This is a genomic window from Streptomyces sp. NPDC096136, assembly GCF_044763325.1.
Taxonomy (GTDB): Bacteria; Actinomycetota; Actinomycetes; order Streptomycetales; family Streptomycetaceae; genus Streptomyces.
Window position 1 is genome coordinate 111,644 of the sequence record NZ_JBIWFZ010000011.1, and the last position, 106,475, is coordinate 218,118.

At 73.1% G+C, this 106,475-nt stretch carries 127 protein-coding genes (2 of these 127 running past the window's edge); 37 read left to right on the plus strand and 90 right to left on the minus strand.

Annotated features, from left to right (window positions below; translation table 11 throughout):
- Positions 1-599: the 3' portion of a lactonase family protein gene (locus ACIRBY_RS23010; RefSeq protein WP_403903163.1), read on the plus strand. Its footprint begins 469 nt before the window's first position; 599 of the gene's 1,068 nt are visible here — the last part of the coding sequence; its start codon lies beyond the left edge, outside the window; its stop codon occupies positions 597-599.
- Between the two features lie 138 nt (positions 600-737).
- Here the strand turns inward: ACIRBY_RS23010 and ACIRBY_RS23015 are convergent, their stop codons facing one another.
- Positions 738-1,658 (minus strand): hypothetical protein, encoded by a 921-nt coding sequence (locus ACIRBY_RS23015; protein WP_403903166.1) that lies wholly within the window; start codon positions 1,656-1,658, stop codon positions 738-740.
- A gap of 186 nt (positions 1,659-1,844) precedes the next feature.
- On the opposite strand from ACIRBY_RS23015, the gene ACIRBY_RS23020 reads away from it, so the two are divergent.
- The gene (locus ACIRBY_RS23020; RefSeq protein WP_403903169.1) at positions 1,845-2,522 is read left to right on the plus strand and encodes a uracil-DNA glycosylase; all 678 of its coding nucleotides are present in this window, start codon (positions 1,845-1,847) and stop codon (positions 2,520-2,522) included.
- Between the two features lie 37 nt (positions 2,523-2,559).
- Here the strand turns inward: ACIRBY_RS23020 and ACIRBY_RS23025 are convergent, their stop codons facing one another.
- The 6 genes from ACIRBY_RS23025 to ACIRBY_RS23050 form a co-directional block, all read right to left on the minus strand.
- A complete protein-coding gene (locus ACIRBY_RS23025; protein ID WP_403903576.1) occupies positions 2,560-3,330 on the minus strand; it encodes a class I SAM-dependent methyltransferase in 771 nt (256 codons plus the stop codon).
- A gap of 60 nt (positions 3,331-3,390) precedes the next feature.
- On the minus strand, positions 3,391-4,590 hold the full coding sequence (locus ACIRBY_RS23030) for an aminotransferase class V-fold PLP-dependent enzyme (protein WP_403903172.1): 1,200 nt from the start codon (positions 4,588-4,590) through the stop codon (positions 3,391-3,393).
- Position 4,591: 1 nt separating this feature from the next.
- On the minus strand, positions 4,592-5,911 hold the full coding sequence (locus tag ACIRBY_RS23035) for a pyridoxal-phosphate dependent enzyme (protein ID WP_403903175.1): 1,320 nt from the start codon (positions 5,909-5,911) through the stop codon (positions 4,592-4,594).
- Entirely contained in the window at positions 5,908-7,407 is a 1,500-nt protein-coding gene (locus ACIRBY_RS23040) for a Y4yA family PLP-dependent enzyme (RefSeq protein ID WP_403903178.1), read from the minus strand. The genes ACIRBY_RS23035 and ACIRBY_RS23040 overlap by 4 nt, the downstream gene beginning before the upstream one ends.
- A gap of 82 nt (positions 7,408-7,489) precedes the next feature.
- Complete coding sequence (locus ACIRBY_RS23045; RefSeq protein ID WP_403903181.1) at positions 7,490-8,041, minus strand: GNAT family N-acetyltransferase; 552 nt, start codon at positions 8,039-8,041, stop codon at positions 7,490-7,492.
- A 41-nt stretch (positions 8,042-8,082) separates the two neighbouring features.
- Positions 8,083-9,171, minus strand: coding sequence for a WD40/YVTN/BNR-like repeat-containing protein (locus ACIRBY_RS23050; RefSeq protein WP_403903184.1), 1,089 nt, complete (start codon positions 9,169-9,171; stop codon positions 8,083-8,085).
- Between the two features lie 224 nt (positions 9,172-9,395).
- Here ACIRBY_RS23050 and ACIRBY_RS23055 point away from each other — a divergent pair, with 224 nt between their 5' ends.
- Both ACIRBY_RS23055 and ACIRBY_RS23060 read left to right on the plus strand, forming a co-directional pair.
- Positions 9,396-10,496: an NADH:flavin oxidoreductase/NADH oxidase gene (locus tag ACIRBY_RS23055; protein ID WP_403903187.1), complete on the plus strand. Its 1,101-nt coding sequence runs from the start codon at positions 9,396-9,398 to the stop codon at positions 10,494-10,496.
- A 128-nt stretch (positions 10,497-10,624) separates the two neighbouring features.
- The gene (locus tag ACIRBY_RS23060; protein ID WP_403903190.1) at positions 10,625-10,993 is read left to right on the plus strand and encodes an ArsR/SmtB family transcription factor; all 369 of its coding nucleotides are present in this window, start codon (positions 10,625-10,627) and stop codon (positions 10,991-10,993) included.
- 96 nt (positions 10,994-11,089) lie between these two features.
- On the opposite strand, the gene ACIRBY_RS23065 is transcribed toward ACIRBY_RS23060, so the two are convergent.
- Both ACIRBY_RS23065 and ACIRBY_RS23070 read right to left on the minus strand, forming a co-directional pair.
- The gene (locus ACIRBY_RS23065) at positions 11,090-12,448 is read right to left on the minus strand and encodes an FAD-dependent oxidoreductase (RefSeq protein WP_403903193.1); all 1,359 of its coding nucleotides are present in this window, start codon (positions 12,446-12,448) and stop codon (positions 11,090-11,092) included.
- Positions 12,449-12,502: 54 nt separating this feature from the next.
- A complete protein-coding gene (locus ACIRBY_RS23070) occupies positions 12,503-13,159 on the minus strand; it encodes a DUF305 domain-containing protein (protein WP_403903196.1) in 657 nt (218 codons plus the stop codon).
- 77 nt (positions 13,160-13,236) lie between these two features.
- Between ACIRBY_RS23070 and ACIRBY_RS23075 the strand changes: the two genes are divergently transcribed.
- A complete protein-coding gene (locus ACIRBY_RS23075) occupies positions 13,237-14,724 on the plus strand; it encodes an LVIVD repeat-containing protein (RefSeq protein WP_403903199.1) in 1,488 nt (495 codons plus the stop codon).
- 6 nt (positions 14,725-14,730) lie between these two features.
- Here the strand turns inward: ACIRBY_RS23075 and ACIRBY_RS23080 are convergent, their stop codons facing one another.
- The 3 genes from ACIRBY_RS23080 to ACIRBY_RS23090 form a co-directional block, all read right to left on the minus strand.
- Positions 14,731-15,354 carry a TetR/AcrR family transcriptional regulator gene (locus tag ACIRBY_RS23080; protein WP_403903202.1) on the minus strand — a complete coding sequence of 208 codons (624 nt, stop codon included), beginning with the start codon at positions 15,352-15,354 and terminating at the stop codon, positions 14,731-14,733.
- 106 nt (positions 15,355-15,460) lie between these two features.
- Positions 15,461-16,396 (minus strand): M56 family metallopeptidase, encoded by a 936-nt coding sequence (locus tag ACIRBY_RS23085; protein WP_403903204.1) that lies wholly within the window; start codon positions 16,394-16,396, stop codon positions 15,461-15,463.
- 100 nt (positions 16,397-16,496) lie between these two features.
- Positions 16,497-17,054 carry a DUF5134 domain-containing protein gene (locus tag ACIRBY_RS23090; RefSeq protein WP_403903207.1) on the minus strand — a complete coding sequence of 186 codons (558 nt, stop codon included), beginning with the start codon at positions 17,052-17,054 and terminating at the stop codon, positions 16,497-16,499.
- A 142-nt stretch (positions 17,055-17,196) separates the two neighbouring features.
- On the opposite strand from ACIRBY_RS23090, the gene ACIRBY_RS23095 reads away from it, so the two are divergent.
- Positions 17,197-17,736, plus strand: a complete 540-nt coding sequence (locus ACIRBY_RS23095) for a GNAT family N-acetyltransferase (protein WP_403903209.1) — start codon at positions 17,197-17,199, stop codon at positions 17,734-17,736.
- A gap of 69 nt (positions 17,737-17,805) precedes the next feature.
- Here the strand turns inward: ACIRBY_RS23095 and ACIRBY_RS23100 are convergent, their stop codons facing one another.
- Positions 17,806-18,498 carry a glycerophosphodiester phosphodiesterase gene (locus ACIRBY_RS23100; RefSeq protein ID WP_403903211.1) on the minus strand — a complete coding sequence of 231 codons (693 nt, stop codon included), beginning with the start codon at positions 18,496-18,498 and terminating at the stop codon, positions 17,806-17,808.
- 191 nt (positions 18,499-18,689) lie between these two features.
- Positions 18,690-19,328 carry a PadR family transcriptional regulator gene (locus ACIRBY_RS23105; protein ID WP_403903214.1) on the minus strand — a complete coding sequence of 213 codons (639 nt, stop codon included), beginning with the start codon at positions 19,326-19,328 and terminating at the stop codon, positions 18,690-18,692.
- A 62-nt stretch (positions 19,329-19,390) separates the two neighbouring features.
- Between ACIRBY_RS23105 and ACIRBY_RS23110 the strand changes: the two genes are divergently transcribed.
- Together ACIRBY_RS23110 and ACIRBY_RS23115 are read left to right on the plus strand one after the other, a co-directional pair.
- A complete protein-coding gene (locus ACIRBY_RS23110; RefSeq protein WP_403903216.1) occupies positions 19,391-19,744 on the plus strand; it encodes a hypothetical protein in 354 nt (117 codons plus the stop codon).
- A 251-nt stretch (positions 19,745-19,995) separates the two neighbouring features.
- Positions 19,996-20,232: a helix-turn-helix domain-containing protein gene (locus tag ACIRBY_RS23115; RefSeq protein WP_403903218.1), complete on the plus strand. Its 237-nt coding sequence runs from the start codon at positions 19,996-19,998 to the stop codon at positions 20,230-20,232.
- 53 nt (positions 20,233-20,285) lie between these two features.
- Here ACIRBY_RS23115 and ACIRBY_RS23120 read toward each other — a convergent pair whose 3' ends face one another.
- Positions 20,286-20,516: a hypothetical protein gene (locus ACIRBY_RS23120; protein WP_403903221.1), complete on the minus strand. Its 231-nt coding sequence runs from the start codon at positions 20,514-20,516 to the stop codon at positions 20,286-20,288.
- Positions 20,517-20,651: 135 nt separating this feature from the next.
- On the opposite strand from ACIRBY_RS23120, the gene ACIRBY_RS23125 reads away from it, so the two are divergent.
- Entirely contained in the window at positions 20,652-21,662 is a 1,011-nt protein-coding gene (locus ACIRBY_RS23125) for a LuxR C-terminal-related transcriptional regulator (RefSeq protein WP_403903223.1), read from the plus strand.
- Here ACIRBY_RS23125 and ACIRBY_RS23130 read toward each other — a convergent pair.
- From ACIRBY_RS23130 to ACIRBY_RS23145, 4 genes are all read right to left on the minus strand, one after another.
- A complete protein-coding gene (locus tag ACIRBY_RS23130; protein ID WP_403903226.1) occupies positions 21,659-22,294 on the minus strand; it encodes a class I SAM-dependent methyltransferase in 636 nt (211 codons plus the stop codon). The genes ACIRBY_RS23125 and ACIRBY_RS23130 overlap by 4 nt on opposite strands.
- Positions 22,295-22,519: 225 nt before the next feature.
- Positions 22,520-23,047, minus strand: a complete 528-nt coding sequence (locus ACIRBY_RS23135; protein ID WP_403903228.1) for a glycine-rich domain-containing protein — start codon at positions 23,045-23,047, stop codon at positions 22,520-22,522.
- A gap of 665 nt (positions 23,048-23,712) precedes the next feature.
- Positions 23,713-23,919: a hypothetical protein gene (locus ACIRBY_RS23140; RefSeq protein ID WP_403903231.1), complete on the minus strand. Its 207-nt coding sequence runs from the start codon at positions 23,917-23,919 to the stop codon at positions 23,713-23,715.
- Positions 23,912-24,073 carry a hypothetical protein gene (locus tag ACIRBY_RS23145; protein WP_403903234.1) on the minus strand — a complete coding sequence of 54 codons (162 nt, stop codon included), beginning with the start codon at positions 24,071-24,073 and terminating at the stop codon, positions 23,912-23,914. Before ACIRBY_RS23145 ends, ACIRBY_RS23140 begins: the two co-directional genes overlap by 8 nt.
- Positions 24,074-24,225: 152 nt before the next feature.
- Here ACIRBY_RS23145 and ACIRBY_RS23150 point away from each other — a divergent pair, with 152 nt between their 5' ends.
- Both ACIRBY_RS23150 and ACIRBY_RS23155 read left to right on the plus strand, forming a co-directional pair.
- Entirely contained in the window at positions 24,226-25,455 is a 1,230-nt protein-coding gene (locus ACIRBY_RS23150) for a helix-turn-helix domain-containing protein (protein ID WP_403903237.1), read from the plus strand.
- A gap of 13 nt (positions 25,456-25,468) precedes the next feature.
- A complete protein-coding gene (locus ACIRBY_RS23155; RefSeq protein ID WP_403903239.1) occupies positions 25,469-25,942 on the plus strand; it encodes a hypothetical protein in 474 nt (157 codons plus the stop codon).
- 55 nt (positions 25,943-25,997) lie between these two features.
- Here ACIRBY_RS23155 and ACIRBY_RS23160 read toward each other — a convergent pair whose 3' ends face one another.
- The 28 genes from ACIRBY_RS23160 to ACIRBY_RS23295 form a co-directional block, all read right to left on the minus strand.
- The gene (locus ACIRBY_RS23160) at positions 25,998-26,252 is read right to left on the minus strand and encodes a hypothetical protein (protein WP_403903241.1); all 255 of its coding nucleotides are present in this window, start codon (positions 26,250-26,252) and stop codon (positions 25,998-26,000) included.
- Positions 26,249-26,473: a holin gene (locus ACIRBY_RS23165; protein WP_403903242.1), complete on the minus strand. Its 225-nt coding sequence runs from the start codon at positions 26,471-26,473 to the stop codon at positions 26,249-26,251. Before ACIRBY_RS23165 ends, ACIRBY_RS23160 begins: the two co-directional genes overlap by 4 nt.
- Positions 26,474-26,488: 15 nt before the next feature.
- Positions 26,489-27,418 carry an N-acetylmuramoyl-L-alanine amidase gene (locus tag ACIRBY_RS23170; protein ID WP_403903244.1) on the minus strand — a complete coding sequence of 310 codons (930 nt, stop codon included), beginning with the start codon at positions 27,416-27,418 and terminating at the stop codon, positions 26,489-26,491.
- A gap of 64 nt (positions 27,419-27,482) precedes the next feature.
- Positions 27,483-28,004, minus strand: a complete 522-nt coding sequence (locus tag ACIRBY_RS23175; RefSeq protein ID WP_403903246.1) for a hypothetical protein — start codon at positions 28,002-28,004, stop codon at positions 27,483-27,485.
- A gap of 9 nt (positions 28,005-28,013) precedes the next feature.
- On the minus strand, positions 28,014-31,358 hold the full coding sequence (locus tag ACIRBY_RS23180) for a hypothetical protein (RefSeq protein WP_403903249.1): 3,345 nt from the start codon (positions 31,356-31,358) through the stop codon (positions 28,014-28,016).
- A gap of 15 nt (positions 31,359-31,373) precedes the next feature.
- The gene (locus tag ACIRBY_RS23185) at positions 31,374-33,698 is read right to left on the minus strand and encodes a phage tail tape measure protein (RefSeq protein WP_403903251.1); all 2,325 of its coding nucleotides are present in this window, start codon (positions 33,696-33,698) and stop codon (positions 31,374-31,376) included.
- A 156-nt stretch (positions 33,699-33,854) separates the two neighbouring features.
- The gene (locus ACIRBY_RS23190; protein WP_403903253.1) at positions 33,855-34,265 is read right to left on the minus strand and encodes a hypothetical protein; all 411 of its coding nucleotides are present in this window, start codon (positions 34,263-34,265) and stop codon (positions 33,855-33,857) included.
- A 9-nt stretch (positions 34,266-34,274) separates the two neighbouring features.
- Positions 34,275-34,778, minus strand: a complete 504-nt coding sequence (locus ACIRBY_RS23195) for a hypothetical protein (protein WP_403903255.1) — start codon at positions 34,776-34,778, stop codon at positions 34,275-34,277.
- Positions 34,778-35,188 carry a hypothetical protein gene (locus ACIRBY_RS23200; protein WP_403903257.1) on the minus strand — a complete coding sequence of 137 codons (411 nt, stop codon included), beginning with the start codon at positions 35,186-35,188 and terminating at the stop codon, positions 34,778-34,780. Before ACIRBY_RS23200 ends, ACIRBY_RS23195 begins: the two co-directional genes overlap by 1 nt.
- A 4-nt stretch (positions 35,189-35,192) precedes the next feature.
- Positions 35,193-35,927 carry a hypothetical protein gene (locus tag ACIRBY_RS23205; protein ID WP_403903259.1) on the minus strand — a complete coding sequence of 245 codons (735 nt, stop codon included), beginning with the start codon at positions 35,925-35,927 and terminating at the stop codon, positions 35,193-35,195.
- 1 nt (position 35,928) lies between these two features.
- Positions 35,929-36,378, minus strand: coding sequence for a hypothetical protein (locus ACIRBY_RS23210; protein ID WP_403903262.1), 450 nt, complete (start codon positions 36,376-36,378; stop codon positions 35,929-35,931).
- Between the two features lie 10 nt (positions 36,379-36,388).
- The gene (locus tag ACIRBY_RS23215) at positions 36,389-36,982 is read right to left on the minus strand and encodes a head-tail connector protein (protein ID WP_403903264.1); all 594 of its coding nucleotides are present in this window, start codon (positions 36,980-36,982) and stop codon (positions 36,389-36,391) included.
- A gap of 9 nt (positions 36,983-36,991) precedes the next feature.
- On the minus strand, positions 36,992-37,282 hold the full coding sequence (locus ACIRBY_RS23220) for a hypothetical protein (RefSeq protein ID WP_403903267.1): 291 nt from the start codon (positions 37,280-37,282) through the stop codon (positions 36,992-36,994).
- A gap of 13 nt (positions 37,283-37,295) precedes the next feature.
- Positions 37,296-37,694, minus strand: coding sequence for a hypothetical protein (locus ACIRBY_RS23225; protein WP_403903270.1), 399 nt, complete (start codon positions 37,692-37,694; stop codon positions 37,296-37,298).
- A 58-nt stretch (positions 37,695-37,752) separates the two neighbouring features.
- Positions 37,753-39,018: a phage major capsid protein gene (locus ACIRBY_RS23230; RefSeq protein ID WP_403903272.1), complete on the minus strand. Its 1,266-nt coding sequence runs from the start codon at positions 39,016-39,018 to the stop codon at positions 37,753-37,755.
- 209 nt (positions 39,019-39,227) lie between these two features.
- Entirely contained in the window at positions 39,228-39,899 is a 672-nt protein-coding gene (locus ACIRBY_RS23235) for an HK97 family phage prohead protease (RefSeq protein ID WP_403903274.1), read from the minus strand.
- Between the two features lie 10 nt (positions 39,900-39,909).
- Positions 39,910-41,070 carry a phage portal protein gene (locus ACIRBY_RS23240; protein ID WP_403903277.1) on the minus strand — a complete coding sequence of 387 codons (1,161 nt, stop codon included), beginning with the start codon at positions 41,068-41,070 and terminating at the stop codon, positions 39,910-39,912.
- 117 nt (positions 41,071-41,187) lie between these two features.
- On the minus strand, positions 41,188-42,735 hold the full coding sequence (locus ACIRBY_RS23245) for a terminase large subunit domain-containing protein (RefSeq protein WP_403903280.1): 1,548 nt from the start codon (positions 42,733-42,735) through the stop codon (positions 41,188-41,190).
- Positions 42,692-42,937: a hypothetical protein gene (locus ACIRBY_RS23250; RefSeq protein ID WP_403903282.1), complete on the minus strand. Its 246-nt coding sequence runs from the start codon at positions 42,935-42,937 to the stop codon at positions 42,692-42,694. Before ACIRBY_RS23250 ends, ACIRBY_RS23245 begins: the two co-directional genes overlap by 44 nt.
- 171 nt (positions 42,938-43,108) lie before the next feature.
- Positions 43,109-43,387, minus strand: coding sequence for an HNH endonuclease (locus ACIRBY_RS23255; protein WP_403903284.1), 279 nt, complete (start codon positions 43,385-43,387; stop codon positions 43,109-43,111).
- Positions 43,388-43,407: 20 nt separating this feature from the next.
- Positions 43,408-43,650, minus strand: coding sequence for a hypothetical protein (locus ACIRBY_RS23260; RefSeq protein WP_403903287.1), 243 nt, complete (start codon positions 43,648-43,650; stop codon positions 43,408-43,410).
- A gap of 92 nt (positions 43,651-43,742) precedes the next feature.
- The gene (locus ACIRBY_RS23265) at positions 43,743-44,204 is read right to left on the minus strand and encodes a hypothetical protein (protein ID WP_403903289.1); all 462 of its coding nucleotides are present in this window, start codon (positions 44,202-44,204) and stop codon (positions 43,743-43,745) included.
- Positions 44,205-44,601: 397 nt separating this feature from the next.
- Positions 44,602-45,159 (minus strand): hypothetical protein, encoded by a 558-nt coding sequence (locus tag ACIRBY_RS23270; RefSeq protein WP_403903291.1) that lies wholly within the window; start codon positions 45,157-45,159, stop codon positions 44,602-44,604.
- Positions 45,156-45,659 carry a hypothetical protein gene (locus ACIRBY_RS23275; protein ID WP_403903294.1) on the minus strand — a complete coding sequence of 168 codons (504 nt, stop codon included), beginning with the start codon at positions 45,657-45,659 and terminating at the stop codon, positions 45,156-45,158. The genes ACIRBY_RS23270 and ACIRBY_RS23275 overlap by 4 nt, the downstream gene beginning before the upstream one ends.
- On the minus strand, positions 45,656-46,198 hold the full coding sequence (locus ACIRBY_RS23280) for a hypothetical protein (protein ID WP_403903296.1): 543 nt from the start codon (positions 46,196-46,198) through the stop codon (positions 45,656-45,658). The genes ACIRBY_RS23275 and ACIRBY_RS23280 overlap by 4 nt, the downstream gene beginning before the upstream one ends.
- On the minus strand, positions 46,195-47,244 hold the full coding sequence (locus tag ACIRBY_RS23285) for a hypothetical protein (protein ID WP_403903299.1): 1,050 nt from the start codon (positions 47,242-47,244) through the stop codon (positions 46,195-46,197). Before ACIRBY_RS23285 ends, ACIRBY_RS23280 begins: the two co-directional genes overlap by 4 nt.
- A gap of 73 nt (positions 47,245-47,317) precedes the next feature.
- On the minus strand, positions 47,318-47,614 hold the full coding sequence (locus ACIRBY_RS23290) for a hypothetical protein (protein WP_403903301.1): 297 nt from the start codon (positions 47,612-47,614) through the stop codon (positions 47,318-47,320).
- Positions 47,615-47,871: 257 nt separating this feature from the next.
- Positions 47,872-48,462: a hypothetical protein gene (locus tag ACIRBY_RS23295; protein ID WP_403903304.1), complete on the minus strand. Its 591-nt coding sequence runs from the start codon at positions 48,460-48,462 to the stop codon at positions 47,872-47,874.
- Between the two features lie 107 nt (positions 48,463-48,569).
- Between ACIRBY_RS23295 and ACIRBY_RS23300 the strand changes: the two genes are divergently transcribed.
- Positions 48,570-48,797 carry a sigma factor-like helix-turn-helix DNA-binding protein gene (locus ACIRBY_RS23300; protein ID WP_403903307.1) on the plus strand — a complete coding sequence of 76 codons (228 nt, stop codon included), beginning with the start codon at positions 48,570-48,572 and terminating at the stop codon, positions 48,795-48,797.
- Positions 48,798-48,854: 57 nt separating this feature from the next.
- On the opposite strand, the gene ACIRBY_RS23305 is transcribed toward ACIRBY_RS23300, so the two are convergent.
- On the minus strand, positions 48,855-49,214 hold the full coding sequence (locus ACIRBY_RS23305; RefSeq protein WP_403903310.1) for a hypothetical protein: 360 nt from the start codon (positions 49,212-49,214) through the stop codon (positions 48,855-48,857).
- Between the two features lie 93 nt (positions 49,215-49,307).
- Here ACIRBY_RS23305 and ACIRBY_RS23310 point away from each other — a divergent pair, with 93 nt between their 5' ends.
- Together ACIRBY_RS23310 and ACIRBY_RS23315 are read left to right on the plus strand one after the other, a co-directional pair.
- Positions 49,308-49,565: a hypothetical protein gene (locus tag ACIRBY_RS23310; RefSeq protein WP_403903313.1), complete on the plus strand. Its 258-nt coding sequence runs from the start codon at positions 49,308-49,310 to the stop codon at positions 49,563-49,565.
- Positions 49,566-49,574: 9 nt separating this feature from the next.
- Positions 49,575-49,832, plus strand: a complete 258-nt coding sequence (locus ACIRBY_RS23315; protein WP_403903315.1) for a hypothetical protein — start codon at positions 49,575-49,577, stop codon at positions 49,830-49,832.
- Here ACIRBY_RS23315 and ACIRBY_RS23320 read toward each other — a convergent pair whose 3' ends face one another.
- From ACIRBY_RS23320 to ACIRBY_RS23435, 24 genes are all read right to left on the minus strand, one after another.
- Positions 49,833-50,489, minus strand: coding sequence for a hypothetical protein (locus ACIRBY_RS23320; protein WP_403903318.1), 657 nt, complete (start codon positions 50,487-50,489; stop codon positions 49,833-49,835).
- Positions 50,490-50,585: 96 nt separating this feature from the next.
- Positions 50,586-50,870, minus strand: coding sequence for a hypothetical protein (locus ACIRBY_RS23325; protein WP_403903321.1), 285 nt, complete (start codon positions 50,868-50,870; stop codon positions 50,586-50,588).
- Positions 50,867-51,106 carry a hypothetical protein gene (locus tag ACIRBY_RS23330; RefSeq protein ID WP_403903324.1) on the minus strand — a complete coding sequence of 80 codons (240 nt, stop codon included), beginning with the start codon at positions 51,104-51,106 and terminating at the stop codon, positions 50,867-50,869. Before ACIRBY_RS23330 ends, ACIRBY_RS23325 begins: the two co-directional genes overlap by 4 nt.
- The gene (locus tag ACIRBY_RS23335) at positions 51,103-51,351 is read right to left on the minus strand and encodes a hypothetical protein (protein ID WP_403903327.1); all 249 of its coding nucleotides are present in this window, start codon (positions 51,349-51,351) and stop codon (positions 51,103-51,105) included. Before ACIRBY_RS23335 ends, ACIRBY_RS23330 begins: the two co-directional genes overlap by 4 nt.
- 2 nt (positions 51,352-51,353) lie before the next feature.
- Positions 51,354-52,097 carry a hypothetical protein gene (locus ACIRBY_RS23340; RefSeq protein ID WP_403903330.1) on the minus strand — a complete coding sequence of 248 codons (744 nt, stop codon included), beginning with the start codon at positions 52,095-52,097 and terminating at the stop codon, positions 51,354-51,356.
- Between the two features lie 17 nt (positions 52,098-52,114).
- Entirely contained in the window at positions 52,115-52,303 is a 189-nt protein-coding gene (locus ACIRBY_RS23345) for a hypothetical protein (protein WP_403903333.1), read from the minus strand.
- 70 nt (positions 52,304-52,373) lie between these two features.
- Entirely contained in the window at positions 52,374-52,700 is a 327-nt protein-coding gene (locus ACIRBY_RS23350) for a hypothetical protein (RefSeq protein ID WP_403903335.1), read from the minus strand.
- Positions 52,701-52,741: 41 nt separating this feature from the next.
- Positions 52,742-53,428 carry a hypothetical protein gene (locus ACIRBY_RS23355; protein ID WP_403903338.1) on the minus strand — a complete coding sequence of 229 codons (687 nt, stop codon included), beginning with the start codon at positions 53,426-53,428 and terminating at the stop codon, positions 52,742-52,744.
- Positions 53,425-53,838, minus strand: coding sequence for a hypothetical protein (locus ACIRBY_RS23360; RefSeq protein WP_403903341.1), 414 nt, complete (start codon positions 53,836-53,838; stop codon positions 53,425-53,427). The genes ACIRBY_RS23355 and ACIRBY_RS23360 overlap by 4 nt, the downstream gene beginning before the upstream one ends.
- A gap of 589 nt (positions 53,839-54,427) precedes the next feature.
- Positions 54,428-54,862, minus strand: a complete 435-nt coding sequence (locus tag ACIRBY_RS23365) for a hypothetical protein (RefSeq protein ID WP_403903343.1) — start codon at positions 54,860-54,862, stop codon at positions 54,428-54,430.
- Positions 54,863-54,986: 124 nt separating this feature from the next.
- Complete coding sequence (locus ACIRBY_RS23370; protein WP_403903346.1) at positions 54,987-55,559, minus strand: WhiB family transcriptional regulator; 573 nt, start codon at positions 55,557-55,559, stop codon at positions 54,987-54,989.
- A 427-nt stretch (positions 55,560-55,986) separates the two neighbouring features.
- On the minus strand, positions 55,987-56,574 hold the full coding sequence (locus tag ACIRBY_RS23375; protein ID WP_403903348.1) for a hypothetical protein: 588 nt from the start codon (positions 56,572-56,574) through the stop codon (positions 55,987-55,989).
- Positions 56,571-56,870, minus strand: a complete 300-nt coding sequence (locus tag ACIRBY_RS23380) for a hypothetical protein (RefSeq protein ID WP_403903351.1) — start codon at positions 56,868-56,870, stop codon at positions 56,571-56,573. Before ACIRBY_RS23380 ends, ACIRBY_RS23375 begins: the two co-directional genes overlap by 4 nt.
- A complete protein-coding gene (locus ACIRBY_RS23385) occupies positions 56,870-57,574 on the minus strand; it encodes a 3'-5' exonuclease (RefSeq protein WP_403903354.1) in 705 nt (234 codons plus the stop codon). The genes ACIRBY_RS23380 and ACIRBY_RS23385 overlap by 1 nt, the downstream gene beginning before the upstream one ends.
- Complete coding sequence (locus ACIRBY_RS23390; RefSeq protein ID WP_403903356.1) at positions 57,571-58,560, minus strand: hypothetical protein; 990 nt, start codon at positions 58,558-58,560, stop codon at positions 57,571-57,573. The genes ACIRBY_RS23385 and ACIRBY_RS23390 overlap by 4 nt, the downstream gene beginning before the upstream one ends.
- Positions 58,560-59,381 (minus strand): hypothetical protein, encoded by an 822-nt coding sequence (locus ACIRBY_RS23395; protein WP_403903359.1) that lies wholly within the window; start codon positions 59,379-59,381, stop codon positions 58,560-58,562. The genes ACIRBY_RS23390 and ACIRBY_RS23395 overlap by 1 nt, the downstream gene beginning before the upstream one ends.
- Positions 59,378-59,605 carry a hypothetical protein gene (locus ACIRBY_RS23400; RefSeq protein WP_403903361.1) on the minus strand — a complete coding sequence of 76 codons (228 nt, stop codon included), beginning with the start codon at positions 59,603-59,605 and terminating at the stop codon, positions 59,378-59,380. Before ACIRBY_RS23400 ends, ACIRBY_RS23395 begins: the two co-directional genes overlap by 4 nt.
- The gene (locus ACIRBY_RS23405) at positions 59,602-60,003 is read right to left on the minus strand and encodes a hypothetical protein (RefSeq protein ID WP_403903364.1); all 402 of its coding nucleotides are present in this window, start codon (positions 60,001-60,003) and stop codon (positions 59,602-59,604) included. Before ACIRBY_RS23405 ends, ACIRBY_RS23400 begins: the two co-directional genes overlap by 4 nt.
- Complete coding sequence (locus tag ACIRBY_RS23410; RefSeq protein WP_403903366.1) at positions 60,000-60,176, minus strand: hypothetical protein; 177 nt, start codon at positions 60,174-60,176, stop codon at positions 60,000-60,002. Before ACIRBY_RS23410 ends, ACIRBY_RS23405 begins: the two co-directional genes overlap by 4 nt.
- Positions 60,169-60,378, minus strand: a complete 210-nt coding sequence (locus ACIRBY_RS23415; RefSeq protein ID WP_403903368.1) for a hypothetical protein — start codon at positions 60,376-60,378, stop codon at positions 60,169-60,171. The genes ACIRBY_RS23410 and ACIRBY_RS23415 overlap by 8 nt, the downstream gene beginning before the upstream one ends.
- Positions 60,371-60,757 (minus strand): hypothetical protein, encoded by a 387-nt coding sequence (locus ACIRBY_RS23420; RefSeq protein ID WP_403903371.1) that lies wholly within the window; start codon positions 60,755-60,757, stop codon positions 60,371-60,373. Before ACIRBY_RS23420 ends, ACIRBY_RS23415 begins: the two co-directional genes overlap by 8 nt.
- On the minus strand, positions 60,754-61,200 hold the full coding sequence (locus ACIRBY_RS23425; protein ID WP_403903374.1) for a hypothetical protein: 447 nt from the start codon (positions 61,198-61,200) through the stop codon (positions 60,754-60,756). The genes ACIRBY_RS23420 and ACIRBY_RS23425 overlap by 4 nt, the downstream gene beginning before the upstream one ends.
- Before the next feature lie 80 nt (positions 61,201-61,280).
- A complete protein-coding gene (locus ACIRBY_RS23430) occupies positions 61,281-61,472 on the minus strand; it encodes a hypothetical protein (protein WP_403903377.1) in 192 nt (63 codons plus the stop codon).
- Positions 61,469-61,690, minus strand: coding sequence for a helix-turn-helix domain-containing protein (locus ACIRBY_RS23435; protein WP_403903379.1), 222 nt, complete (start codon positions 61,688-61,690; stop codon positions 61,469-61,471). The genes ACIRBY_RS23430 and ACIRBY_RS23435 overlap by 4 nt, the downstream gene beginning before the upstream one ends.
- A gap of 238 nt (positions 61,691-61,928) precedes the next feature.
- Here ACIRBY_RS23435 and ACIRBY_RS23440 point away from each other — a divergent pair, with 238 nt between their 5' ends.
- Both ACIRBY_RS23440 and ACIRBY_RS23445 read left to right on the plus strand, forming a co-directional pair.
- Positions 61,929-62,381, plus strand: coding sequence for a helix-turn-helix domain-containing protein (locus ACIRBY_RS23440; protein WP_403903381.1), 453 nt, complete (start codon positions 61,929-61,931; stop codon positions 62,379-62,381).
- An 11-nt stretch (positions 62,382-62,392) separates the two neighbouring features.
- Positions 62,393-62,974, plus strand: a complete 582-nt coding sequence (locus ACIRBY_RS23445; protein ID WP_403903383.1) for a hypothetical protein — start codon at positions 62,393-62,395, stop codon at positions 62,972-62,974.
- On the opposite strand, the gene ACIRBY_RS23450 is transcribed toward ACIRBY_RS23445, so the two are convergent.
- Positions 62,904-64,460: a recombinase family protein gene (locus tag ACIRBY_RS23450; RefSeq protein ID WP_403903386.1), complete on the minus strand. Its 1,557-nt coding sequence runs from the start codon at positions 64,458-64,460 to the stop codon at positions 62,904-62,906. The two genes, ACIRBY_RS23445 and ACIRBY_RS23450, sit on opposite strands and share 71 nt — an antisense overlap.
- 22 nt (positions 64,461-64,482) lie before the next feature.
- Between ACIRBY_RS23450 and ACIRBY_RS23455 the strand changes: the two genes are divergently transcribed.
- The 5 genes from ACIRBY_RS23455 to ACIRBY_RS23475 all read left to right on the plus strand — a co-directional run bounded on the left by ACIRBY_RS23455 (position 64,483) and on the right by ACIRBY_RS23475 (position 69,596).
- Positions 64,483-65,499 carry an LLM class flavin-dependent oxidoreductase gene (locus ACIRBY_RS23455; protein ID WP_403903389.1) on the plus strand — a complete coding sequence of 339 codons (1,017 nt, stop codon included), beginning with the start codon at positions 64,483-64,485 and terminating at the stop codon, positions 65,497-65,499.
- 149 nt (positions 65,500-65,648) lie between these two features.
- Positions 65,649-67,055: a DUF6421 family protein gene (locus ACIRBY_RS23460; protein WP_403903392.1), complete on the plus strand. Its 1,407-nt coding sequence runs from the start codon at positions 65,649-65,651 to the stop codon at positions 67,053-67,055.
- A gap of 26 nt (positions 67,056-67,081) precedes the next feature.
- Positions 67,082-67,837, plus strand: a complete 756-nt coding sequence (locus tag ACIRBY_RS23465) for an SDR family NAD(P)-dependent oxidoreductase (protein WP_366454888.1) — start codon at positions 67,082-67,084, stop codon at positions 67,835-67,837.
- The gene (locus tag ACIRBY_RS23470) at positions 67,816-68,910 is read left to right on the plus strand and encodes a threonine aldolase family protein (protein WP_403903395.1); all 1,095 of its coding nucleotides are present in this window, start codon (positions 67,816-67,818) and stop codon (positions 68,908-68,910) included. The genes ACIRBY_RS23465 and ACIRBY_RS23470 overlap by 22 nt, the downstream gene beginning before the upstream one ends.
- Before the next feature lie 86 nt (positions 68,911-68,996).
- The gene (locus ACIRBY_RS23475) at positions 68,997-69,596 is read left to right on the plus strand and encodes a transglutaminase family protein (RefSeq protein WP_403903397.1); all 600 of its coding nucleotides are present in this window, start codon (positions 68,997-68,999) and stop codon (positions 69,594-69,596) included.
- On the opposite strand, the gene ACIRBY_RS23480 is transcribed toward ACIRBY_RS23475, so the two are convergent.
- Positions 69,532-70,791 (minus strand): MFS transporter, encoded by a 1,260-nt coding sequence (locus tag ACIRBY_RS23480; RefSeq protein WP_403903400.1) that lies wholly within the window; start codon positions 70,789-70,791, stop codon positions 69,532-69,534. The genes ACIRBY_RS23475 and ACIRBY_RS23480 overlap by 65 nt on opposite strands.
- 82 nt (positions 70,792-70,873) lie before the next feature.
- Here ACIRBY_RS23480 and ACIRBY_RS23485 point away from each other — a divergent pair, with 82 nt between their 5' ends.
- Positions 70,874-71,506 (plus strand): CGNR zinc finger domain-containing protein, encoded by a 633-nt coding sequence (locus ACIRBY_RS23485; protein WP_403903402.1) that lies wholly within the window; start codon positions 70,874-70,876, stop codon positions 71,504-71,506.
- On the opposite strand, the gene ACIRBY_RS23490 is transcribed toward ACIRBY_RS23485, so the two are convergent.
- The gene (locus tag ACIRBY_RS23490) at positions 71,490-72,212 is read right to left on the minus strand and encodes a lysophospholipid acyltransferase family protein (protein WP_403903404.1); all 723 of its coding nucleotides are present in this window, start codon (positions 72,210-72,212) and stop codon (positions 71,490-71,492) included. The genes ACIRBY_RS23485 and ACIRBY_RS23490 overlap by 17 nt on opposite strands.
- A 239-nt stretch (positions 72,213-72,451) precedes the next feature.
- On the opposite strand from ACIRBY_RS23490, the gene ACIRBY_RS23495 reads away from it, so the two are divergent.
- The 5 genes from ACIRBY_RS23495 (at position 72,452) to ACIRBY_RS23515 (ending at position 77,103) form a co-directional block, all read left to right on the plus strand.
- Positions 72,452-72,835, plus strand: a complete 384-nt coding sequence (locus tag ACIRBY_RS23495) for a TlpA family protein disulfide reductase (RefSeq protein WP_403903407.1) — start codon at positions 72,452-72,454, stop codon at positions 72,833-72,835.
- A gap of 207 nt (positions 72,836-73,042) precedes the next feature.
- Complete coding sequence (locus ACIRBY_RS23500; RefSeq protein ID WP_403903409.1) at positions 73,043-73,600, plus strand: flavin reductase family protein; 558 nt, start codon at positions 73,043-73,045, stop codon at positions 73,598-73,600.
- 214 nt (positions 73,601-73,814) lie between these two features.
- Positions 73,815-74,600 carry an electron transfer flavoprotein subunit beta/FixA family protein gene (locus ACIRBY_RS23505; protein ID WP_403903412.1) on the plus strand — a complete coding sequence of 262 codons (786 nt, stop codon included), beginning with the start codon at positions 73,815-73,817 and terminating at the stop codon, positions 74,598-74,600.
- A gap of 56 nt (positions 74,601-74,656) precedes the next feature.
- Complete coding sequence (locus ACIRBY_RS23510; protein ID WP_403903413.1) at positions 74,657-75,619, plus strand: electron transfer flavoprotein subunit alpha/FixB family protein; 963 nt, start codon at positions 74,657-74,659, stop codon at positions 75,617-75,619.
- 185 nt (positions 75,620-75,804) lie between these two features.
- A complete protein-coding gene (locus ACIRBY_RS23515; protein ID WP_403903416.1) occupies positions 75,805-77,103 on the plus strand; it encodes a DUF6986 family protein in 1,299 nt (432 codons plus the stop codon).
- 64 nt (positions 77,104-77,167) lie between these two features.
- On the opposite strand, the gene ACIRBY_RS23520 is transcribed toward ACIRBY_RS23515, so the two are convergent.
- On the minus strand, positions 77,168-78,157 hold the full coding sequence (locus tag ACIRBY_RS23520; RefSeq protein WP_403903579.1) for a LacI family DNA-binding transcriptional regulator: 990 nt from the start codon (positions 78,155-78,157) through the stop codon (positions 77,168-77,170).
- Between the two features lie 192 nt (positions 78,158-78,349).
- On the opposite strand from ACIRBY_RS23520, the gene ACIRBY_RS23525 reads away from it, so the two are divergent.
- Entirely contained in the window at positions 78,350-79,387 is a 1,038-nt protein-coding gene (locus tag ACIRBY_RS23525; RefSeq protein ID WP_403903419.1) for an NUDIX domain-containing protein, read from the plus strand.
- A gap of 82 nt (positions 79,388-79,469) precedes the next feature.
- Here the strand turns inward: ACIRBY_RS23525 and ACIRBY_RS23530 are convergent, their stop codons facing one another.
- Both ACIRBY_RS23530 and ACIRBY_RS23535 read right to left on the minus strand, forming a co-directional pair.
- On the minus strand, positions 79,470-80,177 hold the full coding sequence (locus ACIRBY_RS23530) for an MBL fold metallo-hydrolase (RefSeq protein ID WP_403903422.1): 708 nt from the start codon (positions 80,175-80,177) through the stop codon (positions 79,470-79,472).
- A 104-nt stretch (positions 80,178-80,281) separates the two neighbouring features.
- Positions 80,282-81,646, minus strand: a complete 1,365-nt coding sequence (locus tag ACIRBY_RS23535; RefSeq protein WP_403903424.1) for a dipeptidase — start codon at positions 81,644-81,646, stop codon at positions 80,282-80,284.
- A 283-nt stretch (positions 81,647-81,929) separates the two neighbouring features.
- Between ACIRBY_RS23535 and ACIRBY_RS23540 the strand changes: the two genes are divergently transcribed.
- The gene (locus tag ACIRBY_RS23540) at positions 81,930-83,120 is read left to right on the plus strand and encodes a geranylgeranyl reductase family protein (RefSeq protein ID WP_390686726.1); all 1,191 of its coding nucleotides are present in this window, start codon (positions 81,930-81,932) and stop codon (positions 83,118-83,120) included.
- Positions 83,121-83,195: 75 nt separating this feature from the next.
- Here the strand turns inward: ACIRBY_RS23540 and ACIRBY_RS23545 are convergent, their stop codons facing one another.
- Positions 83,196-83,654, minus strand: coding sequence for a nitroreductase/quinone reductase family protein (locus ACIRBY_RS23545; RefSeq protein ID WP_403903427.1), 459 nt, complete (start codon positions 83,652-83,654; stop codon positions 83,196-83,198).
- 160 nt (positions 83,655-83,814) lie between these two features.
- On the opposite strand from ACIRBY_RS23545, the gene ACIRBY_RS23550 reads away from it, so the two are divergent.
- The 3 genes from ACIRBY_RS23550 (at position 83,815) to ACIRBY_RS23560 (ending at position 86,265) form a co-directional block, all read left to right on the plus strand.
- A complete protein-coding gene (locus ACIRBY_RS23550) occupies positions 83,815-84,513 on the plus strand; it encodes a TetR/AcrR family transcriptional regulator (RefSeq protein ID WP_403903430.1) in 699 nt (232 codons plus the stop codon).
- Between the two features lie 218 nt (positions 84,514-84,731).
- Positions 84,732-85,703, plus strand: coding sequence for a spherulation-specific family 4 protein (locus ACIRBY_RS23555; RefSeq protein ID WP_403903432.1), 972 nt, complete (start codon positions 84,732-84,734; stop codon positions 85,701-85,703).
- Between the two features lie 256 nt (positions 85,704-85,959).
- Positions 85,960-86,265 carry a hypothetical protein gene (locus ACIRBY_RS23560; RefSeq protein ID WP_403903434.1) on the plus strand — a complete coding sequence of 102 codons (306 nt, stop codon included), beginning with the start codon at positions 85,960-85,962 and terminating at the stop codon, positions 86,263-86,265.
- 72 nt (positions 86,266-86,337) lie between these two features.
- On the opposite strand, the gene ACIRBY_RS23565 is transcribed toward ACIRBY_RS23560, so the two are convergent.
- The 4 genes from ACIRBY_RS23565 to ACIRBY_RS23580 form a co-directional block, all read right to left on the minus strand.
- Positions 86,338-87,324, minus strand: coding sequence for an antibiotic biosynthesis monooxygenase (locus ACIRBY_RS23565; RefSeq protein ID WP_403903436.1), 987 nt, complete (start codon positions 87,322-87,324; stop codon positions 86,338-86,340).
- Between the two features lie 3 nt (positions 87,325-87,327).
- The gene (locus tag ACIRBY_RS23570; RefSeq protein WP_403903438.1) at positions 87,328-90,045 is read right to left on the minus strand and encodes a molybdopterin-dependent oxidoreductase; all 2,718 of its coding nucleotides are present in this window, start codon (positions 90,043-90,045) and stop codon (positions 87,328-87,330) included.
- Positions 90,042-90,869 (minus strand): FAD binding domain-containing protein, encoded by an 828-nt coding sequence (locus ACIRBY_RS23575; protein ID WP_403903440.1) that lies wholly within the window; start codon positions 90,867-90,869, stop codon positions 90,042-90,044. Before ACIRBY_RS23575 ends, ACIRBY_RS23570 begins: the two co-directional genes overlap by 4 nt.
- 198 nt (positions 90,870-91,067) lie before the next feature.
- Positions 91,068-91,811 carry a maleylpyruvate isomerase family mycothiol-dependent enzyme gene (locus tag ACIRBY_RS23580; protein ID WP_403903443.1) on the minus strand — a complete coding sequence of 248 codons (744 nt, stop codon included), beginning with the start codon at positions 91,809-91,811 and terminating at the stop codon, positions 91,068-91,070.
- Positions 91,812-91,847: 36 nt separating this feature from the next.
- Between ACIRBY_RS23580 and ACIRBY_RS23585 the strand changes: the two genes are divergently transcribed.
- Both ACIRBY_RS23585 and ACIRBY_RS23590 read left to right on the plus strand, forming a co-directional pair.
- Positions 91,848-92,507 carry an alpha-ketoglutarate-dependent dioxygenase AlkB family protein gene (locus ACIRBY_RS23585; protein WP_403903446.1) on the plus strand — a complete coding sequence of 220 codons (660 nt, stop codon included), beginning with the start codon at positions 91,848-91,850 and terminating at the stop codon, positions 92,505-92,507.
- A gap of 41 nt (positions 92,508-92,548) precedes the next feature.
- A complete protein-coding gene (locus ACIRBY_RS23590) occupies positions 92,549-93,826 on the plus strand; it encodes an ROK family protein (RefSeq protein WP_403903449.1) in 1,278 nt (425 codons plus the stop codon).
- 69 nt (positions 93,827-93,895) lie between these two features.
- On the opposite strand, the gene ACIRBY_RS23595 is transcribed toward ACIRBY_RS23590, so the two are convergent.
- Entirely contained in the window at positions 93,896-94,441 is a 546-nt protein-coding gene (locus ACIRBY_RS23595) for an ATP-binding protein (protein ID WP_403903452.1), read from the minus strand.
- Positions 94,442-94,640: 199 nt separating this feature from the next.
- On the opposite strand from ACIRBY_RS23595, the gene ACIRBY_RS23600 reads away from it, so the two are divergent.
- Positions 94,641-95,828: a PLP-dependent cysteine synthase family protein gene (locus ACIRBY_RS23600; RefSeq protein WP_366455506.1), complete on the plus strand. Its 1,188-nt coding sequence runs from the start codon at positions 94,641-94,643 to the stop codon at positions 95,826-95,828.
- 22 nt (positions 95,829-95,850) lie between these two features.
- Here the strand turns inward: ACIRBY_RS23600 and ACIRBY_RS23605 are convergent, their stop codons facing one another.
- A complete protein-coding gene (locus tag ACIRBY_RS23605; RefSeq protein WP_403903455.1) occupies positions 95,851-96,363 on the minus strand; it encodes an SRPBCC family protein in 513 nt (170 codons plus the stop codon).
- A gap of 520 nt (positions 96,364-96,883) precedes the next feature.
- On the opposite strand from ACIRBY_RS23605, the gene ACIRBY_RS23610 reads away from it, so the two are divergent.
- Positions 96,884-99,280, plus strand: a complete 2,397-nt coding sequence (locus ACIRBY_RS23610; RefSeq protein WP_403903457.1) for a hypothetical protein — start codon at positions 96,884-96,886, stop codon at positions 99,278-99,280.
- On the opposite strand, the gene ACIRBY_RS23615 is transcribed toward ACIRBY_RS23610, so the two are convergent.
- From ACIRBY_RS23615 to ACIRBY_RS23635, 5 genes are all read right to left on the minus strand, one after another.
- Positions 99,231-101,675, minus strand: coding sequence for a right-handed parallel beta-helix repeat-containing protein (locus tag ACIRBY_RS23615; RefSeq protein ID WP_403903460.1), 2,445 nt, complete (start codon positions 101,673-101,675; stop codon positions 99,231-99,233). The two genes, ACIRBY_RS23610 and ACIRBY_RS23615, sit on opposite strands and share 50 nt — an antisense overlap.
- A gap of 143 nt (positions 101,676-101,818) precedes the next feature.
- The gene (locus ACIRBY_RS23620) at positions 101,819-102,436 is read right to left on the minus strand and encodes a hypothetical protein (protein WP_403903462.1); all 618 of its coding nucleotides are present in this window, start codon (positions 102,434-102,436) and stop codon (positions 101,819-101,821) included.
- Between the two features lie 276 nt (positions 102,437-102,712).
- Positions 102,713-103,540 carry an MOSC domain-containing protein gene (locus tag ACIRBY_RS23625; protein ID WP_403903464.1) on the minus strand — a complete coding sequence of 276 codons (828 nt, stop codon included), beginning with the start codon at positions 103,538-103,540 and terminating at the stop codon, positions 102,713-102,715.
- 160 nt (positions 103,541-103,700) lie between these two features.
- Positions 103,701-104,243 (minus strand): DUF6643 family protein, encoded by a 543-nt coding sequence (locus tag ACIRBY_RS23630; RefSeq protein ID WP_403903466.1) that lies wholly within the window; start codon positions 104,241-104,243, stop codon positions 103,701-103,703.
- 267 nt (positions 104,244-104,510) lie between these two features.
- Positions 104,511-105,680: a glycosyltransferase gene (locus ACIRBY_RS23635; protein ID WP_403903468.1), complete on the minus strand. Its 1,170-nt coding sequence runs from the start codon at positions 105,678-105,680 to the stop codon at positions 104,511-104,513.
- A gap of 230 nt (positions 105,681-105,910) precedes the next feature.
- Here ACIRBY_RS23635 and ACIRBY_RS23640 point away from each other — a divergent pair, with 230 nt between their 5' ends.
- On the plus strand, positions 105,911-106,475 hold the 5' portion of the coding sequence (locus tag ACIRBY_RS23640) for a glutamate racemase (RefSeq protein WP_403903470.1). It continues 236 nt past the right edge of the window; only the first 565 of its 801 coding nucleotides appear in the window; the start codon lies at positions 105,911-105,913; its stop codon lies off the right edge, out of view.

Here is a 106,475-nt window from a genome sequence, read left to right on the forward strand (position 1 = left end):
TGCTGCCCGACCCCGCCGGCCGCTGGGTGCTCGGCGTGGACCTCGGCACCGACGAGGTGCGGGTCTTCGCGCTCGACCCGGTCACCGGCGGGCTGCGCGTCCACGCGGTGACCGCGCTGCGCCCCGGGGCGGGTCCGCGCCACCTGGCCTTCCATCCGTCGGGCGGAGTGGTCTACGTCCTGCACGAGCTGGAGCCGCTGCTGACCGTCTGCCGCTGGAACGCGGACTCGGGGCTCCTCGACCCGGTCGCGGAGGTCCCGGTCGCCCCAGCGGGCGGCCTGGACGGCGTACGGCCCTATCCCTCGGCGATCATCGTCTCGTCGGACGGCCGCTTCGTCTGGGCGGCGGTCCGCGGGACCGACACCCTGGTCACGTTCTCGCTCGCCGGCGGCCCCGAGGAGCCGCGGCCCGCGAGCACCGTCGGCTGCGGCGGCCGGTGGCCGCGCGACCTCGCCGCGGACCCGGAGGGGCGCCGCCTCTACGCGGCCAACGAGCGCTCGGGGGACGTCACCTGGTTCGACGTGGACCCCCGGACGGGCCGCCCGGTCCGGGCCGGCTCCATGCCCGCACCGGCGGCCTCCTGCGTGGTCTTCGGCTGAACTCCGCCGCGGGGTACGGCCGGCGGGCGGGCCGCAGGGGGCGGACGCGGCGCTCGGGAGGCGTTCCGGGCGCCGGAGCCGGTACGACGAGGAGGGCCCGCCCGGAACGCATCCGGGCGGGCCCTCCTCGTCGTACCGCTACTGGGCCGGAGCGCCCAGCTGGATCCCCAGGGCCGCGCTGTACTGGGCGACGGCGAGCTTGCCGAGCGCCGGGTAGGCGCCGAGCACCTCGGCGGTGGCGCAGTCGGCCTCCTTGCAGGCCGTGTCCAGCAGCCCGTCGGCCGCCTCCGGGCCGATCAGGTAGGGCGCCAGCGCGAGCTGGGCCGCGCCCGCACCGCGCAGCTCCGCGGCGACCGCGGCCACGGAACCCTCCTGGTCCAGCGCGGCGGCCATCACGGGCACCGCGAGCCGGGCGGCCAGCAGCATGCCGGTGATCCCGGCGGCCTGGACGGCCTCCTCGCCGCCGGTGGTGGCCAGGATGATGCCGTCGGCGGCGGTGGCCACGGTGAACAGGCGGGCGCGGTCGGCGCGGGCCAGGCCGGCCTCGGAGAGGCGCACGTGCAGGCCCTCGGCCAGCAGCGGGTGCGGGCCGAGGACGTCGGCCAGCTCGGCGGCGGCCGAGGAGTCCATCAGCGCCTGGCGCATCCGGCGCAGCAGGTCGGCGTCCGGACCGGCGAGCAGGGGCACGACCACGGCGTCCGGGCCGGTCGGCGCGGGCACCTCGTGGCCGGCGGCGCGGGCGAACTCCGCACGCACGGTCCGCTCCTCGGCGACGGCGCTCAGCACGCCGGACAGCGAGGGGAACTCGCTGTCCTCGGTGTCCTCGCCCTCCAGGTAGCCGATCCGGGCCTCCAGGCCCGGCAGCTCGGAGCGGCCGATGCTGATGATCTCCTCGGCGAGGCCCCGGGAGGCTGCCGAGGGGGCACCGGGCACGGCGAGCACCAGCGCGGGCGCGCCCTCGGGCGCCACCGCGGGCTCGGGCCGGCGGTGCCGTCCGGTCTGGCGGGGTCGCGGCATTCGTACGGGCAGGCCGTTTGCGGGCCCAGTGGGGGAGCTCATGGCGCCGCATGCTACTGGCTTATCGGAAGCAGGTGTTCGGGCAGGGCCCGCGCAGGTGGCATCTGTCCCCATTTATCCGTTGAATGTCATACACGCTTCAACCGGATCACCTGACGGACGGCGAGGACCGGTCGACGGAACGTGCCGGTAACGCCCTGTCAGTGTGACCCAGTAGAGTGACGCAGCGTGGCACCACGACCCTTGAACGAACTTGTCGAGGCGGGCTGGGCGAAGGCCCTGGAACCCGTCGCGGACCGCATCGCGGGCATGGGGAACTTCCTCCGGACCGAGATAGCGGCCGGCCGGACCTACCTCCCGTCCGGGGCGAACGTCCTGCGCGCGTTCCAGCAGCCCTTCGACGACGTCCGCGTACTGATCGTCGGACAGGACCCCTACCCGACGCCCGGCCATGCCATCGGGCTGAGCTTCGCGGTCGCCCCCGAGGTGCAGCCGGTGCCGGGCAGCCTGGAGAACATCTTCCGGGAGATGCACACCGACCTGGGGCTGCCCAGGCCCTCCAACGGGGACCTGACCCCGTGGACGAGGCAGGGCGTGCTGCTGCTCAACCGGGCCCTGACCACCGCGCCGCGCAAGCCCGGGTCGCACCGGGGCAAGGGCTGGGAGGAGGTCACCGAGCAGGCCATCCGGGCGCTCGCCGCCCGCGGCAAGCCGATGGTGTCCATCCTCTGGGGCCGCGACGCCCGCAACTGCCGGCCGCTGCTCGGCAGCCTCCCGGTGATCGAGTCCGCGCACCCCTCTCCCATGTCGGCGGACCGCGGATTCTTCGGCTCGCGCCCCTTCAGCCGGGCGAACGAGCTGCTCGCCCGGGAAGGCGGCCTGCCCGTCGACTGGCGCCTGCCGTAACACCCGGCGGCTGGCGGCCGGCGGCCGGGACCGCCGGTCAGCGGACGGCGGCCAGGACGTGGCTCGGGCCGACCTGCCAGACGGCCCCCACGTCCGTGAACCCGGCTTCGCGCAGCAGCGCGACATGGCCGGACACCGTGAGGTCGTTGCCCTCGCACGGGGCCCGCCCGCCCTCCCCGCCGTGGGAGAGCAGGGGGGCCAGCTCCGGGTCGCCGGCCGCTCCCGACCACCAGGACTCCCAGTCCTCCTCGTGTCCGCACACGGCGTGGCGTGCGGCGTGGCGGCGCCCGACGTCCCGGGCGAGTTCGGACATCCTGGCCGAGTCCGGGCTGATGTGGTCGCCGTTGACCAGGATCCCACCCGGCCGCAGCAGCCCGGCGAGCTCCCCGTACACCCGGCGCAGGGTCCGCTCCCCGAGGTAGTGGAGGGCGGTGGTCGACACCACGGCGTCCGCGGGCCGGTCCAGGCCCAGCCGGTCCAGCCAGCCCGGTTCGCCGATCAGCGCGTTGACGAAGCGCAGGGCCCGGCCGTAGTGGGCGCTGCCCAGTTCCAGCAGCAGCGGGTCCGCGTCGACCGCGAGCACCTCGGCTCCCGGCAGGCGGGCGGCGAGCCGGGCGGCCAGGCACCCGGGGCCGCTGCCCAGGTCGAGCACCAGCGGAGCCGGCCGGCCGCCGGCGACGTGCTCCACGAGGTCGGCGATGACCGCGAACCTCTCCTCGCGGTCGACCGCGTACAACTGCTGCTGGCGCTCCCAGCGCTCGACCCAGCGCGCCGCCGTCCCCGTACTCACACCCGCGCCCGCACCCATGCCCGTGCCCATGCCGCTCGCACTGCCTCCGTCGCCGAAGCCGCAACCCGCTCATGGAAATCATTCCAGACTGGCGAGGACGGCGAGGAGCCGTTCCATCTCCTCGGGGGTGTTGTGGACGTGCAGGCTGACGCGCACCGAGCCCTCCCGCGCACCGGGTCCGGCCTGGCAGTGGCCGTCCGTCCGCACCATGAACCCGTGACTGAAAAGGATGAACCCGAGATCCCGCGAGTCGATCCCCCGGTGGCGGAACGTGACCAGGCTGCGCCGGCGCTGGACCCGTGACCCGGCCGCCAGGCTGGTCCGGCAGCCCAGCACCTCGTAGGCGTCCAGCCGGTCCAGCCCGTCGGTCAGCAGCGCGGTCAGCGCCACCGTCCAGCGCTCGATCCGGCCGGTGCCGGCGGCGTCCAGCCAGTCCAGGGCCGCCGCCAGGCTCGCGATCCCGGCCGTGTTCGGGGTCCCGCTCCAGCCGCCGGGCCGCAGCCGCGGGCCGCGCAGCCCGCGGGCCCAGACCGCGCCCGACCCGGGCAGGGCCATCGCCTTGTGGCCGGAGAACACCACGAAGTCCACGTCGAGGCCGGCCACCGAGACCGGCAGGTGGCCGATGCTCTGCGCCGCGTCCAGACAGATCGGCACCTGGGGCCCGACCACCTGGCGGATCCGGTGCACGTTCATGTCCGCCCCGTAGACGTGGTGGACGTGGGTGGCGGCCACGAAACGGGTCCGCGGCCCGGTGACCGCCGCGAGCGCCCGCGGATCGTAGTCACCGGAAGCGGCCTGGTACGGCAGCTCACGGACCCGTACGCGCACGCCCTGCCGGGCCAGCAGGTCCCGGGCCTCCAGCCACGGCGACAGGTTCGCCTGGTGGTCGGCGAACGGGACGACGATCTCGTCGCCGTCGACGAGCAGGGCCGGCAGCCAGTCCCGCGCCACGGTCCGCAGCCCTTCCGTGGTCCCGCTGGTGAAGTGGACCGAGGACCGCTCCGGATCGGGATCGCCGAGGAAGCGCTTGACCCGTTCCCGGGCGCCCTCCACCAGCGCCGTCGTGGTGTTGGCCCAGGGGTAGGAGCCGCGGGCCGCGTTGGCGTTGGAGGTGGTCAGGTACGCCTGTACCGCGTCCAGGACGGGCTGCGGCTTCTGGGAGGTGGCGGCGCTGTCCAGGTAGACCAGGTCCGGGTTGCCCCCGATGATCGGGAACTGGGCGCGCAGCGGCCGCTGCCAGTCGGCGAGCGCCGCCAGCTCGGTGGCGGGGGCGGCCATGTCAGTCACGCACCAGGGGGGCGCCGGCGTCCCGCCAGGCGATGATCCCGCCGGCCAGGCTGCGGACGTCGGGGTGGCCCATGCGGGTCAGCAGGGCTGCGTACAGGGCCGACTTCTCGCCGACCGGGCAGGCCAGCAGCACCGGCCGGCTCCGGCCGAACGGCAGCCCGCCGCGTACGAGTTCGTCGAAGAGCTCGTCCACGATGTTCACCGACCCCTCGATGTGCAGCGCGGCGTACGCGAACGGGCCGCGCAGGTCCACCACCAGCGGGTCGCGCTCCGCGATCCACGTGCGGGCCTCGTCGACGCCGATGACGGCGGCCGCGGCGGCCTCGGCCTCGGTCAGGGTGGCGACCGAGTTCCTGACGGGTGGCAGCCCCAGCAGGTCCGGGCGGCGCCGGCGGACGTAGCCGGTGTAGCTCTCCACCCGGTCGCAGACGATGAACACCGCCGTCCTGCGCTCCGTCAGCCCGGCGTCGAGCTCCCGCAGATGGCGGACCGCGCCGAAGTAGGCGGCCCCGCCGGTCGGTCCGGCCAGCAGTCCGCAGCGCCGCAGCAGCGTCAGCATCCCCTCGATGGCCTCGTCGGAGGTGACCGGCTCCAGGGTGTCGTAGGTGGCCGGGTCGAAGATGCCGACCTCCTGCACCTCGTCGATGGTGCGGATGCCGGGGATGAAGTCGGCCTTCTCGCCGACCAGGCCGAGGACGCGCACCTTCGGGTCGTGCGCGCGCAGCGCCCGGGCCACCCCGGTGGAGGAGCCGGCCGTGCCCACGCAGGCGACGAACCAGTCGGGGGCCCGGCCGTCCAGGTCCGCGATGATCTCCGGTCCGGTCCCGGAGGCGTGGGCCTCGGTGTTGCGGGGGTTGAAGTACTGGTCGGTGTGGAGGTGGGCGCTGCCGGGGAGGTTCAGCTGGCGGTGGAAGAGGGTCAGCGGGTCGTCCTCGTCGGTCGGGTCGAGGCACTCGCTGCGGCCGGGGAGCTCCTCGATCTCGGCGCCGAGCAGCAGGAGCAGGTCCTTGACCTCGGGTATGCGCATCCGGTTGGTGACGCTCTTGAAGGGCAGTCCGTGCAGTCCGGCGATGAGCGCCAGGGCCTTGGCGGTGTTCCCGCTGGACAGTTCGACGACCGTCTCGCCGCGCCCGGCGGCGCCGGCGAGCGCGTCGCGGGTCATGTTCCAGGCGGCCCGGTCCTTGAGCGAGCCGAAGGGGTTGAGCATCTCCAGCTTGGCGTAGAGGTCGATGTGGCGCAGGCCGTGCACGGCCGGATCGATGCGGACCAGCGGTGTCCCGCCGATCGCTTCGGTGATGCTGTCGTACCTCATCCCTGGGCTTCCCCCGTCCGTGTGAGCGGCCAGTACTGCTCGTCCAGGCACCACCGCCAGCCGCCGTCCCCCTCCCGGTGGACGGCGACCTTGCGCGCGACGGCCTGCCCCTGGGCGCGGGTGGCGCCGAAGTCCATGCAGTAGCCGGCGGTGTTGGCGAAGGCGAGGAGGTCGCCGGGGCGCGGCTGCCGGGGCAGGAACACGGTCCGGCGGGTGATCAGGTCCGATTCCAGGCACAGGTTGCCCATGAGGTGCACGGCCACCGGGGCCCCCGCGTCGGGCGGGGCCGGGCTGCGGGGCAGGACCACCGGGTCCACGAGGACCCCGTGGTCCTCCAGACCGACGTCGCCGGCGTTCATCGCGAGGCGCACCAGCCTTTCCCCGCCGTCGGAGTCCCGCACCTCCAGGACCCTCCCGAGGGTGAGCCCGCACTGGTCGGCCAGGGCGCGGCCCGGTTCGGCGTAGAGGTCGTAGAGGCCCTCCAGGAGCAGGGTGCCCAGCGGGCGGCCCAGCCCGGGCGCCGGATGCGCGAGCAGTTCGTCGAGGTATCCGGGGCCGGCGGTGGGCCGGTGGGCCGGGTAGAGGCCGAGCGCGCCGCGGAGGGTCCCGTTCTCGGCGCGCAGGCCGTAGCCGTGGCCGCCCCAGGACAGGGGCGGGCGGGTGCCCATGACGGCGCGGGTGAGCTCGGTGGTGTAGCGCTCCCACTGGGCTGCGTGGGCCAGGTATCCGACGCCGAAGCCGCCGCCGACGTCGATCGCCGTCGGCCGCAGGCCGCGCATCCGCAGCTCCTCCATGGCGTGCAGGCAACCCTCCAGCGCCGTCGCCTTCTCCTCCACGCTGGTGGTGTCGAGGTGGTAGCCGACGCCGACGGGCTCCAGCTCCCCGCGGTGGCGGTCGAGGACGTCGAGCAGGTGGTGCAGGGACTTCACGGAGGTGCCGAAGCGGCTGCGGCGCGAGAGCCGCCGGGCCCCGGCGGCCTCGAACCCGGACAGCCGCAACAGGACGCGCAGGCGCGGCAGTCCGTGCGCGCGCACGAGGGCCGCCGCCCGCTCCAGCTCGCCGGGCCCGTCGGCGTTGACGAGCGCCCCGCTGCGCGCGGCGAGCCAGAGGAACTCGGGGTCCTTGGGGCCGGTGGCCATCAACTCCGCTCCGGCGAACCCGGACCCCAGGGCGTGCTGCAACTCCGTGAGCGAGGCGGCGTCGAGGGCCGCTCCGGTGGTGGTGAGCCGGCGCACCAGGGCGCTGGAGCGGTTGGCCTTGTGCGCGAAGTAGACGCGTCCGGCGAGCCGGTGACGGGCGAACACCGCGCGGAAGCCGCGGACGTTGTCGGCGATCTGGTCGGGCAGGATCACGTTGAGGGGGGATCCGAGGGCGTCGACGAGGGCGTGCAGGAGCGCCGGCGATTCCAGGAGGGCCGCCGCGCGCGGTGCGAGCCTCGGTTCCAGGTACAGGGGGGCGTGGTGCGAAGGGTCGCCGTACGAGGGGTCGTTGCTCATCCCAGCTGTTCCTCTCCGTCGAGGAATGCGTACCGGTGCCGGCGAACGGTCATAAGACCGTAACCCCCGCGGGGCATTTTTGTCAGAGGACGAGGCTCATCAGGATCTCGTCCCGGTCGTCGCCGGGCGCGACCCGCAGCGCGCCCGGCCACCGGCCGACCTCCACCCAGCCGAGCCCGCGGTAGAAGTCCTCCAGCCCGAGGCCGCCCCGGACGGCGATGGCCAGCCGTTCCAGGCCCATCTCCTCCCGGGCGACGGCCGGGACCCGGTTCATCAGGGCGGTGGCGATCCCGCGGCCGCGCAGCCGGGGGAGGGTCTGGACGTGGTTGACCGCCCCGCGGTGCGCGACGAGCGGGTGGCGGTCGCGGCGCACGACCAGCCAGCCGGCGAGCGCGCCGCCGACGGTGGCGACGAGCAGCCTGCCGAGGTCGGGGTCGAGGGAGCGGACGAGCCCGTCGACCACGGGGGCGACGTGGGACCGGCGTACGGGAGGCAGCGGGAACTCGGCGGCGAGGACCGCGCCGCCGGAGTTGACCACCGCCTCCCAGCAGTCGACGAGCTCCTCCCGGAGCTCCGGGGCGACCTCCTCGGGTCGGGTCAACTGCCGCAGTTCCGGGGGCTCGTGCGCGCTCATGCCCGCCAGCCTCCCAGATGCGGGTCCCTTCGCGCGGGAGGTCAGGGCAGCACGGCGGCCCGGACGCAGAGCACGTCGGGGAGGTGGTCGGCCAGCAGTCGCCAGCTGTCGCCGTCGTCGTCGCTGGCGTACAGCTCGCCGTTGCGGTTGCCGAAGTAGACGCCCGCCGGGTCCGCGTCGTCCGTGCACAGGGCGTCGCGCAGCACCGTGCCGTAGTGGTCCCCGTCGGGCAGCCCCTTGGCCAGCGGCTCCCAGGTGGCGCCGGCGTCGCGGGTGCGGAAGACGCGGCAGCGGCGTCCGGCCGGGACCCGGTCGGAGTCGGCGTTCAGCGGGAAGACGTAGGCCGTGTCCGGGCGGTGCGGGTGGGCGGCGACGGCGAAGCCGAAGTCGGAGGGCAGGCCGGAGCCGATGTCGGTCCACTCGGCGCCCGCGTCGTCGCTGCGGTAGACCCCCCAGTGGTTCTGGAGGTAGAGCCGGTCGGGGTTCCCGGCATCCTGGGCGATCTTGTGGACGCACTGGCCGAACTCGGGGTTCGGGTCGGGCAGGAACACCGCCGAGACCCCGTGGTTGGACGGGCTCCAGCTCGCGCCGCCGTCCCGGGTGCGGAACACCCCGGCGGTGGAGACCGCCACGGTCACCGCGGCCGGGTCGGCGGGGTCGGTGATCACCGTGTGCAGCCCCTCGCCGCCGCCGCCCGGCACCCACGCGGAGCGGGTCGGATGCTCCCACAGCGGCCGGACCAGCTCGAAGGAGCCGCCCCGGTCGACCGAGCGGAACAGGGCGGCCGGCTCCGTCCCCGCGTAGACCACGCCCGGGGCCTCCGGGCCGGCCGGGTGCAGCTGCCAGACCCGTTCCAGGGAGGCGCCGGTGTCCTTCGGGAACCTCACGGCGGGCTCGGCGGGCTCCTGCCAGCTGCCGCCGAGGTCGTCGGAGGTGAAGACGGACGGCCCCCAGTGCGAGCTGTCCCCGGCGACCAGCAGGCGCGCCGCCGGGCCCCGCGCGTCGATGGCGACCGCCGAGACGGCCTGGGCGTTGAAGTGTGGTCCGTCGAACCGCCAGGGGCCCGGGCCCCGGCGCCGGCCGATGAACAGCCCCTTGCGGGTCCCAGCGAGCAGCAGCACGTCGGTCATGGCCGACACCTCCGGACGTCCTTGTCCTGATACGGCAGGTTTCCCGCCAGTGTGCACCCACCCGCCGACAGGGCCCGCCGAGGCGGGGCCGGAGGCCGTCGCGGGGCACCCCCGGGCCACTTGTACGGGAGGTCTCGTACTACGAGAGATTTCGTAGTACGGTATCTCTCGTACTTAGCGCCGCGCCGACCCCGGTGCGCGTCCGGTGACATCTGGAGAACCCCATGAGTGCCGCACCCGCTGCCTTCGCCGCCCTTTTCCAGCCCTACACCCTCCGGTCGGTGACCATCCCGAACCGGATCTGGATGGCGCCGATGTGCCAGTACAGCGCCGAGGCCTTCGGCCCGAACGCCGGCGTGGCCCTGGAGTGGCACTTCGCGCACTACGCGGCCCGCGCCACCGGCGGCACCGGCCTGATCATCCAGGAGGCCACCGCCGTCTCCCCGGAGGGCCGGATCAGCCCGCAGGACCTCGGCATCTGGAACGACACCCAGGTCGAGGCCCTCCGCCGGATCACCTCCTTCGTCAAGTCCCAGGGCTCCGTCCCCGGCATCCAGATCGGCCACGCCGGCCGCAAGGCCTCCACCGACCAGCCCTGGAAGGGCGGCGGCCCGGTCGGCGAGGAGGCGCACGGCTGGCGGCCCAGCGCCCCCAGCGCGGTGGCCTTCGACGAGGGCCACCCCGTGCCCCACGAGGTCGGCGCCGAGGAGATCCGCGAGATCACCGGCCAGTTCGCCGCCGCCGCCGAGCGGGCCCTGGCCGCCGGCTACGAGGTCCTCGAGATCCACGGCGCCCACGGCTACCTCATCGGGGAGTTCCTCTCCCCGCACAGCAACCGGCGCACCGACTCCTACGGCGGCTCCTTCGAGAACCGCACCCGCTTCGCCCTGGAGGTCGTGGACGCCGTGCGGGCCGTGTGGCCCGAGGAGCTCCCGCTGTTCTTCCGGATCTCGGCCACCGACTGGCTGGAGGAGGACGGCTGGACCGCCGACGAGACGGTCCGGCTGGCCGCCCTGCTGGAGGAGCACGGCGTGGACCTGCTGGACGTCTCCACCGGCGGGCTCGCCCCCCGCGTGAAGATCCCCACGGGTCCCGGGTACCAGGTGCCCTTCGCCGCCCGGGTCAAGGCCGAGACGACCCTCCCGGTCGCGGCGGTCGGCCTGATCACGGAGCCCGAGCAGGCCGAGAAGATCCTGGCCAACGGCGAGGCCGACGCCGTCCTCCTCGGCCGTGAGCTGCTGCGCGACCCGTTCTGGGCCCGCCGCGCGGCGGCCGAACTCGGCGCGGAGCTCCCGGTCCCCGGCCAGTACCAGCGCGCCTGGTGAACGCGGGCGGCGCCGGGGCGTGCGCACCCGCGCCCCGGCGCCGCCCCGGCCCGCTCGTACGAAGGTTCTCGTACGATGGGACCCGGGCCCCCGGGGCCCGGCCGGAACCCGAAGGAGTGGAGCAGGACATGACGGAACGTGACGCGCCCCGTGCCCTCGCCCACCCCGAGGCGGACGAGATCCGCCTGGAGGGGGTGCTCCACGCCCTCTCCGACCCGCTGCGGCTGTCCATCGTCCGCGAGCTCGCGGACCAGGGGGTCGAGCTGGCCTGCTCGGACTTCGTCCTTCCGGTGACCAAGTCCACGACGACGCACCACTTCCGCGTCCTGCGCGAGAGCGGCGTCGTCCGCCAGACCTACCGCGGCACGGCCAAGATGAACGGCCTGCGCCGCGAGGACCTCCAGTCCCTCTTCCCCGGCCTCCTCGACACCCTCCTGACGGCGGCCGCCGCCCAGGAGTCGAGGCTGGCGGAGCGCCCCCCGGCGCAGACGCCCTAGCCGCGCGTGGTCCGTACGGTGCAGCGGTACGCCGCCCGGGCCGGACCCGCGCCGAATGCCGTAGACGTCCGGGTTCCGGTGACGGAACCGGTCACCCTACGCCAGGCCCGCCGCCGCGCGGAGGCCCGGCCAGTCGGGGATCTTGACCGAGCGGCGGCCCAGGGAGCGGCCCAGTTCCGCTTCGGCCGCCTCGATCGACAGCCAGCCCGGCCATTCCACCGGGCGCAGCCCCGCCGCGCGGAGCGCGTCCAGGGGGTCGCCCGAGAGGTCGCGGCGGGCCAGGGCGCCCGCGTCCTGGAGCAGGGAGGAGACCGTCTCCTTGGCGCAGGGGCGGTTGGTGCCGATCACCCCCGTCGGTCCGCGTTTGATCCAGCCCGCCACGTACTCGCCGACCGAGGCCCGCCCGGCGCGGAGCACCCGGCCCGCGGCGTGCGGCACGGTGCCGGTGGCCGGGTCGAAGGGCAGGCCGGGCAGGGGGACGCCCAGGTAGCCCACCGAGCGGAGCACCAGCTGCGCCTCCACGTCCTCGTGGACGCCCGTCCCGGCCACCCCGCCCCGCCCGTCCGGCGCGGTCCGCTCGAAGCGCATCCCGCGGACGCGGCCGTCCGGGCCGCCCAGCACCTCCGCCGGGCGCAGGTAGAAGCGCAGGGAGACCTCCCGTTCCCGGTCCCCGCCGGGCTCCGGGCCCCCGGCCCAGCCGCGCAGCACCTCCAGGTTGCGCCGGGCCGCCGCGGGCAGGGCCGCGGCCGCGGCCGGGTCGGCGTACGCCGGGTCGAGGGCCAGCTCGGCGGGGTCCGCGCGGATGCCCACCCCGGGCAGGGTGCCCAGCTCCCGGAGCTCCTTGGTGGTGAACTTCGCCTGCGAGGGGCCGCGCCGGGCCACCATCGCCACCGTCCGCACCCCGCTGTCGGCCAGCGCGCCCAGCGCCGGCTGGGGCATGTCGGTGGGCTCCAGCTCGGGCACGCCCCGGGCGAGGATCCGGGTCACGTCCACCGCGACGTTGCCCGCGCCGATTACCACGGCCGAGCGGACCCCGCCCAGGTCGAAGGAGCCCGCGTCGGGGTGTCCGCTGTACCAGGACACGAAGGCCGTCGCGGAGTGCACCCCGGCCAGCCCCTCGCCCGGGATCCCGAGCGTCCGGTCCCGCGCCGCGCCCACGCAGTACACCACCGCGTGGTACAGCTCCAGCATCCGGGCGGTGGTCAGCGGTCCGTCCCCGACCTCCACGTTCCCGAGGAACCGGATCCGCTCGTCCTCCAGGACGGAGCGCAGGTTTCCGGTCAGGGACTTGATCTTCTCGTGGTCGGGGGCCACCCCGTACCGGACGAGGCCGTACGGAGCCGGCAGCCGGTCCAGCACGTCGACCCGTACGCCCGGGACCTCACGTTGCTCGACCAGTGTCTGGGCGGCGTAGACCCCGCTGGGGCCCGAGCCGACGACGGCGACACGAAGCACGGCGGAACTCCCTCCCGCAGGTGCTCCCCAGGATGCCACCGGCCCCCGCGCCCGTCAGCCCATCGCGCGCATCCGGTGGATCTCGGCGCTCTGGACGGCCACCACCTCGTTCGCCATCTCCTCGACGGCGCCGTTGTTCCCCTGGGCCAGCGCCTCGCCCGCCATCGTCACCGCCCCCTGGTGGTGGGCGGTCATCAGGGAGAGGAAGAGCCGGTCGAAGGCGGTCCCGCGGGCCTCCGCCAGCTCGCGCAGCTGCTGCTCCGTGGCCATGCCGGGCATCGCGCCGTGGTCGTGCCCGCCGGGGGCGCCGGCGGGCTCGGGGTAGCGGGCCCGCCACTTCTCCATGGCCCCGATCTCGGGCCCCTGCGCGGCCGCGATGCGCTCGGCGAGCCTCTTGACCCCGTCCGCCGAGGCCCGGTCGGGGGCCAGGGCGCTCATCGCCAGGGCCTGCCGGTGGTGTTCGATCATGCGCCGCACGTACGCCCGGTCGGCGGCGTTGGGGCTGTCGTCGGGCCGCTGCCGGGCGGCCTGTTCGGGAGTGAGGGTCCGGGATCCCTCTCCCGGCCGGCCCGGTGCGACCACCACCGGCGAGCCGTCGCCGGCCCCCCGCGGGGCATCGCCGCCGCCGGTGCAGCCGGTGAGGGGGAGGAGGAGTGAGGCGGCCAGCGCCGCCCCCAGGAATCGGCCGAGTAACGCGTTTGCCATGTCCATGGAAAGGAAGATACTGCCGGGGTCCAGGTTCCGCTCCCCACCCGGGAACGGAGCGCAGGGCCCCCACGGGAGGCACAGTGACCTTGCTGCACACCGTCAGAGTGCGCCACCGGAGTCTGGGGGCGGCCCTGGCGGCCGCCGGACTCCTCACTACGCTCCTCGCCGCCGCCGGACCGGCGGCCGCCAGCCCCGACCCCGGGGACTCGTCCCCCGGCGCGGGCTCCCGGCAGAGCGCGGACCTCGCGCCGGGCCGCGAACTCGCCCCCGGGGAGATCCCCGGCCAGGACGAGGTCGTGCACAGCGCCAACGTCAAACCCCTGGCCAACATCCCCAACGCCAACCTCAAGGGGATCAACTCCGACCTGGCGTTCCAGGGCGACTACGCCTACGCCGGCAACTACGACGGCTTCACGATCTACGACATCGCCGACCCCAAGGCCCCGAAGATCGTCACCCAGGTCCTCTGCCCCGGCGGCCAGAACGACGTCTCCGTCTCGGGCGACCTGCTCTTCCTCTCCACGGACTCCTCGCGCAGCGACGACTCCTGCAACAGCGTCTCGCAGCCCGCCACGGAGAAGTCCTCCTGGGAGGGCATCAAGATCTTCGACATCAAGGACAAGAAGAACCCCAAGTACATCAAGTCCGTCGAGACGGCCTGCGGCTCGCACACCCACACGCTGGTGCCGGGCGGCCGCGACATCTACCTCTACGTCTCCTCGTACGCGCCCAGCGAGGCCTTCCCCGACTGCCAGCCCCCACACGACGGCATCTCCGTGGTCAAGGTCCCCAGGAAGGCCCCGACCCGGGCGGCCGTCGTCGGCTTCCCGGTGCTCTTCCCGGACGGCGGCAACCCCGGCGCGCCCGCCAACCCCGGGGTCTCCAAGACCACCGGCTGCCACGACATCACCGTGCTGCCCTCCGAGGACCTGGCCGCCGGCGCCTGCATGGGCGACGGCATCCTCTTCGACATCAGCGAGCCCGAGCACCCGAGGGTCATCGACCGGGTCCAGGACAACGTGAACTTCGCGTTCTGGCACTCGGCGACCTTCAACGAGAGCGCGGACAAGGTGGTGTTCACCGACGAGCTCGGCGGTGGCGGCGCCGCCACCTGCAACGAGGCCACCGGCCCCAACCGGGGCGCGGACGGGATCTACGACATCACCGGCCGCGGCGACCAGCGCAGACTGGTCTTCCGGAGCTACTTCAAGATCCCGCGCCACCAGGCCGACACCGAGAACTGCGTGGCCCACAACGGCTCGCTCGTCCCGGTCGGCGACGGCCGCGACATCATGGTCCAGGCCTGGTACCAGGGCGGGGTCTCGGTGTGGGACTTCACCGACTCCGCCGCCCCCAAGGAGATCGGCTACTTCGAGCGCGGCCCGCTGACCACCGACAAGCTGGGCCTCGGCGGCTCCTGGTCGGCGTACTACTACAACGGGCACGTCTACTCGAACGACATCGTCAAGGGCCTGGACGTGCTCAGGCTCGACGACCGGCGCACCGACGGCGCCAAACGGGTCCGGATGGACCGGCTCAACGTCCAGACCCAGCCCGAGTACCACTGACCGGATTCACGGAGGAAACGTTCCGCCGGGCGGCCCCCCGTCCGGCGGGAACCCCCGCTCCCACTCCAGCCCGTACCGCTGGAACAGCTCCGCGCGCAGCCGGGACGCCGGCATCGGCGCCCCCGGCAGCAGGACCGCCACCACCGCACCCATCAGCAGCGCGCGCAGCAGCGGGTAGTCGGTGTCCGCGTCCGCCGAGCCGTAGCGCGTGACCGTGTCCCGGAGCAGCTGCGCCAGCCGCTGCTGCTCCGGGCACCGGATGAAGCCCTCCGCCTGGAGGATCCCGGCCATGTGGGTGCGCATCAGCCGGGGCTGGTCGCGGGCCAGCCCCAGGATCGCGTCGACCGCCCGGGCCAGCCGCTCCCGGCCGTCGTCCGTGCGCGGCTCGCGCTCCAGGGCCTCCTCCAGGGTCAGGTGCATCAGCCGGTGCACCGCCGACTGGAGCAGCTGCCGCTTGCCGGGGAAGTAGTACGAGACCAGGCCGCGGGCCGCGCCCGCCCGGTCGGCGATGTCGCCGAGCTTGGTGGCCTCGTAGCCGCGCTCGGCAACCAGTTCGACCGTGGCCTGCAGCAGCCGCTCCCGGGAACGTCTGCGCAATTCTTCATTGACCGATGCGCTGCGCGGGGACATGCTTACTCCTGCGTTGACTGGCTTCGAGCCAATATACTCAGCGCGAAGCCGTCGGCCCGGGGCGACGCGGGGGATCGCCTCGGGCGGGCGCGTTCGAGGGGCCGGGTCAGGCCAGCGCGCTCAGACCCGGTACGAAGGCCACCACCAGCGGCACCGCCGGCAGCAGCGTGGCCAGTGCCGTGAGCCGCAGCCGGCGTCCGGCGGACAGCCGGGGCGTGGCCGACAGCAGCCGCCGTACCCGCTCGGGCACGTGGGCCTGGGCGGAGGCGGGGCCGAAGACGCCCCGGTCCTCGTTCAGCCCGACCAGCGCCAGCGCGATCGTCAGCCGCCCGTAGCGGCGCGAGGCCACGTCGTCGGCGGCCAGTTCCACCAGCCGGTCCATCTCCGCCTCGAACGCCGCGAACACCGGCACCTGCGGGAACCCCCGCGACAGCGCCCGCGAGCAGTGCAGCAGCCAGTCGTGCCGGGCGGCCACGTGCCCTTGCTCGTGCGCCAGCACCGCGTCCAGCTGGCTCCCCTTGAGCCGGCCCAGCGCCGCCGTCGTCACCACCAGCCGCGGTGCCGGCCCGGCCTGCCACCAGGCCTCCGGGCGCGGGCCCTCCAGCACCACCAGCCGCGCCGCCGCGGGGTCCTCGCCGGGCAGCAGCGGGGCCCGCAGCCGCAGTTCGGCCCCCCGGGCGCGCCGCCGGGCCCGCGCCCGCAGCACCTCCCGCGTCAGCATCGCCCCGGTCCACAGCCCCCCGCAGGCCAGCGCCAGGGCGGTGCCGGCGGCCCAGTGCCCGCCCCCGGGGCCCAGCCCGTACGCGTCCACCACCCCGTGCGGGGCCGCCGCGAACAGCCGTCCCCGTACGGCCTGCCAGGCGGCGGCCGCGCTCAGCAGCATCGACAGCCCCAGGCACAGCAGCGTCGCGCCCACCACGCACTGCCACACCCACAGCGCGACCACGGGTTCCCGATCGGGCCAGGCGGCGCGGGCCAGCAGGCGCGGCGCGAGGAACGCGGTCAGGGCGCCGAGGAGCAGAAGGGCGGCGGGGACCATCATGTCCGCCAGCCTATGAGCGCCGGGCTACCTACGGGTACGGGCCCGGGGGATTGGTGACGCAGGACACGTTCCGGCCCGCGCCGCCCCGCCCGACGGGCCGTCACATGCTCAGCAGCATCGCCAACATCCCCATCCCCATGGCCAGTCGGCAGGCCCGGACGAGCTCCCCGGCCCCGTCGGCCCCCCTGCCCCCGGGGCCGGCCGCGGCGTACGGCGCGCCGCCGGCGGCCGCCAGCCGGGCCCCGCCCAGCAGCACGTACCCGGAGTAGTAGAGGAGCAGCGCCCCCGTCACCAGCGGGAGACCCGCCCGGCCGTGTCCGTGCCCGGCGGTCGCCGACAGCGCCATGTACGCCATCGCCAGCGTGCCCACCAGGTGGTGCGCGTGGTGGCCCCCGCCGCGCAGCAGCCACAGCGCGTGCACCGAGGCCCCGCAGCAGACCGCGAGGAGGATCTGCGGCCCCCACGGCCCGGTGCCCGAGGGCACGGCCATGGCCGCCATCCCGAAGCCCATCACGGCCTCCCCGGCCGCCGTGCCGCGGGCCCGGCGGTCCGCTCTGCGCACCCGCAGCAGGCAGTACGCACCGCTCGCGGCGCAGAGCAGGACCAGCAGCCAGGCGGAGGCGGCGGAGGCGGAGAGCGGCGTCGCGGATCCGTGCACGGCGGAACCTCCCGGTTCGTCGGCGTCACGGGAAGGGATGCCCTGCTCACACCCCCTTCACGCGGGACCGGGATAGGCTCTCTGCGACCCCGGCGGCATGTCATATGCCGCTGCTCTGCCGCCGTACCGAACGGAGCGCCCGATGTCCACCGCCCAGCCCGCCGCCCTGAGCTTCCGCAGCGCCGTGGAGGAGGACGTGCCCGCCCTGGTGGCCCTCGTCGAGTCCGCCTACCGCGGGGACGCCAGCCGGGCCGGCTGGACGACGGAGGCCGACTACCTGGACGGCCAGCGCACCGACCCGAGCGGGGTCGGCGCGATCATCGCGGACCCGGACAGCACACTCCTCGTCGTCGAGCGCGGGGACGAGCTCGTCGCCTGCTGCCAGCTCGAACACCGGGGCGACCACGCCTACTTCGGCATGTTCGCCGTACGGCCCGGGCTCCAGGGGGCCGGCCTCGGCAAGGAGGTCATGGCCGAGGCCGAACGCCGCGCCCGCGAGGACTGGAAGGTCTCCGAGATGCGGATGACCGTGGTCAACGTGCGGGAGGAGCTGATCGCCTACTACGTGCGGCGCGGCTACCGGCGCACCGGCCAGCTGAGCCCCTTCCCCTACGGGGACGAGCGCTTCGGCATCCCGCTCCGCGACGACCTGGCCTTCGAGCTGCTGGTCAAGGCGCTCTGACGGCCGGGGCGCCCCGGCCGCCGCGGCCGCGCCCGGACGGCGGGCACGGCCCCGGCGGTCCGGGGAGGCTCAGGCCGTGAACCGGCCGGTGCTGCGGATCTCCGGGAAGTCGGTCGCCGCGCCGTCCAGTTGGAGGGCGCGCGCCAGCCGGAGCCGGTCCAGGGTGTTGACCGTCCAGCCGGTCACCCGCAGCCCGGCCGCGTGCGCCGCCTCCACCGCCTCCAGGCTGAGCAGGCGGATGTCGGCCGCGACGGTCGAGGCCCCCGCCGCCCGGGCCGACGCCACCAGCTCCCCGGCGTCCGCGACGGGCCGCTCCACGTGCAGAGCGGTACGGACCCCGGGCGCCCGCCGGGCGACCTCGCCGAGCAGCTCCGCGTCGCCCGAGGCCACCTCCACCCGGGCGGTGAGGTCCTCGCGCGCGAGCAGCTCCACGAGCGCCCCGGCCGCGGCCGGATCCTGGACCGACACCTGGAGCGGGAGCCGGACTGCGTCCAGCACCTCCTCCAGGACCGGCACCCGTTCGCCCAGGCCGGCGTCCAGTTCGCGCAGTTCGGCGAGGGTCAGGTCGGCGACGGCGCCCGCGCCGTCCGTGGTGCGGTCCACCTCGGCGTCGTGCAGGACGACGAGGGCGCCGTCCTTGCTGAGGCGTACGTCCAGCGCGATGACGTCCATCCCGCAGCGTTCCGCCCGGATGAACGACCGCAGGGTGTTCTCCGGTTCCACACCCATGACCCCGCGGTGACCGATGGTGAGGAAAGTCAAGGTTCTCTCGCTTCCGTCGACGGCGGCTCCCGGCGCGGTCGCGGTGTCCCGACCGGCCGCGCCCGGTGAGGACGCATGCTAGTGCGCACCGCGCGCGTTGGGACCGGGCGTGCAGGGGGCTTGCGGAAGCCGTCCACCCGCTTCCCGCCGGGGCCGTGAGCCCCGCGGCGGGCCCGGGGAGCCCCGCCGCGTCACCCGGGGGTGGGCGCGTCCCCGCCGGCTTGACGTCCCGCCCGCCCGGGGTGCGCCCCCGCGTGCCGGCCGGCCTCCGCGAGGTCCTCCAGCAGGGCCTCGCCCAGCTCCAGCTCGGCCAGGTGCTGGCGCTCGCTCCAGCGCAGGGCGAGGGCGGGGAAGGCCCACTCCGGCACGTCCGCCGCGTGCGCCATGGCCTCCCGTACGGCGGCCAGTTCGCCCCGGGTGCGCTCCAGGTGGTCCGCGACCATCGCGCGCAGCCGCTCCGGCTCCGACAGGTGTCCGAGCCAGATCCGCAGCAGCAGCCCGTGCTTGAGCACGGGGGGCCCGGCCTCGGCGGTGTCCGCCGCCCAGCCCGCGAGGGCCCCGCGGCCGGCGTCCGTGATGGCGTAGCGGCGCTTGGCGCGGACCTCCTCCGGCCCCGAGCGCGCGGAGGAGGCGTACCCGAGCTCCTCCAGCCGCCGCAGTTCGGCGTAGATCTGGCTGATGGCGGGCGACCAGTAGAAGAAGCGGAGGGAGGAGTCCGCCCACTTCTTGAGCTCGTAGCCGGTCCGCTCGCCGGGGAAGGACAGCAGGCCCAGAACCGCCCAGGCGGTCGGCGGCAGGTCTTGCTTGTTGGCGATATGACTACTAGTCATATTCCTGATCGAAGCAAGTCCGGGCACGGAACGCATCTCTGGAGGCATCGTTGAAATTCTCCGTGATCTTCGAGGCTCAGCTGGCCGACCCCACCGTGGAGCGGGAGCACCAGGTCATCCGCGACTGCGTCGAGCAGGCGGTCTTCGCCGAACGCATGGGATTCGACCGGATCTGGGCCGTCGAGCACCACTCGCTGAAGTGGTACGCCCACATGAGCGCACCCGAGAAAATTTCACTGCGCATACGTTCGACTCGGCGGGCGCCCCCACTTCAGGCGCCGGGGAGGCGGTCCGTGAGTCTACTGGGTCGCTTCGTCCAGCACCCGCAGGGCATCGTCAAGGGCGCTTCGCAGGCTCTCGATCATGAGGATGGAGGCCGCACCGTCGAGGGCCGCAAGGTCGGCGATACGCGATGAGGCGAGCGCGCGCGTGGCGGCGTCGACCCGGGCTCGCTGCGTGAGCGTCAGTGGGGGGAGGGGTGGTTCGGGGTCCGGCTCGTCGTGCACGTCATCACCCTGGATCGTCATGCGGTCGGTCTGTCAGTAGCACAACTTGTTGAAGCTGCTGGCGCAATGGTTTTCGGTCGTCTGGCCGGTATGTGTGCGAGATCGTTAGATTTACCTGGTCAGGTAAAGACAATGACGCAAGATCATCACAACGTGTACGGGTGTCGAGAGAACTGCCCCCGGCCTGGGTCCTGGCCCGCCGTCGGGTGATCGGCGCGCGCGTACGAGACGCACGGGCGGATGCCGGCCTCACTCAGGAGGTGCTGGCCCAGCGCGTGGGGATCGACCTCAAAACGGTGCACCGGATCGAGTATGCGATGTCGGACCCCACCCTGAGCGTCCTGCTTCAAATCGCTGCGGCCCTCGGCCTGTCGCTGGCCGAGCTGGTACGCGAATAGCCCCGGTCGAATGCGGAGTGCGACCGGGGCTCTGATTCGGCGTTACTCGATCATTACCCCCATCCAACGTCGCTGGCGGTGGCGGTCGGAGTCGGCTGGGGAGCCGCGGCCGGCGCGGAGCCCCATCCGACATCGATCTGTTGCACGTCGCCGCTGACGCTGGGCTCAGGGTCGGCGGACGCGAGCGTCGCGGTGCCGATGAGTGCCGAGGCGGTCAGGAGCGCGGTGGCCGTGACCTGGAAGATCTTTCGCATACCGGTCCTTTCGGTGATGCCGTGGAACATATCGAACACCTCTCCGCAGCGCTACGGATAGATGTAGCGTGCCACCAGCACATGCCACGATCCAAGGGCTTGACCGCTTCGGGAACCCGAACTTCGGGATCCCGCACACGGCAAATAGGGGGATAGGTGTGCACAGTGACGAACTCTCAGGACCCGCACGAACTCACAACCGAAGACCAGGCCCACTACAAAGCCTTGGCCGCAGGCGAGCACCTGCCAGCCGAGACCGACCTCAGCCGCCTCGCCAGCCTCGGGCTGGTCGATGACGACCCGTACGACGCGGGATCCCACATCGCCACAGACCCTCGGGCCGCGATACAGCGGCTCCTGGAAGCCGAGCACGCCCAGCTGACGGCCAGCCTGGAGCGCCTGGCCGCCATCCCCGTCCTGGAGGGCCTGGCGCCCAGCTACGAGCACAGCCGCCGGTTCGACCACATGGGCTCTGAGTTCCTCCCCACCCCGAGCCTGATGAACGACCGGATCGGAACCATCACGGGCAAAGCCGCCGTCGAGCTGCTCGCGGCCCAGCCGGCCCTCCCCGCGGACCGGGACCCGGCGATCCGGAAGCTGGGCAATGACCGGTCCCTGGCGGCGCTGGAGCGCGGCGCAACCCTCCGGCTGCTGTATCGGTCCACGGCGGCGGCCGACCGCTCCACGCAGGCGTATGTGGCCGCGTTGATCGAGGCGGGTGGGGAGGTGCGGGCGATGACTGGCCGATTCCCGCGAATGATCATCGTGGACCAGAAGAGCCTGTTCGTCGACGACCACGTCACCCGCAGACCCGATGCCCACAGCGGTTGGCACGTGGCAGACCGGAGCTCCGTGATGTGGGCCCGGAACGTCTTCGACATCTACTGGGAGAACGCCATGCCGTGGGCTCAGGCCGTGGCCGTGGCCGATGAGGTCGTACTGACCGATCGACAGATGGACATCCTGGAGCAGCTCCACGCAGGCGAATCCCAGGACAGTGCGGGCCGGCGGCTCGGGATCAGCGACAGGTTGGTGAATCGAGGCCTTGCGGAGGCCCGAGAGCGGCTCGGCCTCCGAAGCACCTTCCAGCTGATGATCTGGTACGGGCGGTGGCTGGAGCGGACCTCGCAGCAGTGGGCCGGGAACGGCACCAGTGGCGTATGCCGTTCGGCCTAGCCCCAGCTGCGGAGTACGACGGTCGGTGCTGCCGGGCTTCGGTGAGGCGGGTGGATGGTGCAGACGGAGGGGGTTAGGAACCCGTGGTCGGTGAGCAGGTTGGCCCACTGGTACGCCTCCCCCTCCCAGCGGAGCACCGTGCCGGCGTCGGGGCGCTTGGCCGTTGGGCCGTGGGTCTCGAAGCGCCCCCCCGGGGCGAGGTGCGCCAGGACCAGCACGCCGCCGGGTCTCAGGCGGGCGCGGACGGCAGGGAGGAGCACGTCCGGGTCCGTGAACCAGTGCGCGCCGTACGCCGAGTACACGGCGTCGTACTCGGCCGCGGTGTGGCGCAGGAAGTGGACGGCGTCAGCCTGGTGGAGCTCCAGCGCCGGCCCCCATCGGGCGGCCGCGGCCGCTACCTGCACGGCGGAGATGTCGACGCCGACGGCATGCACGCCCACCGAGGCCAGGGCGGCGAGACGGTCGCCCTGGCCGCACCCGAGCTCCAGGACGTTGGCGCCCGGGTCGACTTCGAGTAACTCGGCGCCCGGACCGTGCCCGCGGTGGATGGTCCAGCTGAACGGAGGCGGGGGGCCCGGGAGGTCGGCGGGGGTGAGGCGGGCGTAGTTGTCCCAGCTGGACTCGGTGGTCATGGAGGGGGACTCCGCAGAGGAAAGGGGCCCGGCCGCACGAGGCGGCCGGGCCCGGGGTTGCGGTCAGTCGTGAGACGGCGGCTGCGTGATGAATCCGCGCGCCGGGCGTTCCTCCGGGTCGCGGGATGTCGGCTGCTGCGTCTCACGCCAGACGTCGACGAGCTCGGCGTACCGAGGGTCTGTCCACTCCTGCATGAGTCCTCCCATCGGAGTGGAGCCTAGCGTTCAGGCGGTCTGCTGCGCGCTGGGCGCGGGCGGGGGCGGGTCCGGGAGGCACTGAGGGGTGGGCATCGGCTGGATGGGACCGCAGTTCGGGGCGTGCTGGCAGGACGCCGACACCTCCACGATCCCGTTGTCCGGGCCCCGCCACAGTTCCTGGTCCACGGGGAATCCGGCGGCCTCGATCGCGGCCATCGTGCGGTCGATGAACTCCGGGTCGTAGCGGCCGGAGTCCGGCGGTTCGGGGTAGTGGTGGACGAACCCGCCGAGGCGCTCGCACAGGCCCTTGTAGATGGCGGTGTGCAGGATCAGAGCGTGCCAGCCCTCGTCGACGACACGCGACGGCGCGATGCCGCGCTCCGTGCCGTCGGCCGCGACGGCGACGAACTTGAGGCCCTCAACGACGACTCGTTCGGCCATCGTCCACCCCATGTCGGGGTTGTCCTTGGCGACGGTCGCGGTGACGGCCATGAAGTCGTCCGGGTTGAGCAGGGCGCGGGCGTCGCGGACGCCGGGTTCGAGCGTGAGGGTCATGGTGCCTCCTGTCTGTGCGGGTGTCGGAGGGGTGTGGGGCTTGCTGCTGCACGGCGGGGGCGGGGCCGGAGTGGACATGCTTCTCCCTTGGTTGTGTGCCATGGGTGGTGCTGGTCGGCCCTGCGGGCCGGGACACAGCCCCCGCGGGGCGAAGGCGGCTGGGGGCTGTGCGCCGGCGCGCAGGGAGGAGGGCCCGCCGCCGGACGTTGGAACCCAACGGCGCGGTCCTGCGGGGGGTTGAGGGCCTTACGACTCGGGCTCGGCCAGCGGGCACGGCGGAGCGGGTTTCTCCCAGGGGTAGAGCTCGGCCGGCCTGGAGGGCGGCCGCGGCCGCGGGCACGGGGCGAGATACCGCACGACGACCCGATCACGCCGGTCGAGGTAGCGGGCCCATGGCGCCTGGTGCTGATCGATGTGGAGGTACTGACGGGTGAACAGCGTTGCGTGGACGTAGCCGTGTGCGCCCTCCGACCACGGTGGGTACGCGACGAGCTGTTGGCGCATCCACGTGGCCGCTGCCTCGGGCTCCAGGAACGTGGCCACGATTTCCGACGCTGGGCGCTTCAGCCACTCGTCTGTGTCGAGAACCTCGACGTTGTGGTGCGGGGTGGCTCCGGGCGGGCTGGTGTAGGCGTATGCGTGCCAGTGCAGCTCAGCGCACGGGTTCACGCGGGTTCGATGTTTCCGACGGCGGTGGTGAACTCGCGGCCGGACTTGTTCCGGATGTAGGCCAGGTCCACCCAGTGCGGGATCCCGTTGGGCGAGACGTCCTCCGTGATGACGGCCATCAGCACGCCCTCGGCGCCGGACGGGATGTCACGGACGCGCTGCCGGAGCAGGCGGTGAGGCTGGTACTCGTACCGTTCACTCAACGGAGGTCTCCCTCGCCGTGACGAGGAAGTGCTCCCAGCCGGCGCGGGCCCGGTCGAGCAGGTCCGGGCTGGGCAAGGCGACCGGGGCCGTGGTGGCGCCCGGGGTGTCGAGGGTGTCCAGGCTCATCACAGCACGGGGAATCGGACTGGTCACGGTGGCTCCCTACTGTCGTCAGCGGGTGGTGAGACCAGTCAACAGCCGGGCGCTGGCGTGGGACCATCTCCGATGCGGCATGCGCATACGGATATGCGCGCGGCGGGTACGGGCACGCGAATCAGCGATTGAAACCCAAGACTGGGGGCACGTTGAGCATCACGCCGGCAGTCAGAGAAGCGTCCAGGGCCAAGGACTACGGCAAGGTCATTGAGCTGGTCCGCAAAGGCGCGAGGCTGACGCAGACCCAGTTAGGACAGGCCTGCGGGCTGTCGCAGTCGGCAGTCTCCCGGCTGGAGAAGCGCGGGCCCGGGGCGTACGCGACAGACGTCCTGGCGAAGATGGCGGCGCACCTGGGTGTCCCCGCCTCCCTCGTAGGGCTCGCGGACGCAGCAGTACGAGATGGGTACGACATGGAACGACGAAGCTTCATAGGAGGATTGGCCGCCGCCGCAGTTGCCCCAGCGCTCCCAGCGTTACCCGATCCGGGTGAGGGTGTCGGACAGGCTGCAACCCTGAGGCTGGGCACGGCGTCATACCGGCGCCTGGACGGAGCCACCCCGTCACGTGACCTGTCGGAAGCGGTGCAGTCGCATCTGCGGCTTGTGCAGACCGTGAGCCGGGCGGCTGGAGACGACCAGCAACGAGCGCGGCTCGCGGCCGTCGGGAGTGAGGCGGCGAGCCTGGTGGGCTGGCTGTCGTGGGACATGGGCGATCACGGGTCGGCCCGGAGCTGGTACGGCTCTGCGATCAAGGCGGCCCGCGCCGCAGGGGACCCTCTGCTGGCTGCCTACCAGGCGGGTAGCATGGCGCAGTTTGAGGCGGACGCTGGTAACGGTGCGCAGGCACTCAGCTGGACGCGGAAAGCCCGGGGATTCCTGGACGAGCGCCAGCCCGCGGTCGCGGACGCATGGTTGTCATCGGTCGAAGCCTTGGCCCACGCCGCCGCAGGAGACGAGGCGGCGACCGACCGAGCCTTGACCAGGAGCCGGTCACTGGCAACACGACTGAAGTCGGAGGAAGGCGCCCCGTGGCCCTGGGTGTTCCAGTTCAACGAGGCCAAGGTTGCTGCGGCGCGTGTCGCCTGTGGGGCCCGGCTGGGACTCCCCGGCTGGGTTCTTGACGCTGACACGGAAGTCCTGGCAACCGGGCACGCCAAGCAACGCGCGCTACTCGTCCTGGACATCGCCGCGGGACACCTGGCAGCCGGCCGCGTTGAGGCCGCCTTCGCGATGGCGTTTCGCGCCCTGGAAACCGGCGTCCAGTACCGTTCCGGGCGGATCGTGGACCGTGCCCGCGCGGTCCGACGCTCGTACCGAACCGCTTCACCGCCCAGAGTGGTCCGCGACTTCGACGAGCAGCTCCACGACGTCTACCTGTAGGGGAGGGCACAGAATGCGTGTGGGAATCACCGGTCACCGAGGACTGAGCACGGAGGTGGAGGGCCAAGTTCGTGCGCTGCTCGAAGCAGCAGTCAGCCAGTACGACCCAATCGATCTGGTGGGCGTTTCCTGCATCGCAGACGGCCCCGACGCCTGGTTCGCTGAGTACGTCCTCGGCCGTGGCGCGCGCCTGGAGGTGGTGATCCCAGCGGAGGAGTACCGCGAAGGCCTGCCCGAGGAGCACTGGCCGGTGTACGACCAGCTCCTGACACGGGCCGCTGAAGTCCACCGGACCGGAATGTCCACCTCGGATTCGGCGGCGCACATGGCCGGCAGTGAGATTCTCGTCGGTCTGGTCGATGAACTGCTGGCTGTCTGGGACGGAAAGCCGGCCTGGGGCTACGGAGGCACAGCCGACGTGGTGGCTTACGCCGAACGAACGGGCGTTCCCGCGCGCGTCCTCTGGCCCGAGGGCGCCAGCCGCTAGCCCGGCATGCAGAAACCGCCCCCTCCCGCCCGAGGGCGAGAGGGGGCACGTGGTCCTACTTCGCGACGAGTTGGTACAGGGTGAGTCCGAGTCCCGCCACAGCGGTCACGGCGGCGATCGAGGGGAGCGGCCAGCGGGCGCGCTCCAGGGCCTCGACGCGCTGTTCGAGTGCGTCGATGTCCGCCTCGGCCTGGTCGGTGCGCTGGAGGGCGAGGCTCAGGTCGCCGCGCAGCTCGGCGAATCCGGTCCTGATCTCGCCCCTCATTTCCGCCAGCTCGACCGCGACCCGGGTGGACTCCTCAGGGCTCACCCGCCGCTCCGGGGCAGCCAGCCCGCGGTGCCGGAGTCCCCGACCAGCGGGCCGAGCGCGCCCTTGACGACGGACAGGGCGGCCGGCAGCGCAGCGATCGAGGCCGCCCTCAGAGCGCCGAGGCTCGTGAGGTCGAAACCGTCGGCGAGGAGCAGCCCGAGGAAGGTCGCGGCGTAGGTGGCGATGGTGCGCTCGACGATGTCGGCGATGAGACGGGGCATGAGCGATCTCCTTGATCAGCTGGTGATGGTGAATCCGTGGCGGGCGGCGAGCACGACGAGGCTGGCGCGGCCGGGGATCCCGTCCGCGTCCGGCCCGCTGTAGCCCTGGCGCCGCTGCCACTTCGCGTACGCGGTGACCGTGGCAGTGCCGAAGTGGCCGTCCGCCAGCCCGGCCGCGAGCAGCCCTTCCGCGACGAGGGCGTCCTCCACCGTCTTCACCCCCGAGTAGCTGACCGGGGTCCCGGCCCTCGGCGGGTCGGCCTTCGCCGCGGCGATCAGCCGGGACAGGGACACCGAGACCGTCGGCGCCGGGGTGGCCGGCGGGGCCGTGGGGGTGTTGCCGAGGCGGGCCGCGATCCGGTCGCGCATCCACGGCATCGTGAAGCCCTTGGGGTCGGACTTGTCGTCCGACCACTCCAGGTGCCCAATCACGGACTTCGCGGACCAGCCGTGTGCCCGGCACACCGCGGCCGACGCTCGCTCGATCGTGTCGAGCTGTACGTCCGGCCAGGGGTCCCGGCCGTCGCCGAGGTTCTCGCACTCCCAGCCGTAGAACGCCCGGTTGCCGTCGGTGCCGTCGGAGTTGCCGAAGTGGGGTCCGGGCGGGCGGTCGCCGTACGACTCGTCGGTGACGACCTGGAGCACCGCGGGGTCTCCGCCGCCGGCGTGGTTGGTGCGCCCGTAGCCGATCAGGTGGAAGGCGCCGTCCTTGGTGATGACGCCGTGGCAGAGCGGGCCGGGGAGCTCGTCGTACCCGTCGCGGCAGAGGGCGACCGTGGATGCGGAGCCGCTGCTGACGGTGTGGTGGACCACCACTCCGTGGACGGGCCCCCAGGGGCCCTTGTGGTTGCGGTTGTGGGTACGCCAGCCGTCGTGTTCGACGACGTTGACGCCCTCCGCACGCAGCGCGGCGAGGAAAGCGTCGGCGGACAGGGGATCGGCCATCAGGGCCTCCAGGGCATGAGAAACGCCCCGACCGGCGGCGCGGGGCGTGCGGGGTGGGGCAGGGTCAGGCGACGCGGGTGAGGAGGATCCAGGAGCCGGCGCGCATGATGCTGGACGTCGCGTTCGTAACGCGCTGGGCCCAGTTGAGCTGGAGCGTGCCCGCGGTGGCCGAGGTCACGAGCCGACCCCACAGCGGGGCGGTCATGATCGTCGTGTTCTCCGCGCCGAACCCGCCGAGCGGGAACGACGTCGCGCCAATGGACTGCTTGTCGACCACCACGCCGGCGGCAGCGATGCCGCCAGTCCCGTCCTGCGACTGGCTGTGTGCGATCCAGTCCATCGACGAGCCGGCCGGTCCCGTCCAGCCGATCTTGATGTCCGTGTCGGTACGCGCCGAGTAGAGCAGCATCCCTGTAACGAGATACGTCGCGTTCGCGGCGGCCGGTACGAGGAGGTGAGCGTCGCCGCTGTTCGTGGTGGTCGAGGTCCGAAGCTCATCAGCCGGCTTGACGACCGGTGCCGGCAGCATCGAGGTGAGCAGGCCAGCAGTGATGCGCTGGCCCGCGGAGATGACGGGGTAGGGCACGTGGCCTCCTCAGTAGCTGGTGACCGCCGGCTGCGCCAGGCGGACGTCGGTCCCCGCGAGCTGGGCCTTGGTGATGCCGTTCGTCGAGCGCGTCACGGTCATGCGCTGCGGGGACAGGACCGTCCAGTTCGCGAACCGGTACTCCGTGGTCGCGTTGGTGTTCCCGGAGAACGCACCACCCCCGATGCCGACCTGACCGGTCGCGATCGTGCCGCTGATCGCGGTCCGGTCGAGTTGCCATCCGGCCGGCTCGATCGTCCCGGTGGGCCAGATGCGCATCAGGATGCGGTGCCCGATCAGCCTGATACGCACCTCGTATTGCTGGCCTGCGGTGTAGGCGAGGCTGGTACTGACGGACGTGTCGATCAGCGTGCTCCCGACCACGGCTGACAAGCCGATTGTCCCGCCCACGCCCCATTCGACGCGGGCGCGGTAGCAGGAGCTGGCACTCGACCAGCGCATCGCGAGCGACGTGACCATGCTCGCCCCGGTCGCGACCGCGTTCACGGACACCGTGCAGCGGATCTCCGTGTCCGCGCACGTCTCGGCCACGGTCTGCATGCGCAGCGTGGTCTGGCTCGACGTCGCGGTGATCAGTCCGAGCCCGCCGGAGACAGACCGCTCGGACCCGGTCCCGCCGGTCACCGTGTACGTGTGGCCGTCGGATGCCGTGCCCCAGCCGCCCGCGGCGACCGTCCGGGCGAACGTGTCCTCGGCCAGCGAGGCGGCCGCGGTCGCGGTGACGACCTCCCCGCCGAGCTGCACATCGAACGGGAACTCGGCCGGGTCCTGCGTCCACCGTGGGTTGCTGCTGTCCACGGTCTGCGCGGTGTGGACGAGCAGCGTCGTCGCCGACGAGGTCGCGTCCAGGCCGAGGATCGCCCCGTCCGTGTCCGCCCGCCCGTAGCTGGCCACGTCGGCGACGGCCACATTCCACGGCCCGGCCGGCGAGCAGTTCAGCACGACGTCCCAGCTGTTGGGATGCCCGATCGTTTCGGTGTAGCCCTCGACGATCAGATCGATCGGACCCGGGGGCAACCAGGACGGCGGGTTGACGATCTGGATCCGGTCCCCGACCTCCAGCATCACGATCGCGGGGATCAGGCTCGGCGCCGCGGCCAGGTTGATGTGCACGGTCGGGTAGCGGGCCCCGTCCCAGGTGCCCATGTACAGCAGCCAGCCCGCGATGTCCGCCGGCTGGCTGTCGGAGGCCAGGCTCAGCGTCTGCGCCTCGTTGTAGGTGCCGACCCCGTTGGGCGGGGCCTGTACCGACAGGGGCCCGGTGGTGGCTACCGCGCGGGCTGCGGACCCCTTGTCCCGGGTGATCGTGATGTCGTTCCGTACCCGCTGGTCGTCGTCCACCGGCTCCAGCGGCGGCGCGACGTGCCCGTTCTGGGCGTAGTCGAGGGTGAGCGCCACCGGCTGGTTGTAGAACTGGTTCCGCGCCCGGTAGCTCAGTCCGAGGCGCTCACGGTCCTCGTGCAGGACACCGAGGTCGGAGTCCGCGCACTGGCCGAGCAGGGACAGCAACGTCGCCGACTGCTGCGGGCCCATTGCGGTGTCGGCCTCGTCGGCGGACGCAGGGACTCCCTCCTCGGTGCACAGCCGCAGCACCCGGGCCCCGGCGTGCTCGGCGATCCACCCGTTGTCCGCGCCCTCGTACACGTTGACGTACGCGGTGGTGCTGCTGGGGACGACGGCGAGATGGCCGAGCGCGACACCCTCGGTCTGAGCCGTGTACACGGTGCTGATCCCGGTGACGATGCCGGCCGTCGCCGCGACGGTGGTCTCGCCCGCTTGCCGGATCCCGTTCACGTCGACCCAGCCGAGGTGGAACGTGACGTTTCCTCCGGATTGGGTGGCCGTGACCTCCAGCCGGTTCCACCGGCCGAAGAAGTTGTAGCCGGCCGTCAGCAGGGCGATGTCCCAGAGGCTGGACCCGCCGGCCGCCGAGTACCCAGAGAGGTAGGCGCCCGTGCTGTCGACCCAGACCACGATCCGCTGCGCGGTCCCGGTGGTCGTGAAATCGAGCAAGGGCGTGATGCTGGCGGGCGGCCCGGCCCAGTTGTAGACGCAGCCGACCATCCACTCCCCGGTGGACGCGTACGCCGGGACCACGCCGAGGATGCTTGCCGAGGCTGTCAGCTTCGGGAGCGGATCCGACCCTGTGAGCGTGTCGGCCGAGGCGTAGTCCAGGCCGGTCGTGGCCAGCGGAGCCACCCCGGGGACCGGGCTGTACGCCTGCGTGGAGTCGCGGCCGTCCTCCATCGGCCAGTACGCGACCGGCGGGATCAGCGTGGAGATGCGCCGCCGCAGCGGGGACGCGAGCGGCTTGGCACCTTGGCCCAGGCGGCGCAGGATCCCCGATGCCTCGACGGGGACGTAGATGTCCCGGCCGGACTCGTCCCAGCGGGGCGGCCAGGAGGACACCTCCGCGTAGAGGCGGTACTCCCGCGCGGTGATGACCGAGGCCCCGGCGACGGACCACGTGCGGCCGGCCGAGTCCGACCAGGAGGTAGTACCTGCGGACAGGGCCCGGACATCCGGCGCGGCCACCACGGACCCGCCGATCCCCGATCGGACCTCGGCTCGGTGCAGACGGCCCCGGAACGGGGACCGGGTCACAAGGGAGGACACGACCTGCGTCGGGCCGATTTCGAGGGCCGCGCTGCTGTTGAAGATGGACGTGGTGCCGGCGGCCGTGACGCTGCTGACGGCGGTCCAGGTTCCGGCCAGCGAGTCGGACGTGTACAGCGTGACGGTGCGGCCGGACGACCCATTGTCGACATCGAGGACGACCCGCAGCGCCGCGCGCCGCGGCAGCTGCGGCAGAGGCCAGCTCGCATTGACCGCGTCGGCGGACAGGCCCGTCGGCGACCAGACGAAGAACAGAGTGCCGCCCTGGAATCGCAGGATCCAGGAGCGCTGCCCGTCGGTCCCCCATTTCCCGATCAGGGTCTGAGGACCGCTTTCCTGCCACCGGGCGGTGGCCTCGATGCGGATGTCGATGTCGCCCGTGATGTCGATGCTGGCATGGTCGGGAGTGGATATCGCGTCGCCCGGGCCGCCGGCCATCGCGAGGTACGACTCCGCTGCGGGGACCGAGAACCGCACTGGGGTGTTGCGCCCGATCAGCCCGTAGTTGGCGCTGCGCGGGTTTTTGGGGCTGTACTTGTTCTGCCGGTTGTCGAGCTGGAACGAGGCCCGCGCCGGGTCCACGCGGGCGCCCTCGTCCTGCCGGCCCCGCTGGATGCTCAGCGGGGCCCGGGCGTACAGGTCCCCGGTGATGTCCGTCCACACCCCGCCGATCTGCATCTCGGCGAGGAGGTCAAGCGGGGTCTGGGGGAACGCCATCGGGGGCGGCTCCTCTCACTGGCCGTACGCGGTCTGGACGATGCCCGACCCGACGAGGCGGACGGACTTGCGGATCGCCGTGGCGAACGCGGACTCGACAGTGCTGTCGACGACAAGGCGGACGGTCACGGGGGTGGTGCCGAAGCCGGGCCGCATCAGCGGAGCCGCGCCCGCGCCGCCCATCTGCTGGCCGGCGCTCACCGCGAGCCCGGAAGCGGGCGGCTGGACGAGCCCGGACATCGCGTCGTCAACGTCGCCCTGGCGGGACTCGATGCCGACGACGACACCGGCCGGGATCCACTGGCCGATCTGGTCGGCCATCAGCTTGGACGGGCTCGCGATGCCGAGGGCCTTGGCGATCGGTCCGGGGATGAGCCTGCGGGCCCAGCCGATCAGGGTGGAGCGGAGCCAGGCGCCCATGGACTGGATGCCGCGCCAGAGGCCGCTCACGAGGTCGCGTCCCTTGTCGACGAGGAGCCCTCCGAGCCCGGCGAGTTTCTGGCTGATCATCGAGGGGAGAGTCGCGATGAAGATGATCATTTGGAGCGCCTTGTCCCGCACGCCTGCCTTGATCGCGTCCCAGTGCTTGATCATCAGCCCGATCGGGGTGAAGTTGAGGAACGCGTTGTAGATCATCCCTGGGATGCCCTGGATCCACGCGATCAGCCCGTCCCACGCAGCCACCGCCGTGGACTTGATCGATTCCCAGTGGGAGGCGATCAGCCCGACGAGGGTGAAATTCATGAACAGCTGGATCACGAAGTTCACGAAGCTCTGGATCTTCTGCCAGACCCAATCCCAGGCCGCACCCGTCCACGCCTTGATCTGGTCCCAGTACGCGACGATCAGCGCGACCAGCCCCGCCACGGCCATGATGATCCAGCCGATCGGGCCCATCGCGATCAGCCACTGGGCCGCCATCACCGCCGCCCACGCGACCGCGCGAGCGGCCATGAGGAGGAACTGCATCGCGGCCACCGCCCCGGCGCGGAGGACGGCCAGGACCCACGTGCCGATCGAGGTCAGCGCCGAGCCGACCCACGCGGCCGCGGTGGTCGTTGCCGAGGCCACGGCCCCCGCGGCGATCTGTACGTACGCGCCGAGACCGATCGCGGACATCCGCAGCCAATTCCCCATCACGGTCCAGGTGGACGCCGAGATGATCGCGTTCGCGCCGGCCACGATCGTGGACACCGCGGAGTAGACCATCATGGCGCCCCGCACGACGAGGACCGTCGCAGCCAGCCCGAGCAGCGTGTACACCAGCGGCTGAAACACGCCCTGGTGCTGCATCGCGAAGCTCACCATCACCCCGCCGACCTCGGTCAACTTGACCATGGTCTCGCGCTTGAACCTCTCCAGCGCGGCCGCCGGAGTGTCCCCGATCGTCTTGGCCATGTCGTCCGCTGCCCCGGTCACGTTCCCGAGCGCGTCGACGGCCTTGCTCGGGTCCAGGGCGTACAACGCCCGCCCCAGGTCCTCTGCCTGCGTGCCGAACAGCCCGACGGCCGCCGCGGACTGGGCCACCGGGTCCTTGATGCCCCGCAGGCGATCCAGCACCAGCTGAAGCGCCGCCTTGGCGCTGTCGCCGCCCTTACCGATCCTCGCCATCATGTTGTCGGCGTCCAACCCGAGAGCCTTGTACGCGTCCGAGGCGCCCTTCGACCCGTCGATGGCCCGGATGCTGAACTCCTTGATCGCGTCCGCGACGAGGTCGGCGTCCCGCGCGCCGGCGCGGAGGCCCTGGGAGAGGAGACCGGTTGCGGTCTGCCCGTCCAAGCCGAACTTTTTGAACTGGACGCCGTACTCGTTCATGGTGTCGAGCAGGTCATCGGCCTTGTCGGCGCCGGACTGGAACCCGCGGGTGAGGATGTCGAGCGCCTCGTTCGCGTCCTTCGCGAGACCCGTTTTGATCATCTGGCCGACGGCCTTGGTGACTCCGCCGAGGTCCTGATCGAAGGTCTGCGCGAGCGCCATCACTTTCGTGGTTACGCCCTCCAGGCCGCCCTGGAGATCGCTGGTGTCGCCGATCTGCTGGTAGACACCCTTGATCGCCTCGTTTACCTCGGCGGTCGACTCGCCCCACGCGCCCGCGTACACGTGCGCGGACACCTCGGCCAGCTGCGCGGCCTCCTCCGAGCCCACACCCAGCTGCGCCGCGAGCTTGGCGTTCGCGGCCCCGGTGTCGAGGCTCGCCGCGATGCCCGTTCCGAGCGCCGCCCCGACGCCGGCGCCGATCGCGGCCGCGCTCGCGGTGAACTTCTCGGACACCTTGTCCATGACGCCGGACGCCCGGTCGCGGGCGATGAGATTGAAGACGAGCGAGGTGTCCGAGGCCACGGGTTCACCTGCCTCTCTTCATCTGCTCGTTCGCATCGCGCTGGGCCTGCTCGTAGCTGTCAAGCCAGGCGTGGACATGCTCGGCCTCCTCAACGTCGAGGAGGCCCCACTCCCAGGGCCGGATGCCCAGGAGGTGGGCCGCGTCGCCGAGACGTCTCAGGCGACGATCGGCAGCTCTGCTTTTCCCGAACCCTCGGGGTCCTCGGGCAGCTTTGCGATCTCCGCGTCGAGGCCGGCCAGGATCGCGTCGCGCTGCTCCGGAGCCGCGTGCTCGGCGGCCTGGTCCCGGATCGTCTGGAGCTCCCCGCGGGTGTGCTCGAGGGACAGCTCGTCCCAGGCGAAATCGACGTCGGTGAACTTCGTGGTCGGGTGGTCCCGCTTGAGGAAGATGTAGAGGAGCGCCCGCCTGCACAGCGCGTTGCCCTTGAGGACGGCCTGGGTGAAGTCGGAGAAGTCCCGGCCGGTCAGCTTCTCCAGGGCCTCCCGCTCTGCCGACATCAGCCGCTTCGGGTTGTACGTCCACCGGGTGGGCTCGTCGGAGCCATCCGGCTGGTAGATCAGGTACATCGGTGTCCCCTATCTGGCCCGGTCGGCGAGGCGCCGGGCCATCGACTCCATCGCTTCGTGCACGGCGGCCGTGTAGCGGTTCGTGTCGCCCTCCATGGCCCGGTCGAACCACAGCGTCTTGCCGTGCTGCTGAACCCACGGCTCGCGGCCGTAGGTGAGGTGGCGCCAGCCCCGGGCGCGGTTGGTGCGCTTCGGCGCGTTGGCGAATCCGCGCACGTTGCGGGTTTTGAAGGCCTTGATCCGGGCGCCGGACCAGTTCCCGCCGAGCTTGACCTCGGGCCGGATCTTCTTGGCGATGGCAGAGCGCAGCGCGGGCGCGGTGCCCGGGCCGCTGCTGGCCATCGCCATGATCCCGGACTTGGCCTGAGCGGCCGCGGGCTTCAGCGCCTCGCGCATGTTCCTCGCGAGCTCCTTGCGCAGCTGCTTCCCGTCGGACTCCTCGCGAAGTGCCCGGGCGAGCGCGTCGAGACCGTCGTACGTGACGGTGACCTCGAACGGCGGGCCGCCGGCCATCAGGACGTGGCGCGGGTGACGGCGCCGCTCGTCGGGAAGGTCACACCCACGGACGCCTCGTCGCCGACCGACCCCTCGATCGGGTTCCAGCCCTTGATCAGGATGCTGCCCGTGTACTTCGGGTTGGACGTGCCGACCACGGCCTGATCAGCACGGACCTCGAAGCTCACGACCGAGCCGAGCAGCGGCCACATGATGCTGTCGATCTTCGTAGCGGCCACGTCCTGGAGGAACTCGACCGCGAGTTCCGCGCTCTTGAGACCGCCCAGGACAGCCTTCCATCCGAGGCTGCCGTAGGTGGTGATGTCCTTGTCCTCTACCTCGACGCTCAGCTCGGCCTTGCGGGTGTAGTCGGACAGGTCGACCCCGTTGATCGCGAGGTACTGGGAGAGAAGAACCATCTTGGCCATGGGGTCACCTGATTCCGAGGCTGGTGGCGAACATGAACGAGGGGGAAGTGCCGCTGATGGTCCAGGCCACGCGGTACCAGGTGTCCGTGATGGCGCCGCCCGTGGTCCGCAGAGCCTCGCCGCCGGCGGCCGTGGCCGCGGTGAACGTCAGCTGCGTAGTCGGCGCGGCGAACGCGTTGCTCGGCGCGGACTCGACCCGAGCCGTGATGGACGGGGTGGTGCCCGCGACGGACAGCACGTGCAGCGCCGCGTACAGCCGCCGCCCAGCGGTGACCGCGCCGAGCTGGACCCCGGTCCCCGTGCCGGTCGACGTGCGGGCGGTGCCGGCCGGGTGGGCCATCTGCCCCCGCACGAGCGGCCAGGACGAGGCGCCCTTGCCCGTCCACGGGGCGACGTCGCCGACGGCGCCGCCGAGGGCGTAGCTGGCGGTGAGGCATTGCGTGATGTACGCCAGGTCGCCGACGGCCGCGCCGTCCGGGCAGGTGGTCCAGGGGCCGACCCCGCCGAGGCGCGCCCACATCGCGTCGTCCACCTTCGTCGAGTCGCCGGCCTCCCACTGGCCCTCGCCGCTCACCTCGGCCGAGCCGAGGCCGCCGATGACTTCCTTGTACCCGGCGGAGAGGTAGTTCGTGGTCTCCTTGTCCTCGATCTCCGAGGTCAGTTCGATCTTGTTGGACGCGCCAGTCAGGTCCGCGCCCACCGCGTACAGACGGCAGTTGAGCAGCACGAACTTGCTCACGTCAGCTCCTTCCGTCGCCGATGATGCGGATGATCAGCTCGGCCCCGACGTATTGCGTGCCCTGGTGCTCGTACCAGCGGTAGCCCTGCACGCGGGTCACATGGAGGTCGTGGGCCAGGCCGCCGAGCGCGTACTCTCCGGGCGCCCCGCGGGCCGCTTCGATCGCCGCCTTCAGCGACGTGGGCCCGGACCCGGCGAGCAGAGCGTCCAAGGTGCGTTGCGCGGACGCGTCGTCCGCGCGGCCGACGAGGACACGGCAGGTGAGCTCGGCCTCGTCGAGCGCGCGGCCCATCGCCTTGTCGAATTCGAGGCTGTACTCCGCAGCGAAGAAGCAGGGGGCCGGGACCGAGTCGGGCGTGTACCCGAAGCACGTCAGCTTCCCGATTCCGCTGGGGAGGACGACCGTGCGGGCCGCGGCCGCGATGGCCTCGCGGATGGCAGACATCTGCATCGCCGTCCCCCTATCCGAAGCCGGGCAAAACGAAGTGCTCGATCAGCCCCCACACGTCGGGGTCCCGCCGGGAAAGCCGGACGACGCCCCACTCGGCGGAGCCGGTCACGCCCTCCGGGCTGTCCTTGCGCTTGAAGAGGCGTGCGGCCTGGATGAGGGTGGCCTGCACGATCTCGTCCGGTACGGCCGGCCATCCCCACCGTGCAGTGACCCGTACCCGGGCCGGGCCGGTGCCCCATCGGCCCGATGCACGGATCAGTGAGGTGATCGGGCGGCCTCGGGCGAGTGCGTTTTCCGGGCCGGTCTCGTAGTCGCTGAGCGCCGTCCACGTTCCGGCCGAGCCGGTCTCGACCGTCACCGGGTCGGCACCTGCGTCGTCCAGGAGGAGCCGGGCGCCGCCAGTGTCGTTGACGGTGCGGTCGGCGGGCCGGTAGGTGCGGGGGCTGGCGACGGGGTCGAGGTAGAAGCGTCGGCCGGTCGCGGTGTCGATGCTGCGGGACGCCGCAGCCAGAGCAGACGTCAGGAGCACGTCCCGGGATGTGTCGCTGTCCTCCACGCCGAGCATCTGCTTGAGCACGGACAGGGCCGCGTACTCGTTGGCCACAGCCGCGCCTCACTCTCGGATGATGTTGCCGTCCGCGTCGCGCGGCTTGCGGGGCCGCCCCCGTCCACGCCGTTCCTCGGCCGCAGGGATGCCCGCGGCTTCGGCGTCCGGGAGCGGGGCGGACTCTGCCGCCGGGGCAGTCGCGGTCTCGACCGCGGGCACGTCGTCGACGCGCTCGGCGATGCCAGCCCCGACGAGGTGTGCTGCCTCGGCCGTGGGCAGCTCGGTGACCTCGCCGCGGCGGGGCCACGGTTCGCCGTTGCGGGTGCCGGACATTTCGACGGTCATACGGATGCGCATCGGTGTGCCCCTCTCAGTGGACCGGCGCGTAGCGGGGGGAGCCGAGGAGGACGCCCGCGGCGAGCATGCCGCCGGTCGTCGAGGTGGAGGTGACGACCACGACGCGCAGGTACCGCCGAGAGGCGAGGACGCCGACCTCGAATACGGTGTCGTCGTTGACCGCGACGATCGTGGGCGGCGAGCCCTGGAGCTGGGCGGCGGCCACGGGCGCCCAGCCGGTGGACCCGTCGTCGGAGTCCTGGATGGCCACGGCGTGCGAGCCGTCGGTGATCGTGCCGGTCGAGATGAGGACCACCGCGTCCTGCATTCCGCCGTTGACGGCCCGGTCGACGGCCACCCCGTTGGCCGTGCCGTCGGTGCGCGCGGCGGGGGACAGGCTGCGCTGGAAGGAGGTGTTGTTGTACGTGGACACGAGGTCTCCTATCCGGGCAGGGCGGCCCAGGGGACGGGGGCCGCCCTGCCGCGGGCTCTTAGGGGGTGCCGCCGGTGAAGGTCTTGATGGCGCCGGTCAGGTCGACGAGCGCGGCGTCCGCGCGCATCAGCGCCCGGAAGGTCACGAGGTCGTTGCCGAACGCGAACTCGTCGGACCGCTCGAAACGCACGCCTCCGGCGAGGCGGACGAAGTACTGCGAGAAGTCGCCGAACGCGATGCTCTCGGCGCTCGCGGCGATGGCCGGCATGTTCGGGTCGGTCAGGACCGGCTTTCCGAGGATGGTGTCCGGCTGGCCCGCGATGACCGAGGGCTGCCAGATGTACTGCCCCTCACTGGTCTTGATCTTCCGGACCGCGCCCGCGGTGCCGTCCGCCATGAGCCAGCGGCACGCCGACGACATGCGGTACGGGGAGATCACCGAGTGGAACAGGGTGATCAGCAGGTCGGCGCCCTGGCCTGCGGTCGCCTGGGATCCGAACCCGCCGACCGGGGTGGCCGCGTTCGGGCCGGTGGCGCCGGCGGACGCGTCGGTCAGGATGCCGCGGGGCTTGGACGAGCCGTCGCCGGTGATGCAGTGCGCGCCGAACGCGTTGCCGAGGGCGCGGCCGGCCTGCATCGCGAGGTAGCCCTCCAGGTCCACGCCGGTGTCGGTGAGGAGCTCGCGGGAGACCTGGATCAGGGTGCCGTACTTGTACGCGCCGAGCGAGACCTGGCCGAACGCCGGGTCGGACTCGCCGATCGCGCCGGCCTCGGTGACGATCGCCGCCGAGCTGTGCGCGGTGGTCTTGGGGACCTGAATGACCTCGCCGCTCGCGGTGTTCAGGACGGTGGCACCGGCCTGGAGGATCGCGGACGTCTCGATGAGGTGGGCCACGAGCCGGTCGTAGAACGAGGTGGGGACCGTGGCGCCGCCGGCGCCCGAGCTGAGCTTGGACAGGTCACGGAAGTTGACCGGCCCCGAGGGCCGGACGTCGATGGCTCGCGGGCCCTCGCCGCGCAGGAACGAGCGGAGGGCTACGTCCGCCTGCTCCCCGCCTGCGCCGCCGCCCTGGGTGACCTGCTTGCGGGGCTCGCCGCGCAGCTGGGCCATCGCGTCCTCGGCGTCCTTCGCGCGCTGCTCGCCGTCGAGCACCGCCTTGATACGGACGTCGAGCGCGTCGAGCTCGGAGTTCAGCGCGATCCAGGACTTCTCTTCCTCGCCGGAGAACGCACGGTTCTCGTCGGCCGCACGGTCGGCCAGCTCCTTGGCCTGCTCCCACACGTTCAGGCGCCGCTCGCGCAGCTTCTTCGCCACTTCAGACATGATCTTCTACTCCCGTCGGGTCTGGCTGAACGGGAGCCCACGACGCCCCGCACCTTCAGGTGCCGATGGCCGGCGCGCGCTGCAACCGGCGGTCGTCTGATCACTGCTCCGTGCTGCGTGTGCCGACGGGGTTTCCAATCGGCAGGCCCGGCCGGTTGCCGGGCCCCCGCCGCTAGGCGGGCACACCTCGTGCTCGTGCTGCCCCACGCTCAGGCGTAGGGGTCCTGCTTGCGGGCGAGGAGCGCCATGCGGGCGGCCGCGCCGTAGCTCGTCTTCTCCTGGACCTTGGGCTTGCCCGTGGTGCGGTCGGTGCGGACGAAGAAGCGGCGGAGCTCGTCCTCGTCGGCGAGCTTGCGCACCTCCTCGAAGTCGGCGCCCATGTGCCGTGCCAGGGATCGCAGGCCGGCCGAGCTGTCCGGGTAGGCGGGAGTGTTGACCGGGGCGACGTCGACGAGCTGTACCCGCAGCAGGGTGCGCATCGGGAACCCTTGGTCGGTGGTGCCCCACTCGTCCTCGATGGTGCGGAAGGCGAACGAGGACTTCCGGACGTCGCCGCGCTGGACCAGTTCGAGGATGTCGGCGCGGGCTCGCGGCGGGTCGACCTCGTAGTCGAGGCCGGTCCCGTCGAGCATGAGGCGCAGCGTCCCGGACCCGGTGGAGCCGAGGAGCATGTTGTCGTCGTGGTTGTAGCGGGCGATCACGTCCGGCCAGCCGTCCCCTCGGGAGGCGTTGAACGCGGCCGGGTCGACGACCTCGACGAACCCGCCGAGGTTGCTGCTCTGCCGGTTGAAGACGGCTGCGTACCCGCCGATGGTCTTCGTGTCGCTCTGGGCCCGCAGCTCGACGGGCACCTTGGTAAAGCGCCGCTCGGTGTCGCTCACCGGGGCCTCCTCACTGGGGTTGGGGTTCGCCCGCGGGGTTCCCGGGCTGGGGCTCGGCCGCGGCCAGCAGGGCCACGGGGAGGTAGGTGTCGCCGTGCTGGCCCGCGGGCAGGGGAGGCAAATCCTCGATGGCGCGCACCTCGTCGCGGTTCCGCCAGCCGTCGCGCAGCGCCACGGAGTGCGCCTGGTAGCGGGTCATCAGGTCCACACGCACCATGGAGTCCACGTTGAACCGGACGAACTCGCGGCCCGGCATGAGCGCGGACAGCTTGGCCTCCAGCCGGGACAGCCACGGCCGCAGCGTGAACGCCACGAACGCGTTCGCGTTCTGCTCGACGTTGGCGTACGTCATGCTGCCGCCGGAGTCGCCGCCGACCATCTCAGGAGGGACGCCGTAGATCGCGGCGATCTGGGACGCGTTAAGGCGCATGGTCTGGATGAATTGCGACTCCTCCGGGCTGACCTTGAGCGCCTCGAAGTCCCAGTCGGATCCGAACACTAGCGGCTTGCGCGCACGGACGCGGGCGGCGAGCCGGTCACTGATCTCGTCGGCCTCGTCCGGGTTCAGGGCCTTGGCGCCGTTCTTCATGGTCCACGGCGGGGTGCCCCCGTTGTCGAACCAGGACAGCCCGTACTCCGTGGCCGACAGGCCGACCCCGATCGTGTGCGCGAAGTAGGCCACCGGGGAGAGGCCAACAACCTTGCCGGGCATGACCACCCACGGAATGTGGACGATCTGCTCGCGCGGGACCTCCACGCCCTTCCAGTAGTAGATCGGCATGGTGGGTTTGCCCTCGTCCACCCACACGTCGTCGGGGTTCAGCCACTCGATCGAGGTGGGGAATCCGAAGTCGTCCCATGCGGTGACCAGTCCGTACGCGTTGCCGCGCAGGGCCAGGGACACGACGGCCTTGTGCAGCCACTCGAACAGGTTGTCCCGGGCCGCCGGCTGGAACAGCAGCGACGGGACGAACGTCAGCATTTCCCTGGAGGCGCCGTTCTTCCGGTACGTCTGGAGCGGCAGGGAAGCAATCGAGTCGGCGAGGATTCGCACGCACGCGAACAGCGGGATCAGCTGGAGCGCCCGGGCGGCGGACGCCGAGGAGGCGGAAGAACTGCCGCCGCCGAGCCAGGGCAGGGAGGTAATCGCCCGCTTGCTGACCCCGCCCATCCAACGGAACGGCGCGGCCAGGGCATCGCCCAGGCGCCGCCACCCCCCAGCAGAGCTCTCCGGAGGTGTCCCGGGGTACCAAACCCCGTCAGGGCCGAGAGTCGGCATGGCTCCTCCTCACAGCACCGAGTCGAGTACGTCGTAATCGGCCCGCACCAGCGGGCCCCGGGTCAGGAGCGCCCACCGGGCGAGCGTCACGGCGACGAGCGGCGACACGTCCACCAGGGAGCGGCGCCGGTCCAGCACCCACGCGTCCCCGACCGGGCGGGTCATCGCCCCGTTCACCGCCGCCGTCAGCGGGGCCTGGTCGATGTGCGCCACGCTGCCCTGGTTCAGTGCGTCGGCCAGCTGTCCGCAGGCTTCGACGATGTCGTTGGTCCGGAGCACCACCAGGTGGCCGTACTCCGGGTTGTCCTTGTCGGCTGGCACGTCGACCCCAGCGGCGACAAGGTCGTCTACGAGGGAGCCGGCCGGGGACCCGGCGGACGCGATGGCCACGGCGACCGGGCGGTGCAGCTGCCGCAGCCGTACGACCGCGGGCACCACCCAGTCCGTGCCGGCCCGGCGGTCCACGACCTCCAGGTGCAGGCGCCCGTCCGGCCGCAGCCCTGCCAGGCCGATCGTCGCCGTACTCCGGTCCTGCGACACGTCGACCGCCAGGGCCAGCTCGGCACCCGGGCGGGACCGCTTGTCGGCGAGCCCCGGCCACGCCGCCTTGGGGACGTTGGGGTCGCTCGGCGGCGCGGCTTTCCGCGTCCGATTCAGGTACGCGCGGTCGAACTCCGCAGGGTCAAGTTTCTCCAGCTCGGAGCGGATGACGGCCTCGGTGACGGTGTGGCCGAGCGCGGGCAGAGCGGCCGCCCACGTGGCCGGGTCGTCGCGCGGCATGTCGTCCGGGGCGAACCACTCGAAGTACGCCACGGTCGGCCGTACGTCGGTGGCCCACAGCTCTTCGATCGCGGCCCGCCCGGCCGCCCGCTTCTTGTTCAGCCACACGCTCTTCTCGGTGCCGCCGGCGGACGCCCACCACAGCTGGGCCATCGGCCGGGTCAGCATCGCGGGGCTGAACGCCTGCTCCAGCCGGTCATCCTCGTGCGCGAACGCCTCGTCGATGACACCAAGGTCGAGCGCCGGGCCGTGGCCCGCCTTCTCGGTGTTCGCGGTGATGCCGAGCTTCGAGCGGGTCCGAGTCCAGAGGATGGCCTCGTTGCCGTTGCTCTTGCGGGCCCGGACCCGGGGCGCCAGCGAGGAGCCTTCGAGGGTGACGAGGAACTCGTCCTCCCAGCGCTGCCGGGCCATCCCGCGCGTCTGCGCCGCGTAGACCACGTTCTGCCGCTGCCACGCCGCGATGCGGTGCGTCATCAGCGCGAGGATCTGCTGCGTCTTGCCCTGCTGCCGGGGCACGGACAGCCCGACCTCGCGGTGCGCGAACAGCCCGGTCGCGGGGTTGATCTCCAGGCCGACGTCGAGGACGTATCGCTGCCACGGCATCGGGGTGAACCCGAGGGCCTCCATGACCCGGCACGCCGCCGGGCCGAGGCTCGGCCACTCCGGGCGCCGCGGGGTACCCCAGCGCGGCGGGCAGGTCAGCCCGTACCGCTCCAGCAGGTCATCGGAGAACTCACTCGGGGGCTGCCAGGTCTCCGAGGCCGTCGTCGTCGTCATCGGCGGCCCGTCCCTCCAGCAGCTGGGCGAGCGTCAGCCTCAGCTCGCGGGAGAGGTTGGGCAAGAGCTTGGTGTCCTCGCTGGGAAGGAGGTCGATCTCGGCGGCGAGGCGGTAGGCCAGTTCGGTGAGGGACGGCTCGACGCCGACGAGGTCGCCGAGCGCTTCGACGTCCTCGCGGACGGCTTTCTCGACGGGGCCCATCCGGCCACCTCCAAGATCATCCCGGTGGCATCCGGCCCGGGGGGAGAAAAATAAAAGCTGGGCGCGGGGCTGGGAAGACGATCTTCCCAAAAAATCGGGCGAGCCTCTGACCTGCGACTTTGTGATCACTGCGTTTGTGCAGGTCAGAGCCTTGTCGAGTGCGGGTCAGGGTTAGGTGTACCAGTCCCTCGACGTGGTCAGGCCGGACGGTCGGGCCCGGGCCCCCTTCTCCCCGTTGCAGTTCCGCCCGCAGGTCGGGCAGCGCCGGACCCCGTGGGCAGGCAGCCAGTTGGCGATGTCCTCCGGGTCGGCCCCGCTGGCGATGGGGACGACGTGGTCGACGACGTCGGCGCCGGGGTGGCCGCAGAGGTGGCAGACGTCGGACTCGGCGAGTAGGCGGGCGCGGGCCTTGCGGTAGTGGTAGGTGGTGAGGTCACGTCGGCCAGCCATACCCGCTCCTCCCTGCCGTGCTAGATCTGACGCGCTGCGACGATGTCCGGATCGGCGTCCACGATGGCGCGGGCTGCGATACGGATGTCTGCTGGGAGGGCATCGAACGCGGCCTGGTAGCCGTGACGGACGACGCGGCCCTTGATGTCGTCGGGCATCGACGCGCGGGTGGCTGCCGGCATCGCGTCCGCCAGGTCCCGCATGGTGATGGCGGCGATGAGCAGTTCGGCGGCGGCGTTGACGAAAGCGTCGTGTTCGGTCATCTGCTCATGGTGGCATGGCGGGTTGCCGCCCGGGGCCCTCGTCCCGGACGGCCGTTCCCGCGCCCACCCGCCCCGGGTGGTCTGTGGGGTGGTCAGTAAGTGGGGCAGATCGCAGTGTGCGCAGCGGCGAGGATCTTCGTTGCCGTGGCGAGCCCGTGCCCCTCGGGGTGAGTGGGGCTGGTCCAGCGTCGGTTGGTCTGCTCGACCTGCTTGGCCTGGTCCCCGGGGAAGCTCTTGATGGTGCCGCAGGTGTCGATGCCGCGGCTGACGGCCTTGTCGTCCTTGCCGTGCACGATGTCCTTGTCGATAGCGTTCAGGCTGGCGAGGAAGGCCTGGCGCTGTGCGCCCTTAGGTTCGGCGGGCAGGCCGGCTGCGGCCCGGGCCGCGTCAGGGTTGGCGCTGCCCCCGCTCGGGCCTGGTGCTGGCTGAGCGGTCCCGGTGTCGCGGACCCAGGACGCGGACGGGCCGGGGCTGGCGGTGGTGCTACTGCCGCATCCGGTGAGTGCGAGAATCCCGGCGGTGGCCAGGACGGTGACGGCGTGGTGTGTGCGCATCGACTCATGCTCGCGGGGGCCGCGGCGGCGTGTGGTGGTCGTGATGTGTCTGTGACGCACGAAGGCCCCGCACGGGGCGGGGCCTTCGGTCTGTTTTTGGGCGCGTTGATGTCGCGCTCCCTCAGGATGGGGTACGGCGGCTGGTTTTGCAACTGGGTGCAGAGAAGGGCCCCGACGCTTGGGGGAGGAGCGGCGGGGCCCTTCGTGGTGCGCACCGGCGTGTGCAGTGTGGGAGACCGGTGCGCCCCCTCCAGGTGGTGCGATCAAGCTACGCCTGAGGCGACTGAAACAACACCCCTGAAGTGGCTGAATATCGTCCGTTGTTGGGGTGGTGGGTGACAGGCGGCCCGGGAGACTGGGCGGGAGACGGTGGGAGACGGCGCGGTAGACGTGCAGGTCAGGGCGCGGGAGACGGGACGGGAGACGCCCCCGGGGTGGTCGGCCGGGGAGTGGTGCTGACGGCCTCCCGGCGGACCCCGCGCGTGGGGGTCCCGGCCAGCTTCAACTTGGGGTCCACGGGGATGCCCAGGGCCTCGACGCGGCGGCGCAGATCGCTCACCTTCCACGTGGGGTGGTGGCCCCGCTCCTGGAGGTAGGCCAGGACCGTGGACAGATGCACCCCTGCGGCGTCCCCGATCAGTTCCCGGAGGAGCCCCCGCATGTCCTCCGCCGGGTCGCGGATGGCGACTTCCTCGGCCGCTTCCGGGGAAGGCTGGGGAGCGGCCCGCCAGATGACCCAGCACCACCAGGGGACGGCCAGCCACAGGAGGCCGGGGGCGGCGCGCACGATCCGCCACGCCAACAGGGCGGGCAGGGCCAGGAGGGAGGCGCGGAGGGCGCGGCCGCCGAGGGAGTCGGCGGCGCGCACCCATCCGGCTGTCGCGGCGGTGTAGCGGGTCAGGACGATGGCGGCGCCGCGGCATAGCCGCTCGGCGGCGGGCTGGAGGCGGGTCACAGGATGCCCTGCGCTTCGAGTGCGGCGCGGGCGGCTGTGCCGATGCCGTTGGCGACGCCGGGAAGCCCGTTCAGCAGGTTGGCCACGCCGGCGGTGGCGCAGAGCGTGGCTCCGCAGAACAGGCCCCCGGCGGCCCGCTTCTTGATCTCCTTGCTGGAGGCCCTCCAGGCGAGGGCGAGCGCGAAGGCCAGGAGGAAGACGACCACGCCGCCCTCGGGGCTGAGGCTGCCCATGGAGCCGCTGGCCAGCCCATCGCTGCGGGTACCGGTCGCTCCGGGTACGGCTCGTTGCCCGGTGCCGTTCGCTGCCTGTACGGAGCAGCCGGCGAGGAAGCCGAGGAGGCCGCCGGCACACACGGTGGCGAGTGCGCCGAGGGTGAAGTGGATGGCGAACGGGCCGATCGTCTTCGGCTCCCACTTCGCCTTGTGCATGGTGCGGACGTTGGCGTAGAGAACGGCCAGGCTGATGGCCGATCCGGCGAGGGTCAGGGGGGTGCTCACAGGTGTACTCCGGTGACTGCGGTGACGATGTCGTAGGGGTGGACCATGCCGACGGTCCCGACGAGGGAGACGGCCAGGGCGGTGCGGGTCAGAATCCGGGGCCGGACGTGGTCGATGGCGAAGGCGGCGCCGACGGAGCCGAGGGCGAGGATGTACGCGGGCAGGAGGCCGGCCTCGGTGCGGCACTCGGTGAGGGCCTCCGCCCAGCCGGTGGCGAAGCTGTAGCCGTGGGGCCCGAGCGGGATCACCGCGAGGGCGGCGCCAGCCAGGGTCGTCCACGGTCGGGCCCAGGCCCACAGCCAGGACCAGTCGTAGCGGGGCGTCGGCTCTGGCGTCGGGTAGACGACATCGAAGGTGACGCGGACGGCGAGCGGGGCCGGGTCCGGGTCGGGCGCGGAGTACCAACGCGGTTCCGCCGGCGGCGGGGGCGGGGGAGGCGGCGGGCCCACCCGCCAGGGCGGGACTTCGCCGGGCTCCGGCGGCCGTGCGGGGAGCGGCGCGCCGGGCGGGATGATCTGCGTGATGTGGGCCTCGGTCATGACGCCCTCCTGGGAAGCTGCGCTTGGATGCGCTGCGCGCGGCGCTGGCCGATGCGCAGCCCGGACTGGAGTGCGCGCAGAGATACGGGGCGGCCGGTGGCTGCGAGTGCGGCTGTGTTCAGCTCGGCTGCGTCCGCGAGGAGCTGCGCATCCGCATCCGGGTTGGGGATGGTGGTGACTGAGTGCGCATCCGGGGTGGCTGCGGCCTCGACTGCATCCGGTGCCTGGCCTGCGGTGGGTGCGGCTGCACCCGGCTGCGCTGCTGCATTCGGGGCGGCTGCGGCGGGCGGCTGCGGTGCCGGTGCAGGGGGCAGCTGGGGCGGCGAAGCGACGGCGACAGCCTCGTCGGCTGCGGCCTCGAATCCGGCCTCCGGCTGCGGCTGCACGGGTGGGAGTGCGGGTGTAGTCGTTCCGCCCAACATGGACGCGAGGGCTGCATCCGCGCCGGAGTGCAGTCGAGTGCGCTGCACTCCGACCAGCTGCGTGCCGAGCTGTGCATCCCCGACGCCGACGCGGCGGATGAGTCGCCAGGCGCGCCGTTCGGACGTCCAGCGGACGGCGCGGCTGGGGTGGCCGGCGGCCATGGCCTTGAGGGTGGCAAGGCGTTGCACGGTCTCCGCGTTGCGGCGGATGGCTTCGGCGTCGACTCCCGTCCGGTGGATGACGATTCGCCGGGCGAGGAGGCCGAGGCCTTCGGCGGCCGCGCTCATGGCCATGGGGGTGACGGCGTAGACCGCGGCTTCGGTGAGGTCGTCGGCTGCGCTGATCCCGGTGGCGGACGCGGCGACGGGTGCGGCCCACAGGCCGAGGCGGACGACGGCGGGTACGGCCTGGCCGAGCATGGTGAGGCCGACGACGAGGAGGGCGAGGGTGAGGGCGACGCCCTCGCCGGCGGCTACGACGCCGAGGGCGGTTTCGGAGCGGCCGAGTTCGGCTCGGATGTTGGTGTAGGTGCCGAGGCCGCCGGCGATGCCCGCACCGACCATGGGGATTGCGGTGCAGATGAGGATGAACTGTTGGCCGCGGGTGAGGCGGTCGCTGGTCACGTGGTGCTCCGGGGCGTGCGGGGCCGGGGCCGCGCGCGGGTGGCCAGCGCGGGCCCGGCCGATCGAGGGTGGGTCAGGCGCGGGTGGGGCCGAGGAGGAGGGCGTATTCGCCCCTGGTGATGTCGCGGGTGATCTCCGGCATGGCGGCGAGGAGGTCGCGGGCCAACTCGTCGGCCTCGTCGGTCCAGTCGAGGATGTCGACGGCGTAGCGCTGGGCGATGGCGAGGCGGGCGACGTCCGTCATGACGTGCTGGGGGCGTCGGCCGGTGAGGCGCTTGACGGCGTAGGCGAGGCCGGCGCGGATCCGGTCGTCGCGGGTGGCCTGGCGGAGGTGTTCGTCGGGCTGGGAGAGCTGGGTACGCTCGGGCATGGCTGTTCCTCCTGGTAGGCAGGTGGGGCGGTTGGCCTCGGCGGAGCTGCGAACTCCGCCGGGGCACCTGGTCTACGGCTGGATGTGCTTGGAGCAGTACCGATGCCCCGTCATCCGCATCCGTCGGCACTTGAGGTCTTGCGTGGTTGATGCCCCGCACCAGCGCGAGGGGTCGTGTGCGGCACACACGCGCTTGCCGTCCTGGGCGGGGTTGATGCAGGCGTATCCGTTGCTGCGAATTGCCCCACAGTGGGGCTTCACTTCGACTCGCAGCGGGGGCAGAAGGTGTACAAGTGGGCGTACTCGCTGGCCTCACGCTGCGCCCGGGTCTTGAAGCTGAAGCCATCGCCGTAACACCAGGGCCGGAAGCGCTTGTTGCAGACCGCCCGGCCGTTCTCGGATGCCTCGGTGAACTTGTGCAGCAGCATCCGGTGGCTGGCCACGGTCCACGGAGCATTGTCCTCCGGCTCCTCCTCCGTCTCGACGGCGGACACGAAGCGCGTCGGGTAGTTGGAGACATCGCGGTACCGGTCGTCGAGCACGGCGACGTACCCCGGCGCGGTGTGGATGTGGGCCACGCTGCCCGTGACCAGCGGCTGTCCTGGACGCGTGACGACGACCGCCTGACCCTCCGCGAATCCCTCCGGCGCCGGGGCGTCCACCAAGACCAGGCGGACCGAACGGCCGTCGTTGTACTCGATGGCGTAGTCGGTGCGGGTGATGGAGGACATCTCGCGAACCGCCCTGCGGCCAGGACCCATCATGGCCGCGTTGATCTCGGCCTGGCCGGTCTTCTGGTCGACGGTGGTGATGGTGCCATTCTCGGTGCGCTCGTAGACCTTGACCACGGGGCCCCTCCTCGTTGGTGGCTCGTCAACTAGCTTGGCCAATCGCCTTGACGATGTCAAGCGGGTTGGCCTACCTGGTTGGCTGATCGCGTGGCATCATGTCCGGCATGAACACCACCGCCCTTGACGCAGCCGCCCGGCGCTACCGGCGTGCCGAGGCAGCCCTCGACAAGGCGCGCGCCGAACTCACCGCAGAGGCGGTCGCCTGCCTGCGTTCCACGGACGAGCGGGGCGCGCAGGCCGAGGTGGCCCGGCGCATCGGCTGGTCCCGGGAGCGGGTCCGGCAGATCATGGCTGCGGCCGACGCCGAAGCTGCGGCGCCAGCGGCCGAGTAGTTGCGCGCACACCGGGCCCCCAGTCGCTGGCGGATCGGGGGCCTCGTACTGCCGAGGTCAGCCGGCGAAGGGGCGCAGCGGGGTCCGTTCCTCGGCGGTGGCCCGCTTCCATTCGGCCGCGATGAACGCGAGAGGGTCCTCGGACCAGTCGGCCCAGCCCGGGTCGGTGGCGGTGACGCGGCCGTCCATGAGGGCATCGTCGAGCAGTACCTCGCCGAGCACCCGTGCAGTTCCGGCGTGCTCCGGGTCGCCATACTGCGCGGCGCCGGCCGCGATAGTGGCCGCGTTGCGGAGCCGCCAGGCGTACCGGTCCGCTCGGCTGAGGGTGTCAGGCTGGCCGGGCTCCGGCGTGGGGTATTCGAGCTGCTCGCGCGTGACGGCGTAGATCCAGGCGAGGTCTGTGAGGTCCGGTTCCATGTGGACGAGCCTGCCGTAGATCCTCTGCCGTGTGCGCGGGATCGGCGCAGCTGTCCGGATGCGTCGGGAGCCGTCCGGACGCACCGTAGAGGCATGCCCGACCGTGCTCGGATCGTCGTCCACCCGCCCGCCCCGACCGGCGGCCGGCGGGTCGTCGCGCACATTCACGCGGAGGACTCGATCCTCGGCACCGCGTACACGCTGGCGGACGTAGCGGAGTTCCTCCGGAGGATCGGCGTGGACGATCCGGACGCCGTCCTCGCGGCCGGGGACCCGCTGATGGAGTGGCGCGGCGGCGGGCCCGAGGTGTGGGCCGCGAGCCCCAACGAGCCGCCGGGCGCCGAACCGTAAGATCACGCGGTGGCAATCGAACTCCCCAGCGAACTGATCAATCTCCAGCGCGAGGCCAACCTCGCCCGCCAGCAGGCAACCAGCAGCGAGTACAGCCCGGCCGGGTGGAAACCCTGGCTCGACGCGGTGGACGCGGTACACGACGCGGTGACGAGATACGCCAAGGAGACGGGTCTCCCGCGGCACGAGGTGGAGCAGGCGGTGAAGGCGGCGGCGAAGGCCTCGGAGGCCCCGCCCGAGGGTTCGGACGGGGCCGGGGCCGAGTAGCTACGCGGCTGCGGGCTCGGCCAGGGTGAGCGACCGCGCGCAGGCCCGACACACCAGGCTCGGCGGCCGCCCGTCGCCGCCCTCCAGGAGCAGCTCGTCCCCGCAGCTGCACGCCCGGCCGGTGCCCACGCTGCGCCGGCGGATCCCGAGGGCGTGCTCGACCCGCTCGGCGGCCCCGGAGGCGACCCGGGCCACCTCGTCCAGCTCGCCCCCGGTGAGCGGCCGGAAGGGCCCGGCGTCGCCGCGGACGCGGGCAGCGAGCCAGACCGCGGCCTGCCGGCCCGTGCGGGTGCCGACGAACGGCCACCGGGCCGGGTCGGTCGAGTCGGCCGCGGACAGTGCGTTACGCCGGTCGCGGTCGGCGGGGGTCCAGCCGCGGGCGGCCCAGTCGGCCGGCGCCGGGCCGACGGCGGAGGACTGAACGCGGGCGGCGAGCTGGTCGGCGAGGGCGACGAGGACGGCCTCGACGATGCGGATGGTGTCGACCACGTGGAGGCGGACGGGCGCGGACCTGTCCGCGGGGTCGTACTCCTCAACGGTGCGCAGGTAGGCCTGGAGGCTGGCGGGCGGCCACGCGTCGTGCGGGCGGCTGGTGCGGAGGGCGTGGAGGTCGTCCCAGTGGCGGGCGACGAGCTGAAGGGCGGCGATGGCGTTCACGTGAGACTCCTGGGGCGGTAGGGGTACGGTGGTGGCCACCTGGGGGCGCATCCGGTCTGTGGCGGACGGAGGATGCGCCCCTTCTGCATGCTCAGCTCACGATTGGGGCCCCTGGGGGTCTAGGGCGGCGCGCAGCTCGTAGGCAGCGCCGCCGTGGGTACGCAGGACGATCCAGTTGCTGGCGAGCTGCCGGACGCGGGCGAGGGCGGCCTCGGCCTGCTCTGCGCGCTGCTCGGCCGCCTGGACATCCGCGACGGCGCCGGCGTAAGCCCGCTTGTTGCTGCGGCAGACGGCGGTGAGGGTGTCGATCCGGGCGTACAGCTCGTCGAGGGCGTCCGAGGTAATCGTGTCGACGGTGTGCCGGGTGGGCTGGCCGGTCATCGGCTGCTCCCGTCGGGCTGGGTCTCCAGGACGTAGCCGGTGCGCCGGGGCTGGCCGGCCTTCGTCGTCGGTTTGGTGTGCAGGGTGCGGGCGAGGATCTGGCGGGGGCGCTTGCCGGTGTCGGCGTCGACGACGTGGGCGCGTGCGTCGCCGGGCGTGTAGGCCTCGATGAGGATGCGCCGGCCTTCGTCGAGGGGGTTGGTGGCGCGGTAGGTCTGGCCGGGCTGGATGGTCATCGGTGGTCTCCGTGTCGGTCGGTGCGGGCCCATGACGGGGTGTGGATGGCCGCGTGGCGGCCTCGGCGGGGCGGAACGGCCGTTCGGGTGTCCCGCCCCCAGTACGCGGCGTGGGGGGCGGCGTGGCGGGTCGCGCGGGCCTGCTGTTCGCCGTGCCGGACCGCGCGGCCGAGGAGCAGGCCGAGGACGAGGGACGCCAGGGTCATGACGGCGAGGCTGGCGAGGACGAGCAGCAGGGCCAGCACGGCTACTCCTCGCCCGCGGCGCGCCGGGCGAGGTGCTCGTCGCAGTAGAGCGGGCCCTCGGTCGCGGCGGCCGGCAGGCACTGGCAGCGCTGGGCCGGCGGGGAGATGTTGAGCGCGTGGAGTACGGCGTTCAGGACCGTGTCCGGGTCGGCGCCCTCCTCGCCGGCCGCACCCTCGATGGCGTGCCAGGCGGCCTCGTGCTCCAGCTCGGTCAGGGTTCGGCGGCGGTCCGGGCGGACCCCGACCAGAGCGGCGGCACGCATCGCCGGCGAGTCGCCCGGGAACCGGCGGGGCTGGTGCTGCGCCACGGCGTACGCCGAGTCGCTCGCGATGGCCCGCTGGCCCGCGATGACTTCCTCCAGCAGATCCAGCGGGATGCACGCCTCGGCGTGGCCGGTGGCGCTGCTGCCGACGCCGAAGCGGATCGCGGGCCGGCCGTCCGGCGTGCGGCCGGGCCAGACGGCGAGGTCTTGCCCGCCGGGGCAGGACAGGATGAACCCGGCCCGCGGGAACTTGGCGAAGAGGTCGGCGGGTTCTGCGGTGAGGTCTTCGTAGGTCGTGGTCTCCACGACGATGCGTCGGCGGCATGTCGTGCCGTCGCGCCACGTCGGCCGGGTCTCCGTGAGGTGGGCCAGCTTCTGGGCAGCGGCCTCGCGGTCGTTGAACGGCAGGCCGGAGACCCATTCGCGGGCGAGCGGGTCGTAGGTCTCGACGTGCCAGCGGACGCGGGGCGGGTGAGCGGTCATGTTGCGGTCCTTCCGGGTCAGCGGGTGGCGAGCTGGCGGTCGACGCAGGCGGCGACGGCCGTGCAGCGGTGGCCCTCCGGGGTGCGGCTGAAGAGGCGGGTGCCGATCCGGCCGCAGCGGATGCAGCGCTTCAACTCGGGGCCGGCCGGGCGGGCGGGCTCCGGCTCGGGCCCGTCGAGGAGGTTGGAGGTGTTCTGCACGGACACGGTGGTCCTTCCGGTGGATGCTGGTGGGGTCGGCCGCCCCGCACTGCCCGCGGAGCGGCCGACGGCTCGGTCAGATGCGGTCGGGGTGCGAGGCGATGTCCTCGTCGGCCATGGCCCGCAGGCACGCCGCTTCCGGGTCCTCGTTGGCCTGGACCCCCGCCGCTTCCTCCCGGGACGCGGCAGCGATCACCTGGAGCTGTGCGAGCAGCCGCTCCAGTTCGGTCAGCGGCAGCCCGGACCCGTTCGGGTCGGTGCGGAAGTAGATGCCGGGCGTCCCGTCGTCGAACAGGGCGGTGCTGATCAGGAGTCGGTCGCCGTCAATGTCGGTGTGCGTGAAGCGGCTGGGGTGCGGGACGGCGCCGGTGGGGGTGAGAGCGATACGGATCTCGTTGGGCATGAGGGCTTCTCCTTGTGCGCGCGAGGACGGGGGAACCGGGTTCAGGCGGCGTTGGGGTGGCTGCGGGCGGCGTCGAGGCGGGAGGGGTGCGGGGCCCGGGCGCCGGATCGCTTGGTTTCGGGGTCGCGGCCGGGGGTGGTGCGGCGGCCGCGGCAGGGCTGGTTCACAGCGGCGGCGCACCAGGGGCAGGGGACGGCCAGGGGGTCGGGCTGGCCGGTGTGGATGATGCGCTCGCGTTCTGCCCGCGCGGGGCGGTAGGCAGCGAGCTGGTCGCGGACGCGGTCGGGCATGTACCGGCCGACTGCGTCGAGCCGGGCCTGTACCTCGTCGGGGACCGCGGCGGGGCCGGTGATGGCGGCGAGGGGGGTGGGCGGCTGCTGGCCCATGATCACGGCGTGACGTTCGGTGCGGAGGGTGTGCATGAAGCCGGCGATGTCGTCGGGGTCGAGTTCGGGGTAGTGGGTGGGTTCGAGGGTGCCGGTGTGGCGGTTCATGCGGTCGCGGACGTGGGCGCGCCAGCGGCCGGCGATGTCGGAGGGCTTGATGGGGAACGGGCTCTCGGCGTAGTGCTGGCCGACGGCCCACATGGCGAACTCGGCAGGGACGTCGACGAGGACGCCGGCCCAGAGCGCGGCGAGGCCCTGGAGTTCCTGCCGGTCCTCGGGAAGGATCCGCGGGTCCGCGTAGGAGACCTGCTTCAGGAGCTGGGGAATCTGCTCGGGGTTCACGGGTTTCCTCCTGCTGCTCGGAGCTGGGCGGACAGTTCGTCGAGGTAGTCGCGGGCGGCGTTGCGGCGGGCGGCAGCCGGGCTGGACGCCGGGGCCGGTACTGCGCGGCGGACGGGGAGGCGGTGGACGCCGTCCGGGTCGGGTGCCGGGGCTGGCGCGAGGTCTTTCCAGCCGGGGATGAAGTAGCGGCCGTAGGTGATCTGCCGCTGCTGGCACTGCTCCACGGCGAAGCGGGCGAGGCGGTCGACGCCGTGGCTCTTGATGAGGGCGTGGATGACGAGCCATTCGTCGGAGCGGACGTTGCCCCAGCGGAGGGTGTCGTAGCCGGCGCGGCTGATGGTGTCGACGAGGTCGCGGGCGAAGGCCGGGACCGGGCCGTCGGCGGCTGCGGTGGCGGGCTGCTCAGGCAAGCCCTCACTCCTGGTAGGAGTGGTTTGGTGAAGGGGTACCGATTCAGGACCGGTAGGGGTCTCGATTCGGTACCCCCCCGGTCCCGATTCAGGACCGGTAGCGTCTGAGCTAGGGGTCTCGATTCGGTACCCCTCGGATTCGCTAGGGGTACCGATTCGGGACCGGTAGCTGTCGGCTAGGGGTACCGAATCAGGACCGGTAGAGCCCGGCGCGGGACGGACGTAGCCCGCCGCGAACGGCAGCAGATAGGCCGCGGCCCGCGACCCGCGAGCCTCTTCGACCATCACCAGCTCGCCGGATTCGAGGGCCTTGTCGACGGCCCGGACGACCACGGACTTGCTGACGTTGCCGAGTCGAGCCCGCAGCTCGGTGGTGCCCATGCGCGTCACGCACTCCGGCCCGGTCACCTTGTCGGCGACGGCGAGCAGCACGAGACGCGGGTTGCCCGTGGACCGGGCCTTGTTCCACACCCAGTGCTGCGCGTTGATCGTCATCCGGTGGATCTCCGTTCGGTGGAGCAGGGGCGGTTGCTGGTGCCCGCCCGGGGCGTTGAACCCCGGGCGCCGGCCTGGCCGGGCGGGCTGCAAGTCAGGACGGTCGGCGGGCCTGGACGACGGATCGGCCGAGGCTGGCGACGACCAGGAGGAGCGCGGACACCGAATCGCTGAACTGCTGCGGCCCCGCCTGGAGGGCGGTCGCGTACAGCGCGTTGGTCATCTCGGGGTCGCGGTTGGCGTGGGCGACGAAGAAGCGCATGGCCCAGGCCGTGTGGGGGTTCGCTTCGGCGGCCCCCGGCGTGATCTCGCTGAGCCCGAGCATCTCGCCCTTGGCGGGATCGAATCCGGCCGGGTCCAGGAGCTGTACGGCGCGGGTTCCGGCCTCGGCGAATGCGCAGCACACGCCGTACATCTGGCGGGCGTCCGTGCTGAAGCCGATGGCGTCGAGGGCGTCGCATGCTGCGTCGACGTCGCCGTGAACTGCCGATGTGTACGCGGTGGCGATGAGCTGGGTGATGCCGTCCATCACGGGGCTCCGTTCTCGTTGACAGGCCGGGGGCGGGGCGCGTGGGTGGTGCAGCGCCAGCCGCAGGGGTAGAGGCGGGGCGGCCCGCTGTGCGGGCCGGTGGGGACGTCGCACGGGCGGCTGGTCATGCCGCAGCCCGCTGCGTGCGCCGCTCGCCCCGGCGCATCGCTGCGTCGGTGAGGTGCTCTACGGCCACACACCCGGCGAACCCGCAGACGGCGCGCAGCAGCCCCTCCGGCTCTCGATGGGTGGCAAGCGCCCAAGCGAGCTGCATGCCGGTGTACTTGCGACCCCTGTGCGTGATGTAGGGGGTGTTTACCGTCCAGCGGACGTGGCCGTCCTCGATGGCCTCGGTACGACCGAGGTACCGGTCCAGGAGTGTGGGCGGCTCGGGCGTGTTGCTGCGCTGACGCCGATGGCGGGCGTAGCGGTCCCCTGGGGTGAGGCCACCGCGGATTCCGGCCCGGAGCTTCGGGTCGGTGGATCCCTCGCTGGCCATGGCGTCGGCGAGGCAGGCCTCCTTGACGGGGCACCGGTCGCAGATCCGCTTGGCGGCCGCGCTCTTGGCGACCGCTTCGGGGCCGTGTTCGTTGCGGGGGAGGAACAGCCGGTGCTGGCCGAGACAGGCGGCTTCGTGATGCCAGCGGTGGGCGGGCTCGGCCGTGTCAGGCGCCCGCAGGTTGGTGAGCCGGTTCACCGGGCGCCTCCGAACAAGGCATGGAACGCGGAACGGTTCCGCTTCCGGGCGGGCTGGTCGTCGATGTGGGCGGGGGCCACGCAGCCCGGCATCCCGCAGCCAGGCGAGGCGCGGCCGATGGGGTCTCGGTCGGTGTGAAGGCGGAAAGCGACCCGGTAGGCGCTGATGTGCCGGCCGCCGGTGCGCATCGAGGGGCATCCGTTGTTACTCACGAAGCCGGTCCAGCGCAGGTGGCCGCCGGGGAGGGGCTCCGTCCTGGCGAGGAAGAGAGCCTCAGCTGTGCGCGGCTTGATCCCGCTCTTCACCTTCGGGAGGCCCAGCTCCCGTCGAGCAGCGGAAACCTTCTCGGCAGAGGTTCTGAGCTGTCGGGCGATGGCCCGGTCGGAAAGGCCGTCTCGGAGGAGGGCTGCAATGTCAGCACGGACCGTCACAGGGCACCCCCAGACAGGGAGGCCGGCCACTGGCAGCCCGACAGCGCCCGCCGGTGGGACTCGGGTAGCGCCTTGAGGGGGTGGCCGAGCCAGTCGTACCCGGCGGCCATCGCGACGTAGGCGTCGGCCTCGTCGTAGCGGGCCGGGCCCTCGGTCAGGTACCCGTAGCGCTCGGCGACCGCCGACCGGATCGCGCCCTTCTCGGCGCGGCCGTTGCCGGTGGCGTACACCTTCAGCGACGCCGGCGGGATGACGGCGTAGGGGATGTGGTGCCGGTAGCAGTACTGGCGGACGATCACCCGCAGGCCGGCGAGGTCTTCGTGCCCGGCGAGCGCGGCGTGCCCATAGGAGGGGCCCTCCATGACGACCAGGTCGGCGGCCTTGATGTAGTCGGCGATGCCGATCTGGAGGATCCGGATCCTGGCGTCCCCGCGGGTCTTCGTGCGGATCTTGTCCGACCAGCCGGCCCCGGCGATGCCGGTGGAGGTGAGGGACAGATCGAGGCCGATGACGAGGGAGCGGTTGGTGCCCGCGGCCGGGAGGGTGAGCGGCATCCCGGTCGCGGGGGTCACGGTGAGGCTCACGCGGCGCCTCCGTCCTTGATCCCGAGCGCGTTCCGCTCCTCGGGGATCAGGTAGTGGCCGCGGTACCCGGTGGCGTCGAGGAGCTGGTCCGTCAGACGTCGGGTCGCCCGCCGCTGCCCGGCGAGGTCGGCCCGGTAGCGGGCGCAGGCCTTCAGAGCGCGCTGGAGGCGCTCGGCGGCGTGGTCGGCGACGTTGAGAGCGTCGCGGCCGTCGGTGTGGGCGTCGGCGAGGCGCTGTTCACTGATGCGCAGCGCACGCTTGAGGTCGCGGATTTCGCGGGCTTTCGAGCCGAACATCAGGCGTCTCCGTCCTGCTGGTGGGGGATGAGGGGCCAGGCCCCGGGAACGACCGCGTTCGGGTCCTTCCGGCGGAGGTACTCCTGAAGGCCGGCGGCCTGCTCGGCGGCCCACGCCGTCTGCTGGCTGTGGAGGGTGGCCAGGGGCAGCGCGGCCATCTCGGGCCGGGTGGAGCCGATACGCCAGGCGACCCGGCATGCGGCGATGGCGTCCGCGTCGGCCGTGTGTGCGTCGCCGATCGGCACCTCGTAGTGGGTGCAGAGGTCGACGAGCTTGCGGCCGCCCTTGCGGTAGCGGTCGACGTGCTTGTCGATGACGTACGGGTCGACGACCGGGAACCCGTCGGGGAGCGGGGCCAGCCCGTGTCGGCGCGCCTCGCGGTCGAGCATCGTCAGGTCGTAGCGGGCGTTCATCGCCACGATCGGGCTCCCGGCGGTGATGGCCTGCCCGAGCGCCGCGAGGACGTCGGCGACGACCTCGGCGGCGGGCTTGCCCTCGGCGCGGGCCCGTTCGGTGGTGATGCCGTGGACGGCGGCGGCCTGCTCGGGGATGTCGATGCCGGGGTCTGCCAGCCAGGTGGCGGACGCGGTGGGCTGACCGCCGCCGCACTGCACCACGCACGCGGTCACGATGCGGTCGGCCTCGACGTCGATGCCGGTGGTCTCCAGGTCGAAGCCGCACAGGCGGCCCAGGTGCCAGCTCATCGGCGGGCCCCCGATCCGGGAGCGGCCACGGCCGGCCAGTCAGCGGAGCCGTCCTCGACGACCTCGGCCGGGTACACGCCCTCCTCGTCCGGGCCTTCCTCCTCGGAGGAGTCCTCGTTGTCCTTCGCCTCGGCGATGGCCACCAGCTGCTTCGACAAGGCATCGTCCATGTGCCCGGCAGCCTTCGCCTTCCGCCACACGTCGCGGACGTCGTCCGAGTCGAGGGCGGCCTCCGCCTCGGCCACGTAGCCCGGGCGCGGCGCCTCGATCGCAGCCACCGCCCGGGACCCCGTCGGGTCCAGCGCGAGCGCGGTCGAGATGGGCCCCGCGAGGGCCTGACGCGGAGTGATGCCGCGCAGCTCCACCACGACGACCGGGAACTTCTTCGTCTGCCCATCCCGAATGACCTGCCGGGGCTCGATCCGCAGCGTCACCGGCACGAACCCACGGCCGTCGGTGCCCGCGAGGACCATGTCGACCATGCCGCCCCACTCCGAGGCGGCGTAGAACGAGTGCGTCTCCGCCCGCCACATGCCCATTCCCGACAGGTCCGGCAGCATGACGTTCAGCCGGGAGGTGGCCGAGCAGACGCGGCCCTTGGGCTGCTGGTGCCAGTCTTCGCCGAACTGGCGGGCGCAGATGCACGGCTGCCGGGACAGCAGCTCGGTGGCGCCGTCGCAGCGCCGCTGGCAGCCGCCAGCGGACCACAGCTCGTTGTACTGGTTGAGTGGGTCACCGGGGGTGATCAGGGCCTCGATCGCCGAGGCTCGGGTGATCACTCGCCACTGCTGGGTCTTCGAGTTGAGCGGCGCCCACGTCTCCGGCTCACCGCCCCACAGCTCGGCAGCGGTACGGACGTGCTCCTCCGAGTGGGAGGTGATGACCCAGGTGGAGGACCGCATCGGCTTGTTGCCCTGGGTGAAGCCGGTGCGCAGGCGGCCGTGCTCGGCGGCGCGCCGCTGGATGTTGAGGAGGCGGGAGCCCATCAGGCCGCCTTTCGGGAGGGCACTGCCGAGGGCGACAGTGCGGAGTACGAGGAGGGCGCGGCGTGCAGCCACCGGGTGGCCTCCAGCGCTCCCCGGAACGCCCGGTGGGCGGCACGGTCGGCGGGCATCGGCACGAGCGCGTGGCTGTTCGAGCGGAGGTTCAGGACGCCGGCCCGCTCGATCCGGGGCATCGGGGCGTCGGTGTCGTCGGGGAGGAGCACGGCCTCGCAGTAGCGGAGCGCGGCGAGCTGGAGGGTGTTCTCCGGGTAGACCGAGGTGGCCCGGCGGGTGGCCGACGTCTTGTAGTCGATCAGCCACAACTCCCGCCGGCAGCCGGGGCCGGTCGGCAGCCACACCATGAGGTCCGCAGTCCCGGCGTAGCCAAGGCGCCGGTGCACGCAGGTGATCTCGGTGGCCTCGACGTCCTCGTCGAGGTCGACGCCCCAGGAGTCGAGCCACAGCTCCAGCTGCGTGATGTACGGGGCGACCTCCAGTTCCTGAGGGAACGGGGCACCGAGGACGCGAGCTTCGGCGGCGTGGTGGATGCGGTCGCCGAGGTCGGCGGCCCGCTCCTTGGCGTCGCGGTGCACGGCCTTGATCTCCTTGATCACCGTCGCGCGGTCGGTGACCAGCCGCAGCGTGATCGACGGAAGGTGCGCGAGGACGTACTCCGTCGTCAGCTTCACGGCCCAGGGGATCAGGGCCTTCTTGGCGACGGCGGTGTCGAGGACGTTGGTGACGGACACGAGGTCGGGGCCCCCGGCGGGGTCGCTGTAGTAGCGACCCCGCTCGGTGTCCCGCGCGTGGCGCGGGTTCGTCACTGGCCACCGCCGATCGATCGCAGCCACCAGCGGCGGTCGTCCGCTGGCCCGGTCGCGTAGATCAGGCCCAAACGCTCCAGGGTCTTCAGGTCGGTGCGGGCCGTCGTCCGGCACGGCGCCAGCCCCCGCGCCTCGTAGAACTTGCAGACCTGGCCGGTACGGATCGGGCCCGGCTGCTTGATGAACAGGCCGCGCAGCAGGGCCCGCCGGTCGCGGGGACTCACGAGGCCCTCCGGTCCTGCTGCGGCAGCTTGGCCAGCAGCGCCGGCCGGGCAACGGCCGCCGGGTTGAACCGGCCGAGGGCGTTGATCGACTCGTCCAGCTCGGCCCGCAGCCGCAGCGCGGTCGCCAGGTCGATGCGGACCTCGGCGTCGTCCATCGCCGCCGCGTCCTCGACGGCCTCGATCAGCGCGTCCAGCTCACCCTCGCGGGGCGACGTGACGGCCTCGGCCAGCGCGTCGAGCTGGAGGACGACGTCCTCACGGGCCTCGTCCTCCGTCCACGTGGCGACGAGGGAGACGAGCGTGTCCCGGCGGATCTGGTCGGCGCGGAGGATCCCGTGGAGCCAGGTGGCGTCGAGGCGGATGGAGAGGCCGGGCCCCCGGCTCGGGTTGGTGCTCACTGGCCCTCCTGGCGGGCGAGGCGGCGGCGCATCTGCATGCGGGCGAGGATCTGGCGGTCGGACGGGGGCTCCCAGGCGTGCCAGCCGGCGGGCTGCTTCCAGCGCCTGGCGTGCTCGCCCTTGGGGATGCCGCAGTGACGGCAACCGGACGGGGTGATCGGGCGGTCAGACACGGGGTCCGCCCTTCGTGTGGATGCGGTCGGACGGACGGAGCGCGCAGCGGCGGCAGCAGGTACGCGGGGTGGACGTCCAGGACGGGACGACACGGACCGGGTCGGCCTGGTGAGGCGTCTCGGCCTCGGCGTCGCAGCCGGGGCAGGAGTCCTGCATGAGCACGTACTCGTGGGCGCACAGCACCCGGACGCGGTCAGCCACGCGGCACCTCCGGCAGCTCCCGGCCCACGCGGTAGGAGTGGTGGAGCGGCGAGTCGTGCGGGTCCTCGGCGGGCGGCCGGCCGTCGCCGTACCGCTCGGCAAGAGCAGCCGCGATGTGGCTCTGGAACTCGCAGGTGCCGCAGGACCGCCCGAGCTCGTAGCCCGCGCCGCACGTTCGGCAGGTCTGGATGGGAGCAGGCTCCAGCGCCTCCAGCTCATTCACCCGGGCCCGCAGCCGCTTCAGCTCGGCGGCCGACTCCGGGGACTGGAGCAGCTGCGCCGACTCCAACGCGACCGCCAGCCCGGCCGGCGTCTGGGTGCCCCGCAGCATCGCCGCGTGCAGCACCTCGGCCGCCGAGTTCACGAGCTGCGCGTTCACGCCGCACGCTCCGGGGCCGTCGCCACCAGCTCCAGGAACGCCACCGCACCCGCCATGTCCACACCGTCGGACCACTCCTCGACGTGCAGCTCCAGCGACAGCAGGTCCCGCCACACCGGCCCCCCATCGATCGAGAGGGCCAGGAACCCGACGGCCTGATCGGCGAGCGTGCTCATGCGCTGCGGGGACCCGGTCGCCGCGTAGCGGATCGCGCCGACCACGGACATCGGACGGGAGTAGAGGGGGACCTCAAGGGCTCGGTGGTCGAGGGCGTCGGCCACGTAGTCCTCGTGGTGCAGACCCACCCGGGCGATCGTCCGAGCCGCCGACAGGAGCACCTGCTCGACCGTCGTGGGCTCCGGGCTCGGCCGGTGGGGGAGGGCGACCAGGACCGTACGGCGGGCGCCGTGCGGAAGGTCGGTCGGGCTAGGCTTGCGAATCACGGTGTACCTCTTCTGTGTGTGGTGAGGTGTGCCGAGGGGCTGTTCCGGATGGCCGTCCGGGCGGCCCCGCATTTCGTCGGTCAGGCCGCGATCGGCCGCACGGCGGGTGCCGTGGTCGGCTGCTCGCCCGAGGCGGGCTTCGCCGGGTTCGTGAGGATGGGCCGCAGCGCCTCGATCAACGCGTCGCTCGGTGGCGGCGCTGCGGCTACCCGCTTGTGGATCGCTGCGATGGTGGCCGGGCCAAGAATCTCCAGACGCTCGGCGGGCGTCATGCCGCCGCCTCGGTCGTCTCGACCAGGTCGTCCTGGGTCAGCCCGTAGCTCTGGCCGATCTGGAGGAGCGTTTCCAGGCGGGGTCGCGCCTGGCCCCGGAGCATCCGCGACAGCGCGGACTCCGAGATGCCGGTACGCCGAGCCATCGCGATGTTGCTCTGGTCGCCGGCCGCGAGGGCGGCGGCGCGAAGTCGGTCGATGCGCAGGCGGTAAGGCATGTGAGGGCCTCCTTTCTTGCGGGGGAGCCAGAGTTTCTGTCTCGCCCGCAAGAAAGGTACCGCTGTTTCTGTCTTGCGCGCAAGCAAGGAGATGCGACCGCGGAGAGATTTCTTTTATCGAACGCTCGTACGAGTTTGCGTGTTAAGGTGCACACATGCTTGAAACGGGCCCTGACCTGCAATCTTGCGCGCGAGACAGATTGCTGCAACTTGCTCGCGGGCGAGATACCGTGCCCACATGCGGAGTGAATCGGTTCGAGCGCGGTTCGGCAGGCTCGTGAGAGAGGCGGCCCTGAAGGCGGGCTACGACCTCAACAAGCGCGGCACCAGAGCGGTGCTCGCGCGCGATATGGACATGACGGAGACTGCGGTCAGTCGGATGCTTTCCGGCCAGACGCTCCCCGACCCATGGGCCTACGAACGCATCGCCCGGGTTGTCCACCTGGAGCTGCGCGACCTGCTCATCGAGTCCGGCATCGCGTCACCTGAGTCACTGTCAACCCCCTCCCAAACAGGGGCAACAGGGGTAGGCTCAGATTCAATCACCCTCGACGACGTAGCAACCGCCCTCGGCCTGACCGACCCCGTAGCACGCGAGATGGTCGCGGCAGGCCTCGAACGGCAGCGGCGAATTCAAGACGCCGAACGCGAGGCGGGCGACGCCGGCGGGGGTGCCGCAGCACAGATGTAGCGGGGGTACGAATGCACGACGCAGCCACACGCGCACGGGTCTCGGCTCTGGCGGCCGGCTTCGCTCTAGTCCTCGCCGTCGGCGTCGTCGCCTACGGCATCATCGCGAACGACCTCGCGCGCAGCGTCGGCGGAGGCGTCACGGCCTTCACAGCCGCCCTCCTCCTCTCCCTCGCCAAGATGCGCAGCTGGACCACGGACGCTAAGGCAGAACGAGCCCGCCTCGCGAAGGCCCTGCAAGCCGCCGAAGACGAGCGGACCCGCTACGTAGCGGCGCAGGGGGCGCTGATGGAGGAGGAGAGGCGTCGCATCCGCGACCTTGAAGCGGAACGCAACGCCCTCCGCACCCAGGCGGACGTAGAGCGGGCCCGCCTCCTCCAGGAACTGGAGGACGAACGGGCCCAGATCAAGATCGATGCGTACCTCACCGGCGTGGACCACGGCCGGCGCGGAATCCTCAACGAGGCCCCCGCCCGCCCCGGCCGCGTTGTGCAGTTCCCGATGCCCGGCATGCGCGAGAGGGCTACCGGGCACCCGGCTGACCCAAGTCCCGTTCGGGAGGCGGCGTTTGACCGCGACGCAGGCCACCCATGAAGCCGGGCTCGCCCTCGTAGGCGAGGGACACCCGCCCTGGCTCGATGCTTCGCACCCCACGCGCAGACGCCTTGTGCAACCGCACGGTGAGGCAGAGCCGCAAGACGGAACGTTGCTGCTGAAGGTCGTACCGGTCCCAGAGGACGTTGGGGTCGGTCGCCTCCAGCAGGTTCAGCAGCACCTCCGGCACGACGGCCGGGCGAGCCGCCTGCCTGGCGGCTGTGATGAGCGGGACTAGCCGCAGCTCCGTCGCGTTCAAGGACGCGATGCTCAGCCCAGGGACCCCGTTTTCGTCGAACGTCGTCGCCGCGACCCGAGCTTCCTCCAGCTGCGCTTCCAGGGCCCGCAGGCGAACGCGCGCCGCCTCTGCCTCGCGGTCGTCCACCTTCACCTGGAAAGCCCTCTTGGCCTTGTCCGAGGCAAGGTAGGCGGTCAGATGCTCCTCCGTGTACGCGATGAGCTTCTGTTCGTTGACCGTCACGTGCGCACTCAGATCGCACTTCAACGACGGATAGCCCCGGTTCACGAACCCTCGGAGCGTCGGCTCCGAGTTCGTCGCGCGAAGATCGAAGTGCTCGCCACACAGGCCTATCCCTGCCAGCAAGTGGGTGGGGGTCAGGTCCGTGGCCCAGGCACGCCCCTCCATGTCCAGAAGCGTCTGCACGGCATCAAACACCCGCGGCTCCACCAGCGCCGGCCACGTAGCGTCCTTGAAGTCCTGACCTCGGAACTTTCGACGCCCGACGTACGCCGGATTCCGGAGGATCGTCCGCAGGTGCCAGACCTGCCACGGCTTCCCTTTCTGCGTCCGGTGGCCGTCGCGGTTCAGGCGGGCCGCGGTACCGCGAAGGGACTGCCCGGCGGCCGCTTCCTGCCAGATGCGGCGAACCACCGGCCCCTGCACGGGGTGCTCTATCTGGCGCAGGAGATCGCCTGTATCCGGGTCGTACTCCCGCTTGTAGCCGTCCGGCACGATGCCCCACGGCTTGCCCGCCTCAGCCGTCTGCCGCGCCGTTCGCAGGTTGCGGTCCCTGATCCCCTCGGCCTCGTCCTCCGCCTGGACGGCGTCCTGAGCGGTTGCCTTGCGGTCCTCCCTCTTTGCGAGGTCGAAGACCTGCCCGTTGTAGCAGAGCAGGACATCGGCCTCTTGGCACGCGTCGCGGAGCCGGATGTATGCCCCCAGGTCGCGGTAGTACCGGCTGGCCTCGAAGGCGACGACGATCCGACCGCGGCGCCGCCTGATGTCGTCCAGGAGTCGCTCGAAGTCGTCACGGTCCTGCCGGGCGTGACGGGAGGCGGAGATACCCACGTCCTTGTATTCGTCGACGACCGGCCAGCCGACTTCGGCGCACAGCTTGTGGCCCTCGCGGAGCTGGGCCCGGACGCTGGAGCCCTTCTGCTTCGGGTCGACGCTGGCGCGGCCGTAGAGGAGGGCGGGGAACGGGCCGCGGTAGATCAAGTGCAGGTACTCGGGCGCGACAGGCATGCTTCACCGTAACCAACTACCTATGCGCATTGGAATAATTGCGCCGGAGGTCTTCCTGAGCTGGGTCGCGGCCAGGACGAACACCATACGCATCGGGCACGGCGTCGTGTGCATGCCCTTCGGCTTCAACCACCCGGTGCGGGTGGCCGAACGCGCCGCGATGCTCGATCTGCTCTCCGGCGGCCGCCTGGACCTCGGGGCCGGCCGCGGCGGCACGCTCCAGGAGACCTCCCTGTGCGGGGTCGACCGCGACCGCACCGAGGCCGAGGTGGAGGAGGCGCTCCGGATCATCGGGCGGGCCTGGCGGGAGGAGGAGCTGGAGTACCACGGCGAGCTGATCGACATCGACCCGCACCCGATCCTGCCGCGCCCGGCGCAGGCCCCCCACCCGCCGCTGTTCCTCGCGTGCAGCCGGGGCGAGACCCTGGTGAAGGCCGCCGAGCTGGGGGTGGGCGCCCTGGTGATGGGCTTCGCCGGACCGGAGTCCATCGCGGGGATGCGGGCGGTCTACGACGCCGCGCGCGCGGAGCGCGACGGCAGCCGGTTCGTGTCGGACGCGGTCAACGACCACTTCTGCGTGCTCTGCCCCACCGTCGTGCTCGACGATCCCGAGGAGGCCCGCCGGATCGGGATCCGGGGCCAGCGGTTCTTCGCGCAGGCCATCGGGCACTGGTACGGCGGTGCGGGCGCCCCGGACGAGGCGGTGGTCCCGGGCGCCGACGAGGCGGCGGAGCTGCGCCGGGCCGCCGAACAGGTCGTGGCCCGGCTGCACGAGCAGGACGTCCCCGTCCGGCCGACCTCGACCGCCACCTTCCACGCCGACCACGCCTACGGGAGCGCCGACGAGGCCATCGCGTACGTGGAGCGGCTGCGGGAGGCCGGCGCGGACGAGGTGATGTGCCTGGTCCAGATGGGGACCGTGCCGCAGGAGGCCTGCATGGAGACCCTGCGCCAGTGGGGCGAGAAGGTCATCCCGCACTTCCGGGGAGGGGTGAACGCGCGGACCGGCGATGCGGCCGAACGCTACGCCGGTTACTAGGCGGAGTGGTGGATTCCACCGTGAGTCACGGGAAGACTTTCGGTTGAGTGGGGGGTGTTACAGAAAAATTTCCCGAGTTTCCTCTTGAGTGGGAGAGCCTCGCATGCATACGCTGTCTTAACGCGAGGTTCTCCTGTGGAGGAAGTGACATGACGGAAACTCTTGTGCCGGGCATCGGCGGGACCGTGATAACCGCCGGGGCGCGGGTGGTGGACCACCCGGCATGGCCCGAGCTCAAGGCCGCCGTGGAGGAGATCCGCCCCTGGCAGGCCAAGGACGGTTCGATCGACTTCGAGGCCGAGGGCGCCCCCGCCCCGCTCGACGTGGAGGCCGCCGTCGAGCGCGCCGTCGCGGCGGTCGAGACCCTGTCCCCGCTGCTGCCGCACGCCGCCGACTACCACAAGGCCCTCGTCGCCGACCTGCGCAAGTGGGTCGCGGACGGCTTCCGGGTGCCGGACTTCCTGGACTCCCTGCTGGCCTTCCACCCGGCGGCGCAGCGCGAGGACGGCCTCCAGCACCTCGTGGTCTTCCCGATGTACACCCAGAACGGCAACCTCGACCGCAACTTCGAGGCCGTCGTGCTGAAGATGGTGTGGCCCGAGTGGCTCTCCGAGCTGGAGCGCACCCGGTACGACAACCCGCTGTTCCTCGGCATCACCCTCGAGGACTTCACCCCGGGCTACGACACCCACTCCGCCGTGCTCTTCCCGGAGACCATCGCCGTGCGCGAGGCCCCCGAGCGCTTCACCTGGGGCGGCATCTTCTGCGACCGCGAGGCCGCCCGCTACCGCAAGGTCACCGGCGCCGCCGTGGACATCCTGGGCATCGAGCTGCCCGAGGACATCGCCCGCATGGTCGAGGACCAGGAGCGCTGCGAGAAGGCCTTCGTCCTGTGGGACATGGTCCACGACCGCACCCACAGCCACGGCGACCTGCCGTTCGACCCCTTCATGATCAAGCAGCGCCAGCCGTTCTGGATGTACGGCCTGGAGGAGCTGCGCTGCGACCTCACCGCCTTCAAGGAGGCCGTGAAGCTCGAGTCCGAGGGCAACGAGCACGGCCGCGACGTGCAGTACGCCGTCCTCTTCGACCGGATGTTCCGCTTCCCGGTCTCCGGCGACCGCAACCGCAACTACGACGGCCTCGGCGGCCAGCTGCTCTTCGCGTACCTCCACAAGCACGACGTCGTGCGCTGGACGGACAACAAGCTGAAGATCGACTGGATGCGCGCCCCGCAGGTCACGAACCAGCTGTGCGCCGAGATCGAGGACCTGTACCGCGCGGGCATCGACCGCCCGAAGCTGGTCCACTGGTTCAAGGCCTACGAGCTGGTCTCCACCTACCTCGCCCCGCACCCGGGCTCCAAGTGGGCCAAGGGCCCCGACGCCCTCGACCTGACGCAGCCGCCGCGCAAGCTGGTGGACGACGTGCTTCCGGACGAGTTTCCGCTCAGCATGTTCTACGAGGCCCTCGCCAAGAAGCTCAAGGGCGTGATCGCCTCGACCAAGGGCATCACCCCCCAGAACGCAGACGACGCCTCGCGGACCGCCGCGTGAGCACTCGCCCTCAGGAGGCTGCACAGATGAACGGCTCCGGGAACGGCCCGCTCCACGGTGCGGTGGTGGCGGTGGCCGGTGCCGGCGGGCCCGCCGGCCGCGCCGCCCTGCTCCGCCTGGCGGAGGCGGGTGCCACCGTGGTGGCGGCCGACGCCGACGCCGCGCGCCTCGCGGAGTCCGTGGACGCCGCCCGCTACGCCCACGGGGGCGCCACCGTCACCGGTGACACCGTCGACCTGCTCGACCTGGAGGCCACCAAGGCCTGGGCCGAGCGCACCGAGAAGGAGTTCGGCCGTATCGACGGCCTGGTCCACCTCGTCGGCGGCTGGCGCGGCAGCAAGACCTTCACGGACGTGGACCTGGCGGACTGGGACCTCCTGGAGAAGCTCCTGGTCCGTACGGTCCAGCACACTTCGCTCGCCTTCCACGACGCCCTGGCCCGCAGCGGCCGCGGCCGCTACGTGCTGATCAGCCAGTCCGGCGCCCACAAGCCGGTCGCCAACAACGCCGCGTACAACGCGGGCAAGGCGGCCGCCGAGGCCTGGACCCTGGCCATGGCGGACTCGTTCCGCAAGGCCGGGGGCGAGGAGGGCCCGGTCGCCGGAGCTGCGATCCTGGTGATCAAGGCACTGGTGCACGACGCGATGCGCGCCGAGCGCCCCAATGCGAAGTTCGCGGGCTTCACCGACGTCAAGGAGCTGGCCGAGGCCATCGCCGGCGTGTGGGAGCGGCCCGCCTCCGATGTGAACGGACAGCGTCTGTGGCTCACTCCGCAACCGTGAGAACCGAAAACGGCAAGACCGACGCCCGCCGCCACCACGACCCGGCCGTGCGCGGTTTCGCCAGCGACAACTACGCCGGGGTCCACCCGGAGGTGCTCGCGGCCATCGCCCTCGCCAACGAAGGCCACCAGGTCTCCTACGGCGAGGACGACTACACCGAGCACCTCCAGAGGGTGTTCCGCAGCCACTTCGGTCCGTACGCCGAAGCCTTCCCGGTCTTCAACGGCACGGGCGCCAACGTCGTCGCCCTCCAGGCCATGACCGACCGGTGGGGTGCGGTGATCTGCGCCAAGAGCGCCCACATCAACGTGGACGAGGGCGGCGCGCCCGAGCGGATGGCCGGCATCAAGCTGCTGGCCGTGCCCACCCCGGACGGGAAGCTCACCCCCGAGCTGATCGACCAGGAGGCCTGGGGCTTCGAGGACGAGCACCGGGCGATGCCCCAGGTCGTCTCGATCACCCAGAACACCGAGCTCGGCACGGTCTACACGCCGGACGAGATCCGGGCGATCTGCGAGCACGCCCACTCCCTGGGCATGAAGGTGCACCTCGACGGTGCCCGGATAGCCAACGCCGCGGCCTCGTTCGACGTGCCGATGCGCACCTTCACCAACGCGGTCGGGGTGGACGTGCTGTCGTACGGCGGCACCAAGAACGGCATGATGTTCGGCGAGGCCGTGGTGGTGCTCAACCCGGACGCCGTCCGGCAGATGAAGCACGTCCGCAAGATGTCGATGCAGCTCGCGTCCAAGATGCGGTTCGTGTCGGTGCAGCTGGAAGCGCTGCTCGCGAAGGACCTGTGGCTGCGCAACGCCCGCCACGGCAACGCGATGGCCCAGCGGCTCGCCGCCGGGGTGCGCGAGACCGACGGGGTGGAGATCCTCTACCCGGTGCAGGCGAACGCGGTCTTCGCGCGGCTGCCGCACGACGTCACGCGGCGGCTCCAGGAGCGGTACCGCTTCTACTTCTGGGACGAGGCCGCCGGCGACGTCCGCTGGATGTGCAGCTTCGACACCCGGGAAGAGGATGTCGACGGCTTCCTCCAGGCGCTCAAGGAGGAGCTGGCCCGCTAGCCGGCACTCCGCGAAGATCTGAATAAATATGCCTCCGACCGCAAATCCATTGATCTGCGGTCGGGGGCGTGCCTATGCTGCGGATCATGCAACTCATCCAGCAGAACCCAGACATTCATGCCTATTTGGCCTCAAGTGAGGCCATCGACCACTGGCATCCTCTGATCCAGGACACGGCCGACACTCTCTGGTCCGCCACCGGCGATGCATATTCATACGCCAAGGCTGCCTTCGAGTTCGTCCGCGACACCATCCCGCACTCCGCCGACTCCGGCGATCCCCGGGTCTCCTGGCGCGCCTCCGACGTCCTCGCCACCCGCAACGGGATCTGCTACGCCAAGTCCCACGCCCTCGTCGCCCTGCTGCGCGCCCAGGGCATCCCCGCGGGCCTGTGCTACCAGCTGCTGACCGACGACGACGGCTCGAACGCCGCCGTCCACGGCCTGGTGGCCCTGCGGCTGCCCGGCGGCGACGGCTGGGCCCGGGTCGACCCGCGCGGCAACAAGCCCGGCGTCGACGCGCGCTTCGACCTCGACCGGGAGCGGCTGGCCTTCCCCGTACGGCCGGAACTCGGCGAGGCCGACTACCCCGAGCTGTACGCCGCCCCGCACCCCGCCACGCTCAAGGCCCTCCGGGAGTCCGCCGACCGGCCGCAGCTGTGGCGGAACCTGCCGACCTCCCTGTAGCCACGTCCCGGGCCACCCGCCCGCGCGCCACCACCAGCAGGTGCAGCGCGGCGGCCGCGAGCTGCAGCACGGCGATCCCGAGCAGCAGCGTCCACGGCGGCGCGGCGGCCGTCAGCCCGACCAGGGCGGCCCCCGTCGAGGCGGCCGTCACCTTCAGCCCCGCCCCCAGGGTGAACACCTGGGCCCGCACCGCTCCCGGGGCGTGCTCCGAGCGGATCCGCAAGGTGGCCGTCAGCAGCGGCCCGTCGCACACCCCCGCCGCCGCGAAGGCGGCCGCCGCCGGCACGACCGACGGGGCGGACGCCGCCACCGCGAGCGCGGCCCCCGTCCCCGCCATCGCCCAGCGCGCCAGCCGGCCCGGCTCCACCGACGTCATCCGGCCCAGCGTCAGCGACCCGGCCAGGGCGCCCAGCGCGAAGGCCGTCATCAGCACCCCGCCCGCGCCCGGGCTGCCGAGGCCGCGCGCCAGCAGCACGGAGGTGGTGGTGAGCGCGCCGACGCCGACGAACGCCAGGGTCGTCGCCGAGGTGATCGCCCGCAGCTCCCGCACCCGCCACAGCGCGGCCAGGCCCGCCCCCGCCCCGGGCCGGGGGCCCGCACCTCGGCCCTCGTGCCCGCCGGCGCCCGCGTCCGCGTACGGGCTCCCGTACGGCAGGGTCGCGGCCAGGAGCGCGGAGAGGGCCGCGGACAGCGCCAGCACCCCCATCGCGGGCCCCGCCGAGACCGCCGCCCCGGCCAGGCCGACCACCGCCGGGGCCGTGACGGCGGCCGCGTTGTACGTCGAGGCGTCCCAGCCGTACGCCCGGTCCCGCCGGGGCCCCTCGGGCACCAGCCCCGCCACCAGGCTCGACAGCCCGCCCGTCACCACCGGACCGCAGGACCCGCCCAGCACCGCCACCGCCAGCACCACCGGCACCGGAGCCCGGCCCAGCAGGGCCGCGAGGCCCGCCACCGCGGCCGTGAAACCCGCCAGCGCGCCCGCGTAGAACAGCCGGGGCCGGCGCGCGCGGGCCGCGGCGGCGCCCGCGGCCGGCGCGGCCAGCACGTGCGGGGCCATCCAGGCCGTCAGCACGAACGCCCCGTGCGCGGCGCTGCCCGTCCGCTCCAGGGCCAGCAGGACCACCGCCATGCCCATGCCCTCGGAGGCGAAGCGTGCCGCCAGCGCAGCCGCCAGATACCGTCCGAACCCGCCCATCGGCGAACCCCCTCCACGTTCGGTAACGTGATGTGCCGAAAAGACGTTACGTCAGACGGGTGTACGGCGAAAGGATCGCGTGATGGGGGACCCGCGCAGGGCCGGCGCCGCGGCGGGCACGGGAGCCGCGGGCTTCTCGGCGGCCGGACGCCTGATCGAACTGGCCGAGGCGGTCCGCGCGGATCCCGCCCTGTCGCGCGACGCGCTCGCCGCGCTGCTCGCCCGGCACGGGGAGCACCCCGCCGACCTCGTCCCGGAGGCCTTCGGGGAGCCGGATGCGGCCGTCCTGCGCGCCGCGGCGCGGCGCATGGCGCCCGTCCTCGCCGAGACCGACGAGGACCGGGCGGCCCGGGCCCTCAACGGGCTGCTGGAGGAGTGCGGCGGCCGGCCCCGGCTGACCCGGCACGACGGCCACCCCTGGCACCTGCACGCGGACCGGGCCGACGGAGGGGACTGGGGGGACTGGTTCCTCGCCTCCGGCGCCCTCGCCCTCGCCCAGCTGCTCACCGAGCACGGCCGCATCGTCTGGGGCGCCTGCCCGGCCGCCGGCTGCGGCCGGCTCTTCCTGGGCACCGGACCCGGCAGCGCGCGCCGCTACTGCTCGCCCGCCTGCGCCACGCGCGCCCGGGTCGCCGCCCACCGCAGGCGCCGGCGCGAGGGGGCGTCGGGTCCGGCCGCCGCCGGTGGCGGCCCTGCGATCAGCCCGCTTCCTTGACCTGGGCCGCCGTCGGCGCGGTCCCGCCCAGGTGCGCCGGCAGCCACCAGGAGTCCTCGGCGCCCTGCGGCTTGGCCGGGTAGGCGGCCTGCGCCGCCTCCAGCAGCTCCTGCACGCGCTCGCGCAGGCGGCGGGTGATGGCGCCGGCGTACTGGTCCTTCGGCGCCTCGATCGGCTCGCCGACGCGCAGGGTCACCGGGATGTGGCTGCGCTTGAGGTTCTTCGGGCGGCCCTTGGTCCACAGCCGCTGGGTGCCCCACAGCGCCACCGGGATCAGCGGCACCCCGGCCTCCTGCGCCATGCGCGCGGCGCCCGACTTGAAGCTCTTGAGGGTGAACGACTGGGAGATCGTCGCCTCCGGGAACACCCCGATGATCTCGCCGGACCGCAGCGAGTCCAGGGCGTGCTGGTAGGCGGACTCGCCCTGCTGCCGGTCCACGGGGATGTGCTTCATCGCCCGCATCAGCGGACCGGACACCTTGTGCCGGAACACCGACTCCTTGGCCATGAAGCGCACCAGGCGCTTCTGCGGCCGCGCCGTCAGGCCGGCGAAGATGAAGTCGAGGTAGCCGATGTGGTTCGACACGAGGACCGCCCCGCCCTTGCGCGGGATGTTCTCGGTGCCCTTCATGTCGATGCGGATGTCGAGCGCGCGGAAGAGCGTGTGTGCGGCGCCGATCACCGGGGGGTAGACGAGCTCAGCCATGGGGAGACCCCGCTTTCTGCCTGGGGAGGTGCTCCCGGCCGGAAGTTACGGAAGCGTAGGTACGCGACCATGGGGATCGTGCCCGAAACGCGGCGCGCTGGCCAGCCCAGACGCCCGCGGCCGAGGAGATCCTCGTCACGCGGGGAATGCCGCGCGCGCGGCCGGCGCTCGGACGGGGAGAGCCTCCCGGCCCCGGCCGGGGTGGTGCGTACATGGGGACAGGGTAGACAGGAGCGGGCGTGCCCGGACACGAGGAGGCCGCCCCGGCGGCGGCCGCACAGGGGCGCCTGGGCGCCGCGGAACTGGGCCGGGAGCCGGGGGAGCGGGCCAGCCTGGTGCAGTTCTCCAGCGCCTTCTGCCAGCCCTGCCGGGCCACCCGCAGGATCCTGGCCGAGGTCGCCGAAATGGTGGACGGGGTCGCGCACATCGAGATCGACGCCGAGCGCAACCTCGGGCTCGTGCGCGCCCTGGGCGTGGAGAAGACCCCGACCGTGTTCGTCCTGGACGGCGCTGGCCGGATCGTGCGGCGGGCCGCCGGGATGCCGCGCAAGGCCGATGTGATCGCCGCGCTGGGTGCGGCGGTGGGGCCGGTGCGCCGGTGCGCGCCCCCGCACACAGCGTGACGCGCCTGACATCTGCCCGCTGCGGCTTGACTGTGTACACGGGAGATCGCCAGGCTGGCGGCATGCGGTATGAACTCCTTCTCCACCGGCGGGTCCACGTGGACCTCGTCCGGTGCGCGAGTGCGCGCTGTTGGGATCGCTGAACGCCCCCGACCCCCGATCCCCGACCGCCCTCCCGCGACCACCGCGGCAGAAGGAAGGCCCCCCATGACGGCCACGACGGCCCCCGCGGCCTCGCCCGCATCCCTCGCCCCCGCCTCCCCCGACGACCTCGGCCGCGCCCCGCTGCCCGGCTCGCCCGAGCTGCTCCGCTCCGTCTTCCGCCGGCACGCCGCCGGGGTCGCGGTGATCACGGCGGAGGGCGGCGGCCGCCCCGCGGGCTTCACGGCGACCTCGCTCAACTCGGTCTCCGCCGATCCGCCGATGCTCTCGTTCACCATCGGCACGGGGGCCTCCAGCTGGCCGGCCGTGCGGGACGGCGAGTACCTCGGCGTCCACATACTCGGGGAGCACCAGCGGGAGCTGGCCGGGCTCTTCGCGCGCAGCGGGGCCGACCGCTTCGGGCCGGACACGGCCTGGGCGCCGGGGCCGCACGGGGTGCCGCTGCTGGACGGGGTGCTGGCGTGGCTGGTGTGCCGCGTCGTGGCGAGGGTGCCCGCGGGGGCGCACCGTGTGATCATCGCGGAGGCCGTGGCGGGGGACCCCGCAGGGGAGGGGCGGCCCCTGTTGTACCACCAGGGTCGCTTCAACGCGTTGCGCGACTGAATCGTCCCTGCTGGGACCGGTTCGGGCGGCGTTGGCCAGATCACAGTTCAGTGGCCTTGCCACCGGGCGGGACCCACTGTGTACTGACGAGTAACATTCCCTTCGGAGCGGGGCCCGCCCCGACCGGGGTCCGCGCCGGAAGGCGCCTATGCTGCCTCCACAAGGCGGTATCAGTAGCGGTATCTGTAAAAGACGATGCGGTAGGAGAGCCGGCGTGAGCCTGAGGATCGTTGTCTGTGTGAAGTACGTGCCCGACGCCACCGGCGACCGGCACTTCGCCGATGACCTGACGGTCGACCGCGACGACGTCGACGGTCTGCTGTCGGAGCTCGACGAGTACGCCGTCGAGCAGGCGCTCCAGATCGCCGACGAGGCCGACGACGCCGAGATCACCGTCCTGACGGTGGGCCCCGAGGACGCCAAGGACGCGCTGCGCAAGGCGCTGTCGATGGGCGCCGACAAGGCCATCCACGTCGAGGACGACGACCTGCACGGCTCCGACGTCATCGGCACCTCCGTGGTGCTGGCGAAGGCGGTCGAGAAGGCCGGCTACGACCTGGTCATCACGGGCATGGCCTCGACCGACGGCACCATGGGCGTCCTCCCGGCGATCCTGGCCGAGCGCCTGGGCGTCCCGCAGGTCAGCCTGCTCTCCGAGGTCAAGGTCGAGGACGGCACCGTCACGGGCCGCCGCGACGGCGACTCCGCGAGCGAGCAGCTGGAGGCCTCCCTCCCGGCGCTCGTCTCGGTGACGGACCAGTCGGGCGAGGCCCGCTACCCGTCCTTCAAGGGCATCATGGCGGCCAAGAAGAAGCCGGTGGAGTCCTGGGACCTGTCCGACCTGGACCTGGACGCCGAAGAGGTGGGCCTCGAGGGCGCCTACACCGTGGTCGAGTCCGCGGCGCAGCGCCCGGCCCGCACCGCCGGCACCGTCGTCAAGGACGAGGGCGAGGGCGGCAAGCAGCTGGCCGAGTTCCTGGCCGGCCAGAAGTTCATCTAAGGGCTTCGGCCTCCCCAGTAGCCCCCAGACACCTCGCAAAGCAGGAGAGCAGTCCCATGGCTGAAGTTCTCGTCTACGTCGACCACGTGGACGGCGCCGTCCGCAAGCCCACCCTCGAGCTGCTGACGCTGGCCCGCCGCGTCGGCGAGCCCGTCGCCGTCGCCCTGGGCGCCGGTGCCGAGGCCACCGCCGCCGTGCTCGCCGAGCACGGTGCCGTCAAGGTCCTCACCGCCGACGCCCCCGAGTTCGCGGACTACCTCGTGGTCCCGAAGGTCGACGCGCTCCAGGCCGCGTACGACGCCGTCTCCCCGGCCGCCGTGCTCGTCCCGTCCTCCGCCGAGGGCAAGGAGATCGCCGCGCGCCTCGCCGTGCGCATCGGCTCCGGCATCATCACCGACGCCATCGACCTGGAGGCCGGTGACGAGGGTCCGGTCGCGACGCAGTCCGCCTTCGCCGCGTCCTTCACCACCAAGTCCCGCGTGTCCAAGGGCACCCCGGTCATCACCGTGAAGCCGAACTCGGCCCCGGTCGAGGCCGCCCCGGCCGCCGGCGCCGTCGAGGCGCTCGCCGTCACCTTCGGCGCCCTGGCCACCGGCACCAAGGTCGTCTCCCGCACCCCGCGCGAGTCCACGGGCCGCCCGGAGCTGACCGAGGCCGCGATCGTCGTCTCCGGCGGCCGCGGCGTCAACGGCGCGGAGAACTTCCACCTCATCGAGGAGCTCGCGGACTCCCTCGGTGCGGCGGTCGGCGCCTCGCGCGCCGCGGTCGACGCCGGCTGGTACCCGCACACCAACCAGGTCGGCCAGACCGGCAAGTCGGTCTCCCCGCAGCTGTACATCGCGACCGGCATCTCCGGCGCGATCCAGCACCGGGCCGGCATGCAGACGTCGAAGACCATCGTGGCCATCAACAAGGACGCCGAGGCCCCGATCTTCGACCTGGTCGACTACGGCGTGGTCGGCGACCTCTTCGAGGTCGTCCCGCAGCTGACGGGCGAGATCAAGGCGCGCAAGGGCTGATTCCCGCCGCCGGTCGCTGACCTGCGTATCTCTTGGCCTCCGGGGCCGTGTGGTGAGTGTCACCGCACGGCCCCGAGTCGTTTGTCCCACCCGCTGGAGGGACCATTGACGGAGCGGAAGGCCCATGACTAAATTCTGCTATGCGGATCTAGGCTTCCGTGAAGTGGAAAAGAGGAGAGTGCACGATGGGTCAGCAGGAGAAGGTGGCGACGAGCCTCGCAGGCGCGGTCAGCGAGGGCATCAGCGCCTCCCTGGCGCCGGTGGACGCGGAACTCGCGCGCCACTACCCGGGCGACCCCGGCACCCGCCAGCCCATCCACACCGTCTACGTACCCGGTGACGTCTTCGCCGCCGACACCATCCGCTCCTGGGGCGACCAGGCCCTCGCGGCCCTGGACGAGCACGCGCCCGACGCGGAGACCTTCGCGAAGGTGCTCGGCATCTCCGACGAACTGGCCGTCCCGGTCTACGACCGCGTGCGCGCCAAGCTCGCCACCGAGCCGATCGAGGACCTGCGCGTGGACTTCGAGGACGGCTTCGGCGTCCGCTCCGACGAGGAGGAGGACCAGGCCGCGGCCCGCGCCGCCCGCCTCGTCTCGGAGGCCTTCTCCAACGGCACGAACGCCCCGTACATGGGCATCCGCATGAAGTGCATGGAGTCCAACGTCCGCGACCGCGGCATCCGCACCACGGACGTCTTCCTCTCCGGCCTGCTGGAGCACGGCGGCCTGCCCGAGGGCCTCGTCCTGACCCTGCCCAAGGTCACCTACGCCGAGCAGGTCAGCGCCTTCGTCAAGCTGCTGGAAGCCTTCGAGGGCACCCGCGGCCTGCGCCCGGGCCGGATCGGCTTCGAGATCCAGATCGAGACCAGCCAGTCCATCCTGGCCTCCGACGGCACCGCCACCGTGGCCCGGATGATCGAGGCCTCCCAGGGCCGCGCCACGGGCCTGCACTACGGCACCTTCGACTACAGCGCCTGCGTCGGCGTCTCCGCCGCCTACCAGGCCAGCGACCACCCCGCCGCCGACCACGCGAAGGCGATCATGCAGGTGGCGGCCGCCGGCACCGGCGTACGCGTTTCCGACGGCTCGACGAACGTCAAGCCCGTCGGCACCACCGAGCAGGTCCACGAGGCCTGGCGGCTGCACTACGGCCTGACCCGCCGCGCCCTGGCCCGCGCCTACTACCAGGGCTGGGACATGCACCCGGCGCACCTGCCGACCCGCTACGCGGCCGTCTTCACCTTCTACCGCGAGGGCCTGGAGGCCGCCGCCGCGCGCCTGAAGGCGTACGTGGCGAAGATCGAGGGCGACGTGATGGACGAGCCCGCCACCGCCAAGGCCCTGGCCGGCTACCTGGTCCGCGGGCTCGACTGCGGCGCCGTCGGCGCCGACGAGGTCACCGCCCTGACCGGCCTGACCCGCGCCGAACTGGACGCCTTCGCCATCCCGCGCCGCTCGGCGACCCTGACCGCGACGGCCTGAGCCCGCGGCCCCGTACGGCCCGGCCCCGGACCACCGGGGCCGGGCCGCCGGCGTGTGCGGGGACTCAGCCGGCGGCCGGCGGGAGTTCGCCCGAGCCGCGCGGGATCAGGCGGGTGGGCAGGACGATGCGGGACGGGGGGAGGGCGGCGCCCGACAGGCGCTGGAAGAGGCGGCCCGTGGCCGTGCGGCCCAGGGCCGCCGGGTCCTGGGCGACCACCGTGACGCCGGGGCGCAGCAGGTCGGCGAGTTCGAAGTCGTCGAAGCCGACCAGGGCCACGGGCCGGGACAGCGCCGCGAGGACCCGCACGGCGGTGACGGTGACCCGGTTGTTGCCCGCGAAGAGGGCGGTGACCGGCTCCGGGCCCGCCAGCATCGCCCGGGCCGCCGACGTCACCCGCTCGGGGGCGGTGGATCCGAGGGAGACCCAGGCCCCGGACACCGGCAGGCCGGCCCGCGCCATCGCCTCGCGGTAGCCGCGCAGGCGCTCGGCGGCGGTGTGGATGCGCGCGTGGTCGCCGATGAACCCGATCCGCCGGTGCCCGGCCGCGATCAGGTGCGCCACTCCGTCGCGGGCCCCGCCGAAGCTGTCCGACAGGACGACGTCCGCCTCGATCCGGCCCGCCGGACGGTCCACGAACACGGTCGCCACCCCGGCCCGGATCTCCGGCTCCAGATAGCGGTGGTCGTCGCCGGCCGGGATCACGATCAGCCCGTCCACCCGGCGGGCGCACAGCGCGAGCGCCAACTCCCGCTCCCGGTCCGGGTCCTCGGCGCTGGAGCCGTTGACCAGCAGCGCGCCGTGGGCGCGGGCCACCTCCTCGACCGCCCGGTTGAGCGGTCCGTAGAAGGGGTCGGCGAGGTCCTCCAGCACCAGGCCGACGGTCGCGGTGCGGCCCTTGCGCAGCACGCGGGCGCTGTCGTTGCGCCGGAAGCCGAGCGCCTCGATGGCCTCCTGGACCCGCTGTTCGGTGTCCCGGGTCACCCCCGGCTCGCCGTTGACGACCCGGGAGACCGTCTTCAGGCCGACGCCCGCCCGGGCCGCCACGTCCTTCATGGTCGGCCGGTTGCCGTAACGGGGTTCGGACGGGCGGGGGTTCTGCGGCACGGCGGGCGGTCCTCCGGAGCTCGGGGCGGGGTGCTCTGACCCCGAGGATATGCACTCGGCCGGAGAGCGGGTTTCCGTGGCAGGGTGGGGCGGGCAAGCCACTGGGGGCTTCGGAGGCGAGCCAATGGGAGAGGGGTAGACGTGATTGTCTGGATCAACGGCGCTTTCGGTGCCGGGAAGACCAGTACGGCCCGCGAACTGGTCGGACTGCTGCCGGACAGCACCCTGTACGACCCGGAGCTCATCGGGGACGCGCTGCGCGGCCTCCTGCCGGGCAAACGCCTCGCCGAGGTCGACGACTACCAGGACCTGCCGAGTTGGCGGCGGCTCGTCGTCGACGCTGCGGCGGCGGTGCTGGCGGAGGTGGGCGGGGTGCTCGTCGTACCGATGACGCTGCTGCGGCAGGAGTACCGGGACGAGGTCTTCGGGGCGCTCGCGGCCCGCCGGATCCCCGTGCGGCACGTGCTGCTGGCCCCGGCGGAAACGATCCTGCGCGAGCGCGTCGCCCACCGCGGCGGGCCGGGGGACCCACAGGCGGCGGACGAACGGGTCCGGCAGTGGTCCCTCGGCCACATCCCCGCGTACCGGCAGGCGCTGGGCTGGCTGACCGCCGACGCGCACGTCGTCGACAACGGGCACCTGACGGTACGGGAGACGGCGCAGCGGATCGCCGACGCCGTGCGGACGGACACGGCGGCGGTCTGCGACATCGTGCAGACCCCGGAGCCGACGCGGGAGACGGTGGCGGCGGGGGTCCTGCTCTTCGACGACGGGGACCGGGTGCTCCTGGTGGATCCGACGTACAAGCCGGGCTGGGAGTTCCCGGGCGGGGTCGTCGAGGCGGGCGAGGCGCCGGCCCGGGCGGGCGTGCGCGAGGTCGAGGAGGAGCTGGACCTGACGCTGGAGCGGGTGCCGGAGCTGCTGGTGGTGGACTGGGAGCCGCCTCGGTCCCCGGCCTACGGAGGGCTGCGGCTGCTGTTCGACGGCGGCCGGCTGACGCAGCCGCAGGCCGCGCGGCTGCGGTTGCCGGGGCCGGAGCTGAGGGCCTGGCGGTTCGTCACCGAGGAGGAGGCGGCGCAGATGCTGCCGCCGCAGCGGTACGAGCGGCTGCGGTGGGCGCTGCGGGCCCGGGAGCGGGGCCTCCCCCTGTACCTGGAGGCGGGCCGCCCGACGCCGTAGCCCTGCCGGCCGGCGGGGCTGCGGACGGCCCCGCCGGCGCTCGGGGGGAGCGCGCCGCGGGCCTCCGGGTCCACGCGGGCGGTCAGGCCCCCGCCCGGGCGGCGGCCGCCGCTTCGCCCAGGGCCCGCGCGGTGTGCTCCGTGCGCGGGTCGCCGTGGCCGAAGCAGGCCACCGCCGGGGCCAGGGCGGCCAGCCGGCGGAAGGAGGCGAGGGCCAGGTCGCGGTCGGTGTTGAAGACGCCGAGCATCACCTCGCCCACCCCCGCGACGCAGTCCCCGGTGAACAGCACCCCGTGCTCCGGGAGGTGGACGCCGATGCTGCCCGGGGTGTGCCCGGGGGAGTGGACCACCACCGCCCCGCCGCCGAAGGGCAGCACCTCGCCGTCCTCCAGCTCCCGGTCGACCCGGGTCGGCGGGGCCTCGGGCACCGTCAGGCCGTGCGCGTACAGCGGGACCTCCCAGTCCAGCAGCACCGGTTCGGGCACCGGGCGGTCGCCCCGCACCACCGGTGCGTCCAGGCGGTGGGCCAGGACCTCGGCGCCCCGGCGGGCGGCGAGTTCACCGGCGGACCCGACGTGGTCGCGGTGGCAGTGGGTCAGGACGATCCGCTCCAGTGCCCCGGGCGCGAGGCCGAGGGAGCGTATCGCCGCCTCGATCGCGTCGGCGGCGCCCGCCGGTCCGGAGTCGACCAGGGTCAGGGCCTCCCCGCCGCGGTCCTGCCAGAGGTAGGCCTGACCGATCGGGAAGCGCAGCATGTGCAGCCGGTTCGGGAGTACTTCGACGAGATCCATACGGAGAACGTAGGCACCGGACCCGGCCCGTGCCCGCGGGTTCGCCGGGAGCGCAGTACGCCCGGGGCGCACTGCGCCCCGGGCGTACACCGGAGCCCCGGGCGTCAGGCGCGCTTGGACTCCGCGTAGTTCACCAGGAAGAGGGCCTCGGCCACCGAGAGCCGCTCCAGCTCCTCCGGGGACACGCTCTCGTTCACCGCGTGGATCTGGGCCTCCGGCTCGCTCAGGCCGATCAGCAGCATCTCCGCCCGCGGGTAGAGGGAGGTGAGGGTGTTGCACAGCGGGATCGACCCGCCCATGCCGCTGATCTGCATCTCCTGGCCGTCGTACGCCTCCCGCAGGGCGGCCGCCATCGACGCGTACGCCGGGCTGGTGGTGTCCGCCTGGAACGGCTGGCCCTGGCCCACGACCTCCAGCTCCAGCTTCGCCTTCCACGGGGTGTGCGCGACGAGGTGCGCCTCCAGCAGCTTGATGGCCTCGGCGGTGTCCACGCCCGGCGGAACGCGCAGGCTGATCAGCGCCCCGGCCCCGGCGTGCACCGAGGGCGTGGCGCCGACCACCGGCGGGCAGTCGATGCCGAGCACGGTGACGGCCGGACGGGCCCACAGCCGGTCCGCGATGGTCCCCTCACCGATCAGCTCGACCCCGTCCAGCACCTTGGCGTCGGCGCGGAAGTCCGCCTCGGGGTACTGCAGGCCGTCCCACACCGCGTCGGAGGCCAGGCCGTCGACCGTCGTCGAGCCGTCCGCCGAGCGCAGCGAGTCCAGCAGGCGGATCAGGGCGGCCAGCGCGTCGGGGGCGGCGCCGCCGAACATCCCGGAGTGCAGGTTCCCGCCCAGGGTCTCGATCCGGACCTTGATCAGGGTCATGCCGCGCAGGGTCGCCGTCACCGTCGGCAGGCCCAGGCGGAAGTTGCCCGCGTCGCCGATCACGATGGTGTCGGCGGTCAGCAGCTCGGGGTGCGCCTCGGCGTACTGCTGGAGGCCGCCGGTTCCCTGCTCCTCCGAACCCTCCACGATCACCTTCACGGAGACCGGCACGCCGCCGTTGGCCTTCAGCGCGCGCAGCGCCAGCAGGTGCATGATGAAGCCGCCCTTGCAGTCCGCCGCGCCGCGCCCGTACCAGCGGCCGTCGCGCTCGGTCAGCTCGAAGGCCGGGGAGATCCAGGCGGCGTCGTCCAGCGGCGGCTGCACGTCGTAGTGCGCGTACAGCAGGACGGTCGGGGCGCCCTCGGGGCCGGGCAGGAACCCGTACACCGACTGCGTGCCGTCGGGGGTGTCGAGCAGGGCCACGTCCTGGAAGCCCTCGGCGCGCAGGGCGTCGGCCACCCAGTCGGCGGCTCCCTCGCTCTCGCTCCTGGGGAACTGCGCCCAGTCCGCGACCGACTGGAACGCCACCAGCTCGGCCAGCTCCGTCTTGGCGCGGGGCATCAGCGAGGCGACGGTCTCGGCGATCGGATGCTGCGACATGGGCACGCTCCTCTTGGGTGCGACGTTGTACACGGTGTACGCCGGGGTACGGCGGGGTCCGTTCGATCCTCGCACAGCGTGGCGAGGGGGCCGCGCGCCGTAGGATCTTCACGGCATCCGAGCTACGTGTGATCAGGAGCAGCAGCACATCGTGACCAGCGACGACAGCATTGACGGCGGATCCGGCAGGGAAGCGGAGCAGGCGGCCGAGGCCGCGGCCGGTACCGGGGCCGAGGCCCGGGCCGGGGAGGCGGGGGACGCGGCGGACGGCGGCGCCGGCGAGGTGTGGGACGTCGTCGTGGTCGGCGCCGGCCCGGCCGGGGCGATGGCCGCGTACGCGGCGGCGACCGCGGGGCGGCGCGTCCTGCTGCTGGAGAAGGCCGAACTGCCCCGGTACAAGACCTGCGGCGGCGGCATCATCGGCCCCTCGCGCGACGCCCTCCCGCCGGGCTTCGTGCTGCCCTTCAAGGACCGGGTCCACGCGGTCACCTTCTCCCTGGACGGGAAGCTGGCGCGCACCCGGCGCTCGAAGCGCATGCTGTTCGGGCTCATCAACCGGCCCGAGTTCGACGCGGCGCTGGTCGCGGAGGCCGAGAAGGCCGGCGCGACGCTGCGCACGCGGACGGCCGTGAGCCGGGTTGAGCAGCACGGCGCGTCCGTGCCCGACCGGCGCACGGTCGCCGTGGTGCTGGCGGACGGGGAGACCGTGCTGGCCCGGGCCGTGGTCGGTGCGGACGGCAGCGCGAGCCGCATCGGCGCCCACGTCGGGGTGGAGATGGAGCAGGTGGACCTCGGGCTGGAGGCCGAGATCCCGGTCCCGGCGACCGTCGCCGAGGACTGGAAGGGCCGCGTCCTCATCGACTGGGGTCCGATGCCCGGCAGTTACGGCTGGGTCTTCCCCAAGGGCGACACGCTCACGGTCGGGGTCATCTCGGCGAAGGGCGAGGGCGCCGCGACCAAGCGCTACCTGGACGACTTCATCGCCCGGCTGGGCCTGGCCGGCTTCGAACCGGCCGTCTCCTCCGGTCACCTGACCCGCTGCCGCACGCCCGGGTCGCCGCTGTCGCGCGGCCGGGTGCTGGTCGCGGGCGACGCGGCCGGGCTCCTGGAGCCGTGGACCCGCGAGGGGATCTCCTTCGCGCTGCGTTCGGGACGGCTCGCGGGGGAGTGGGCCGCGAAGATCGCCGAGGCGCAGGACGCGGTGGACGCGCGGCGCCAGGCGCTGAACTACGCCTTCGCGGTCAAGGCCGGGCTGGGCGTCGAGATGAGCGTGGGCAAGCGGATGCTGACCCTGTTCGAGTCCCGTCCGGGGCTGATGCACGGGGCGCTGGCGGGTCTGCGGCCCGCCTGGAACTCCTTCGCGGGGATCACGCGGGGGTCGACGACGCTGGCCGACCTGGTCCGTACGCATCCCCTGGCGCGCAAGGCGCTGCACCTGATGGACGCCCGTCTGGCGCGCAGCGGCCGGAGCTGACACCGGCGGGTGCCATCCCGCGCCGAGGCGGCGGGGCGGGTACGGGGGTACGGGGGCACGGCCGTCCGGCGGGGTTCAGCCGGTCACCGCGATGCGGAAGACCGGGTGGTCCCCGGCGGCGGCCCGGAGCTCGGCGTCCGTGGACTTCGCCGTGACGCCCTGGAAGAAGCGGTTGACCTCCCAGCCCCACTTCTCCAGGTAGGCGCGGAGCACGGCCGCCTTCTCCGCCGGGTCGGTGAGCTCCGTGGCGGTGAAGGTGCGGACCTTGCGGCCCACGCGCAGCTCGCCGCCGCCCGCCGCGCGCATGTTGCGGACCCACTGGGAGTGGCCGCGGGCCGAGACCAGGTACTGGGCGCCTTCGAAGGTGTGCGGGTTGACCGGGATGCGCTGCATCGTGCCGGAGACGCGGCCGCGCACCGACAGCTCCGCGGTGCCGGCCAGGCTGATGCCGATGCGGGCGAGCTTGCCGAAGAGGGAGTTGAAGCGGGTTTCGAGCGGGCCGGCCTGGACGTAGTGCGGGGTGGACGCGTTCACGGTGACCTCCGGGGCGATGCGGACTGCGATTACGAGAGCACTGCTCTCGCTTGAGATCAGTGTGCACGGATCGGTGCGCCAAAGCAAGAGCAGTGCTCTCTGAAGAGTGCGCTGCTCTGATTTCTGTGCACTGCTCCACGTGTATGTCACACTGATCCCCATGAGCACCGTGCGAGGAGCCAGGGAACGGGCCCGTATCGAGGTCACCGCCGCCATCAAGGACGAGGCGCGCCGCCGGCTCGCGGAGGAGGGGGCCGCCAAGCTCTCGCTGCGCGCGGTCGCCCGCGAGCTCGGCATGGTCTCCTCGGCCCTCTACCGCTACTTCCCCAGCCGTGACGACCTGCTGACCGCGCTGATCATCGACGCCTACGACAGCGTGGGCGCGGCCGCCGAGGCGGCCGGGGCCCAGGCCCTCGCCGCCGGCGCCCCGCCCCGCGCCCGCTGGACCGCCGTCTGCCGGGCCTTCCGCGCCTGGGCGCTGGCGCACCCGCACGAGTACGCCCTCGTCTACGGCTCGCCCGTCCCGGGCTACAGCGCGCCCCAGGACACCATCGTCCCCGCCTCCCGGGTCGCCAACGTCCTCATCGGCATCCTCCGCTCCGCCCACGCGGGCCACGGCCTCGCCCTGCCGCCCCTGCCCGCGGCCCTGCGCGCCGAGGCCGACCGGATGACGGCCGCATTCGCCGAGGGCCTGCCGCCCGAGGTCTCGGCAGCCCTCGTCGTCGCCTGGGCGCAGCTGGGCGGCCTCGTCTCCTTCGAGCTGTTCGGCCAGTTCGACAACGTCGTCGAGGAACGCGACGCCCTCTTCGCGCACGCCGCGGGCCAGCTCGCCCAGGCGGTGGGCCTGCCGGCGGTCTGACGGCGGTCGTTCGGCGGCGGGTAGTTGGCGTCGTCGGTCCGGCGTCGGTCGTTCGGCGGCGGGTCGGGCCACCGCCTTCGCCCCGGCGCGGATTCACGGGATGAGGTGACGCCTCGTCCGTCTGTTCCTCGTACCGATGTCGGCGATTCGGCCCTGACGGCCGGAAGGCGCCCCTACTGTTCCTCGGGTCGCCCCCTGCCGCCGCCGGAGGAACCGCCATGGCCCTGGTGCCCGCCCGCGCCCTGAAGGCCCTCGGCGCCGTCCTGCTGACCGGGCTGCTCGCCGCACCCGCCCCGGCCGTGACGGCGTCCGCCGAGGCGCCCTCCTCCGGATCCGCCGCCGGCTCCGGTCCGGCCGCGCGCGTCGGCTCCGGCACGCCCCGCGCCCCCGGCGAGCGCGGCCTGGAGATCGCCGTCCCCGCCTACGCCCGGACCGACGACCCGGTGCTGGCCCAGCTGACCGCCACCGGCCCCGCCGCCTCGGTCGTCGTCCTCAACCCCGGCAACGGCGACGCCCCGTTCGACTCCTCCTGGCGCGCCCGCGCGGACGCCCTGCGCTCCGGCACCACCGCCACGGGCGGGCGGCCCAAGGTCCTCGGCTACGTCCACACCGACCGCGGAGACCGCGACACCGCCGCCGTCCGGGCCTCCGTGGACAACTACCTCAGGACCCCCGACGGGCGGCTCCACGTCGACGGCATCTTCTTCGACGTCGTCAGCCGCGACTGCGGACCCGGCGACGCCACCCGTGACCACTACGCCGCCCTGCGCCGCTACGTCCAGGAGACCATGCACGCCGTGGACCCCGACGTCCCCGACCTCGTCGTCGACAACCCCGGCACCGCGACGGCCGACTGCTACCTCGAACCCGGGCACCGCACCGCCGACGTCTTCGTCACGTACGAGGGCACGTACGCGGCGTACACCTCCGGCGGCTGGACCGGCGGGAACGTCTTCGACCCCGCCGGCGGCTACCGCCCGGGCGCCGAACTCGACCCGAGCGGCACGGCGTTCTGGCACCTCGTCCACGACGTCCCGGACGCCGCCGCCATGCGCACCACCCTCGCGACCGCCTTCGCGCGCGGCGCCGGATACGCCTACGCCACCGGCGCGACGATGCCCAACCCCTGGGACGCGGCCCCCGCGTGGACGTTCCGCTCCGAGACCGGCTACGCCGCCACCCTCGGCTAGGCCGCCGCCCCGCGCAGGGCCCCGCTGCCGCGAGATGCCGTGCGACAGGCCCGACGCTAGGATGAAAGACGGCATCAGGCCCCACGGAGCGCGCCGGCCAGCACCTACACGTCGCGCGGTGCACGCGGGGCGACATGCGCACGGCGTGACGGTGCGAGATCCTCCCCCCTCGGAGTCCTGTGCGGCCGCTGCCGCGGGTACCGGAGCCGTCACGTCCCCACGGCCGCACCCGTCAGCGTCCAAGGCAGGTTGAACGATGAACCGGACACGTCGTCTTGCAGCACTCACGCTCCTGGCCGCCCCCGCGCTCGCGCTGGGCCCCGCGGTCGCCGCGCACGCGCTCCCGTCCGCCGGCACGTGCAAGGTCGAAGCGGACTCGGCCGGCAAGTACCACCTGTGGGGCGTGGGATTCCCCAGCGGCACGGTGACCTACACCGGATCCGTCTCGGGCACCGTCCCGACCAACGCGGGACGGTTCGACGTCGGCGGTCTCACCGGGAGCAAGTACGTCGTCAAGGCGGCCGACGGGACCACCGTCACCTGCACCGTGGTCCGCCACTGAGCCGCTCACGCCGAAGGGCCGGGCCGGAAGGGAGTTCTTCCGGCCCGGCCCTTCGGCTGCGGTCGGGTGCGGTCAGGGCAGCGTCCAGATCTGCCGCGTCACGAGGTAGAAGACGACCACCCAGAACACCGTCGCCGCGGCGACGATCCCCAGGCCGATGAGGTTGTTCCTCGCCCGCGGCTCGTCCGGTGGCGGTCGTAGCCACCGCCTGAGCAGCCGGTTCACGTAGTAGGGCATCGTGAGGAAGGTCATGAGGAGGCTGGAGAGCAGGTTGCCGATCAGCAGACCGATCCAGAGCGGCATGTGCAGCGGCGACAGGGCCAGCGTCAGCAGCACGACGGTGGGGTACAGGCCGACCCAGACGGCGATGGCCGTCTTCGTCTCGGAGGGCGGCGGCGCCGGGGTTCCGTTCTCCTCGAAGGCGAACCAGCTGCCGAAGGAGTTGTCGACCGTGCTCAGTTTGAAGTCGTGGAACTCCGCGCCCTCGGCCAGGGCTTCCCGGCGCTCGGCCGACGTCAGCCAGGCGTCGAGGTGCTGGGCGCTGTCGAAGCGGAACAGCGTTGTCCACTCGTCCTGGAGCCCGTCGACCGGCCGGAACATCTCGGTGCCGCGGAAGCCCTCGAACCTGCTCTCCGCCTCGGTCATCCGCCGCTGCCAGGCGAGGAAGGCGTCCACGCTGTCCGGGTGGACGCGGTGGGTGATCACCACGGTCACGAGCGGATCGGGGGCCTTGGTGTGGCCGGTGACCACCCGCTGCGTCCCCGGGCCGTCGAGATAGGTGTCGCCGACCGCCAGGAGCCGCTGTCTGGTCGCGCTGTTGATCCACGCCTGGAGGTGGGGTATCGAGTCGTACCGGTAGACGATGACCCACTCGGGCTGCAGGGACGTCGGCCGGGAGACCTCGACGCCGAGGTACCCGGGGAAGGCGGCCGCGGCGGCGTTGACCTCGTCCTGCCAGGTCTCGTAGGCGTGCTCCCGGCCGGGGAGGACCTTCTGGCCGATGATGGCCGTCGCCACGGCGTCCTGCGCCACGGCGTCTTCGTGCTTGTCGGTGTCCATGGCTCAGGCCTTGGAGACGGGCTGCTGTGCGTTCAGCCGGCTGTAGATCCGTTCCGGCGTCAGGGGCAGCGCGCGGTAGCGCAGGCCCGTGGCGTCGTGGAGCGCGTTCGCCAGCGCGGGTGCCACCGGGTTGATGGCGCACTCCGCCATCCCCTTCGAGCGCAGGGGGCCGACGGAGTCCGCCGAGTCCACGAGGAGCACCTCGGTGCGCGGGACGTCGGCGTAGGCGGGGATGCGGTAGTTGCGCAGGTTCGGGTTGACCACGGCCCCGTCCGCGCCGACGAGGAGGTTCTCGGTCAGGGCGAAGCCGATGCCCTGGGCGACGGCGCCCTCCACCTGTCCGCGGACCTGCTGCGGGTTGATGACCACCCCCGCGTCGGTCGCCTGGACGCTGTACAGGATGCGGATCTCACCCGTCACCCGGTGCACGGCGATCCGGAACCCGTGGGTGTTGGACGTGACGCTGCGGGGCGAACCGTAGGCCCTGCGGGCGGCGGTGAACCGGATGCCGCGGGCCCGGGCCAGTGCCACCAGCTCGGCCAGGGTCACGCGCCGGTCCCCGCAGGTGACCCCGTCGTCGTCCATGGAGCAGAGCACGAGGTGGACGCCCGTGTGGGCGGCGGCGAACTCCAGGATGCGGTCGCGCGCGGCGTTGGACGCCCGCAGCACCGCGTTGCCCGAGACGAACAGCCCCGCACTCGCGAAGGCGCCCGTGTCGAAGCCGGTGCGGTCGGTGTCGGACTGCACCAGGCGGATCCGCGAGGGTGTGGTCCCCAGCTGGCCGGCCGCGATCTGGACGTGGGCGGTCGAGGTGCCCTCGCCGAACTCCGCGGTGCCGACGGCCACTTCGTAGACGAGGTCGTCGCCGAGCGTGACCCAGGCCTCGGAGATGTGGTCGGTCGGGGGCGCGGTCTCGTGCATCGAGCTCGCGACGCCCGACCCGATGAGCCACCCCGGACCCAGGTCCGGGTCCTGCGCCGGCCGGGCCATCGCCCGGTCCACCAGGTCGATGCACTTCGCCAGCCCGTCCTCGGTGAACGCCACGTCGTCCGGGCCGTCGTGCAGCGCGACGAGCGGCTCGCCCGGCCGCACGATGTTGCGGCGGCGCAGTTCGAGCGGGTCCATGTGCAGGGCGAGGGCGAGCTCGTGCATCGCGGACTCCATGGCGAAGGCCGGCTGCGTCATCCCGTAGCCCCGCAGCGCCCCGCTCGGAACGGTGTTGGTGTAGACCGAGTACGCGTCGTACCGCTTGTTGGGGCAGCGGTAGACCATGACGGCGGCGCCGCCGGCGTACAGCGTCTCGCCGCCGTGGTTGCCGTAGGCGCCCGTGTTCGACACGTTGCGGACCTGGAGGGCCGTGAGCGTTCCGTCCGCCCTGGCGCCCAGCTTGACCGTCAGCGACATCGGGTGCCGCGGCGAGGCGGTGGTGAACTCCTCCTCGCGGGTGTACTCGAAGCAGACGGGCCGCCCGGTGTCCAGGGCGGCGAGCGCCGCCAGGTCCTCCGAGATCACCTCCTGCTTGCCGCCGAAGCCGCCGCCCACCCGCTTGCAGAACACCCGGATCTGGTCGGGCCGGAGCGCGAACAGATAGGCCAGTTTGACCTTCGCGATCGAGGGCGACTGCGAACTGGTGCGGACGTTCAGCCGCCCGTCCTCCATCCAGGCGATCGACCCGTGCGTCTCCAGGTGCGCGTGCTGCACGCGCGGCGAGAAGTACGTGCCCTCGTGGACCACGTCGGCCTCGGCGAACCCCGCGTCCACGTTCCCGATGTGCGCGTGGAGTTCGACCAGGATGTTGCGGACGGGGTCGCGGACGAACGGGTCGTGCGTGCCGTGGATCTGCGGAGCCCCCTCGGCCATGGCCTCCTCGGGGTCGAACACCGCCGGCAGCGGCTCGTACTCGACGACCACCCTGCGGCAGCCCTCCTCCGCGGCGCCGGGGGTGTCGGCCAGGACCGCGACGACGCGTTGGCCCGCGAATCGGACCGTGTCGTCGAGGATGAAGGTGTCGTCGGGATCGACCAGGTGGTCGGTGTGGATGGCGGTGGTGAAGCGCCTGCGCGGCACGTCCTCCCAGGTGTACACCCGGTGGACGCCGGGAACCGCGAGTGCGGCGGTCTTGTCGATCGAGAGGATGCGGGCGTGCGCGTGGGGGGAGTGCAGCACCTTGAGGTGCAGCATCCCCTCCATACGGGTGTCCATCGTGAACTCGGCCCGCCCGGTCACCACGTCGTTGGCCGCGGGGGCGCCCACGCTCGTCCCGACGGCCTTGCCCGGCTTCGCCGTCTCCACGCCGACGACGCCGTTCACCGCGTCCTCGATGGCCCGGTAGCCGGTGCAGCGGCAGAGGTTGCCCTTCAACGCCCGCGGCAGGTCCGCCTTCTGGGCCTCGGTGAAGGCCGCCGAGGTCATGATCATCCCGGCGGTGCAGAACCCGCACTGGAACCCGGGCGCGTCCCGGAACCGGCGCTGCACCGGATGCAGGTCGCCGGGCGCCCCGAGCCCCTCGATGGTGGTCACCTCGTGGCCGTCGGCACGGAACGCGGGGGTGATGCAGCTGTGGACCGGACTGCCGTCCAGCCACACGGTGCAGGCGCCGCAGTCGCCCGCGTCGCAGCCCTTCTTGACGCCGAAGTGGCCGAGCGAGCGCAGGAAGGTGCGCAGGCACTGCCCGGGCTCCGGCTCCTGGTCGAAGGCAATGCCGTTGACGCGGTACGTCATGACGGTTCCCCGTCCGCGAGTTCGTGCCGGATCTCCTCGGCGAAGTGCTTCGCCAGATGGCGGCGGTGGTCGGGGGTTCCGTTGGGATCCGCGAACCAGACGTCGCCCGGGATGGCGTCGACGGCCTGCTGCAGGCCCCGGGCGTCGGGCAGGGTGTCGAAGGCCAGCCGGACCGGTCGCGTGGTGCCCGCCGTGACGGTGAGGAGCAGGTCGTTCCCGCCGGGGGTCCGCGTGCCGACGACGAAGACGGTCGAACGGCCGAGGTGGGTGAGCGAGAAGCGCCGGTGGGCGGCGCGTTTGCCCAGGGCCTTCGCCGGGATGCGGACGCGCCGCAGGATCTCGCCGGGGGCGAGGACGTTGCGGTGGTCACCGGTGACGAAGTCGAGGGCGTCCACGGTGCGTTTCGACCCGTCGGGGGCCCAGAGTTCGTAGACGGCCTCCAGTGCCACCGTCATGGTGATCATGGGGCCGGCCGGCAGCGACATGCAGATGTTCCCGCCGACGGTCGCCGCGTTCCAGACCTTGAACGAGGACAGGAAGGCCTCGCAGCTCGCGGCGAGCAGCGGACCCGCGGTCCAGTCGCGCGGGGGCACGAAGGCGTACAGGTCGCGGATGGTGCAGGTGGCACCGATCTCCAGGCCCTTCTCGTCCGGGACGAGGGGGTCCCAGCGCAGCGCCGTCAGATCGACCAGGCGCCGCAGGTCCGGCTGTTCCGTGGAGAAGAGCCAGGTTCCGCCCGCCAGCCAGGCGTCCCCCTCGCGCCAGTCGGCGGCCGGCTGCTCGGAGGGCCGCCGGACGACTTCGATGATGGTGTTGAGGTCCACGGGAAACCGACCTCCCTCAAGACGGGCACCGTGCGACGGAGGGGCGGTCAGGCGCCGTTCCAGTCTAGATCGCGCACCTGCCCGGCGCAGGGCGACCGGTTCGGGCCCGCACGGCCCCGGAGCACGGTGCGGACGCGGCCCCGGAGCGCGGCGTGGAAGGCGGCCGGGCGGAGCCCGCCCCGCCCCCGCCGCCCGCCGTCAGATGCCCGCGGTCTCCTGCCACAGGCGGGCCAGCGACGTGTCGCCGGTCACGCCCGGGCCCGCCAGCGGGAGCCGGTTCCACAGGGCCGCGTACAGCCAGGCCGCCCCGCCGGTCAGTTCGCAGTCCGCGGGATCGCCCGTGTCCCCCCGCACCGTCCGCGCCGGCTCCTTCGACAGGTGCACCGTCCACACCGCGCCCGTGTCCGCCGCCCGGACCCTGACCACCTTGGGCTCCTCGGTGCGCACCCGGCTGCGCGGCCGGGCGTGGAAGCCGGTCAGCAGTTCGTCCACCCCGTCCTCCGCGAACTCCGGCGCCACCTCGGAGAAGGCCACTCCGCGCGCCGCCTGGGCGTCGAGGCGGTGCACGGCCGTCTCGTGCGCCTGCCGCCGGGCCCAGAAGGCCAGCGGCGACGGCGCCGCCGTCGGCAGGAAGGTCCAGCAGAGGAGCTCCTCCGGCGCCTCGGCCAGGGCCCGCACCAGCTCCCCGTGCCCCTCCCGGAACCAGGCGAGCAGCTCCGCCCCCGCCAGCTCCGGCGCGTCCGGGAACGGCGCCCCCTCCAGCAGGCCGTCCCTCACGTACCCCGTCGCCCAGCGGTGCACCGCCCCCGTGTGCCGCAGCAGATCGGTCACCCGCCACTCGGGACAGGTGGGCACCAGGGCGTCGGTGCCCGCCCGTTCGGCCTCGTCGGCCAGCAGCCCGCCTTCCCGCGCGAGCGTCTCCACGTACTCGGTGATCTTCATGCCCCGAGTGTGCCAGCAGCCCCCGACAATGGAGGGGTGGACGGTGGACTCTTCCCGCGCGCACGGACCGAGATCGCGCCCGGCGCCGTGCACCTGCCCGACTGGCTCGGGCCGCGGCGCCAGCGCGAGCTCCTCGACGCCTGCCGCGCCTGGGCGCGGCCGCCCGCGGGCCTGCGCACCGTCCGCACCCCCGGCGGCGGCACGATGACCGCCCGGCAGGTGTGCCTCGGCCTGCACTGGTACCCGTACGCCTACGCGCCCACCGCCGTCGACGGCGACGGGGCCCCGGTCAAGCCGATGCCCGCCTGGCTCGCCGAGCTGGGGCGGCGGGCGGTCGCCGACGCCTACGGGACGCCCCCGCCGCCCGCCGAGGCCTACGACATCGCCCTGGTCAACTTCTACGGGGGCGACTCCCGCATGGGCATGCACCGGGACGCCGAGGAGCGCTCCCCCGCCCCGGTCGTCTCGCTCAGCCTGGGCGACTCCTGCCTCTTCCGCTTCGGCAACACCGCGTCGCGGGGGCGCCCGTACCGGGACGTCGAGCTGCGCAGCGGGGACCTGTTCGTCTTCGGCGGCCCGAGCCGGCTCGCCTACCACGGGGTGCCCAGGGTGCTCCCCGGCACCGCACCGCCCGGGCTGGGCCTGACCGGGCGGCTCAACATCACCCTGCGGGTCGGCGGCCTCGGTCACCCGTAGCCGCTGCACCCCGCACCTCCCGATCATGCGAGGATCCATGCATGAACGGCAACGGCGCCCCGCCCGGGGTGGGGGACGAGACCACGGCGTCGACGGCTTCCGGCTCCACGGCTGCCACGAAGAGCAAACTGGAACGGGGCCGCAGCGCCCTGGGTCCCGCGCTGGAGCTCGTCCACACCGGCCGGGCCCCGACGCGCGCGGTGCTGACGGCCGAGCTGGGAGTCACCCGGGCCACAGCCGGGGCCGTCGCCGCCGAACTGGAGGCCCTCGGCCTGATCCGCGTCGACTCCCGGCCGGGCGGCGCCGGCGGCGCCCAGGGCCGCCCCTCGCACCGACTCGCCGTCGACGAGAACGGCCCCGTGGCGCTGGCCGCACAGGTGCACTCGGACGGGTTCCGGGCCGCGCTCGTGGGCCTCGGCGGACGGATCGTGGCCACCGCGCCCGGCAAGGTCACCGTCTCCGCCGACCCGGCCCAGGTGCTCGGCGCGGTCGTCGGCGCGGGCGCGCGGCTGCTCGCCGAGTCGGGGCGGCGCTGCATCGGCGCCGGCCTCGCGGTGCCGTCGGCGGTCGCCGAGCCCGACGGCACGGCCCTCAACCCGCTGCACCTGGCCTGGCCGGCCGGCTCCCCGGTACGGGCCATCTTCGCCGAGTGCGTGAAGGCGGCCGGAATCGACGGACCGGCCCTGACCGGCAACGACGTGAACCTCGCCGCGCTCGCGGAGCACCGCCACGGCGCGGGCCGCAGCGCCCAGCACCTGCTGTGCGTGGCCACCGGCCACCGCGGGGTCGGCGGCGCGCTGGTGCTGGACGGCCGGCTGCACAGCGGCAGCTCCGGCCTGGCCCTGGAGGTCGGCCACCTCACGGTCAACCCCGAGGGGCGCCCCTGCCACTGCGGCAGCCGGGGCTGCCTGGACGTGGAGGCCGACCCGCTGGCCTTCCTCACCGCGGCGGCCCGCACGCCCGGCCCCGAGGTGTCGCTGCTCCAGCAGGCCCGTGACCTGCTGCGCGCCGAGTACGCGCAGCCCGGGGTACGGGCGGCCGCCGAGGAGCTCATCGACCGGCTCGGCCTGGGCCTGGCGGGCCTGGTCAACATCCTGAACCCGGACCGGATCATCCTCGGAGGGCTCCACCGCGAGCTGCTGTACGCGGACCCGGAGCGGCTGCGCGCCGTGGTCGCGGACCGGAGCCTGTGGGGGCGCAGCGGGGGCGTGCCGATCCTGCCTTGCACCCTCGACCACAACAGCCTCGTCGGGGCGGCGGAGCTGGCCTGGCAGCCGGTGCTGGACGATCCGCTGGGGACGCTGGGCGCGGCGGCCTGAACGTCCGGTCCGGGCCCCCGCGGGCGGCCGGGCCCGGGGAGGTGTCGGCCGGGCCCGTGCCGGCAGGTGTCAGCCGGGCCCCGTGCCGGCCGCGACCGGCGCCGGCGCGGCCGTCGGGACGGCCTGTGCGTCCACGGTGGTGAGCACCGCCCGGGCGGGCTCCCGTACGGGCTTGTTCACGCCGATACGGACCGTGTGCGGCGGCGCCGCCGCGACGGGGGCGGCCCGCATGGAGAACCAGACCACTTTGCCGGGTCCGTCCGGCTGGGGGCGGGCCCCCCACGCCTCGCTGACCGCCTCCACGAGCGCCAGCCCGCGGCCGCATGTCTCCAGGCCATCGGCCTCGCGCCGGACGGGCAGGCGCGGATCGCTGTCGTGCACGGAGACGGTGAGCCGCCCGAGGCGGAGTTCGATCTCGACGACGCAGACCTTGTCCGGCTGCGCGTGGCGGTGGACGTTGCTGAGCAGCTCCGTCACGCCGAGCGCAGCCCGGTCTATGAGCGGGTCGAGCTGCCAGTGGCGCAGTTGGGCGGAGACGATCCTGCGGACCTGGCCGATCCGCGCGGGCAGGGCCTGCAGTTCCACGACGCAGTGCCTGCGGGAATGTGTGATCACGGCTGCGACTCCCCGACATCAGTGTTACGGGTGCTGCACCCTCGGTGACGCAATCTCAAGGGTCACCCACCGTCGCGCCGCGTGCAACCGAACGCGACCGAAAGCGATCCGCATGGAAACCCAAAGTGACTGTTTGTGCAGGTGAGGGGGGTACATTTCGAAAGGAGGGGGCCCTGGAACCGACAAAGGAGCAAGGCGCATGAGCACCACCGGCACCACCGGTACGACGGCCTCGAACACGGCCGCGAGCCCGGCCGGACGCGTGGCCGCGAGCACGGTGACGACCACCGTCGACATCGACCGCAGCGACGCCGAATACCGCGCCTGGCTCAAGGAGGCCGTGCGCAAGGTCCAGGCGGACGCCAACCGCAGCGCCGACACGCACCTGCTGCGCTTCCCGCTGCCCGAGTCCTGGGGCATCGACCTCTACCTCAAGGACGAGTCCACGCACCCGACGGGCTCCCTCAAGCACCGCCTCGCGCGCTCGCTGTTCCTGTACGCGCTGTGCAACGGCTGGATCCGCCCCGGCCGCCCGGTCATCGAGGCCTCCAGCGGCTCCACCGCCGTCTCCGAGGCCTACTTCGCCAAGCTGATCGGCGTCCCCTTCATCGCCGTCATGCCGCGGACCACCAGCCCCGAGAAGTGCCGGCTCATCGAATTCCACGGCGGCGCATGCCACTTCGTCGACGACTCCATGAAGATGTACGAGGAGTCGGCCGACCTCGCCGCACGCACCGGCGGCCACTACATGGACCAGTTCACCTACGCGGAGCGGGCCACCGACTGGCGCGGCAACAACAACATCGCCGAGTCGATGTACCAGCAGCTGCGCCTGGAACGCTACCCCGAGCCCGCCTGGATCGTGGCCACCGCCGGCACCGGCGGCACCTCCGCGACCATCGCCCGCTACGTCCACTACATGCAGCACGACACCCGCATCTGCGTACCGGACCCGGAGAACTCCTGTTTCTTCGACGGCTGGACGCACCACGACCCGCACGCGAGCAGCGACTGCGGCTCCCGCATCGAGGGCATCGGCCGGCCCCGCATGGAGCCGAGCTTCGTGCCGGGCGCCATCGACCGCATGATGAAGGTCCCCGACGCGGCGAGCGTCGCGGCCTGCCGCGCCCTCGAACAGGCCATAGGGCGCAAGGCCGGCGGCTCCACGGGCACCGGGCTGTGGAGCGCCCTGAAGATCGTCTCCGAGATGGTGGCGGAGGGCCGCAAGGGCAGCGTCGTGACCCTGCTCTGCGACCCGGGCGACCGCTACCTCGACAAGTACTACTCGGACGAGTGGCTGGCGGCGCAGGGCCTGGACATCGCGCCCTACGCCAAGACGATCGAGACGCTGCTGGAGACCGGCGACTGGCGCGAGCCGCAGGCCTGACGCCCCCGCGGCGCCCGGCGGATCAGCCGCGGCCCGGGGCTGCGGCGAGCCGGGCGTCGAGGGCGCGCACCGCCGTGCGGAAGGAGTGGCCGAGCCCCGGGCGGGCGGCGGCCAGCGCCAGGCGGAACGGGGCCGGGCCGTCGGCCGCGAAGGTCCAGCGGACGAGGGTGCCGGGGGAGCGGTCGCCGGGGGAGTGCGGTCCGGCGGCCGGGGCCAGCAGCCACTCCTCCAGCAGGGCGCGCACGCCCGGTGCGTTGGTCTCGTCGACCCGGTAGGCGTAGCGCCGGGGAGCCTCCGCGGCCACGACCGTCTCCCGGAAGCGGATCCCGCCCCGCAGCCCGATCTCCCGGCCGGCGCCGCCCCCGGTGGGCCGGGCCAGCGACACCGCCCCGAACCAGGCCGGCCAGGCCGTGACCTCCTCGGCGAGCGCCCGGTACAGGGACGCGGGCGGGGCCGCCGCCCTGGCGGTGAAGACCAGGCGCGTCGGGGCGCGGTCGAGGAAGTCCAGCCCCACGGGGCGGAGTCGGCGGGCCATGGCGTTACCCCCTGGGACGCGAAGACGGCGGACGCATGCCGTCACATTATCTGGCTGACCGTCAGAAGCGCGCAGTGGCAGGTGCGTTGTGCGGGCCCGGGGCCCGGGGTGCGGGTGCCGGTCGGGTCGGCGCGGGGGGCTGGGCCCGGCGCGGACCCTCTGGTCGGACGGGGTGGGCCTGGGCGGCGCGGGACGGACGGCCCCTGGCGACGGCCCCTCGCCGCGGCCCCTCGACGGTCGCAGCGCGCACCGGCTGCGGCTGCGGCCGCGTCCCCGTTCCGGCTCTGCCTCCGGTTTCGGCCCTGTCTCCGGCTCCGCCTCCGGCCCTGTCTCCGGCTCCGCCTCCGGCCCTGTCTCCGGCTCCGCCTCCGGCCCTGTCTCCGGCTCCGCCTCCGGCTCCGCCTCCGGCTTCACGCGAACGGAGCCTGGGCAGAGGCCGGTTCGGGCGGGATGCTGGGGAAGGCCCGTTCCCGCCGCCCGTGTCCGGGCCCCCGTCCGCCGTCCTCCCGCGGAGGCCCCCATGCCGCAGTCCGCCGCCCCCGGGGCCCTCCCGCCGGGCACGCCCCCGCTCGCCCTCGAACTGTTCGTGCACGGAGTGGCCGGAGCCGCCCCCGGCGAGCTGCTCCGCGATCCGCACCCCGTCCGGGTGACGGGCGACTCCACCGCGGCCGTGTTCCGCCGCGCCGAGGACGCCGACGCCGAGGCCCATCCCGAGCGCTACGCCGGGCGGCCGGTACCCGAGGCCTACTGCTGGTCCCGGCTCACCTCGGGCAACGGCGCCCGCGCGCTGTGGCTGCTGCTCCTGCCGTTCATGGTGGCCAACCTCGCCCACTGGGCCCGGCCCGCCACGGCCCCCGCCGGGCCGCCGCCGCGCGCGGTGCGCGCGTACGGGCTCCTCGTGCGCCTCCTCGCCCTCAGCCTCACCGTGCTGCTCGTCGCGGCCGCCTGCGAAGTGGCCCTCGACCTCCTCGCCTGGCAGTGCGCGGGCGCGCGCGCCTGCACCGGCTCCCGCTCCTGGCCCGCCTTCCTGCGGCCCGGCGCGTGGTGGGCCCAGCCCGGGCGGCGCCTCGCGCTCGGCGCCCTCGTCCCGGCCGCGCTCACCGGGCTGCTGTGGTTCCTGTCGGCCCGCACCTGGAGCGCCTACGAGTCCCAGCCGCCGCCCTCCGGAACCGACGGCACCGCGGCGGCCGCCGGCCACGGCGAAGCCCCGCTCGGCCGGCCCGGGTTCTGGTACGGCCGCCGGATAGTGGCCCGGCTGCGCGCCGCGCACACCGCCGCCGGGCTCCTCACCGTGGCCCTCGCCGTCGCGGCCCCCGCCCTGCGCGAGGACCGCGGCTCCGCCGCCACCGCACCCGCACTGCTCGTCGCCGGCTGGGCCGTGCAGACGCTGCTCGCGGCCGGGGCGGCGACCGTGCTGTGGGTCGTCTGCCGCCGCGGCCGCACCGAGGCCCGGCCCGACCACCGGCTCGACCGGGCCGCCATCACCCTGCTGCCCGCCGGCGCCCTCGCCCTGCTGGCCGCCGTGCTCCTGTACGCCGGCTGGTCGCGCCCCGGCTGGACCTCGGCGGGCCGGCTCCCCGGCGACTTCGCCTTCGGGGTGCTCATGCTCGGCCAGGGCGGCTGCGTCCTCGCCCTCGCCCTCGTCGCCCGCCGCCTCCACCGCCGCACGCCGACCCCGGGGGCCGCCCTGGGGGGCCTCGGCGGGTCGGCCGCCGCCCTGCTCGGCTGCGCCCTCGGCGGAGTCATGTCCGGCGGGGTCGCCCAGCGCGTCGCCGACTGGCTCGACGGGGCCGCCACCCCCGGAACGCCGGGAGCCGCACTGCCCGGACCGCCCGTCCTGCTGTCCTGGCAGGCCTCCGTACTGCCGCCGCTGCTGCTCGCGCTGGCGCTGGTCGCCGCCGCGGCCGGGGTCCGGGCCGCCGTGACCCGGCGCAGGGCCGCCGCCACCGTCGCCGCCGAGTACCCCGGGGCCGTCCCCGACCCCGACCGCAGCCGGCGCATCGCCGGGGCGCGGGCCACGGCAGCGCTGACCGACACCGCGCCCTGGTTCGTGGGCGCCGTCTGCGCGGCCACCCTGCTGCTCGGCGCGGGCGCCCTCGCCGGGGCCTGGGCCACGGGCAGGGTCCCGGCCGAGGCCGCCCGGGGCGCCCACCCGCCGGTGGCCGCCGCCGCCCGTGCCGCCCAGGACAGCGGATCCTGGCTGATCGGCTTCGGGATGGCCGCCTTCGTGGCCCTGGGCCGCCGGGCCTACCGGGACCCGGCCTCCCGCCGCACCATCGGCATCCTGTGGGACGTCGGCACCTTCTGGCCGCGCGCCGCCCACCCCTTCGCCCCGCCCTGCTACGCCGAGCGGGCCGTGCCCGACCTGACCTGGCGGATGACCGGCTGGACCGCGCGCACCGGCGGCCGGCTCGTCATCTCCGGCCACTCCCAGGGCAGCGTGCTCGCGGCGGCCGCCGTCTGGCAGCTGCCGCCCGGCACCCGCCGCCGGGTGGGCCTCCTGACGTACGGGTCACCGCTGGCCCGGCTCTACGGCCGGTGGTTCCCCGCCTACTTCGGCCCCGGCCCGCTCGCCGCCCTGCACCGCGACCTCGACTGCTGGCGCAACCTGTGGCGGGCCACGGACCCCATCGGCGGACCCGTCGCGGCCGGTGCCGGCGGGGACGGACCCGTGGACCGGGGGCCCCTGGCCGACCCGGTCGCCTACGGGCGCGACCCCCTGCACCCGCTGCCCGCACCGATCCTGCGGCACGCCGACTACCAGGCCGACCCGGCCTTCGCCGCCGAGCGCGACGCGCTCCTCGCCCGCCTGGCCGCCGCCGCGCGGGCCGGCGCGCCGGAGGGCGCGGAGCTGCCCGCCCAGCGGATCAGCAAGGCGCGGGAAGAGCCGGCAGATCCGCCGGGAACAGCAGGGTGAGCTCGTCGGTGCCCGCCTCGGCCAGCTGCGCCACCCGGCCCGCGTGCCGCTCCACCATCGACTCGAAGGTCTGGCGCGCGGTCCGGCCGTTGCCGAAGGCCGGGCCCTTGGGCAGCTCGGTGAAATAGTCCAGCAGTGCCCGGGCGGTTCCCTCGCCCAGGCGGTACTCGTGCTCCTCGGCCTGCTGTTCCACGATCCGCAGCAGCTCCTGGGGGCCGTAGTCCCCGAAGGTGATGGTCCGCGAGAACCTGGACGCCACACCCGGGTTGACGGTCAGGAACCGCTCCATCTCCTCCGTGTACCCGGCGACGATCACCACCACCGCCTCCCGGTGGTCCTCCATCAGCTTCACCAGCGTGTCGATCGCCTCGCGCCCGAAGTCCCGGCCCGAGTCCTCCGGCGCCAGCGCGTACGCCTCGTCGATGAACAGCACCCCGCCCCGCGCCCGTTCGAAGGCCTCCTGGGTGCGGATGGCCGTGGACCCGATGTGCTCGCCGACCAGGTCCACCCGGGACACCTCCACCAGGTGGCCGCGCTCCAGCACCCCCAGGGAGGCGAGGATCTCCCCGTACAGCCGGGCGACCGTGGTCTTGCCCGTGCCCGGGGAGCCCGTGAAGACCAGGTGCCGGCGCACCGAGGCCGCCTTGAGGCCCGCCTCCCGCCGCCTGCGCCCGACCTCGATCATGTCGGTGAGGGCCCGCACCTCGCGCTTGACGCTGTCCAGACCCACCAGGGCGTCGAGCTGCCCCAGCACCTCGCCCGCGCCACGGCCCGCCGCCTCCCGGGCCCGGGGCTCCGGCAGCGGCGCCGCTGCCCGCCCGGGCACCTCGGCCGTCCGTCCCGCGAGGCCCTGCGCGGCCGCCGCCGGGCCCGCAGGCCGTGCCCCGGCGGCCGGGGCGCCCGCCGGAGCCGCGGCGGTGAGGCGGGCCGCCGGCCCGTCCCCGGTGCACCCCTCGGCGAGCGGGCCGTCCTCCGCGAACTCGTAGCCCCCGCGCGCGCAGCGCTCGGTGTGACAGCCGGTCAGGACGCTGCGGCAGCCGTCGAGGACGTGGAAGCCGAAACCGGAGCTGCCCGTCACCCGGCAGGCCGTGAAGGTGCCCCGGCCGCCCGCCGACACGTAGAACCCGGCCTCGGCGCAGGAGGTGACCGTGACCCGCTCCAGGGTCGGGTCGGCACCCTTGCTGACGATCACCCCGGTCTGCACGCCGTCGACGGTGCAGTCGCTCAGGCCGCCGCCGCTGCCGTGGTCGCGGAACCAGGCGCCGGTGCCGGCCTCCCGGATCCGGCAGTCCTCCAGCCGGGCGGTGCCGCCGTCGCTCACGGACACGGCGGTGTTGCGCACCTGCGACAGATCGCTGTCGAGCACCTCGGCGCGCGAACCCCGGTCCAGCACGAACAGGGCGTCCGGCACGTCGTGCACCCGGCAGGAGTCCAGGGAGGCGGTGGCACCGTCACTGACCCACACCGCCGGGTAGTCGCCCGTGCTGTCGTGGATCTCGCAGGACTCGGCCTCGACCCGGGTCCCCGGGTCCCACACCGACAGGCCGTTGCGCCCGAAGCGGCGGACCGTGGTGCGGCTGAGGCCGAGCACGGAGCGGGACCGCAGGTCGACGGCGTTCTCCGGGATGTCGTGGATGTCGCAGCCGGCGAGCGACAGCACCGCGTCGGTGTCGAGGGTGACCCCGTCGCCGGAGGTGCGGTGCACGGCGCAGTCCGTCAGGCGGGCGGCGGCCCGCGCCGAGACCTGCACCCCGCTGCCCTTGATCTCGTACACCTCGCAGCCCAGCGCCTCCAGCCCCGAGCCCTCGCCGGTGACGGCGATCCCCGCGCCGATGGCGTGGTGGATCCGGCAGCGCTCCAGCCGGGGGTGCCCGCCGCGCACCGAGAACCCGGCCTGCCCGGCGGCGACCACCTCGCACTCCTCGAACACCCCGCCGCCGCCGTCCAGGACGGCGATCCCGACCCCGGCCGGGTTCTCCACCGTGCAGCGGCGCACCAGGGGCCTGGCCCCGCCGCGCACCTCGATGCCGGACGCCGACCGGGTGTGCACCCGCAGGTCGCTGAACTCGGGGGAGCCCTCCTCGACGAGCAGCGCGGGCGCCGCCCGGTCCGCCCCCTCCAGATAGAGGTCCTGGACCACGGCCGAGGCGCGCACGGTCAGCGCGACCCCGTCGAGCGGGGCGATCCGCACCGAGCCCGCCGCCGCGCCCTCGGGCCCGCGCAGGGTGACGGCATGACGGAGGACCAGGTTCTCCCGGTAGGTGCCGGGGGCGACGGACAGCACGTCGCCGTCGCCCGCGACCGCGAGGGCGGCGCCCAGCGTCGGATACTCACCTGAGCGCCGCCGCCACCGCGAGGCCCCGCCGTGCGTCACCTGGACCGTGCCCTGAGCCATCGTGCTGCCGTGCCCCCACCCTCGTACTCGCGCTGCCGGACCGGCCGGAGCGGCTGAAGCGGCCGCGGCCCTCCCGGGCGCCGAAGCGCCCGGACGGGCCTGCGGCTCCACCGTAGCGCGCGCGGGGCCCGGGAGTTGCCAGGTCAGCTGCCCGCACCCGCCCGGCCCCAGTCGGGTCCGGCCGCCGCCCACGCCCGGTCCAGACGCACGTACCGCCGATGCATGAGCCTTCGTACGACCAGCCGGCGGAGCGTCTCCGTGAGCGCGGCCGCCGTGAGCGCGGCGGCCAGCCCGGCCATGGCCGCGTGGAAGGAGGCGGCGCCCGGGTCGAGGGGCTGTCCCACGAGCCGGCCCCGGATGTCGGTCCATATCCGGAACCGGTCGCCCGGACGCGGCGGTTCCTCCGCCGCCGGGACCGCGCCCTCGTGGCTGCTGCCATCGGGCGCGGTCCACGAGGCCACGATCGTGGTCCGCGCCGGAGCGGTCCGCTGCGCCGAGGGCTCGGCGTCCGCGCCGGCCGGCGCGGACGGCTCCGCCGCGGGCCGCACCACCACGGCCGGGACGAGGTACCGCTCCTGGCGCTGTTCGTGCGCCGCGCGCTGGAGGATCCCGTCCACCCGGAGGCCGGCGGCCCAGCCGACGGCCGGGGCCACCAGCAGGACGCACACCAGCGCGACGCACGCCACCCACGCCTCCACGAGGTCGGTCGGCCTGCGCAGCGGATTGCGCCGCCAGCGCCACACACCCATTGCCGTCCGCACGGTCCGGCTCCCCCTGCCCATGCCAGTCTGCGTCTGTCTGCGCGTCCCAGCCTTCCGCATGCCCCGAGGACGCGCAGTCCGGGACGCGCGGGACGCCCGTCACCCGATCCGGTGCTCCTGCCCCGGCGGGTTCCCGTTCGTCCCGCATGCTCCAACGGCCCCGCGCCACCGGTTGGTTCCGGTCCGGCCCGGGAGCCCCTCGAAGGTGTCATTCCCCCTCCCGTGCGCCCGCCCGCCGTGGTCAGTGGCGGGCGGGGTCCGGGGTCCGGGGCGGGGTCACTCCAGGACGCGCACCGCGTCGCCCACGCGCACGGTGCCCGGGACGACCGGCACCAGCTGGCGCCCGAAGGCGAGCGACTTGCCGATGCGCCGGTGCCGGGCCAGGGTCTTCAGGGGTTCCCGGCCGCGTTCGGCCGTGGCCTGGTCGGTGGTGGTGACGATGCAGCGCCCGCACTCGCGCACCCCCCGGAAGACGGCGTCGCCGATCGCGATGCGCCGCCAGCCGTCCTCGGCCCAGGCGTCGAGGGCTCCGCCGACCACCACGTTGGGGCGGAACCGGTTCATCGGGAGCGGGCCCTCCTCGGGGTGGTCCCCCTCCGCGATCAGGGCGTTGAGGGCCTCCAGCGAGGCGGTGGAGGCCAGCAGCACCGGATAGGCGTCGGCGAGGCTGACCGTTTCGCCGGGCAGGGCGTAGTCGGGGTCCACGGGCCGGCGGACCGCCGGGTCGTCGAGGTGCACCAGTCGCGCGGCCTGCCCGAGGAAGGCGCTGAACCACTCGGCGGCGGCCGCCGAGGCGACCACCGTGTCGACCTTCTTGCCGAACAGGACGACCGGCTCCAGCGGGCCCGGCTCCGGCACCTCCACGACCAGGTCCGCCATGCCGGGTGCCGACAGCGCGACCCGGCCGCCGTCCAGCGGACGGGCCGAGGCCAGCGCCAGCCGCGCCTGCTGCCGCTGGGTGATGATCGCGCCCGCGGTGTCGACCACGGCCCAGCGGCGGTCGCCGGCCGGGCCCCAGGGCTCCACGGGCATCTCGTCGGGAGCGGTCCCCGCTACCGATTTGACGGGATGGACGTGGAGGGACTGGACGTACAAGTTCGACATGGGGTCATTTTGCCAGCCGCCCGCGCCGGCACCCCAGCGCGGTTCGCGCAGGGCGCAGTGGTCCGGCCGCCGGGTTCGGGCCGCGGCCGTGCGGGACGCGGCCCGCGCACCCCGGCGCGGGGCGGCCGGGGTGCGGTCCGGCCGCGGTGCGGCGGGTCGGTCAGTAGCCGCGGCCCTGGTACTGGCCCCCGTACGGGTCCTGGTACGCGGGGATCGCCGCGGCGGTCGGCGCGGCCGCGGGCACGGGCGCCGCCATCGGGCGCGGTGCGGCCGGGCGCATGGCCTCGTACCCGGTGCCGGCCGCGATCGGACGCGGCTGCTGCGGCTGGGGCTGGGGGACGAACCCGGCCCGGGGCGCGAGCTGCTGCTGCGGCACGTACGGGGCGGGCGCGTGCTGAAGCGGAACCGGCATCGGGGCCGGCATCGGGGCCGGCGCGGCCGGCTGCGGGTACCCGTAGCCGTACGCCGGGGCCGGCGTCGGCTGCTGCGGCGCCGGCGGGAGCGCGGGCATGGAGGAGGCGAGGGCCGGGAGGTATCCACCGCTCGAGTAACCGGCACTGGGGGACTCGTAGGCGGCCGGAACGCGGATCGGGGCGATCTGCGGAGTCCCGCGTTCTGCGACGAGGGAGTCGTAGATGGGGGTGTCCGGGAAGGAGGGCGCGGAGTAGTAACCGCCGCCATAAGTGGAGCGGGGGGAGGTCATGGGAGACAAGTTAAGCCCACGACTTCACGCGGTCTATAGCCAGGTGGCCCCAACACCGCTCTGACCTGCATATTCCCAGGTCAGGGCCACGGCTTTCACTTAAGGTTCACCTGCACGATTCGCCACATGCACCCCGCCTTGTTACCACTCGTACTCGTCGGTTGGCCCATGCACGCATATGGAACTGACCGTCCGTCACAACGCGGTGACCTCGGATGACGTCATGGTGACGCTCCGTCAAGGCCGACTTCCGCCGCCCGGGTGGCGTCAGGCGTCGCTGGGCCGGGCGTAGGTCCGGCCCTTCCAGGCGGCCCCGCGCCCCCGGTAGTGCTGCACGGCCGAGTCGACCGTCATGAGCAGGTACAGCAGCGCGGTGAAGGGCAGCAGCGGCGCGAGCACCGCGGGCTGGCGGTAGTAGCGCAGCATCGGCAGGTAGGTGCCGGCCATCAGGAGCCAGGCCGCCCCGCCGGCCACGGCGACGGCCGGCCGGTCGGCCGCGAGCCCGGCGAGGAGGGCCGCCGGGGGCACCAGGTAGACCAGGACCAGCCCGGCCACCGTCCCGGCCAGCAGCAGCGGCTGGTGGCGGAGTTGGGCGTACGCGCTGCGCGACACCATCCGCCACAGGTCGGCCAGGGCCGGGTACGGCCGCACGCTGTCCACCCGCTCCGCCAGCCCGAGCCAGATCCGGCCGCCGGAGCGCCGGACCGCCCGGGCGAGCGCGACGTCGTCGATGACGGCCTGCCGGATGGAGTCGGGGATCCCGGCGCGGACGGCCGCCTCCGTCCGCAGCAGGACGCAGCCGCCGGCGGCCGCGGCGGTGCGCGAGGCGGGGCGGTTGATCCGGCGGAACGGGTACAGCTGGGCGAAGAAGTACACGAACGCGGGCACCACGAGCCGCTCCCAGACGCTGACCACGCGCAGGCGGGCCATCTGGGAGACGAGGTCGAGGCCGGCGGTGGTCGCGGCGGCGACCAGCTCGCGGAGGCTGTCGGGCTCGTGCGCGATGTCGGCGTCGGTGAGCAGCAGGTACTCGGGGGCGTCCGGGGCGCTGCGGGTCGCGTGGGCGATGCCGTGGCGCAGGGCCCAGAGCTTGCCGGTCCAGCCGGGCGGGGGGTCGGGGGGCGTCAGCACGGTCAGGGGGAGGCCGGGCTGCTCGGCGGCGAGGCGGCGGGCCAGGGCGGCGGTCCCGTCGGTGCTGCCGTCGTCGACCAGGACGATGCCGGCCTCGCCGGGATAGTCCTGCGCCAGAAGGGACGGCAGGCTGCGCGGCAGCACCTCGGCCTCGTCCCTGGCCGGGACCACGACGGCGACGGAGGGCCAGCGGGCAGGGGCGGTGCGCGGGGGGAGGCGGGTGTCGGTGCGCCAGAACATGCCCTGGGCGAGGGTGAGCCAGAGCCAGGCGGCGAAGGAGGCGTAGGCGGCGATGAGGAGGCCCATGGCGGCAGTGTCGCCGAAGGCCGCGGGGCGTGTCCCGCGTCCGGGCCGATCGCGTCCGGCGCCGTCGGATTTCCTCCCCGGGCGCCCCCGTGGGTCGCGGCCCCGCCCCGGGCGTCGTGGGGCGGGGCCGCGGCGCGCCCCACGGATTCCGGGGTTGTTCGGGGTGTTCTGGCGTGGTTCGGGAGGCTGGGGTTCGGGTGGTGGGCGGGGGCGTCGACTAAGGTGACAAGGTGAAGATCGCGCTCATGGACTCGGGAATCGGCCTCCTCGCTGCGGCCGCCGCGACGCGTCGGCTGCGGCCCGACGCCGATCTGCTGCTGTCCTCCGACCCCGACGGGATGCCCTGGGGGCCCCGTACCCCCGCCGACCTCACCGAGCGGGCCCGCGGCGTCGCCCGGGCCGCCGCCGAGCTGCTGCCCGACGCCCTGATCGTGGCCTGCAACACCGCCTCCGTGCACTCCCTGGCCACCCTGCGGGCCGATCTGGAGCCCGGCATCCCCGTCATCGGCACCGTCCCGGCGATCAAGCCCGCCGCGGCGGCCGGCCGGCGGGTGGCGATCTGGGCCACCCCCGCCACCACCGGCAGCCCGTACCAGCGCGGACTGATCCGCGACTTCGCCGCCGGCGCCGAGGTCACCGAGGTGCCCTGCCCCGGCCTCGCCGACGCCGTCGAGCACGCCGACGAGGAGGCCGTCGCGCGCACGGTCGCCGCCGCCGCCGCACTGACCCCGGCCGACGTGACGGACGTGGTCCTCGGCTGCACGCACTACGAGCTCGTCGAGGACGCCATCCGCG

What these genes read in the sequence shown, in the direction of transcription:
- ACIRBY_RS23195 (WP_403903255.1), bottom strand. Translation starts at nt 34,778, where the DNA reads ATGGCCGGCGGCCCGCCGTTCGAGGTCACCGTCACGTACGACGGTCTC.
- ACIRBY_RS23230 (WP_403903272.1), bottom strand. Translation starts at nt 39,018, where the DNA reads ATGTCTGAAGTGGCGAAGAAGCTGCGCGAGCGGCGCCTGAACGTGTGG.
- ACIRBY_RS23240 (WP_403903277.1), bottom strand. Translation starts at nt 41,070, where the DNA reads ATGGGCGGGGTCAGCAAGCGGGCGATTACCTCCCTGCCCTGGCTCGGC.
- ACIRBY_RS23120 (WP_403903221.1), bottom strand. Translation starts at nt 20,516, where the DNA reads ATGTTCCACGGCATCACCGAAAGGACCGGTATGCGAAAGATCTTCCAG.
- ACIRBY_RS23015 (WP_403903166.1), bottom strand. Translation starts at nt 1,658, where the DNA reads ATGAGCTCCCCCACTGGGCCCGCAAACGGCCTGCCCGTACGAATGCCG.
- ACIRBY_RS23605 (WP_403903455.1), bottom strand. Translation starts at nt 96,363, where the DNA reads ATGGCCCGCCGACTCCGCCCCGTGGGGCTGGACTTCCTCGACCGCGCC.
- ACIRBY_RS23190 (WP_403903253.1), bottom strand. Translation starts at nt 34,265, where the DNA reads ATGTACCTGATCTACCAGCCGGATGGCTCCGACGAGCCCACCCGGTGG.
- ACIRBY_RS23520 (WP_403903579.1), bottom strand. Translation starts at nt 78,157, where the DNA reads ATGAAGGACGTGGCGGCCCGGGCGGGCGTCGGCCTGAAGACGGTCTCC.
- ACIRBY_RS23050 (WP_403903184.1), bottom strand. Translation starts at nt 9,171, where the DNA reads ATGACCGACGTGCTGCTGCTCGCTGGGACCCGCAAGGGGCTGTTCATC.
- ACIRBY_RS23245 (WP_403903280.1), bottom strand. Translation starts at nt 42,735, where the DNA reads ATGACGACGACGACGGCCTCGGAGACCTGGCAGCCCCCGAGTGAGTTC.
- ACIRBY_RS23165 (WP_403903242.1), bottom strand. Translation starts at nt 26,473, where the DNA reads ATGCCCCGTCTCATCGCCGACATCGTCGAGCGCACCATCGCCACCTAC.
- ACIRBY_RS23095 (WP_403903209.1), top strand. Translation starts at nt 17,197, where the DNA reads ATGTCCACCGCCCAGCCCGCCGCCCTGAGCTTCCGCAGCGCCGTGGAG.
- ACIRBY_RS23390 (WP_403903356.1), bottom strand. Translation starts at nt 58,560, where the DNA reads ATGGGCTCCCGCCTCCTCAACATCCAGCGGCGCGCCGCCGAGCACGGC.
- ACIRBY_RS23485 (WP_403903402.1), top strand. Translation starts at nt 70,874, where the DNA reads ATGGGGGACCCGCGCAGGGCCGGCGCCGCGGCGGGCACGGGAGCCGCG.
- ACIRBY_RS23260 (WP_403903287.1), bottom strand. Translation starts at nt 43,650, where the DNA reads ATGACCGAACACGACGCTTTCGTCAACGCCGCCGCCGAACTGCTCATC.
- ACIRBY_RS23600 (WP_366455506.1), top strand. Translation starts at nt 94,641, where the DNA reads ATGAGCACCACCGGCACCACCGGTACGACGGCCTCGAACACGGCCGCG.
- ACIRBY_RS23440 (WP_403903381.1), top strand. Translation starts at nt 61,929, where the DNA reads ATGCGGAGTGAATCGGTTCGAGCGCGGTTCGGCAGGCTCGTGAGAGAG.
- ACIRBY_RS23465 (WP_366454888.1), top strand. Translation starts at nt 67,082, where the DNA reads ATGAACGGCTCCGGGAACGGCCCGCTCCACGGTGCGGTGGTGGCGGTG.
- ACIRBY_RS23290 (WP_403903301.1), bottom strand. Translation starts at nt 47,614, where the DNA reads ATGCCCGAGCGTACCCAGCTCTCCCAGCCCGACGAACACCTCCGCCAG.
- ACIRBY_RS23570 (WP_403903438.1), bottom strand. Translation starts at nt 90,045, where the DNA reads ATGACGTACCGCGTCAACGGCATTGCCTTCGACCAGGAGCCGGAGCCC.
- ACIRBY_RS23025 (WP_403903576.1), bottom strand. Translation starts at nt 3,330, where the DNA reads ATGGGTGCGGGCGCGGGTGTGAGTACGGGGACGGCGGCGCGCTGGGTC.
- ACIRBY_RS23045 (WP_403903181.1), bottom strand. Translation starts at nt 8,041, where the DNA reads ATGAGCGCGCACGAGCCCCCGGAACTGCGGCAGTTGACCCGACCCGAG.
- ACIRBY_RS23430 (WP_403903377.1), bottom strand. Translation starts at nt 61,472, where the DNA reads ATGACGCCCGCCGAGCGTCTGGAGATTCTTGGCCCGGCCACCATCGCA.
- ACIRBY_RS23085 (WP_403903204.1), bottom strand. Translation starts at nt 16,396, where the DNA reads ATGATGGTCCCCGCCGCCCTTCTGCTCCTCGGCGCCCTGACCGCGTTC.
- ACIRBY_RS23060 (WP_403903190.1), top strand. Translation starts at nt 10,625, where the DNA reads ATGACGGAACGTGACGCGCCCCGTGCCCTCGCCCACCCCGAGGCGGAC.
- ACIRBY_RS23515 (WP_403903416.1), top strand. Translation starts at nt 75,805, where the DNA reads ATGGGTCAGCAGGAGAAGGTGGCGACGAGCCTCGCAGGCGCGGTCAGC.
- ACIRBY_RS23435 (WP_403903379.1), bottom strand. Translation starts at nt 61,690, where the DNA reads ATGCCTTACCGCCTGCGCATCGACCGACTTCGCGCCGCCGCCCTCGCG.
- ACIRBY_RS23450 (WP_403903386.1), bottom strand. Translation starts at nt 64,460, where the DNA reads ATGCCTGTCGCGCCCGAGTACCTGCACTTGATCTACCGCGGCCCGTTC.
- ACIRBY_RS23300 (WP_403903307.1), top strand. Translation starts at nt 48,570, where the DNA reads ATGAACACCACCGCCCTTGACGCAGCCGCCCGGCGCTACCGGCGTGCC.
- ACIRBY_RS23530 (WP_403903422.1), bottom strand. Translation starts at nt 80,177, where the DNA reads ATGGATCTCGTCGAAGTACTCCCGAACCGGCTGCACATGCTGCGCTTC.
- ACIRBY_RS23200 (WP_403903257.1), bottom strand. Translation starts at nt 35,188, where the DNA reads ATGGCCAAGATGGTTCTTCTCTCCCAGTACCTCGCGATCAACGGGGTC.
- ACIRBY_RS23350 (WP_403903335.1), bottom strand. Translation starts at nt 52,700, where the DNA reads ATGCCCAACGAGATCCGTATCGCTCTCACCCCCACCGGCGCCGTCCCG.
- ACIRBY_RS23070 (WP_403903196.1), bottom strand. Translation starts at nt 13,159, where the DNA reads ATGGACATGGCAAACGCGTTACTCGGCCGATTCCTGGGGGCGGCGCTG.
- ACIRBY_RS23445 (WP_403903383.1), top strand. Translation starts at nt 62,393, where the DNA reads ATGCACGACGCAGCCACACGCGCACGGGTCTCGGCTCTGGCGGCCGGC.
- ACIRBY_RS23210 (WP_403903262.1), bottom strand. Translation starts at nt 36,378, where the DNA reads ATGCAGATGTCTGCCATCCGCGAGGCCATCGCGGCCGCGGCCCGCACG.
- ACIRBY_RS23080 (WP_403903202.1), bottom strand. Translation starts at nt 15,354, where the DNA reads ATGTCCCCGCGCAGCGCATCGGTCAATGAAGAATTGCGCAGACGTTCC.
- ACIRBY_RS23500 (WP_403903409.1), top strand. Translation starts at nt 73,043, where the DNA reads ATGACGGCCACGACGGCCCCCGCGGCCTCGCCCGCATCCCTCGCCCCC.
- ACIRBY_RS23030 (WP_403903172.1), bottom strand. Translation starts at nt 4,590, where the DNA reads ATGGCCGCCCCCGCCACCGAGCTGGCGGCGCTCGCCGACTGGCAGCGG.
- ACIRBY_RS23560 (WP_403903434.1), top strand. Translation starts at nt 85,960, where the DNA reads ATGAACCGGACACGTCGTCTTGCAGCACTCACGCTCCTGGCCGCCCCC.
- ACIRBY_RS23610 (WP_403903457.1), top strand. Translation starts at nt 96,884, where the DNA reads ATGCCGCAGTCCGCCGCCCCCGGGGCCCTCCCGCCGGGCACGCCCCCG.
- ACIRBY_RS23385 (WP_403903354.1), bottom strand. Translation starts at nt 57,574, where the DNA reads ATGAGCTGGCACCTGGGCCGCCTGTGCGGCTTCGACCTGGAGACCACC.
- ACIRBY_RS23590 (WP_403903449.1), top strand. Translation starts at nt 92,549, where the DNA reads ATGAACGGCAACGGCGCCCCGCCCGGGGTGGGGGACGAGACCACGGCG.
- ACIRBY_RS23170 (WP_403903244.1), bottom strand. Translation starts at nt 27,418, where the DNA reads ATGGCCGATCCCCTGTCCGCCGACGCTTTCCTCGCCGCGCTGCGTGCG.
- ACIRBY_RS23625 (WP_403903464.1), bottom strand. Translation starts at nt 103,540, where the DNA reads ATGTCGAACTTGTACGTCCAGTCCCTCCACGTCCATCCCGTCAAATCG.
- ACIRBY_RS23565 (WP_403903436.1), bottom strand. Translation starts at nt 87,324, where the DNA reads ATGGACACCGACAAGCACGAAGACGCCGTGGCGCAGGACGCCGTGGCG.
- ACIRBY_RS23180 (WP_403903249.1), bottom strand. Translation starts at nt 31,358, where the DNA reads ATGGCGTTCCCCCAGACCCCGCTTGACCTCCTCGCCGAGATGCAGATC.
- ACIRBY_RS23490 (WP_403903404.1), bottom strand. Translation starts at nt 72,212, where the DNA reads ATGGCTGAGCTCGTCTACCCCCCGGTGATCGGCGCCGCACACACGCTC.
- ACIRBY_RS23460 (WP_403903392.1), top strand. Translation starts at nt 65,649, where the DNA reads ATGACGGAAACTCTTGTGCCGGGCATCGGCGGGACCGTGATAACCGCC.
- ACIRBY_RS23635 (WP_403903468.1), bottom strand. Translation starts at nt 105,680, where the DNA reads ATGGGCCTCCTCATCGCCGCCTACGCCTCCTTCGCCGCCTGGCTCTGG.
- ACIRBY_RS23325 (WP_403903321.1), bottom strand. Translation starts at nt 50,870, where the DNA reads ATGACCGGCCAGCCCACCCGGCACACCGTCGACACGATTACCTCGGAC.
- ACIRBY_RS23615 (WP_403903460.1), bottom strand. Translation starts at nt 101,675, where the DNA reads ATGGCTCAGGGCACGGTCCAGGTGACGCACGGCGGGGCCTCGCGGTGG.
- ACIRBY_RS23250 (WP_403903282.1), bottom strand. Translation starts at nt 42,937, where the DNA reads ATGGGCCCCGTCGAGAAAGCCGTCCGCGAGGACGTCGAAGCGCTCGGC.
- ACIRBY_RS23480 (WP_403903400.1), bottom strand. Translation starts at nt 70,791, where the DNA reads ATGGGCGGGTTCGGACGGTATCTGGCGGCTGCGCTGGCGGCACGCTTC.
- ACIRBY_RS23310 (WP_403903313.1), top strand. Translation starts at nt 49,308, where the DNA reads ATGCCCGACCGTGCTCGGATCGTCGTCCACCCGCCCGCCCCGACCGGC.
- ACIRBY_RS23580 (WP_403903443.1), bottom strand. Translation starts at nt 91,811, where the DNA reads ATGAAGATCACCGAGTACGTGGAGACGCTCGCGCGGGAAGGCGGGCTG.
- ACIRBY_RS23510 (WP_403903413.1), top strand. Translation starts at nt 74,657, where the DNA reads ATGGCTGAAGTTCTCGTCTACGTCGACCACGTGGACGGCGCCGTCCGC.
- ACIRBY_RS23305 (WP_403903310.1), bottom strand. Translation starts at nt 49,214, where the DNA reads ATGGAACCGGACCTCACAGACCTCGCCTGGATCTACGCCGTCACGCGC.
- ACIRBY_RS23055 (WP_403903187.1), top strand. Translation starts at nt 9,396, where the DNA reads ATGAGTGCCGCACCCGCTGCCTTCGCCGCCCTTTTCCAGCCCTACACC.
- ACIRBY_RS23555 (WP_403903432.1), top strand. Translation starts at nt 84,732, where the DNA reads ATGGCCCTGGTGCCCGCCCGCGCCCTGAAGGCCCTCGGCGCCGTCCTG.
- ACIRBY_RS23155 (WP_403903239.1), top strand. Translation starts at nt 25,469, where the DNA reads ATGCGTGTGGGAATCACCGGTCACCGAGGACTGAGCACGGAGGTGGAG.
- ACIRBY_RS23475 (WP_403903397.1), top strand. Translation starts at nt 68,997, where the DNA reads ATGCAACTCATCCAGCAGAACCCAGACATTCATGCCTATTTGGCCTCA.
- ACIRBY_RS23630 (WP_403903466.1), bottom strand. Translation starts at nt 104,243, where the DNA reads ATGACCTCCCCCCGCTCCACTTATGGCGGCGGTTACTACTCCGCGCCC.
- ACIRBY_RS23220 (WP_403903267.1), bottom strand. Translation starts at nt 37,282, where the DNA reads ATGCGCATCCGTATGACCGTCGAAATGTCCGGCACCCGCAACGGCGAA.
- ACIRBY_RS23380 (WP_403903351.1), bottom strand. Translation starts at nt 56,870, where the DNA reads ATGTTCGGCTCGAAAGCCCGCGAAATCCGCGACCTCAAGCGTGCGCTG.
- ACIRBY_RS23040 (WP_403903178.1), bottom strand. Translation starts at nt 7,407, where the DNA reads ATGAGCAACGACCCCTCGTACGGCGACCCTTCGCACCACGCCCCCCTG.
- ACIRBY_RS23280 (WP_403903296.1), bottom strand. Translation starts at nt 46,198, where the DNA reads ATGACCGAGGCCCACATCACGCAGATCATCCCGCCCGGCGCGCCGCTC.
- ACIRBY_RS23535 (WP_403903424.1), bottom strand. Translation starts at nt 81,646, where the DNA reads ATGTCGCAGCATCCGATCGCCGAGACCGTCGCCTCGCTGATGCCCCGC.
- ACIRBY_RS23550 (WP_403903430.1), top strand. Translation starts at nt 83,815, where the DNA reads ATGAGCACCGTGCGAGGAGCCAGGGAACGGGCCCGTATCGAGGTCACC.
- ACIRBY_RS23135 (WP_403903228.1), bottom strand. Translation starts at nt 23,047, where the DNA reads ATGACCCTCACGCTCGAACCCGGCGTCCGCGACGCCCGCGCCCTGCTC.
- ACIRBY_RS23455 (WP_403903389.1), top strand. Translation starts at nt 64,483, where the DNA reads ATGCGCATTGGAATAATTGCGCCGGAGGTCTTCCTGAGCTGGGTCGCG.
- ACIRBY_RS23255 (WP_403903284.1), bottom strand. Translation starts at nt 43,387, where the DNA reads ATGGCTGGCCGACGTGACCTCACCACCTACCACTACCGCAAGGCCCGC.
- ACIRBY_RS23330 (WP_403903324.1), bottom strand. Translation starts at nt 51,106, where the DNA reads ATGACCATCCAGCCCGGCCAGACCTACCGCGCCACCAACCCCCTCGAC.
- ACIRBY_RS23035 (WP_403903175.1), bottom strand. Translation starts at nt 5,911, where the DNA reads ATGAGGTACGACAGCATCACCGAAGCGATCGGCGGGACACCGCTGGTC.
- ACIRBY_RS23265 (WP_403903289.1), bottom strand. Translation starts at nt 44,204, where the DNA reads ATGCGCACACACCACGCCGTCACCGTCCTGGCCACCGCCGGGATTCTC.
- ACIRBY_RS23365 (WP_403903343.1), bottom strand. Translation starts at nt 54,862, where the DNA reads ATGGACGGCATCACCCAGCTCATCGCCACCGCGTACACATCGGCAGTT.
- ACIRBY_RS23340 (WP_403903330.1), bottom strand. Translation starts at nt 52,097, where the DNA reads ATGACCGCTCACCCGCCCCGCGTCCGCTGGCACGTCGAGACCTACGAC.
- ACIRBY_RS23130 (WP_403903226.1), bottom strand. Translation starts at nt 22,294, where the DNA reads ATGACCACCGAGTCCAGCTGGGACAACTACGCCCGCCTCACCCCCGCC.
- ACIRBY_RS23105 (WP_403903214.1), bottom strand. Translation starts at nt 19,328, where the DNA reads ATGACTAGTAGTCATATCGCCAACAAGCAAGACCTGCCGCCGACCGCC.